Annotated in this window: 116 protein-coding genes and 3 pseudogenes; 68 read left to right on the top strand and 51 right to left on the bottom strand. The window is 72.4% G+C overall.

The genetic code is table 11. The features are described from left to right. Positions 1–81: 81 nt before the first annotated feature. Complete coding sequence (locus tag AWQ70_RS03400; protein WP_067170054.1) at positions 82–753, bottom strand: ATP-binding protein; 672 nt, start codon at positions 751–753, stop codon at positions 82–84. A gap of 421 nt (positions 754–1,174) precedes the next feature. On the opposite strand from AWQ70_RS03400, the pseudogene AWQ70_RS41035 reads away from it, so the two are divergent. Then, a pseudogene (locus tag AWQ70_RS41035) lies at positions 1,175–1,801 on the top strand (alpha/beta fold hydrolase); the annotation flags it as partial. 259 nt (positions 1,802–2,060) lie between these two features. Here the strand turns inward: AWQ70_RS41035 and AWQ70_RS03390 are convergent. From AWQ70_RS03390 to AWQ70_RS03380, 3 genes are all read right to left on the bottom strand, one after another. Next, positions 2,061–3,032, bottom strand: a complete 972-nt coding sequence (locus AWQ70_RS03390; protein ID WP_218004396.1) for an RNA-binding protein — start codon at positions 3,030–3,032, stop codon at positions 2,061–2,063. 474 nt (positions 3,033–3,506) lie between these two features. Continuing rightward, entirely contained in the window at positions 3,507–4,151 is a 645-nt protein-coding gene (locus AWQ70_RS03385; protein WP_067170046.1) for a TetR/AcrR family transcriptional regulator, read from the bottom strand. A gap of 22 nt (positions 4,152–4,173) precedes the next feature. Continuing rightward, complete coding sequence (locus AWQ70_RS03380; RefSeq protein ID WP_067170044.1) at positions 4,174–4,737, bottom strand: NADPH-dependent FMN reductase; 564 nt, start codon at positions 4,735–4,737, stop codon at positions 4,174–4,176. Between the two features lie 79 nt (positions 4,738–4,816). Between AWQ70_RS03380 and AWQ70_RS03375 the strand changes: the two genes are divergently transcribed. Next, on the top strand, positions 4,817–6,001 hold the full coding sequence (locus AWQ70_RS03375) for an MFS transporter (RefSeq protein WP_067170041.1): 1,185 nt from the start codon (positions 4,817–4,819) through the stop codon (positions 5,999–6,001). A 336-nt stretch (positions 6,002–6,337) separates the two neighbouring features. Here the strand turns inward: AWQ70_RS03375 and AWQ70_RS03370 are convergent, their stop codons facing one another. The 3 genes from AWQ70_RS03370 to AWQ70_RS03365 all read right to left on the bottom strand — a co-directional run bounded on the left by AWQ70_RS03370 (position 6,338) and on the right by AWQ70_RS03365 (position 8,005). After that, positions 6,338–6,919, bottom strand: coding sequence for a dihydrofolate reductase family protein (locus tag AWQ70_RS03370; protein ID WP_067170039.1), 582 nt, complete (start codon positions 6,917–6,919; stop codon positions 6,338–6,340). A 160-nt stretch (positions 6,920–7,079) separates the two neighbouring features. Continuing rightward, a complete protein-coding gene (locus AWQ70_RS40390) occupies positions 7,080–7,256 on the bottom strand; it encodes a hypothetical protein (protein WP_218004395.1) in 177 nt (58 codons plus the stop codon). A 59-nt stretch (positions 7,257–7,315) separates the two neighbouring features. Beyond that, entirely contained in the window at positions 7,316–8,005 is a 690-nt protein-coding gene (locus tag AWQ70_RS03365) for a TetR/AcrR family transcriptional regulator (RefSeq protein WP_067170036.1), read from the bottom strand. Between the two features lie 90 nt (positions 8,006–8,095). Here AWQ70_RS03365 and AWQ70_RS03360 point away from each other — a divergent pair, with 90 nt between their 5' ends. The 3 genes from AWQ70_RS03360 to AWQ70_RS03350 are packed head-to-tail and all read left to right on the top strand — an operon-like array spanning position 8,096 to position 11,028. Beyond that, positions 8,096–9,043: a zinc-binding dehydrogenase gene (locus tag AWQ70_RS03360; protein WP_067170034.1), complete on the top strand. Its 948-nt coding sequence runs from the start codon at positions 8,096–8,098 to the stop codon at positions 9,041–9,043. Next, positions 9,040–10,404 (top strand): DHA2 family efflux MFS transporter permease subunit, encoded by a 1,365-nt coding sequence (locus AWQ70_RS03355; protein ID WP_067170031.1) that lies wholly within the window; start codon positions 9,040–9,042, stop codon positions 10,402–10,404. The genes AWQ70_RS03360 and AWQ70_RS03355 overlap by 4 nt, the downstream gene beginning before the upstream one ends. 33 nt (positions 10,405–10,437) lie before the next feature. Beyond that, positions 10,438–11,028, top strand: a complete 591-nt coding sequence (locus AWQ70_RS03350; RefSeq protein ID WP_067170029.1) for an NADPH-dependent FMN reductase — start codon at positions 10,438–10,440, stop codon at positions 11,026–11,028. A 190-nt stretch (positions 11,029–11,218) separates the two neighbouring features. Here the strand turns inward: AWQ70_RS03350 and AWQ70_RS03345 are convergent, their stop codons facing one another. Next, positions 11,219–11,836, bottom strand: a complete 618-nt coding sequence (locus tag AWQ70_RS03345) for a collagen-like protein (RefSeq protein ID WP_067170026.1) — start codon at positions 11,834–11,836, stop codon at positions 11,219–11,221. Positions 11,837–12,248: 412 nt separating this feature from the next. Here AWQ70_RS03345 and AWQ70_RS03340 point away from each other — a divergent pair, with 412 nt between their 5' ends. Then, positions 12,249–13,004, top strand: a complete 756-nt coding sequence (locus AWQ70_RS03340; protein WP_084516478.1) for an HAD family hydrolase — start codon at positions 12,249–12,251, stop codon at positions 13,002–13,004. Between the two features lie 51 nt (positions 13,005–13,055). Here the strand turns inward: AWQ70_RS03340 and map are convergent, their stop codons facing one another. Further along, on the bottom strand, positions 13,056–13,880 hold the full coding sequence (gene map, locus AWQ70_RS03335; RefSeq protein ID WP_067170024.1) for a type I methionyl aminopeptidase: 825 nt from the start codon (positions 13,878–13,880) through the stop codon (positions 13,056–13,058). A gap of 87 nt (positions 13,881–13,967) precedes the next feature. Between map and AWQ70_RS03330 the strand changes: the two genes are divergently transcribed. Both AWQ70_RS03330 and AWQ70_RS03325 read left to right on the top strand, forming a co-directional pair. Next, positions 13,968–14,237, top strand: a complete 270-nt coding sequence (locus tag AWQ70_RS03330) for a helix-turn-helix domain-containing protein (RefSeq protein ID WP_067170021.1) — start codon at positions 13,968–13,970, stop codon at positions 14,235–14,237. A 188-nt stretch (positions 14,238–14,425) separates the two neighbouring features. Further along, positions 14,426–14,827, top strand: a complete 402-nt coding sequence (locus AWQ70_RS03325) for a DUF3224 domain-containing protein (protein WP_169808614.1) — start codon at positions 14,426–14,428, stop codon at positions 14,825–14,827. Between the two features lie 17 nt (positions 14,828–14,844). On the opposite strand, the gene AWQ70_RS03320 is transcribed toward AWQ70_RS03325, so the two are convergent. Both AWQ70_RS03320 and AWQ70_RS03315 read right to left on the bottom strand, forming a co-directional pair. Then, positions 14,845–16,167: a hypothetical protein gene (locus AWQ70_RS03320; protein ID WP_067170018.1), complete on the bottom strand. Its 1,323-nt coding sequence runs from the start codon at positions 16,165–16,167 to the stop codon at positions 14,845–14,847. 73 nt (positions 16,168–16,240) lie between these two features. Continuing rightward, the gene (locus tag AWQ70_RS03315) at positions 16,241–16,999 is read right to left on the bottom strand and encodes a CTP synthase C-terminal region-related (seleno)protein (protein WP_067170015.1); all 759 of its coding nucleotides are present in this window, start codon (positions 16,997–16,999) and stop codon (positions 16,241–16,243) included. A 76-nt stretch (positions 17,000–17,075) separates the two neighbouring features. Here AWQ70_RS03315 and AWQ70_RS03310 point away from each other — a divergent pair, with 76 nt between their 5' ends. Continuing rightward, positions 17,076–18,008 (top strand): LysR family transcriptional regulator, encoded by a 933-nt coding sequence (locus AWQ70_RS03310; protein WP_067170013.1) that lies wholly within the window; start codon positions 17,076–17,078, stop codon positions 18,006–18,008. Positions 18,009–18,027: 19 nt separating this feature from the next. On the opposite strand, the gene AWQ70_RS03305 is transcribed toward AWQ70_RS03310, so the two are convergent. Both AWQ70_RS03305 and AWQ70_RS41900 read right to left on the bottom strand, forming a co-directional pair. Beyond that, positions 18,028–18,645 (bottom strand): response regulator, encoded by a 618-nt coding sequence (locus AWQ70_RS03305; RefSeq protein WP_084516475.1) that lies wholly within the window; start codon positions 18,643–18,645, stop codon positions 18,028–18,030. Then, a complete protein-coding gene (locus AWQ70_RS41900) occupies positions 18,642–19,808 on the bottom strand; it encodes a sensor histidine kinase (protein ID WP_067170006.1) in 1,167 nt (388 codons plus the stop codon). The genes AWQ70_RS03305 and AWQ70_RS41900 overlap by 4 nt, the downstream gene beginning before the upstream one ends. 149 nt (positions 19,809–19,957) lie before the next feature. Between AWQ70_RS41900 and AWQ70_RS03295 the strand changes: the two genes are divergently transcribed. Continuing rightward, positions 19,958–20,530, top strand: coding sequence for a hypothetical protein (locus AWQ70_RS03295; RefSeq protein WP_245646695.1), 573 nt, complete (start codon positions 19,958–19,960; stop codon positions 20,528–20,530). Positions 20,531–20,567: 37 nt separating this feature from the next. Here AWQ70_RS03295 and hypF read toward each other — a convergent pair whose 3' ends face one another. Further along, positions 20,568–22,964 (bottom strand): carbamoyltransferase HypF, encoded by a 2,397-nt coding sequence (gene hypF / locus AWQ70_RS03290; RefSeq protein WP_218004394.1) that lies wholly within the window; start codon positions 22,962–22,964, stop codon positions 20,568–20,570. Positions 22,965–23,134: 170 nt separating this feature from the next. Between hypF and AWQ70_RS03285 the strand changes: the two genes are divergently transcribed. From AWQ70_RS03285 to AWQ70_RS03245, 9 genes are all read left to right on the top strand, one after another. Continuing rightward, a complete protein-coding gene (locus AWQ70_RS03285; RefSeq protein ID WP_084516474.1) occupies positions 23,135–24,061 on the top strand; it encodes an SIS domain-containing protein in 927 nt (308 codons plus the stop codon). Next, positions 24,048–24,728 (top strand): D-sedoheptulose-7-phosphate isomerase, encoded by a 681-nt coding sequence (locus AWQ70_RS03280; protein ID WP_067169999.1) that lies wholly within the window; start codon positions 24,048–24,050, stop codon positions 24,726–24,728. Before AWQ70_RS03285 ends, AWQ70_RS03280 begins: the two co-directional genes overlap by 14 nt. Positions 24,729–24,852: 124 nt before the next feature. Beyond that, positions 24,853–25,245, top strand: coding sequence for a hydrogenase maturation nickel metallochaperone HypA/HybF (locus AWQ70_RS03275; protein ID WP_067169997.1), 393 nt, complete (start codon positions 24,853–24,855; stop codon positions 25,243–25,245). Continuing rightward, on the top strand, positions 25,193–25,471 hold the full coding sequence (locus AWQ70_RS03270; protein WP_067169995.1) for a HypC/HybG/HupF family hydrogenase formation chaperone: 279 nt from the start codon (positions 25,193–25,195) through the stop codon (positions 25,469–25,471). Before AWQ70_RS03275 ends, AWQ70_RS03270 begins: the two co-directional genes overlap by 53 nt. A 6-nt stretch (positions 25,472–25,477) precedes the next feature. Then, positions 25,478–26,605 carry a hydrogenase formation protein HypD gene (gene hypD / locus AWQ70_RS03265; protein WP_067169992.1) on the top strand — a complete coding sequence of 376 codons (1,128 nt, stop codon included), beginning with the start codon at positions 25,478–25,480 and terminating at the stop codon, positions 26,603–26,605. Then, positions 26,602–27,750: a hydrogenase expression/formation protein HypE gene (gene hypE / locus AWQ70_RS03260; protein ID WP_281196827.1), complete on the top strand. Its 1,149-nt coding sequence runs from the start codon at positions 26,602–26,604 to the stop codon at positions 27,748–27,750. The genes hypD and hypE overlap by 4 nt, the downstream gene beginning before the upstream one ends. Positions 27,751–27,934: 184 nt before the next feature. Further along, positions 27,935–29,128: a nucleoside/nucleotide kinase family protein gene (locus tag AWQ70_RS03255; protein WP_067169990.1), complete on the top strand. Its 1,194-nt coding sequence runs from the start codon at positions 27,935–27,937 to the stop codon at positions 29,126–29,128. A 306-nt stretch (positions 29,129–29,434) separates the two neighbouring features. After that, on the top strand, positions 29,435–30,421 hold the full coding sequence (locus AWQ70_RS03250) for an NADPH:quinone reductase (RefSeq protein WP_067169988.1): 987 nt from the start codon (positions 29,435–29,437) through the stop codon (positions 30,419–30,421). A 230-nt stretch (positions 30,422–30,651) separates the two neighbouring features. Further along, positions 30,652–31,494 (top strand): dioxygenase family protein, encoded by an 843-nt coding sequence (locus AWQ70_RS03245; RefSeq protein WP_067169985.1) that lies wholly within the window; start codon positions 30,652–30,654, stop codon positions 31,492–31,494. Between the two features lie 33 nt (positions 31,495–31,527). Here the strand turns inward: AWQ70_RS03245 and AWQ70_RS03240 are convergent, their stop codons facing one another. Together AWQ70_RS03240 and AWQ70_RS03235 are read right to left on the bottom strand one after the other, a co-directional pair. Further along, on the bottom strand, positions 31,528–31,998 hold the full coding sequence (locus AWQ70_RS03240) for a DUF5360 family protein (RefSeq protein ID WP_218004393.1): 471 nt from the start codon (positions 31,996–31,998) through the stop codon (positions 31,528–31,530). Further along, entirely contained in the window at positions 31,995–32,525 is a 531-nt protein-coding gene (locus AWQ70_RS03235; protein WP_067169982.1) for a TetR/AcrR family transcriptional regulator, read from the bottom strand. Before AWQ70_RS03235 ends, AWQ70_RS03240 begins: the two co-directional genes overlap by 4 nt. A 115-nt stretch (positions 32,526–32,640) precedes the next feature. Here AWQ70_RS03235 and AWQ70_RS03230 point away from each other — a divergent pair, with 115 nt between their 5' ends. Both AWQ70_RS03230 and AWQ70_RS03225 read left to right on the top strand, forming a co-directional pair. Beyond that, entirely contained in the window at positions 32,641–33,537 is an 897-nt protein-coding gene (locus AWQ70_RS03230) for an oxidoreductase (RefSeq protein ID WP_067169979.1), read from the top strand. A gap of 111 nt (positions 33,538–33,648) precedes the next feature. Further along, positions 33,649–34,548 carry an aminoglycoside phosphotransferase family protein gene (locus AWQ70_RS03225; RefSeq protein ID WP_067170624.1) on the top strand — a complete coding sequence of 300 codons (900 nt, stop codon included), beginning with the start codon at positions 33,649–33,651 and terminating at the stop codon, positions 34,546–34,548. 42 nt (positions 34,549–34,590) lie between these two features. Here AWQ70_RS03225 and AWQ70_RS03220 read toward each other — a convergent pair whose 3' ends face one another. Together AWQ70_RS03220 and sigJ are read right to left on the bottom strand one after the other, a co-directional pair. Continuing rightward, a complete protein-coding gene (locus AWQ70_RS03220) occupies positions 34,591–35,787 on the bottom strand; it encodes an NAD(P)/FAD-dependent oxidoreductase (protein WP_067169977.1) in 1,197 nt (398 codons plus the stop codon). Between the two features lie 93 nt (positions 35,788–35,880). Continuing rightward, positions 35,881–36,825: an RNA polymerase sigma factor SigJ gene (gene sigJ, locus AWQ70_RS03215; protein WP_067169975.1), complete on the bottom strand. Its 945-nt coding sequence runs from the start codon at positions 36,823–36,825 to the stop codon at positions 35,881–35,883. A gap of 140 nt (positions 36,826–36,965) precedes the next feature. Here sigJ and AWQ70_RS03210 point away from each other — a divergent pair, with 140 nt between their 5' ends. After that, positions 36,966–37,748, top strand: coding sequence for a class I SAM-dependent methyltransferase (locus tag AWQ70_RS03210; RefSeq protein ID WP_067169972.1), 783 nt, complete (start codon positions 36,966–36,968; stop codon positions 37,746–37,748). Positions 37,749–37,900: 152 nt separating this feature from the next. On the opposite strand, the gene AWQ70_RS03205 is transcribed toward AWQ70_RS03210, so the two are convergent. Next, entirely contained in the window at positions 37,901–38,602 is a 702-nt protein-coding gene (locus AWQ70_RS03205; RefSeq protein WP_067169969.1) for a response regulator, read from the bottom strand. Beyond that, positions 38,599–39,798, bottom strand: a complete 1,200-nt coding sequence (locus tag AWQ70_RS03200) for a sensor histidine kinase (RefSeq protein ID WP_067169967.1) — start codon at positions 39,796–39,798, stop codon at positions 38,599–38,601. The genes AWQ70_RS03205 and AWQ70_RS03200 overlap by 4 nt, the downstream gene beginning before the upstream one ends. A gap of 160 nt (positions 39,799–39,958) precedes the next feature. Here AWQ70_RS03200 and AWQ70_RS03195 point away from each other — a divergent pair, with 160 nt between their 5' ends. Further along, positions 39,959–40,654: a hypothetical protein gene (locus AWQ70_RS03195; RefSeq protein ID WP_067169964.1), complete on the top strand. Its 696-nt coding sequence runs from the start codon at positions 39,959–39,961 to the stop codon at positions 40,652–40,654. Between the two features lie 410 nt (positions 40,655–41,064). Continuing rightward, positions 41,065–41,517, top strand: a complete 453-nt coding sequence (locus tag AWQ70_RS03190; protein ID WP_218004392.1) for a ribosomal protein L7/L12 — start codon at positions 41,065–41,067, stop codon at positions 41,515–41,517. Between the two features lie 539 nt (positions 41,518–42,056). Here AWQ70_RS03190 and AWQ70_RS40155 read toward each other — a convergent pair. Beyond that, positions 42,057–42,296 (bottom strand): winged helix-turn-helix transcriptional regulator, encoded by a 240-nt coding sequence (locus AWQ70_RS40155; RefSeq protein ID WP_245646693.1) that lies wholly within the window; start codon positions 42,294–42,296, stop codon positions 42,057–42,059. A 54-nt stretch (positions 42,297–42,350) separates the two neighbouring features. On the opposite strand from AWQ70_RS40155, the gene AWQ70_RS03180 reads away from it, so the two are divergent. Continuing rightward, positions 42,351–42,917, top strand: a complete 567-nt coding sequence (locus tag AWQ70_RS03180) for a Rossmann-fold NAD(P)-binding domain-containing protein (protein WP_245646691.1) — start codon at positions 42,351–42,353, stop codon at positions 42,915–42,917. 392 nt (positions 42,918–43,309) lie between these two features. Here the strand turns inward: AWQ70_RS03180 and AWQ70_RS03175 are convergent, their stop codons facing one another. Further along, positions 43,310–44,014, bottom strand: a complete 705-nt coding sequence (locus tag AWQ70_RS03175) for an NUDIX hydrolase (RefSeq protein WP_084516469.1) — start codon at positions 44,012–44,014, stop codon at positions 43,310–43,312. A gap of 215 nt (positions 44,015–44,229) precedes the next feature. Between AWQ70_RS03175 and uppS the strand changes: the two genes are divergently transcribed. The 6 genes from uppS (at position 44,230) to AWQ70_RS03145 (ending at position 49,653) form a co-directional block, all read left to right on the top strand. Continuing rightward, complete coding sequence (gene uppS / locus AWQ70_RS03170; protein ID WP_174552358.1) at positions 44,230–44,955, top strand: polyprenyl diphosphate synthase; 726 nt, start codon at positions 44,230–44,232, stop codon at positions 44,953–44,955. Continuing rightward, positions 44,952–46,415, top strand: a complete 1,464-nt coding sequence (locus AWQ70_RS03165) for an oxygenase MpaB family protein (RefSeq protein ID WP_084516468.1) — start codon at positions 44,952–44,954, stop codon at positions 46,413–46,415. Before uppS ends, AWQ70_RS03165 begins: the two co-directional genes overlap by 4 nt. A gap of 915 nt (positions 46,416–47,330) precedes the next feature. Beyond that, positions 47,331–47,996, top strand: a complete 666-nt coding sequence (locus AWQ70_RS41015; RefSeq protein ID WP_245646689.1) for a methyltransferase — start codon at positions 47,331–47,333, stop codon at positions 47,994–47,996. Continuing rightward, a complete protein-coding gene (locus AWQ70_RS03155) occupies positions 47,975–48,589 on the top strand; it encodes a helix-turn-helix domain-containing protein (protein WP_373282300.1) in 615 nt (204 codons plus the stop codon). The genes AWQ70_RS41015 and AWQ70_RS03155 overlap by 22 nt, the downstream gene beginning before the upstream one ends. A gap of 184 nt (positions 48,590–48,773) precedes the next feature. Further along, positions 48,774–49,202, top strand: coding sequence for an MFS transporter (locus AWQ70_RS03150; protein ID WP_067169959.1), 429 nt, complete (start codon positions 48,774–48,776; stop codon positions 49,200–49,202). Positions 49,203–49,323: 121 nt separating this feature from the next. After that, positions 49,324–49,653, top strand: a complete 330-nt coding sequence (locus tag AWQ70_RS03145; RefSeq protein ID WP_067169955.1) for a DUF3817 domain-containing protein — start codon at positions 49,324–49,326, stop codon at positions 49,651–49,653. Positions 49,654–49,677: 24 nt separating this feature from the next. On the opposite strand, the gene AWQ70_RS03140 is transcribed toward AWQ70_RS03145, so the two are convergent. Further along, complete coding sequence (locus AWQ70_RS03140; protein WP_067169950.1) at positions 49,678–51,114, bottom strand: MFS transporter; 1,437 nt, start codon at positions 51,112–51,114, stop codon at positions 49,678–49,680. A 225-nt stretch (positions 51,115–51,339) separates the two neighbouring features. Here AWQ70_RS03140 and AWQ70_RS03135 point away from each other — a divergent pair, with 225 nt between their 5' ends. The 5 genes from AWQ70_RS03135 (at position 51,340) to AWQ70_RS03115 (ending at position 56,710) form a co-directional block, all read left to right on the top strand. Beyond that, positions 51,340–52,506 (top strand): tyrosine-type recombinase/integrase, encoded by a 1,167-nt coding sequence (locus tag AWQ70_RS03135; RefSeq protein ID WP_084516511.1) that lies wholly within the window; start codon positions 51,340–51,342, stop codon positions 52,504–52,506. A 125-nt stretch (positions 52,507–52,631) separates the two neighbouring features. Then, on the top strand, positions 52,632–53,042 hold the full coding sequence (locus AWQ70_RS03130) for a VOC family protein (protein ID WP_067169946.1): 411 nt from the start codon (positions 52,632–52,634) through the stop codon (positions 53,040–53,042). A 258-nt stretch (positions 53,043–53,300) separates the two neighbouring features. Continuing rightward, a complete protein-coding gene (locus AWQ70_RS03125; RefSeq protein ID WP_218004414.1) occupies positions 53,301–53,741 on the top strand; it encodes a helix-turn-helix transcriptional regulator in 441 nt (146 codons plus the stop codon). A 95-nt stretch (positions 53,742–53,836) separates the two neighbouring features. Beyond that, a complete protein-coding gene (locus AWQ70_RS03120; RefSeq protein ID WP_067170603.1) occupies positions 53,837–54,247 on the top strand; it encodes a VOC family protein in 411 nt (136 codons plus the stop codon). A 147-nt stretch (positions 54,248–54,394) separates the two neighbouring features. Next, positions 54,395–56,710 (top strand): ATP-binding cassette domain-containing protein, encoded by a 2,316-nt coding sequence (locus tag AWQ70_RS03115; RefSeq protein ID WP_067169942.1) that lies wholly within the window; start codon positions 54,395–54,397, stop codon positions 56,708–56,710. A 190-nt stretch (positions 56,711–56,900) separates the two neighbouring features. On the opposite strand, the gene AWQ70_RS41010 is transcribed toward AWQ70_RS03115, so the two are convergent. After that, positions 56,901–57,962: a MerR family transcriptional regulator gene (locus AWQ70_RS41010; RefSeq protein ID WP_067169940.1), complete on the bottom strand. Its 1,062-nt coding sequence runs from the start codon at positions 57,960–57,962 to the stop codon at positions 56,901–56,903. A gap of 217 nt (positions 57,963–58,179) precedes the next feature. On the opposite strand from AWQ70_RS41010, the gene AWQ70_RS03105 reads away from it, so the two are divergent. Next, entirely contained in the window at positions 58,180–58,875 is a 696-nt protein-coding gene (locus AWQ70_RS03105; protein WP_067169937.1) for an HAD family hydrolase, read from the top strand. Positions 58,876–58,959: 84 nt separating this feature from the next. Here AWQ70_RS03105 and AWQ70_RS41895 read toward each other — a convergent pair whose 3' ends face one another. From AWQ70_RS41895 to AWQ70_RS03090, 3 genes are all read right to left on the bottom strand, one after another. After that, positions 58,960–59,760 (bottom strand): GNAT family N-acetyltransferase, encoded by an 801-nt coding sequence (locus AWQ70_RS41895; RefSeq protein WP_218004391.1) that lies wholly within the window; start codon positions 59,758–59,760, stop codon positions 58,960–58,962. A gap of 56 nt (positions 59,761–59,816) precedes the next feature. Further along, positions 59,817–61,244 carry an adenylosuccinate lyase gene (purB, locus tag AWQ70_RS03095; RefSeq protein WP_067169930.1) on the bottom strand — a complete coding sequence of 476 codons (1,428 nt, stop codon included), beginning with the start codon at positions 61,242–61,244 and terminating at the stop codon, positions 59,817–59,819. Between the two features lie 85 nt (positions 61,245–61,329). Then, positions 61,330–64,581: an efflux RND transporter permease subunit gene (locus AWQ70_RS03090; protein WP_067169926.1), complete on the bottom strand. Its 3,252-nt coding sequence runs from the start codon at positions 64,579–64,581 to the stop codon at positions 61,330–61,332. A gap of 121 nt (positions 64,582–64,702) precedes the next feature. Between AWQ70_RS03090 and AWQ70_RS03085 the strand changes: the two genes are divergently transcribed. Then, the gene (locus tag AWQ70_RS03085) at positions 64,703–65,212 is read left to right on the top strand and encodes a MarR family winged helix-turn-helix transcriptional regulator (RefSeq protein WP_245646687.1); all 510 of its coding nucleotides are present in this window, start codon (positions 64,703–64,705) and stop codon (positions 65,210–65,212) included. A 44-nt stretch (positions 65,213–65,256) separates the two neighbouring features. Here AWQ70_RS03085 and AWQ70_RS42600 read toward each other — a convergent pair. Next, positions 65,257–65,364, bottom strand: a pseudogene (locus AWQ70_RS42600) (putative DNA-mimic protein); the annotation flags it as partial. A gap of 40 nt (positions 65,365–65,404) precedes the next feature. Here AWQ70_RS42600 and AWQ70_RS03080 point away from each other — a divergent pair. After that, positions 65,405–66,178, top strand: coding sequence for an SDR family NAD(P)-dependent oxidoreductase (locus AWQ70_RS03080; RefSeq protein WP_067169923.1), 774 nt, complete (start codon positions 65,405–65,407; stop codon positions 66,176–66,178). On the opposite strand, the gene AWQ70_RS03075 is transcribed toward AWQ70_RS03080, so the two are convergent. The 4 genes from AWQ70_RS03075 to AWQ70_RS03060 form a co-directional block, all read right to left on the bottom strand. Next, on the bottom strand, positions 66,165–67,046 hold the full coding sequence (locus AWQ70_RS03075; protein ID WP_067169919.1) for a pentapeptide repeat-containing protein: 882 nt from the start codon (positions 67,044–67,046) through the stop codon (positions 66,165–66,167). The genes AWQ70_RS03080 and AWQ70_RS03075 overlap by 14 nt on opposite strands. A gap of 221 nt (positions 67,047–67,267) precedes the next feature. Beyond that, positions 67,268–67,849: a TetR/AcrR family transcriptional regulator gene (locus tag AWQ70_RS03070; RefSeq protein WP_067169916.1), complete on the bottom strand. Its 582-nt coding sequence runs from the start codon at positions 67,847–67,849 to the stop codon at positions 67,268–67,270. Between the two features lie 170 nt (positions 67,850–68,019). Next, entirely contained in the window at positions 68,020–68,334 is a 315-nt protein-coding gene (locus AWQ70_RS03065; RefSeq protein ID WP_067169913.1) for a DMT family transporter, read from the bottom strand. Beyond that, the gene (locus AWQ70_RS03060; protein ID WP_067169909.1) at positions 68,331–68,957 is read right to left on the bottom strand and encodes an FMN-dependent NADH-azoreductase; all 627 of its coding nucleotides are present in this window, start codon (positions 68,955–68,957) and stop codon (positions 68,331–68,333) included. The genes AWQ70_RS03065 and AWQ70_RS03060 overlap by 4 nt, the downstream gene beginning before the upstream one ends. Positions 68,958–69,036: 79 nt before the next feature. On the opposite strand from AWQ70_RS03060, the gene AWQ70_RS03055 reads away from it, so the two are divergent. Next, the gene (locus tag AWQ70_RS03055; protein ID WP_067169906.1) at positions 69,037–69,597 is read left to right on the top strand and encodes a TetR/AcrR family transcriptional regulator; all 561 of its coding nucleotides are present in this window, start codon (positions 69,037–69,039) and stop codon (positions 69,595–69,597) included. A 166-nt stretch (positions 69,598–69,763) separates the two neighbouring features. Next, positions 69,764–70,285: an SRPBCC domain-containing protein gene (locus tag AWQ70_RS03050; RefSeq protein ID WP_084516464.1), complete on the top strand. Its 522-nt coding sequence runs from the start codon at positions 69,764–69,766 to the stop codon at positions 70,283–70,285. Positions 70,286–70,317: 32 nt separating this feature from the next. On the opposite strand, the gene AWQ70_RS03045 is transcribed toward AWQ70_RS03050, so the two are convergent. Then, positions 70,318–71,136, bottom strand: a complete 819-nt coding sequence (locus AWQ70_RS03045; RefSeq protein ID WP_067169899.1) for a class I SAM-dependent methyltransferase — start codon at positions 71,134–71,136, stop codon at positions 70,318–70,320. Between the two features lie 73 nt (positions 71,137–71,209). Between AWQ70_RS03045 and AWQ70_RS03040 the strand changes: the two genes are divergently transcribed. Next, entirely contained in the window at positions 71,210–71,800 is a 591-nt protein-coding gene (locus AWQ70_RS03040) for a TetR/AcrR family transcriptional regulator (RefSeq protein ID WP_067169896.1), read from the top strand. A 39-nt stretch (positions 71,801–71,839) separates the two neighbouring features. Here AWQ70_RS03040 and AWQ70_RS03035 read toward each other — a convergent pair. From AWQ70_RS03035 to AWQ70_RS03015, 5 genes and pseudogenes are all read right to left on the bottom strand, one after another. Beyond that, positions 71,840–72,689: pseudogene (locus tag AWQ70_RS03035) on the bottom strand (helix-turn-helix domain-containing protein). A 371-nt stretch (positions 72,690–73,060) separates the two neighbouring features. Continuing rightward, positions 73,061–73,861, bottom strand: a complete 801-nt coding sequence (locus tag AWQ70_RS03030; RefSeq protein WP_067169892.1) for an isocitrate lyase/PEP mutase family protein — start codon at positions 73,859–73,861, stop codon at positions 73,061–73,063. Next, positions 73,858–74,346, bottom strand: coding sequence for a carboxymuconolactone decarboxylase family protein (locus tag AWQ70_RS03025; RefSeq protein WP_067169889.1), 489 nt, complete (start codon positions 74,344–74,346; stop codon positions 73,858–73,860). Before AWQ70_RS03025 ends, AWQ70_RS03030 begins: the two co-directional genes overlap by 4 nt. 155 nt (positions 74,347–74,501) lie before the next feature. Then, complete coding sequence (locus tag AWQ70_RS03020) at positions 74,502–75,260, bottom strand: alpha/beta fold hydrolase (RefSeq protein ID WP_218004390.1); 759 nt, start codon at positions 75,258–75,260, stop codon at positions 74,502–74,504. 125 nt (positions 75,261–75,385) lie between these two features. After that, positions 75,386–76,375 (bottom strand): helix-turn-helix transcriptional regulator, encoded by a 990-nt coding sequence (locus AWQ70_RS03015; protein ID WP_306303391.1) that lies wholly within the window; start codon positions 76,373–76,375, stop codon positions 75,386–75,388. Between the two features lie 81 nt (positions 76,376–76,456). On the opposite strand from AWQ70_RS03015, the gene AWQ70_RS03010 reads away from it, so the two are divergent. Both AWQ70_RS03010 and AWQ70_RS03005 read left to right on the top strand, forming a co-directional pair. Further along, positions 76,457–77,203 carry a DeoR/GlpR family DNA-binding transcription regulator gene (locus AWQ70_RS03010; protein ID WP_306303390.1) on the top strand — a complete coding sequence of 249 codons (747 nt, stop codon included), beginning with the start codon at positions 76,457–76,459 and terminating at the stop codon, positions 77,201–77,203. 55 nt (positions 77,204–77,258) lie between these two features. Beyond that, positions 77,259–78,491: an MFS transporter gene (locus tag AWQ70_RS03005; RefSeq protein ID WP_067169875.1), complete on the top strand. Its 1,233-nt coding sequence runs from the start codon at positions 77,259–77,261 to the stop codon at positions 78,489–78,491. 128 nt (positions 78,492–78,619) lie between these two features. Here AWQ70_RS03005 and AWQ70_RS03000 read toward each other — a convergent pair whose 3' ends face one another. The 7 genes from AWQ70_RS03000 to AWQ70_RS02970 form a co-directional block, all read right to left on the bottom strand. Further along, entirely contained in the window at positions 78,620–79,381 is a 762-nt protein-coding gene (locus AWQ70_RS03000; RefSeq protein WP_067169872.1) for a sulfite exporter TauE/SafE family protein, read from the bottom strand. A gap of 105 nt (positions 79,382–79,486) precedes the next feature. Beyond that, on the bottom strand, positions 79,487–79,999 hold the full coding sequence (locus AWQ70_RS02995) for a hypothetical protein (protein ID WP_157529861.1): 513 nt from the start codon (positions 79,997–79,999) through the stop codon (positions 79,487–79,489). Beyond that, positions 79,987–80,490, bottom strand: coding sequence for a hypothetical protein (locus AWQ70_RS02990; RefSeq protein ID WP_067169865.1), 504 nt, complete (start codon positions 80,488–80,490; stop codon positions 79,987–79,989). Before AWQ70_RS02990 ends, AWQ70_RS02995 begins: the two co-directional genes overlap by 13 nt. Further along, complete coding sequence (locus tag AWQ70_RS02985; protein ID WP_067169861.1) at positions 80,481–80,744, bottom strand: hypothetical protein; 264 nt, start codon at positions 80,742–80,744, stop codon at positions 80,481–80,483. Before AWQ70_RS02985 ends, AWQ70_RS02990 begins: the two co-directional genes overlap by 10 nt. Then, entirely contained in the window at positions 80,741–81,652 is a 912-nt protein-coding gene (locus AWQ70_RS02980) for an ATP-binding cassette domain-containing protein (protein ID WP_067169858.1), read from the bottom strand. The genes AWQ70_RS02985 and AWQ70_RS02980 overlap by 4 nt, the downstream gene beginning before the upstream one ends. Continuing rightward, on the bottom strand, positions 81,649–81,846 hold the full coding sequence (locus AWQ70_RS02975; RefSeq protein WP_067169855.1) for a hypothetical protein: 198 nt from the start codon (positions 81,844–81,846) through the stop codon (positions 81,649–81,651). Before AWQ70_RS02975 ends, AWQ70_RS02980 begins: the two co-directional genes overlap by 4 nt. A 130-nt stretch (positions 81,847–81,976) precedes the next feature. Further along, on the bottom strand, positions 81,977–82,543 hold the full coding sequence (locus AWQ70_RS02970; RefSeq protein ID WP_067169851.1) for an RNA polymerase sigma factor: 567 nt from the start codon (positions 82,541–82,543) through the stop codon (positions 81,977–81,979). A 316-nt stretch (positions 82,544–82,859) separates the two neighbouring features. Here AWQ70_RS02970 and AWQ70_RS02965 point away from each other — a divergent pair, with 316 nt between their 5' ends. The 3 genes from AWQ70_RS02965 (at position 82,860) to AWQ70_RS02955 (ending at position 86,737) form a co-directional block, all read left to right on the top strand. Beyond that, entirely contained in the window at positions 82,860–84,284 is a 1,425-nt protein-coding gene (locus tag AWQ70_RS02965) for an FG-GAP-like repeat-containing protein (RefSeq protein WP_067169847.1), read from the top strand. A gap of 176 nt (positions 84,285–84,460) precedes the next feature. Next, entirely contained in the window at positions 84,461–85,486 is a 1,026-nt protein-coding gene (locus AWQ70_RS02960; protein WP_067169844.1) for a TolB family protein, read from the top strand. 219 nt (positions 85,487–85,705) lie between these two features. Beyond that, a complete protein-coding gene (locus AWQ70_RS02955) occupies positions 85,706–86,737 on the top strand; it encodes a pyridoxal-phosphate dependent enzyme (protein WP_067169840.1) in 1,032 nt (343 codons plus the stop codon). A gap of 95 nt (positions 86,738–86,832) precedes the next feature. Here AWQ70_RS02955 and AWQ70_RS02950 read toward each other — a convergent pair whose 3' ends face one another. Continuing rightward, complete coding sequence (locus AWQ70_RS02950) at positions 86,833–88,791, bottom strand: AfsR/SARP family transcriptional regulator (protein WP_067169837.1); 1,959 nt, start codon at positions 88,789–88,791, stop codon at positions 86,833–86,835. Between the two features lie 112 nt (positions 88,792–88,903). Between AWQ70_RS02950 and AWQ70_RS02945 the strand changes: the two genes are divergently transcribed. The 3 genes from AWQ70_RS02945 to AWQ70_RS02935 all read left to right on the top strand — a co-directional run bounded on the left by AWQ70_RS02945 (position 88,904) and on the right by AWQ70_RS02935 (position 92,667). Next, the gene (locus AWQ70_RS02945; protein WP_067169834.1) at positions 88,904–89,782 is read left to right on the top strand and encodes an alpha/beta fold hydrolase; all 879 of its coding nucleotides are present in this window, start codon (positions 88,904–88,906) and stop codon (positions 89,780–89,782) included. Between the two features lie 291 nt (positions 89,783–90,073). Beyond that, complete coding sequence (locus AWQ70_RS02940) at positions 90,074–91,027, top strand: hypothetical protein (protein ID WP_067169831.1); 954 nt, start codon at positions 90,074–90,076, stop codon at positions 91,025–91,027. Positions 91,028–91,434: 407 nt separating this feature from the next. Beyond that, the gene (locus AWQ70_RS02935; RefSeq protein WP_067169828.1) at positions 91,435–92,667 is read left to right on the top strand and encodes a sensor histidine kinase; all 1,233 of its coding nucleotides are present in this window, start codon (positions 91,435–91,437) and stop codon (positions 92,665–92,667) included. Between the two features lie 72 nt (positions 92,668–92,739). On the opposite strand, the gene AWQ70_RS02930 is transcribed toward AWQ70_RS02935, so the two are convergent. After that, a complete protein-coding gene (locus tag AWQ70_RS02930) occupies positions 92,740–93,345 on the bottom strand; it encodes a TetR/AcrR family transcriptional regulator (protein ID WP_245646685.1) in 606 nt (201 codons plus the stop codon). A gap of 73 nt (positions 93,346–93,418) precedes the next feature. Here AWQ70_RS02930 and AWQ70_RS02925 point away from each other — a divergent pair, with 73 nt between their 5' ends. The 5 genes from AWQ70_RS02925 (at position 93,419) to AWQ70_RS02905 (ending at position 97,579) form a co-directional block, all read left to right on the top strand. Then, positions 93,419–94,915 carry an ABC-F family ATP-binding cassette domain-containing protein gene (locus AWQ70_RS02925; RefSeq protein ID WP_067170596.1) on the top strand — a complete coding sequence of 499 codons (1,497 nt, stop codon included), beginning with the start codon at positions 93,419–93,421 and terminating at the stop codon, positions 94,913–94,915. Continuing rightward, entirely contained in the window at positions 94,909–95,739 is an 831-nt protein-coding gene (locus AWQ70_RS02920; protein WP_067169821.1) for a Vgb family protein, read from the top strand. Before AWQ70_RS02925 ends, AWQ70_RS02920 begins: the two co-directional genes overlap by 7 nt. A gap of 78 nt (positions 95,740–95,817) precedes the next feature. Then, a complete protein-coding gene (locus AWQ70_RS02915; RefSeq protein WP_245646682.1) occupies positions 95,818–96,657 on the top strand; it encodes a (2Fe-2S)-binding protein in 840 nt (279 codons plus the stop codon). Continuing rightward, the gene (locus tag AWQ70_RS02910; RefSeq protein ID WP_067169819.1) at positions 96,657–97,205 is read left to right on the top strand and encodes a DUF7676 family protein; all 549 of its coding nucleotides are present in this window, start codon (positions 96,657–96,659) and stop codon (positions 97,203–97,205) included. The genes AWQ70_RS02915 and AWQ70_RS02910 overlap by 1 nt, the downstream gene beginning before the upstream one ends. Next, entirely contained in the window at positions 97,202–97,579 is a 378-nt protein-coding gene (locus AWQ70_RS02905; RefSeq protein WP_067169817.1) for a hypothetical protein, read from the top strand. The genes AWQ70_RS02910 and AWQ70_RS02905 overlap by 4 nt, the downstream gene beginning before the upstream one ends. Before the next feature lie 34 nt (positions 97,580–97,613). Here the strand turns inward: AWQ70_RS02905 and AWQ70_RS02900 are convergent, their stop codons facing one another. Beyond that, positions 97,614–97,916, bottom strand: a complete 303-nt coding sequence (locus AWQ70_RS02900) for a trypsin-like peptidase domain-containing protein (protein ID WP_157529860.1) — start codon at positions 97,914–97,916, stop codon at positions 97,614–97,616. Between the two features lie 50 nt (positions 97,917–97,966). Here AWQ70_RS02900 and AWQ70_RS02895 point away from each other — a divergent pair, with 50 nt between their 5' ends. Beyond that, positions 97,967–98,608 carry a response regulator transcription factor gene (locus tag AWQ70_RS02895; RefSeq protein WP_067169813.1) on the top strand — a complete coding sequence of 214 codons (642 nt, stop codon included), beginning with the start codon at positions 97,967–97,969 and terminating at the stop codon, positions 98,606–98,608. A 206-nt stretch (positions 98,609–98,814) separates the two neighbouring features. On the opposite strand, the gene AWQ70_RS02890 is transcribed toward AWQ70_RS02895, so the two are convergent. Then, positions 98,815–99,519, bottom strand: coding sequence for a hypothetical protein (locus AWQ70_RS02890; RefSeq protein ID WP_245646679.1), 705 nt, complete (start codon positions 99,517–99,519; stop codon positions 98,815–98,817). A gap of 95 nt (positions 99,520–99,614) precedes the next feature. Between AWQ70_RS02890 and AWQ70_RS02885 the strand changes: the two genes are divergently transcribed. From AWQ70_RS02885 to AWQ70_RS02845, 9 genes are all read left to right on the top strand, one after another. Then, positions 99,615–100,640, top strand: a complete 1,026-nt coding sequence (locus tag AWQ70_RS02885) for an AAA family ATPase (RefSeq protein WP_067169807.1) — start codon at positions 99,615–99,617, stop codon at positions 100,638–100,640. 7 nt (positions 100,641–100,647) lie between these two features. Further along, on the top strand, positions 100,648–101,562 hold the full coding sequence (locus AWQ70_RS02880; protein ID WP_067169803.1) for a DUF58 domain-containing protein: 915 nt from the start codon (positions 100,648–100,650) through the stop codon (positions 101,560–101,562). Next, positions 101,562–102,509: a VWA domain-containing protein gene (locus AWQ70_RS02875; protein WP_067169802.1), complete on the top strand. Its 948-nt coding sequence runs from the start codon at positions 101,562–101,564 to the stop codon at positions 102,507–102,509. The genes AWQ70_RS02880 and AWQ70_RS02875 overlap by 1 nt, the downstream gene beginning before the upstream one ends. A 22-nt stretch (positions 102,510–102,531) precedes the next feature. After that, complete coding sequence (locus AWQ70_RS02870; protein WP_067169800.1) at positions 102,532–103,125, top strand: class I SAM-dependent methyltransferase; 594 nt, start codon at positions 102,532–102,534, stop codon at positions 103,123–103,125. Continuing rightward, entirely contained in the window at positions 103,122–103,679 is a 558-nt protein-coding gene (locus AWQ70_RS02865) for a TrmH family RNA methyltransferase (RefSeq protein ID WP_067169794.1), read from the top strand. Before AWQ70_RS02870 ends, AWQ70_RS02865 begins: the two co-directional genes overlap by 4 nt. Before the next feature lie 98 nt (positions 103,680–103,777). Then, on the top strand, positions 103,778–104,569 hold the full coding sequence (locus tag AWQ70_RS02860; RefSeq protein ID WP_067169792.1) for a glycerophosphodiester phosphodiesterase family protein: 792 nt from the start codon (positions 103,778–103,780) through the stop codon (positions 104,567–104,569). Between the two features lie 55 nt (positions 104,570–104,624). Further along, positions 104,625–106,043 carry an MFS transporter gene (locus AWQ70_RS02855; protein ID WP_067169790.1) on the top strand — a complete coding sequence of 473 codons (1,419 nt, stop codon included), beginning with the start codon at positions 104,625–104,627 and terminating at the stop codon, positions 106,041–106,043. 125 nt (positions 106,044–106,168) lie between these two features. Next, positions 106,169–106,513, top strand: a complete 345-nt coding sequence (locus AWQ70_RS02850) for an RNA polymerase-binding protein RbpA (protein ID WP_061254757.1) — start codon at positions 106,169–106,171, stop codon at positions 106,511–106,513. A 134-nt stretch (positions 106,514–106,647) separates the two neighbouring features. Beyond that, positions 106,648–107,133, top strand: coding sequence for a MarR family winged helix-turn-helix transcriptional regulator (locus tag AWQ70_RS02845; protein ID WP_067169787.1), 486 nt, complete (start codon positions 106,648–106,650; stop codon positions 107,131–107,133). Between the two features lie 21 nt (positions 107,134–107,154). On the opposite strand, the gene AWQ70_RS02840 is transcribed toward AWQ70_RS02845, so the two are convergent. Beyond that, positions 107,155–107,778, bottom strand: a complete 624-nt coding sequence (locus tag AWQ70_RS02840; protein ID WP_067169784.1) for a TetR/AcrR family transcriptional regulator — start codon at positions 107,776–107,778, stop codon at positions 107,155–107,157. Between the two features lie 193 nt (positions 107,779–107,971). Between AWQ70_RS02840 and AWQ70_RS02835 the strand changes: the two genes are divergently transcribed. Next, positions 107,972–108,961, top strand: coding sequence for a zinc-binding dehydrogenase (locus AWQ70_RS02835; RefSeq protein ID WP_067169775.1), 990 nt, complete (start codon positions 107,972–107,974; stop codon positions 108,959–108,961). 27 nt (positions 108,962–108,988) lie between these two features. Here AWQ70_RS02835 and AWQ70_RS02830 read toward each other — a convergent pair whose 3' ends face one another. Beyond that, a complete protein-coding gene (locus tag AWQ70_RS02830; RefSeq protein ID WP_067169773.1) occupies positions 108,989–109,996 on the bottom strand; it encodes a phosphotransferase enzyme family protein in 1,008 nt (335 codons plus the stop codon). A gap of 287 nt (positions 109,997–110,283) precedes the next feature. On the opposite strand from AWQ70_RS02830, the gene AWQ70_RS02825 reads away from it, so the two are divergent. Both AWQ70_RS02825 and AWQ70_RS02820 read left to right on the top strand, forming a co-directional pair. Further along, on the top strand, positions 110,284–110,718 hold the full coding sequence (locus AWQ70_RS02825) for a methyltransferase domain-containing protein (RefSeq protein ID WP_067169771.1): 435 nt from the start codon (positions 110,284–110,286) through the stop codon (positions 110,716–110,718). Positions 110,719–110,943: 225 nt separating this feature from the next. Beyond that, positions 110,944–111,740, top strand: a 797-nt coding sequence (locus tag AWQ70_RS02820) for a phosphatidylglycerol lysyltransferase domain-containing protein (RefSeq protein WP_505794137.1), incomplete at its 3' end; no start/stop codon positions are given.

Raw genomic sequence — 111,740 nt, 5'->3', positions numbered from 1 at the left:
GCGGCTTGAAGGACGGCGGGTCGAAGGACGGCGGGTCGAAGGGCCGCGGGTTGGAGGACGGCGGGTCGAAGGGCCGCGGGATCAGTCGAGCCGGCGCAGGCCGTCGAGGACGCCCCGCAGGGTCCGCGCGTCCGGGCCGTCGACGCGCTCGGCCAGGCCCGCGTGCCTCAGTCGTCGTGGAAGCGTGGCGCCCGGACGCCGTACGGGCGGCGCAGGGGAGTGGCCTCCCCGAGCACCGCCCCCGCCCGACTCGCCCGGCCCGGTCGGTCCGCCCGATCCGGAGGGGACGGCGGGAACGGCCACCTCACACCAGACGATCTTGCCCCGGTCCGGGGCGACGCGCTGCCCCCAAGCCGTGGACAGCGCCCCGACCAGCGTCAGCCCGCGCCCGCCCTCCCTCAGCTCGCCGGGCGGGTCGGCGCGTTCGGCGGCCGGCGTCTGGGCGCAGACGTCCCAGACCTCGATCACCAGGCTCGCGGGGGCCAGCAGCAGCCGCAACGCGACCATGCGCAGGGCGACGGGGAACACCGAGGAGGCCATCGGCGGGCTGGACACCGCCGCCGTGGCCCGCACCGCGTTGGTCACCAGCTCGGACGTGAGCAGCTCGACCGTGTCGACCAGCTCCGGAAGCCCCCACCGGCCGAGCTGGGCGCGGACGAAGGACCGCGCCTGCCCGGGGGCGGTGACGGTCGAACCGAACACTCGGTCGGCCGCCTTCCTGTCACCGCGCGCCGGGAAGGGGGAGGTCAGCATTCGCGGGACGTTCCGCGAACCGCGCGGCAGGTGGGGACGGACGGCACGGGCTCACGGACGGTCCGGGGGAGCAGTCGCGGAAAACGCATGACACCGATCATGTGGCAGCGCCCGCCCGCGCGACACCTTCTTGACGAGATCGGAGGAAATTCCTCACTCCGGGAGAGAGGACGCCCATCCGCCCGCGCCCCGGAGCCTTGTCCGTGCCCGCAGGCTGGGGTGCCGGCACCCCGGTCACTGGCTGGAGGCCGGGCCTCGTCGAACGAGCCCCGGCTTCAGCGACCGCCTCGACGACACTGGTGCCGCCGCTAACCTGGAGAGGAGCCGTGGCACGGTGGTCTCGCTGCACCGCGCACCCCACTGACCAGCAGGCTGGTTCTGGTCACCCAAAATTGCCGGTTGCTCATGACAGTCTGAGCCGATGCCCTCAACGATCTCAGGCTTCGATGAACACACGGTCCGGGTGAACGGTCTTGACCTCCATTTGGCTTCAGGTGGAGAGGGGCCGCCGCTGCTGTTGCTTCACGGCTTCCCACAGACTCATCTGGCCTGGCGGCATGTCGCTCCGGCGCTGGCCGACCGCTTCCGCGTCATTTGCCCCGACCTGCCGGGCTATGGGGCCAGCGCCAAGCCAGAGGGTGGCCACGAGCAATATGCCAAGCGTGTGACGGCGGCGACCATGGTGGCGCTGATGCGACAGCTCGGCCACGAACGTTTCAGCCTGGTCGGCCATGACCGTGGAGCGCTGGTCGCCTTCCGCACCGCATTGGACCACCCCGACGCCGTCGATCACCTCGGCGTGATCGACGTCATTCCTGCCGTTGACATGTGGGAGTCGCTGGCGGGCGTGGGCGGCGTCTTCGGATTCCACCTGTATTTCCTCGCGCAGCTCAACGACCTGCCCGAACGGATGATCGGCGCCGACCCCGACACGTTCTTCGGCTACTTCCTCGACGCCTGGGCCGCACCCGGCACATTCGACACCGAGGTCCGTGAGGCATACCTGGCCGCGACCCGCGATCCGGAAACGATCCACGCCATTTGCCAGGACTACCGGGCCAGCGCCTTCGTCGATGCGGCCCATGACAGCGAGGACCGGCAGGCCGGCCGGCGCGTCAAGGCCTCCACCCTGGCGATCTGGCAGGACCCCGGCGACATGGTGCTGCCGTTCGACCCCTCGGCGCTCTGGCACGGCTGGGCGCCGTATGTCCGCACCCTGATGCTCCCGGGTCCCGGATTCGGGCTCGGGTGGCATGCGCGGGCGTCCGACGTGCCTAAGCCGTCAAGCCCCTCAGCGGGCGGCGGCGTTAGGGCGTCCATCGTGCGCGGAGCACGCCATCGGGATCGGGCATCACCGCGGCCATCAGCGGGTTACGCTCGTCCTCGTAACAGGAAAGGATCATCGCCGCACGGGCTCTGCCCAGCATGGCGGGCAGTGCCGGATAGTGAGTTTCGTCGACTGTCAGGCTGGTGATGCGCCCTTGAGAGTTCTGCCAGACGATCTCACTGAGGCCCTCGTCGGGAAGGTGGGCAAGGGCTGCGTCCACATCTGTTGACAGGTCGGGCCAAACCAGCAGCCTCGCCCGAGGGGTGAGCCGGTCCCGTATCGCCGCAACCTCATCGATGAGGATCCGGTGCCAGCGGGAGGCGTTGAAGAGGTAGCCCTCCTCCAGCACCACCGCTCCTCGTTTGATGATGAGAGCATTCAGTTCGGCCCAGAATGCCGCGTCGGCGGGTCGTCGCCGTGCAGGATCGTCCTCATCGAGTTGCGGGTCGTACGGTGACCGGCTGATCGGCTCGGCGAAGAGCCCTCGCCGGCGGGTGAGCGCCACCGCGTGCGGACACGCCAGCGTGCTGCCGACATAAACGTATTGGTCGTAACCGACGTGAACGAAGAAGCGGTCCTCGACCTCCAACCGACACCAAGCACCGTTGTCGCGCAGCATCGCCCGGACCAGTTCCAGGGCGACGGCCATCGGCACCTGCGCGCCGTCGTGGTAGCCGGTCAGGTCGGGCGGGAACAGCCCGGCCAGGCCGTGACCGTCGATCGGGGGTTCCACACCGAAGTGGACAAAGCCGCTCACCTCAGGTTCGCGGATGGCGAGGTGGGTGATACCGGTTTCTTCGGCGAAAGCGGCGACGGCTGCCAGGTAAGCCGCTTCGACCGGACCATGGTCGCAGTACACGTCCTCGGGACCGTCGTAGTGACCCTGCTCGTTCCGGTGCGCCGGGTCATACTTGGTGACCCGGTAGACGTGAAGCCCCACGTCAGTTGCCACCGCTGGGAGGGGCCTGGGGTGAGGGTGCCGGTGAGCCGGGAAAGGTCATGGGAACCTTCATCGCCCCATCCTGGCGGAAGGTGTGATCTCCGGCGACTGCTCAACGTGCCCCAGATCGTCCCAGAGGGTCGCCAACAGGTCATACCGGTCTCCGAAACCTCCGATCACGGCGGGAAGGCCACGAGGCCGTCGTAGTTCACGCCCTTTCCAGGCAGTGGTACAGGCAGCCGAACATCCGGCTGAAGGTGTGGCGCAGCGCGCTGGAGTGCCGGTCGCCGCCGGATCGGCGGCGCTCGTAGTGAGCTCTGGGACTCGGCGCCGCCGCCCGCCAGGCGACGTCTTCGGCGATGTACCGGACAACGTCGCGGAGTCGCGCACCGTCCCGGCGAGGGGTTGTCCTGGTCGCCGTGCCGCCGTGATCACCACGTACATGAGCAGGCAGGGCGAGTCTCAGGGCGTTCCTGATTTGGTGCGCTATGGGGTGGTGGGGGCGTAGCTGCGGAGGAAGGCCCGCACACCTCTGGTGACGAGCCGAGCGATCTCTTCCTGGGGCAGTGGGACGGCGCCGTAGAACGTCTGCTGGTTGACGTCGGTGATGGTCAGCAGAGTGAGGTGAGCGGCGGCGCTGTCGGCGTCGTCGATCTCCAGCAGGCCGCGATCGGCGATCCGGCGCAGATAGGGCGCCAGGCGCAGGTGCCCGGTCTGCGGCCCGGCCGCGATCCATGCCTTCAGGATCGGTGGTGGGATGTGGGCAGCCTCCGCCTCGATGGCCCGTACCAGGGCGAAGTGGTCGGGAAAGGAGGTCACCGCGGCGACCCGGTCGAGGGAGAAGTCGATCAGGTCCTGCTCCAGATCCACGATCTTGTGCAGGTGCCGATCCATGATCTGCGCGATCGCGGCGGTGACCTCTTCGGCGCCTTCCAGCGCGACGGTCAGGAACAACTGCTCCTTGTCGGTGAAGTGGTTGTAGACCGTCCGCTTGGACACCCCTGCCTCGGCGCTGATCGCGTCCATGCTGGCGCGGGTGTAGCCGTCGCGGCCGAACACGCGGCGGGCGGCCTGGGTGATCGCCCGCCGCTTGTCCGGTCTGCCGTACGGCTCGGGCTGGCGGAGGGTCATCGGCGTCCTTCCGGGCGGGGGTCTACTTTGCTGCAGTGTACGGGTGGATCTTGCGTGCCAGGGCGTCGAGCAGCTCCCGCAGCAGGTCAGCGGTGCAGGGGTCGCTCAGCTTGCGATCGCCGGTGAAGCGGGTGTCACAGTGGAACACCGTCACCTCCGGCTTGACCACGACCTCGGCCCCCACCGCGGCCAGGACCTGGCGGAGGACGAGCTGGGCGCGTACCGAGCCGAACGGTCCCGGGGAGGCGCCGGCGATGGCCACGGGCTTACCCCGCAGCAGCCCTTCGGGAGCCGTACTGGCCCAGTCGATGGCGTTCTTCAGCGCGGCCGGAATGGAGGCGTTGTGCTCCGGCGTGGCGATCAGCAAGGCGTCGGCCGCGGCGATGCGGGCCCGGAACTCGGCGACCACCACGGGTGGCGTGCCGCCGTCGAGGTCCTGGTTGTAGAGCGGCAACCGGCCCAGATCGTCATCGATGTCGATGGCCAGCCCTCCAGGGATCAGCGTGCGCGCCGCATGGAGCAGCGCGGTGTTGTGGGATTGTGCCCGCAGGCTGCCGGACAAGGCCAGGATGTTCAGCTCGTTCATGGCTCCCCTTCGATAGGCGAACAGCTTCAAGGTACACTAATCAGTGTAGTACTTAGACTGTCTGGTTTACTTTGAAGGTGTGATCCACGAAACCGCGCACAAGGGACGGATCTCCGTCCTCCCCCTCGCCCTGCTGGCGACCCCGACCTCACTCAGCGCCAACAGCAGCACCACCGTCATCCCCGACCTCGCCCGCGCACTCGGCGTATCGGTCGCCGACGCCACCTGGGCCGCAACCGCCTTCGGCTGGGGTGGCGTGCTCGGCGCCCCACTCACCGCTGCGCTGCTGCGCACCCGCGGCGTCCGCGCCGCCATGCTCGCCAACGCCACCCTGGTGCTTCTCGGCACGCTCCTGGTGGCACTTGCGCCGGCGCTGCCGATGCTGCTCGCGGGACGCGCCGCCCAAGCCGCCGGCGGGGGTGGCCTGGTGACCATCGCCATCACCCTGGCCGGGACGACCTCCCGGACCGGTGTCATCACCGCCGGGGTCGGCCTGGTCGGCGCTTTCGGTCCGCTGGCCGGCTCGACCCTGTCGGCGATCTCCTGGCGGACGCCGCTGCTGCTATCTCTGCCCGCGCTCCTGGCCGTCCCCGCCATCCTGCGGCACGTCGCCGCACACCACTCCGATGGGGACACCGCCACGTCCACCGACATCGTCGGCATCCTGCTGGTGATGACGCTGATCAGCTCGTTCGTCCTGGTCCCGCGCCTGGGTCTGGCGGCACTCGCCGCGGCTGCCATCGCAGGCCTGCTCCTGACCGTGCATGTCCGCAGGAACATCGCCGGGTTCGTTCCGCGGGCCGTCGTGGGCGCCCAGGCGTTCATGACCGCCTCAGCGGCCGCGTGCGCGTTGTCCACTTCCTACTTCGCCCTGCTCTACACCGTGCCCCGGATGCTGGAACACCACTGGCCAGCCGAACGGATCGGGCTGATGACGCTCATCATGCTGGCCACCGGCTCTATCGCCTCGCTGCTGTTCACCCGTTGGACCCCCCGGTACGGCCCCACCGTCACCCGGACGATCCTCCTGGCCACCGGCGCCGTGGCCGTCGCCCTGCCCCTGATCGCGCCCTGGCCGGTGGCCATCGCGGCGGCCAACGCGTTCGCAGCGTTCGCCGCCACGGCGGCGATGGCCTGGTACGCCGCCCGCGCCGGCAAGGCCGTGCCACCCGGGCACCGGGCTACCGCAGTCGCCCTGTTCACCCTGTGCTACCAGCTCGGCGGCGCCTTCGGCCCGGTGCTGGCCACCCTCCTGATCGCGTGAGCGACACTGGACGGATTGCGGACGCCATCGATCACCGTACGGTGCACATCCGGCTGGGTGGGTCCGTCCCGTGTTCCACGGCTCAGCCGGCGTTCAGCAGGTGACGAGCATGTCGATGAGAACGGCCTTCTCCGCCGGCTCCGCTCGACAGAGCCCAGCCGTCCTGTCGACGACGACGATGTCGACGCCCGCGCGCAGGAGGTTGGTCGCCAAGGTGTGCCGCAGGATGTGGGCGGAAAGGGCGAGGGGGCGGCGTTCGACGGCGCGCAGGTAGCGCTTCTGCTGGCGGGCGTCCAGGGCGCGGGGCGCGAGCTTGGGGGCGCCCGCTCAGATCGGTCAACGGCGCACCCGATAGCGCAGGTGAAGCACCCGGTTGCCCTGAATCACCACGTCAGGATCCTCCAACAGGTGCCGCGCATGGAACGACCCGAAGTAGCGCTTGCCGGACCCGAACACGACGGGTACGACGTCCATGCGCACCTCGTCGACCAGACCCGCGGCAAGCACCTGGCCACCGACGTCGCCGGCGGCGACCTCGATCAAGCGGTCACCCGCAAGCTCCTGCGCCTTGGCCATGGCTGCCTCGACGCCGTCGACGAAGTGAAACGGCGCCTCGGGGTCCCAGCCTTCGGGCTGCGGCCGGTGCGTCACGACGACCACGTGGTCGATCCCGCTCGGAGGCTTTCCGTCCCAGCCGTCCGTCAGGTCGAAGACGTGGCGGCCGACGATCGTGACTCCGATCTGGTCCCAGTACGTCCGGGTGTAGTCGTAGGACGTCTGCGACACCTTCAGCTCGCCGCTCTCGTCCAACGGGACGTCACCGCTGGACAACCAGTCGAACAGCGGTCCGGGCTGGTCATTCTCGTCCGCGACGAAGCCGTCCACCGACACCGAGCTGTACATGACCACCTTGCCCACGGGGCTCTCCTCTGCTTGGGGTGCCCTCAAATTAGCGTGTCGTGAGCTGCCGCTCTTGTAAGAAATCAATCGGCCGGCAGCGGCCAGCCGTCCAGCGCGTGGCCGGGATGTTCGCGCAGGAACCGCGGCGGACTTCGACGTACCGGCCGTCACCGGCCGGTCACACAGCTCGGCCGCGGGCATCGGCCGACCGGGTCCGCAGTGGGTAGCCGAACTCCAACGCGCGGGTGGGCATGGTGACCACGCAGCCGTCGGCGTACTCGGCCGTCTCGATGTCGGTGCCGGCGCGGATGCGGAACGGCGCCCCGAGGTTGACGATGAGCAACGCCGCCGGCATCGGCGGCAGCGTCAGCCGGGCGTACGGCGGCGCACCCTCCAGGTAGTAAAGGTCGTCGATCAGCCTGTCCAGCGGCGGTCGCGGCCGGTTTCGTGTGCCCAGCGTTCGCTGAAGAGCTGGTCAGTGGGCGGGTTGCCGGGTAGCGGACGCGAGTGGCAGGCGCGCAGGCCGTCCACGGCGATGGCGAGAACGCGCTTGTGAGCGTTGGCGGCGGCTTCGATGAGGTCCTCGCGGCCCTGCTTGCGCAGCTGGTCCAGGGCGGGCGATCTGCCGAACTGCTCGATCAGCAGCGAGATGTCGACGGCAGTGACGTCCGGCCTGAGCACGCGGGCCTGGTGGGCGCGCGCGACGAGCGCAGCGAGCAGTTCATCCGAGCGGTCGGACTTGGCCTGCATCTCCTTGGTGACCTCGATGGTGCCGGCGATCGGGGCGAGCGAACCTTGGCCGAACTCGGCGCAGGTGACGATGAAGGAAGCCAGCCCTTCCCATGGATCGTCCTCGGCGAGCCCTCGTTCGGCGGCTTGATTCCAGTTGTCGAGGGACAGTTCGGCCAGCCGCTGGAAGAGCTCCTCCTTCGTGCGGTAGCGGCGGTAGAGGCTGCCTATGCCGACCCCGGCGGCCGCTGCGATGGCTGCGACCGAAGCGTGTCCTCCGTCGGCCGCCAGCACCTGGCGCGCCGCCCGCAGGAGGGCCCGGTCGTTGCGCTCTGCTTCCGCCTGACGGGGACCGCGGCGCTTGGGTTCGGTCATGCCGGCAGGATACCCGAACTTGCGGAGCGAATTACTCCGGTTGTAAGTTCCTCTCAATCGGAGCGATTCGCTCCTATTGAGGAGGCAGTCATGCATGCTGTGGTCATGGACCGCTTCGGCGGGCCGGAGGTGCTGCGCATCCGGGAGGTCGAAGACCCGGTGCCGGGGCCGGGGCAGGTGCTCGTGGCGGTGGACTATGCCGGGATCACGTACGTCGAGACACAGGTGCGGGCCGGTCGCGGTCCCGCGGCCCACCAGCGGCCACCGCTTCCGCGCATCCCCGGCAACGGGGTGGGCGGGCGCGTCTCGGCTGTCGGCCCGGGGGCGGATGCCGCGCTGGTCGGACAGACCGTGGTGACCACGACAGGCGGCACCGGCGGCTATGCGGAGTTGGCCGTGGCCCGGGCGGAGGACCTCGTCCCCGTCCCGGCGGAGGTGACGCTACGGGATGCGGTGGCGCTGCTGGCCGATGGGCGGACAGCGGTGCTCCTGCACCGGCAGGCCGAGGTGCGTCCGGGCGAGTGGGTGCTGGTGGAGGCGGCCGCCGGCGGTGTCGGCAGTCTGCTGGTCCAGCTGGCCGCCGCCTCGGGGGCGAAGGTGGTCGGCGCCGCCCGCGGTCCGGGCAAGGAGGAGTTGGTCACCTCGCTGGGTGCTCTCGCCTACGTGGACTACTCCAAACCGGGGTGGGAACGCGAGGTCACCGAGATGAGCGGAGGCGTCGATCTCGTCTTCGACGGAGTCGGCGGCGTCGTGGGCGCGCAGGGCATGCGCGCCGTGCGGCCCGGCGGCCGGGCCAGTGTGTACGGCATGGCCTCCGGCTCCTGGACCAAGCCGGCCCCTCATGTGACGGTCGTCCCCGACGGCGGCGTGCCCGCCCCTGCGGAGATCCGGGCGCTGGCCGAGGAGGCGCTCGCGCACGCCGCGGCCGGTCGGCTGCGCCCGGTCGTCGGCCAGACCTACCCTCTGTCCGAGGCCGCCGAGGCGCACCGGGCGATCGAAGCCCGCGCCACGATCGGCAAGACCCTGCTCATCCCGTGAGCACGGCGAACGCAAGCCCGGCCTCCTCTGCCACGACCGCCCGCGCACTCCTGCCGCTGACCGCGACGGTCCTGGTGGGCGCGATGGCAGCGCTGCTGGACACCACCATCGTCGCGGTGGCGCTGGACGAGCTGGCCAGGGACCTGGCCGCGCCGGTGACGGTGATCCAGTGGGTCACCACCTCCTACGTGCTGGCGATGACCGCCGTCATTCCGCTGGTGGGCTGGTCGGTCGGCCGCTTCGGCGCCCGCGCCGTGTGGCTGACGGCCCTGGGGCTGTTCCTGCTCGGGTCGCTCCTGTGCGGCACCGCATGGTCGACGGGCTCGCTCATCACCTTCCGGACGCTGCAAGGGCTGGGTGGCGGCATGATCCTGCCTGTGACGCAGCTCGTCCTGGCCCGGGCCGCGGGACCCGAACGCCTGGGCCGGGTGATGGGCAAGGTCGGTTTCGTCGGGCAGATCGCCCCGATCTCCGGGCCAGTGCTGGGCGGCGTGCTGATCGACGGCTGGGGCTGGCGCTGGGTCTTTCTCGTCAACGTGCCGCTCGTCCTGGTCTCGCTGGCCATGACATGGCGGTGGTTCCCCCCGGATGAGGAACGCGACGGACGTCGTCTCGACCTTGTCGGGCTGCTCCTGCTGCCGACCGGAGTGGTCACCCTGCTGCACGCGCTGACCGGGCTGGAGACACAGGACGGGATCGGGGCCGCGACCCTGATGGCGGTGGCGGGGGCCGGCCTCCTGACCGCGTTCATCACACGCTCGCTCCGCCGGACCGAGGCGAGCCTGCTCGACCTGCGGCTCTTCGCCGACCGCGCCTTCCGGTCGGGGACGGTCATGATGTTCGTCCTCGGCGTCACGAGCTGGGGGCCGATGTTCCTGCTGCCGTTGTACTACCAGCGTCTGCATAGCCTGTCCGCGCTCGATGCCGGGCTCGCGCTCGCCCCTCAAACCCTCGGTATCGCACTGGCGTCCCTGCTGGTCGGACGGTACGCCGACCGTCTGCCGCCGCGTCCGCTGGCCCTCGCCGGGATGGCCGCGGCCACGGTGGGCACCCTTCCGTTCGTCCTCGCCACCCCTGGCACCGGCACCCTCCCGCTGAGCGTGGCGTTGCTCCTGCGCGGAGTCGGATTCGGCGTCGCCGGCCTGCCCGTCAGCGTCGCCGTCTACCGCACCCTGCGTCCGGCCGCCATTCCGCACGCCACCAGCGCCAGCACCGTCGTGCAACGGATCGGCGCCGCCACCGGCACCGCGCTGATGGCCGTCATCCTCCAGGCCGGCGGCTTCACCCCAGCCCTCACCTGGATGTTCATCCTCACCGTGGCCGGCCTGGTCATGGCCGCAAGCCTGCCCAGCCGCAAATGATCGGCACTTGTCGAACCCACCAAGGACGTATTCATGATCAAAGTAGGCATCATCATCGGCAGCACCCGCCCGGGACGCAACGGCGAGGCCGTGGCACGCTGGGTTCACGATCTGGCGGCCGGACGGGACGACGCCTCGTTCGAGATCGTCGATCTCAAGGACTTCCACCTGCCGCACCTGGACGAGGCGCTGCCACCGGCGATGGGCCACTACGCCAACGCGCACACCAGGGCCTGGGCCGACAAGATCGCGTCCTTCGACGCGTACGTGTTCGTCACCCCCGAGTACAACCACTCGACGTCAGGCGTACTGAAGAACGCCATCGACTTCCTGTACGCCGAATGGAACAACAAAGCCGCCGCCTTCGTCAGCTATGGCAGTGCGGGAGGCGTCCGAGCTGTGGAGCACCTGCGCCTGATCATGGGTGAACTGCACGTCGCCGACGTACGCACCCAGATCGCGCTGTCCCTGGCCACGGACTTCGAGAACTTCCACGTCCTTACCCCGGCGGCCCACCACGCCGATGCGGTCACTGCCATGCTGGACGAGCTCCTCGCCTGGGGCGGTGCCCTGAAGACACTGCGTGACACGTGGCAGGCGAAAGGCATGTCGGGGACCGCGTAGGAACCGCGCCCACTCCAGGCCTGGTCCGCCAGGTGTGCGAGAGCCGCCTCAGCGGACATGCGCTGACCCGAGCCAGAAGCCCGCATCCGAGGCGACAAGGCTGTGCCCAGGGCGAGTGCGGCATGACGGCATGGATCGGCGTGGCGACGACCGCACCCGCAACGGCGGCCCATGGCTCCGCCGGCCCTCATCAAGAGGCGGTGGCACACAGGACCCCCAGGTCGAGCCAGACCTTGTAGGGGTTCTTGCTGTGGTACCTGATGCCCCACTCATTGGGCAGGGAATCGGGGATTCTACCCCACAGGCCAACGGATACGGAGGTGAGCGGATACCCGGGCATGGGCGACTCGGCCCTCAGGAAGTTGTACGACCCGTTGATGGCCACCTTGCCCTCCGGGCAGAGGATCTGCTGGTAGCTCTCGTCGTTGGCGGGGATGGTGATGCGCTTGTAGATCCACTCCAGCCCGGAGATACCGGCGTCGCCCTTCGGCCCGGCCGGACCGGCCTCCCCCGCCGGCCCCCGGGGGCCCTGCGGGCCTGTCTCGCTCCAGGTCATCCGGATCTCGCTGGAGGCGCATTCCGCCGCCTCTCCCGTGGCCGCCGCCACGCTCGCCGGCGGGCTGCTCGTGGCACCGCCGGGCAGGCGCAGCACTCGGTCGGGTCCCACGCACGCCACGATCTCCGGCGCCGGGGCCGGCGCGGCCACCGCCACCCCGGCCCCGCCCACGACCAACCCCGCCGCCACCCCGGCAGCCAGCCACCCACCCCGGCCGATCCTGTTGCGCGTCCCCACCATGATCCACCTCACACGTCGTGATCTCCCTGGACGGGTAACGCTAGAAAGGCCGCCCCGCACCGCGCGTCCGCCGCGCGGGGGATGGCGATCAGCCGCGCGGATGACAGGCGTGCGGCCGGGTCCGCCGGACACCTCACCGCCCGATGCGGCTCGCCCGTCGGGCGGGGGATCAGCCCCATCTCGGTGGCCGAGGCGAGCTGCTTGGCGAACCCTCGGCGTAGTCGGCCGGCGGCCCTCCGCGGTCCCGGCCGGTGGGAGCCCGGTTGGGGGCGGGTTGGTGCAAAGCCGTCAGGAAGGCGGCCAAGACGTCGGCAGCCTCCGCGCAAGGCCCGTGACGGGCACCTCAGGCAGATGGGGCCGAGGGGGCCAAGGTTGCCGCGCCCCCATCTGGCGTCAGGGACAAGCGCCACGAGATGATCACCCTATGGCGGATGTGATCTTCTTCGATCTGGACGGCACCCTGGTCGATCACCGAAGCGCGGTCCTGGAAACGATCGGCCAGATCGTCCGGGCCACGCCGAACGCGACGGCTTCACCGGAGGAGCTGGTGACGTTGTGGTGGACGCTGGAGGGCCGCCACATGCGGGAATACCTGGCCGGTCAGTGCTCCTTCGCTGAGCACCACCGGCGCAGGCTCCGTTCCTTCCTGCCGATGCTCGGCGAGCCGGTTCCTGAAAGTCCCGGCCTTCTGGACGCCTGGATCGCCGAGCGCTACCTCACCGTGTTCGAGGAGTCCTGGCGGTGCTATCCCGATGTCCAGCCATGCCTGGAGACCCTGAAACGGCTTCCCCGAGGACCGCGTCTGGCCGTTCTCACCAACGGGAACCCCGAGCAGCAGCGCACCAAGCTCGCCCGCTTCGGCCTCCTCGAATACTTCGAAGCCGTCCTGACCCCGACCGAGCTCGGCGCGGCCAAGCCCGCCGCCTACGCCGCCGCCTGCCGGTGGATGGGGACGGACCCCGCGCAGGCGGTCAACGTGGGCGACATGCTGGAAAGCGACGTGAACGCAGCCGCGCTCGCCGGGCTCACCGGCATCTGGCTGGACCGCGGCATCGACTTCGTCACCGGTGGACCGTCGCCGACGGCAGACGAGACGGTGCTCCGCATCGAACGACTCACCGACCTCCCCGACCACCTGTCACGTACGGCAGCTCCCCGGATTCGGCGAGCTCGGCGGTGAACTTCGCCAGGAACTCCTCGAAGTCGGCCGGCATCGGTTGAGCAGGGCGATCTAGGCGTCCTTAGCGGATAGCCGACTGGCGGAATCGGCCCGCGTTGCCGGGTTCTCCGATTCACGCCGGGTGAGCACCAAGGGGGCGTCCTCGGTGATGGCGATCGTGTGCTCGGAGTGGGCCGTGCGTGAGCCGTCGGCCGACCGGATGGTCCAGCCGTCGGCGTCGTACACGATCCGGTCGGTCGTCCGCGCGAACCAGGGTTCGAGCGCGAGGGTCAGCCCCGGCCGGAGCGTCAGACCGCGGCCTGCCCGGCCCTTGTTGGAAACGTGGAGCTCCTCGTGCATGGTGCGGCCGATGCCGTGGCCACCGAACTCGGTGTTGACCGGATAGCCGTAGTCGCGGGCCACCGCCCAGATGGCCGCCGAGATGTCGCCCAGGCGGTTGCCCGGACGTGCCACCTCGATCGCCGCCTCCAACGCTTCCTCGGTGGCGCGGATGATCCGCAGGTCCTCCTCGGCAGCGGTGCCGACGACGACCGTGCGCGCCGAATCGGCCACCCAGCCGTCGACACTGACCGCCAGGTCCGCGCTGAGCACGTCCCCGTCGCGCAGCGTGTAGTTGTGGGGGAGGCCGTGCAGGACGGCGTCGTTGACGGACAGGCAGATGACGTTGCGGAACGGGCCGCGCCCGAAGGACGGCGCGTAGTCCCAGTAGCACGACTCTGCCCCGCGCCGTTCGATCATGCCGCGCACGTGGTGCTCCAGGTCCAACAGGTTGACGCCCACGTCAGCGAGTCGGCCGACCTCGGAGAGCACCTCGGCGACGAAACGCCCGGCCACATGCATGCGTTGGATCTCCGCAGGCGTCTTCAGCTCGATCACGAATACCTCGCGTCTCAGGATGTTGGTATTACTATACCGTCACGCTAACACTTGCCGGTATAGTAATACCAGCCCTATTCTGGGTGCATGGTCCGTCAACCGCTCACACCTGAGCAGATCGAAGCCGGCAGGCGCCTGGGTGCCCTGCTGCGCCAGGCGCGAGCGGGACGCGACCTGGCGGAAGTCGCGCACGCGGCCGGCATCTCGCCGGAAACCCTGCGCAAGATCGAGAGCGGACGACTGCCGTCCCCCGGATTCGGCACGATCGTCTGCCTCGGCGAGGCGCTCAACGTGCCGCTTCAGGAGTTGGCAGCCACCTGGCGCGGCAACGACCTACCGCTGGAAGCCGTCTCGTAGCCGCTGTCGCGCTGCCCGCCCGCGGAGTCCCGGTGGCCGCCGGTGACGCCCGCCCTGCTTCGCGCCGCGGGCCGGGGACAGGAGACCGGGGCCTACCTGACGCCGTCTGACAGGTACACGATGCATGCTCGTGGACGTCGGCGTCCCACCGGATGCCCGGCAGACCTCATCCGGCGACGAAGAGCGAGATGACCACGATGACCAGGCACGCGACCGGCACCTTCGAGATCACCGACTGGACCGAGATGGCCACGGACAAGCGGGAGGGTGCGACGATCACCCGCGTACGCCTCACCAAGGCGTTCAAGGGCGACCTCGAGGGATCCAGCACCACCGAGATCCTCACCGTCGCCACCGACGCCGGCCCCGCCGCGTACACCGGGATCGAACACGTCGAGGGCGCCCTGGGCGGCCGGTCGGGCACCTTCGTCCTGCAGCACAGCGCCGGCAGCGAGAACGGCGAGCAGTGGATGCGCTGGCTGATCGTCCCCACCTCCGGCACCGGCGAGCTCACCGGCCTGCGCGGGGAAGGAAGGATCATCGTCGAGGACGGCCGGCACTCCTTCGTCCTCGACTACGAACTCGGCTGACCCGCCGGGCCCGGAGATCAGCGGCGGGGGAGCAGGCGCCCCCCTTTCACCAGGGCGTAGGACCGGCCCCCCAGAGGAGCGTTCTCGGGCAGGCGGGGTTCGTAGCGCACGTCGTGCCCGTTCCCGACGACGTTCTCGGCCACCCCGCCCCTGAGCCGCACGCCGGTGAGCGCGGTGAGGACGGAATCGTCGGCCACCGTCCACCGGCTGGACCCGTCGAGCGCGAGCGCCGCCCGGGAGATCCGCCCCCTCAGGCTCGAGCCCTGCCGCAGTTCCACCCGCGCCACGCTGGTCTCGTCGGCCACCACGTCGCCGGACAGGGCGCTGCCCTCCACCACCAGGGTCGCCCGCCCCATCGGGCCGGCGCTCAGCAGCCGCCCGTTGTTGCGCACCCGCACCCCCCGCCGCGCCGTGATCAACGCGGTCGTGCCGCTGACCACGAACGTCTCGCCGTCGTCCGCCAGCAGCCGCCCGCCCTCCACGGTCAGCACGCCGGGCCCCTGGCGCCGGCCGCCGAGCCGGTACAGCCGGGCCCCGACCACGCCCCGCACCAGGCAGTCCTTGACCGAGATCCGGCTCGCCCCGTCGACGACCAGCCCCTCGGCCTTCTCCGACTCCATGCGGGCTCCCACGCCCGTCACCGACCCCATGCTGTACGCCCCCGCGGACAGCGGGCCGGAGGTGGACAGCTCACCGCCGACCACCGTCACCACGCCGCCGCCCCGCGCCGCGATCACCGCCGCGGAGTGGGCGCCCGCCGTGGCGACCTTCACCCTGGCCAGCGTCGTCCGCGCGGTGTCGGCCGCCACACCCCCGTGGGAGTAGTCGGCGGACGTCTCGATCGTGCCGCCCGTCATCGTGACCGAGGAGTTCTCCCCGTAGGCGAAAAGGGCGCTCGCGCCCACGCCGTCCGTCGTCACCGAGCCGCCCGAGATCGCCGCGACCCCGCCCGACTGGGCCAGCAGCGCCGCGTTCACCCCGAAGAAGCTGCTCTCGCTGTACGACGCGGAGTCGCCGTTCTTGTCGACCTTCGGATGGACCAGGGTCAGCCTCCCCGGGCCGTCCACGAGGATCGCCGACTCGTTGACGCCCTCGGCACGGAAGTCGCCGCCCGTCCTGCTCACCGCCCCCCGGCTCACGGTGAGCCGGCCCTTGGCCGTGTACTGGCGCGGCGTCACCCGGGGTCGCGGGGTCGTCCCAGGTGATGCACCGGACGGCGCGCCGTGGCGGGAGGGGGAGACGACGGCGACCGGCCTCCCGCCGTCCTCCACCACGACGGCCTGGCAGCCGCCGAGCAGCAGCGCCACCGCCACCGCCCGCCCCGCGATCAGCCTCCCCACGACCCCCTCCCTCCACGTGGTAACTGTCCGTAATCGGAGGGGGTCATGCCCGCGGCGGGCGAGGAGAGCACGATCAGGCGCGTTCCCGTGCCGCGGCGCGCCGGGCCGCGGCCGCCGCGAAGGCCCGGATCACCGGATGCGGCCGGCCCTCGTCCCCGCCCAGCTCCGGCTGGAACAGCGTGCACAGGAAGAACGGATGGCCCGCCAGCTCGGCCACCCGCGCGGCCCCCTCCTCGTCGACACCGGTGAAACGCATGCCGTGCTCGCGCAGAACATCCAGATAATCCGGGTTCAGCCCGTACGAACAGTGGTAGCGCTCCATCGTCCGGTTCGTCCCAAGCACCTCCTCGGCCAGCGACCCGGCCGCCACCCGCACCACCCCCTGATGCCCGACCAGCGAACACGCCAGCGGCGCGATCACCCACTGGCCGCCGCCCGGCCCGTTCTCGCCGTGCGACGCGCCCGCCAGCCCGCACACGTTCCGCGCGTACTCCAGCAGCGCGTGCTGGAAGCCGCCGCACGTGCCGAGGAACGGGATCCCGGCCTCCCGCGCCGCGCGCACCGCCGCGACCGCCCCCTCCTCACTGCGGTAGGGGCTGCCCGGCACCAGCCAGATCCCGTCGAACCCCGCCACGACACCGCCGTCCCCCACCTCATCCGTGGGGATCCAGTACACGTCCAGGTCGAGCAGCTCCCGCTCACGCAACGCGTCCAGCAGGAAGGGGACGCGCACGTGCGCGCGCACATGAGGGGAGCGGTCGCCGACCAGGGCGACCCGGGCCGCGAACGCGGACGACGACAACGACGGGGACGACGAAGGGGAAACAGCCATGCCCCCATCCTCGACCGGCACCCAGGTTCAGCACCAACGATGATCCGCGGTCCCCTCATAAGCGATACTGATGCGAGTGGATCCCCATCTCCTGCGCACCTTCGTGGCTGTCGCCCACTGCGGGTCCTTCTCCGACGCCGCCCGCCAGCTTGGCTACACCCAGTCCGCCGTCTCCCAGCACATCGCCGCGCTCGAGAACGACCTCGGCGCCCCCCTGCTGAACCGCCGCCCCGTCACCCCGACCGAAGCCGGGACACGGCTGCTCGAACACGCCGCCCCGATCCTGCTGCGCCTGGAGGTCGCCCGAGCCGACGTCCTGCGCGCCGCCACCGAGCCGCCCGCACGCCTCGCGCTCGCCGCCACCCCCACCGCGCTGACCGGCCGCACCGCCCGCGCCCTCACCCTGATCCGCCGCGCCACACCCCGCCTCGACGTCACCGTACGCGTCACGGGACGCCGGGAGGCCGTGGCCGCCGTCGCCACCGGCGAATGCTCCCTCGGCCTCCTCGACGGCGTCGCCGCGCCCAGCGACCCGCTGCGCCTCCCGGACCTCGGCTCCCTCACCGCCGTCGCCGTCGCGGAAGACCCCCTCACCGCGCTCCTGCCCGAGGAGCACCCCCTCGCCCGGCGCGCCGGCCTGCGCCTGGACGACCTTCTGGACGCCCGCTGGATCGACGCCCCCGACACCGCCGCCCCCCTGCCCGACCTGCGCGCCGCCGCCGCCTCGGACGCCCCGCGCGCCTCGATCCGCTACGAGGGCACCGACGTCGGCGCCCTCGTAGCGCTCGTCGCCGCCGGACATGGCATCGCGATCCTGCCCGCCGCCGCCGCGGCCGGCCGCCCCGGAGTCCGCGCCGTGCCGGTCACCTCCCCACGCCTGGTCCACCGTACGGAACTCCTGCACGGCCGCGTCGCGGGACCGGCCGCCGCGGCCCTCGTCGCCGCGCTCACCGCCCCGCCCGCACCCGGCCCCGGCGCCGTCCCGGGCCACCCCGAGATCCCGTCCTGACCGGCCCGCGGCCCGCCCGTCACAACCCCGACCAGTAGACCGCGGCCTGCGCCCGGCTGCGCAACCCGAGCTTCGCCAGCACCCGGCTGACATGCGTCTTGGCCGTCGCCTCCGCCATGCCCAGCGACCGGGCGATCTCCGCGTTGGACAGCCCGCGCCCCAGCCCCGCCAGCACCTCCCGCTCACGCGGGGTCAGCGCCGCCAGCGCCGCCGGATCCCCCGCCGGAGCCCCGGAGAACGCCGCGATCAGCTTGCGGGTCACCGCCGGCGAGATCAGCCCCTCACCACGGGCGACCAGCCGCACCGCCGCCACGAGCGACTCGGCGTCCGTGGTCTTCAGCAGGAACCCCGCCGCCCCCGCCCGCAACGCCCCGAACACGTACTCGTCGAGATCGAACGTCGTCAGGATGAGCACGTCCGCCACGCCCTCCAGCTCGCGCGTCGCCGAGATCCCGTCCAGGACCGGCATCCGCACGTCCATCAGCACGACGTCCGGGCGCAGCCGCGCCGCCATCTCCACCGCCGACCGCCCGTCACCCGCCTCGCCGACCACCTCCACGTCCGGCGCCCCCTCGAGGATGAGGACGAGCCCCGCCCGCACCGCCGCATGATCGTCGGCCACCAGCACCCGGATCACGACCGCCCCCCGCCCCGGGCCTCCGGCTCCGCCGGCAGCACCGCACGCACCCGCCAGCCCCGCTCGTCCGCCCCCTCCTCGTACGGCCCCGCCTCGAAACTCCCGCCCAGCAGCGTCACCCGCTCGCGCATCCCCACCAGACCGGCCCCCGCCCCGGGCAGCGCGCTCACCGGCCCGCCCACCTCGTTCAGCACCGACAGCTCGACCAGATCCGGCCGATAGCCGACGAACACCCGGGCGCCCGCGCCGCCCCCGTGCTTGAGCACGTTCGTGAACGACTCCTGCAGGATGCGGTACCCCGCCAGATCCACCGCCGCCGGCAACTCGCGCGGCGTCCCGCCGACCGTCAGCTCCACCGGGAACCCGGCCCGCTCGATCAGCGTCCCGACATCCGACAACCGGTGCCGCCGGGCCTCGGCCTCCTCCCCGTCCTCACGCAGGAAATCGATCATCGTGCGCATCTCGGCCATCCCCTGGACGCTGTTCTCCCTGATCGACTGCAGGATCCGCCGCGTCGTCGCCGCGTCCAGATCGGCCCGCGCCAGCATCGCGCTCGACTGGATCGCGATCGCGCTGAAATGGTTCGCCACCAGATCGTGCAGCTCCCGCGCCATCCGCGCGCGCTCCGCGGTGACCGCGGCCCGCCGGTCCAGCTCCGCCAGCCGGGCCACCTGCTCGGCCCTGGCCCGCTCGGCCGCCGCCTGGTCCCGATGCTGGCGCACGATGATCGCCGTCGTCACCGGCACGACCCCCACCAGCGCCGTCTGCACCGCCATCGCGGCCGGCACCCGCCAGTCCCGCACCACCAACCCCAGCCACGCCCCGGTCGCGACCGCCCCGACCGACGTGACCCACAGCATGATCCGCCCGAGCCGCCGCGGCCCGTACAGCACGCCCGCGTAGATGTTGTCCGTGACCACCAGCACGGTCCCCAGCGACGGCCCGAGCAGCACGTCCCCGGCCAGCGCGACGCCGCCCAGCACCAGCGACACCACCGGCGCGCGCCGCCGCAGCACCACGCCGACGCACGTCACCACCAGCGGGACCAGCAGCAGCGGCGCGGCCGTCGCCCGGGGCATGTAGGCCCCGCCCGCCAGCAGCACCAGCCCCACGGCGAAGGAGGCCGCCGCCAGCGCCGCGTCCTGCCTGGTGGGAGTCGACATCCCCCCATCCCACCACGGTTCGCCGACCGCCCCGTTCCCCCTCCCGTACGGCGGCGCCGTACATCGAAGGATGTACCGACGATCATCATCGGCGACGACACCCGCCCCCTCCCGCACACCCCATGCTGGGAGACGGAGGTGGTGAGCGAGTGCTCGCGGTGATCGTCGCATGTGAAATCGGCTTCTGGGTGTTCCTCGGACTGGGCCTCCTGGCGCGCTACCCGCTGCGCATGCGCCGCACGGGCGCGGCCCTGCTGCTGGCCGTCCCGCTCCTGGACCTCGTCCTCCTCGCCGCCACCGTGATCGACATACGCGGGGGAGCGGTCGCCACCTGGCAGCACGGCCTGGCCGCCGCCTACCTGGGGTTCTCCGTGATGTTCGGCCACCGCACCATGAAGTGGGCCGACGCCCGGTTCGCCCACCGCTTCGCCGGCGGCCCGCCACCGGCCGGCCCCCCGGCGGGAGGCATGGCCCGCGCCCGCTACGAATGGCTCATCTGGCTGCGCATCCTCGCCGCCTACGCCATCACCTGCGCCCTGCTGCTCGCGATGGACAAGCTGATCGGCGACCCGCACCGCACCCGGGCGCTGATCGAGTTCATGACCGCGGCCGCCAAGGTGCCGCTGATCGCCCTGCTGTGGCCCATCAGCTACACCCTCTGGCCCAAGAAGACCGCCCCGAACCCCGAGAGCCACCCCACCCGGGACGCCCCCCGCTCCTGACAGCGTGAGAGCCCGTCGAGCGCCGCCCGGACTACCGTCACCGGCCGGCGGCGGCCGCCGCGTCACGCGCCACCGCCACCGCCGCCTGCCCCAGACTGATCCCGCCGTCGTTCGGCGGCACCCTCCGGTGCGTCAGCACCCGGAAACCGCGCTCCTCCAGCGCCCGCACCAGCCGGCACAGCAGCAGCCCGTTCTGGAACACCCCTCCCGACAACGCCACCGTCCCCACCCCCGCGCCGGCCCCTGCCGCACCGTCCCGGACCAGCGCGCACACCGCCGCCGCGGCGGCGACGAGCCCGTTGTGGAACCGCGCCGAGACCACCCCCGGATCGACACCGGCGAGCACGTCGGCCGCCACCGCACGCACCAGATCGTCACCCCGCACCCGCAGGGGAGCGCCCGCCTCCACCCGCACCGCGTACGCCCCGCCCTCCGCCGGGTCGGCCAGCCGCTCCAGCGCCACCGCCGCCTGCCCCTCGAACGTGACCGCGTCCCGCACCCCGCAGATCGCCGCCACCGCGTCGAACAACCGCCCCACACTCGACGTGAGCGGCGATCCCACCCCCGACCGCGCCACCGCCACCACCCGATCCCACTGGGCGGCGTTCCTGGCCCGCACCGCCAGCCCCTCCGGCGGCGCCCCGCCGAACGCCGCGTCCAGATGGGCCGCCGCCATCCGCCACGGCCGCCGCACCGCCGCCGCGCCCCCCGGCATCGGCACCGCCGCCAGATGCCCCGCCCGGGTGAACCCCACCAGGTCGGCCACCAGCACCTCGCCGCCCCACAGCGTGCCGTCGCCCCCGAACCCGGTCCCGTCGAACGCCACCCCGATGACCGGCCCCTCCTCACCCGCCTCGGCCAGACAGGACGCGATATGCGCGTGATGGTGCTGCACCGCGACCAGATCCACCCCCTCCAGATCCAGCGCGTACTTCGTCGACAGGTACTCCGGATGCGGATCGTGCGCCACCAGCCCAGGCGTCACCCCGAACAACCGCCGGAAATGCGCCACCCCGTCGACGAACGCCCGCAACGCCGCGTAACTCGCCAGATCCCCGATATGCGGCGACAGGAACGCGAGATCCCCCTTCACCAGGCAGAACGTGCTCTTCGCCTCCGCGCCGCACGCCAGCACCCCGCGCCGCGCCGCCCGCGCCAGCCGCAACGGCCCCGGCGCGTACCCCCGCGACCGGCGCACCGGGATCTCCCGCTCACCCCGCTCCCCGGCGAGCACCACCACCGAGTCCTCCGCCCGCGCGTGGATCTCCCGATCGTGCACCAGGAAGGCGTCCGCCAGCCCGCCCAGCCGCTCCACCGCCTCCCCGTCCCGGTGCACGATCGGCTCGTCCGACACGTTCCCGCTGGTCAGCACGTACGGCCGGGCCAGCTCCCCGGCCAGCAGATGATGCACCGGCGTGTACGGCAGCATCACCCCCAGACGGCTCTCACCCGGCGCCACCCCCTCCGCCACCCCCTCCACGCCGCACGACCGGCGGGGGAGGACCACGATCGGCCGCGCCGGCGACGTCAGCAGCCGCTCGGCCGCCGGACCCACCTCGCACAACGCCCGCGCCGCCGCCACATCGGCCACCACCACCGCGAACGGCTTGTCCTCCCGCCGCTTGCGCGACCGCAGCGCCGCCACCGCCGCCCCGTCCGTCGCGTCCACCGCCAGGTGATAGCCGCCCAGCCCCTTCACCGCCACGACACCGCCCGACCGCAGCACCCCGGCCGCGCCCCGCACCGGATCACCCGCGACCTCCCGGCCCCCGCCGTCCAGCAACCGCAGGACCGGACCGCACCGCGGGCAGCACACCGGCTGCGCGTGGAACCGGCGGTCACCCGGATCGCGGTACTCCGCCGCGCACGCCCCGCACATCGGGAACGACGCCATCGTCGTCGCCGCCCGGTCGTAGGGCAGCTCCCGCACGATCGTGAACCGCGGCCCGCAGTTCGTGCAGTTGACGAACGGATGCCGGTACCGCCGGCACGCCGGATCCACCAGCTCCGACAGGCAGTCCGCGCACGTCGCCACATCCGGCGACACCAGCGTCCGGCGGGCCCCGCCCCGGCTCGGCACGATCACGAACCCCCACTCGCGCCGCTCCCCGAGAACCGGGACCGCCGCCGCCGAGATCCGGTGGATCACCGCCAGCGGCGGCGCCTGGCGGGCCAGCTCCCGCTGGAACCGCGCGACATCCTCCGCCGCGCCCTCCGCCTCGATGAACACGCCCTGCCCGTCGTTGCCGACCCGCCCCGACAACGCCAGCCGGCTCGCCAGCGAATGCACGAACGGCCGGAACCCGACCCCCTGCACGATCCCCTCGACCCGGATCCGCACCCGCGCCGCGCCGCCGGCCGCGTCCCGCTCCCGGCGCCGATCCCCGTCCCGATCTCCGTCCCGGGCCCCGCCCCGGGCCTCGCCGCTGCTCACCCCGCCATCCTCACCGGCGGCCAACGGCCCGGCGCCGGCCGCCACGCCCACCCCGGCGCGCCGCCCCACCACCCGTGAGCAGACCTTTACCCCGGCCCCTCACCGCGGTCCTCCGCCTCCGTGACCACGAAACGTAGCCTGACGGCCACGCGGAACAACGGAGCGTACACATGTCTGTCGCAACCACAATGCAGCTCGCCCTCCGGGACGCCTTCCACCGCCGGGACGCACCCGGACACGCGCTCGCACGGGACTCCACCCGGATCGCCGCCGCCTGCCGGGACATGGCCGGCCGCTTCCGCCGCGGCGGAAAGCTCATCGTCTTCGGCAACGGCGGCGCCGGCGCGGACGCCGCCCACATCGCCGTCGAGTTCCTGCACCCCGTCATCGTCGGCAAACGCGCCCTGCCCGCCCTGGCCCTCAGCAACGACGCCGCCACCGTGACCGCGATCGGCGTCCGCGAGGGCCTCGCCGAGACCTTCGCCCACCAGCTCGCGAGCTGGGCCGGCCCGCACGACATCGCCCTCGGCGTCTCCCGCGACGGCCGCTGCCCCAACGTGCTGCGCGCCCTGCGCACCGCCCGCGACCTCGGCCTGCTCACCGTCGCCCTGCTCGGCGGCACGGGACCGGACCCGGCACCGGACGGGGGAGCGCACGCCGACGCAGACCACCTCCTCCTCGCCCGCACCGCCGACCCGGACGTGGTCAAGGAGATCCACGTCACCACCTACCACCTGTTGTGGGAGCTCACGCACCTCTTCCTCGACCACCCGGACGGCCCCGCCGACGACCCGGCGGAAGACTCAGCCGAGAACGCGGCCGAGGACACGACCCGCGACACCCGGGCCCACCCCCGGCCCGCACCGCCACCCGAACCCCCCTGCGGCGACACCTGCGTCACCTGCTCCGACCAGGCCACCCCCGTCACCGTCGTACGCCTCCTGCACGGCGGCCTGGCCCTCGCCGACACCGGAACCGGCACCGAGGAGATCAGCGTCGCCCTCGTCGACGCCACCGTCGGCGACACCGTCCTCGTCCACGCCGGAGAGGCCATCGCCGTCGTCACGAAGGGAGCCCACCACCATGGCCGTCACTGACGAACCGCCCTCGCAGGAGATGCGGGGCCTGTACCCGTTCCTCTACCCCGACCAGGACCACCTGCGGTCCGTCCTCGCCGAGGCCCAGCGCTCCACCGAGGCCAAGGCCGCCGAGATCGTACGGCTGCGCCGCCACATCGCCGACCTCGACGGCGACCGCCTCATCGCCTGCGCCCAGGAGATGGCCACCCGCTTCGCCTCCGGAGGACGGCTGTTCACCTTCGGCAACGGCGGAAGCAGCACCGACGCCCAGGAGGTCGCCACCGCCTTCCTCCACCCCGCCCACCCCGGCCGCCCCCTGCCCGCACTGGCGCTCACCAGCGACGTCGCCGTCGTCACCGCCCTGTCCAACGACGTCGGCTTCGACGTCGTCTTCGCCCGCCAGCTCGCCGCCCTCGCCCGGCCCGGCGACATCGCCCTCGGCCTGTCCACCAGCGGCGGCTCCGCGAACGTCGTCCACGCCTTCCGCGAAGCCGCCCGCCTCGGCATGCTCACCGTCGGCCTGGCCGGCGACCGCGGCGGCAGACTCGCCGAACTCGGCCTCCTCGACCACCTCTTCGTCGTCCCGTCACCGTCCGTCCACCGCATCCAGGAAGCGCAGACCACCCTCTACCACGTGCTGCGGGAACTCACCCAGCACGCCCTCGGCGCCTCCCTGCCCGCCTGACCACCCGCCGATCAAGAGCCCCTGACCGGAAATTTCCCGATCACAGCACGGCCGCCCCCACCCGACCGGGAATGACTACGGAGCGTAACCACCACCCGCCCCTCCCGGACCGAAAGGCACCACCGTGCACGAAATCGGCATCGCCGAAGCGATCCTCGACGCCGTCGAGAAGCGCGCCGCGGGCCGCCCCGTCCAGCGCGCCCGCGTCCGCGCCGGCGCCCTCCTGCGCATCAGCGAACCCGCCGTCAACCAGGCGTTCGCCATGGTCTCCGCCGGATCACCCGCCGAAGGCGCCCACCTCGAACTCGTCATCGTCCCGGCCCGGCACATCTGCCGCACCTGCCGCCACATCACCACCTCCGACGACCCCTTCACCGCCTGCGACGGCTGCGGCGGCATCGACCTCGTCACCGAAGGCGGCGACGAACTCGTCCTCGAATCCATCCAGACCACGGAGGCAGCGCATGTGCCTGGGAATCCCCGGCGAGATAGCGGAGATCCTGCACGACCCGCCTGACCTCGCCATGGTCGACATCAGCGGCGTACGACGGGCCATCAACATCGGCCTCCTCGACCGCGAGGACCTCGCCCCCGGCGACTGGGTCCTCATCCACGTCGGCTTCGCCCTCTCCAAGATCGACGAAGCCGAGGCCGCCGCCGCGCTCGACTTCCTCCACAGCATCGGCGACCCGTACGACGACGAGATCGCCGCCCTCCGCGAATCCACCATCGAACAGGGGTGACACCCGATGCGCTTCGTCGACGAATACCGCGACGCCGGGCAGGCCCGCGCCCTGGCCGCAGCGATGGCCCCGCTCTGCCGCCCCGGCCGCACCTACAAGTTCATGGAGGTCTGCGGCGGCCACACCCACACCATCTACAAACACGGCCTGGAGGACTACCTGCCCGAGGCCGTCACCCTCATCCACGGCCCCGGCTGCCCCGTCTGCGTCATCCCCATGGGACGCCTCGACGACGCCGTCCACATCGCCGAGCAACCCGACGTCATCATGACCTCCTTCGGCGACATGATGCGCGTCCCCGGAGGCCGCGGCTCCTTCCTCGACGCCAAAGCGCGCGGCGCCGACATCCGCATGGTCTACTCACCCCTCGACGCCCTCAAGATCGCCAAACAGAACCCCCGCAAACGCGTCGTCTTCATGGCCATCGGCTTCGAGACCACCGCCCCCTCCACCGCCATGACCGTCCTGCGCGCCGAAGCCGAGGGGATCCGCAACTTCTCCGTCTTCTGCAACCACGTCACGATCATCCCGGCGATCAAAGCCATCCTCGACTCACCCGACCTGCACCTGGACGGCTTCATCGGCCCCGGCCACGTCTCCGCCGTCATCGGCTGCCGCCCGTACGAGTTCATCGCCCACACCTACGGCAAACCCCTCGTCGTCACCGGCTTCGAACCCCTCGACGTGCTGCGCTCGGTCCACCAGATCCTCACCCAGCTCGCCCACGGCCGCAGCCAGGTCGAGAACCAGTACGCCCGCGTCGTCCCCTGGAACGGCAACGCCAAAGCCCTCAACGCCATCAGCCGCGTCATGGAACTGCGCCCCTACTTCGAATGGCGCGGCCTCGGATCCATCTCCCACTCCGCCCTCAAGATGACCGAGAAATACGCCGCCTACGACGCCGAACGCATCTTCCACATCCCCGGCGTACGCGTCGCCGACCCCAAGGCCTGCCAATGCGGCGAGGTACTCAAAGGCGTGCTCAAACCGTGGGAATGCAAGGTCTTCGGCACCGCCTGCACCCCCGAGACCCCCATCGGCACCTGCATGGTCTCCTCCGAGGGCGCCTGCGCCGCCTACTACAACTTCGGCCGCTTCTCCCGCAGCCGCGTCAAGGAGGCGACCGGCCGGTGAGCACCGAACCCACCCCGCACGGGCCGGAGACCACCGCCCCCTGGGCCGAGACGGCCGTACGCGAAGCCGGCCACCTCCACCACCCCACCCGCGAGGACCAGGTCCTCGACCGCATCGAACGCGCCCGCCGCGCCAAGCCCCGCCTCCGCGAGGAACTCATCACCCTCGCCCACGGCGCCGGAGGCAAGGCCACCCACACCCTCATCCAGGCCGTCTTCCTCGAGGCGTTCCGCAACCCCCTTCTGGAACCCCTCGCCGACGGAGCCGTCACCGGCGGCCTCGCCCTCACCACCGACTCCTTCGTCGTCAAACCCCTCTTCTTCCCCGGCGGGGACATCGGCGACCTCGCCGTCAACGGCACCGTCAACGACCTCGCCATGTGCGGCGCCACCCCCCGCCACCTCACCGCCGCCTTCATCCTCGAAGAGGGCCTCCCCGTCGCCGACCTGCGCCGCATCACCGACTCCATGGCCGCCGCCGCCCGCGCCGCCGGCGTCCACATCGTCACCGGCGACACCAAGGTCGTCGAGAACGGCAAGGCCGACGGCTGCTACATCACCACCGCCGGAGTCGGCACCCTCGACCACGGCACCGCCCTCAGCGCCGCCTCCGTCACCCCCGGCGACGCCGTCATCGTCTCCGGCCCCATCGGCGACCACGGCATGACGATCATGCTCGCCCGGGGCGAGCTCGACATCGAGGCCCACCTCACCTCCGACACCGCCCCCCTCCACGACCTCACCGCCCGCCTCCTCGCCACCTGCGGCGACGCCGTACGCTGCCTGCGCGACGCCACCCGCGGGGGAGTGGCCACCGTACTCAACGAGATCGCCGCCGCCTCCCAGGTCTGCGTCGTCCTCGACGAGAACACCGTCCCCGTCCGCCCCGAAGTACGCGGAGCCTGCGAACTCCTCGGCATCGACCCCCTCTACGTCGCCTGCGAAGGCCGCATGATCACCGTCGTCGCCCCCGGCCACGCCGACGCCGCGCTCGACGCCCTGCGCTCCCACCCCCTCGGCGCCGACGCCGCCCTCATCGGCCACGCCGGCGACGACCCGCCCGGCCTGGTCCTCCTCAAAACCTGCTTCGGCGGCACCCGCATCGTCGACCTCCTCGTCGGCGACCCCCTCCCGCGCATCTGCTGACACCGCGGACCCGGCCGCAGGCCTCGGGGTACGTACGGCGTGCGGCGCGACTGCTTCCGGTTCGGCTTCCGGTACGGCGCGGCTGCGGGATCTGCACCGCCCGGCCGAAGGGGACCCGGCAGTTCGCCTGACGGCGGCGAAATACACTCGCTCGCTCCACCGGGAGCCCGTTAATGTCGCGCGGATGAGCAACCCTTCGCTGCCTCTGCTCTGGCTGTCGGGGCCTACGGGCGTCGGAAAGTCCACGGTCGGCTGGGAGGTGTTCGAGCAGCTGAGCCGCAGTGGTATCACGACGGCGTTCGTCGACGCCGACCAGATCAGCCTGTGTCATCCCATGCCGGAGGGCACGACGCATCGCGTCCGCGCGCGGAGTCTGGCGGCGATGTGGCCGCACTTTCAGCACGAAGGGCTGCAGTGCCTGATCCTCGCGGGCTTTGTCGACACTCCCGAGGAGGTTCGTGAGTACACGGCCCTCCTTCCCGACGCCGCGTTCACAATATGCCGACTGCGCGTCGATGACGCTGAGCTCAAGGAACGGTTTCTTGGGCGGGGGTGGCGTCCGGAACTGGTGGAGGACGCGGTCGCCGAGGCGGAGTCCCTGGAGCGGAGCGACTACGCCGACGTGTGCGTGGATACCGGCGGCCTCACGGTTTCCGAGACGGCCCGACTGATCTGTGACCGCGCCGGGGGATGGCCGGGCGCCGGATGGCCGGGTGCCCTTCCCGCTGCCACGCTTCAGCGCGTCGTCAACCGGCGGAACCCCCCGCCGACACCGCGGGAAGAGGCCGCACCGACTTCCGTGCCGGTACCCGTGCTGTGGCTCTGCGGTGCCACGGCGGTCGGGAAGTCGACGGTCGGCTACGAGATCTTCACGCAGGTCTACCGCACCGGCGTGCGAGCCGCCTATGTCGATGTGAAGCAGATCGGTGCACTACGCCCCGTCGCCGACGACGACGTGGACAGTCACGGCCTCAAGGCGCGCAACCTCGCGGCGATCTGGGCCGGATATCGCGCGGCGGGTGCGCAGTGCCTGATCGTCTCCGGGGAAGCCGACTCCGCCGACACCGTCCGCCTCTACGCCGAGTCGCTGCCCGCAGCGGCATTGACCGTGTGCCGTCTGCATGCCGGGCCGGCAACGCTGGCCGAGCGCGTCGCGCAGCGTGGCCGGGGAGGCGGGCCGGCCATACCGGGCGATGAACTGAGAGGGCTGGCCCCGGACGCCCTGCACCGTATCGCCGAACGAGCGGCACGCGAGGCCAACGCGCTCGATCGGGCCGGAGCGGGTCAACTGCGCATCGATACCGACGGCCGGTCGGTGAAAGAGGTGGCCGAGGACGTCCGGGTTCGCAGCGGTGATTGGCCGAATCTCTTCGGCTGAAAGCCTCATCCTGAGCAGCGCCGCTGAGCAGCCCCGCCGCTAAGCAGCGGAGCACGCGCTCGGGCGGCCGCCGCCCGCGCCCGCACCGGGTGGTCGCCGTCGCCCCACCCCCCAGGAGCCTCGACTGGACGACGTATTCAACCTACGAGTTGATCAACTCGTAGGTTGAACGAGTGGCCCGCCGCCACTCGACGCGGAAGGACACGCCATGCTCCTGGACAACAAAGTCGCCGTCGTCTACGGCGCCGCCCCTCACCGCCCACCCCCTCCGCGCCGCGTCACCCCACCCGTGAGAACCTCGAAACCATGGGCACCTCGCACACGCGCGCCGCCTACGTGACCGAGCTCGGCCCCGCCGAACGCATCCGCGTCGGCGACCTCCCCCTCCCCGAGCCGGGCCCCACCGACGTCCTCGTCCACGTCGACGCCGTCGCCGCCAACCACGTCGACACGTTCGTCCGCTCCGGCCTCTACCGCACCCCCACCCCCTTCCCGTTCGTCATCGGACGCGACCTCACCGGCACCGTCGCCGCGACCGGCCCCGGCGCCACCGGCTTCACCACCGGCGACCGCGTCTGGTGCAACAGCCTCGGCCACGGCGGCCGCCAGGGCTCCTTCGCCACCCTCGCCGTCGTCCCCGCCGACCGGCTCTACCCGCTCCCGCCCAGCGTCGACCCCGTCACGGCCGTCGCCGCCCTCCACCCCGCCGCCACCGCGTTCCTCGGCCTCTTCCGCGAAGCGCGCGTCCGCCCCGGCGAGACCGTCGTCATCGGCGGGGGAGCGGGCGCCGTCGGCTCCTGCGCCATCACCATGGCCGCCACCGCCGGAGCCCACGTCATCGCCACCGCCCGGCCCGCCGACGCCCCGCACTGTCACGACCTCGGCGCCGCCGAGGTCCTCGACTACCGCGACCCGCACCTGTTCACCCACCTCGGCAAGGCCACCCCCGACGGCATCGACGTCTACTGGGACACCTCCGGACACCACGACATCCCCGGCGTCACCCCGCTCCTCGCCCGCGGCGGACGCGTCCTGCTCACCGCCGGCATCTCCGCCCGCGCCGAGATCCCCATCGGATCCCTCTACACCCGAGACGCCCGCCTGCTCGGCTTCGCCATCTCCAACGCCGCCACCGCCGACCTCGCCGACGCCGCCGCACTCGTCAACCGCCTGCTGGCCGCCGGCGCCCTGCGCGTACGCGTCGGCGAGATCCTGCCCCTGGACCAGGACGCCGACGCCCACCGCATGCTGGAGGACGGCCAGGCGACCGGCCGCCTCGTCCTCCGCCCCTGACCGCGGCCACACCCTCACTCACCTGCGCAAACGCATCCATATCACCCAGTTATGGAAACTTGTAAGGTGTTCACCTGATCCATTCCGTGTCAGCTTTGGTCCAGTCCAGGCGCCCCGGACCGGACCGTCCCCACCCCGCACACCAGCCGACCGCCACCCACACCCCGCCGGCGTACGAGAGGGACGGAACCCGGGCCGGGCGCCTCACCCCGACATCGAGAAGGCCACTGATGGACACCGAGAACACGCCCGCGGAGCAGGAGAGCAAGGGCATCACCCGCAAAACCCTGCTCAAGGCCGCCCTGGTCGCCCCGCTCCCGCTGCTCGTCGGACAGCTCCCCGCCCTGGCCCGCGACGCGCGGGCCACGGGCGAGCCCCTCGTCCCCACGCCCTACTGCTCCGACGACGACGACCCGACGATCCCGCAGATCGAAGGCCCGTACTTCAAGCCCAACTCGCCGCTGCGCACCACCCTGGCCGGGCCCGGCACCCCCGGCACCCCCCTCACCCTCAGCGGCTACGTCTTCGGCCTCGCCTGCCAGCCGCTCGCCAACGTGCTGCTCGACTTCTGGCAGGCCGACAACAACGGCGGCTACGACAACGTCGGATTCACCTTCCGCGGCCACCAGTACACCAACGCCCAGGGCGCCTTCACCCTCACCACGATCGTCCCCGGCCTCTACCCGGGACGCACCCGCCACATCCACGTCAAGGTCCAGGCGCCCAACCGCCCGATCCTCACCACCCAGCTCTACTTCCCGGGCGAACCCCGCAACAGCACCGACACCATCTACGACCCCCGCCTCCTCATGAACGTCCGCACGGCCAACCCGGGCAAGGAGGCCACGTTCGACTTCGTCCTCAACGTGCCCGGCGGCCCCGGCCAGTCGCCGAGCCCCTCACCCAGCGTCTCCCCGAGCACACCCCCCGGCGGCACCTGGCGCGCCGGCACCACCTACCAGGCCGGAGCCCAGGTCACCTACGGCGGCGCCACCTACCGCTGCCTCCAGACACACACCGCCCAGGTCGGCTGGGAGCCCCCCAACGTTCCCGCACTGTGGCAGCGGGTCTGACGCACCGCCCGCTCCCACCCGCCCAGCCGCCGGTCACGCACACCGGCGGCTGGGCCCTTCCCACCCGGCCCGCCACGCCGTACGCCCCGGCCCCCGCACCAGCGCGACCAGACCGGGCAACGGGAACAGCAGCAGGAACAGGTTCGGCAACCACCAGGCGAGCGTGAAATCCCCGCGCAACGCCCAGAACGCGACCGCCTGCAGACCGGCCGTGCTCGTCAGCGTGAGCGACACGGTCATCAGCGGCCGCCACGCCGCCGTACAGCACAACGTCGCCAGCCCCGTCACACTCGCCGCCACATCCAGCGCGACGAACGACACGTTCCAGTCGGACAAGATCGGATCGTCGTAGTCCTTGTAGGCCAGCTCCGGCGGGATCAGACCCGCGAACACCACCGCCCAATACACGAGCAGGCCCACGTCGGCGACCAGCATGGCGACCTTCGTCGCCGCCAGCACACGACCCACCGGCGCGGCCCCGCCCGCCCGCGTACGAGGACTCACGCACCCTCCCCGGCCATCGCCGCGAGCCGCTCCCGCACCCGGACATGCAGGTCGTCACGGGGCGGAGCGAGATCGAGCAGCCGCGCCATCCACCACCCGTCCACCGCCAGCCGCACGAGCGTGGCCGTCACCGGGTCGAGCCCGTCGTCCGCGATCCTGCGCTGCCACCTCTCATAGCACCCCCGCAACACCCCGAGCACCTCCGGACCGCCGGACAGCCCCGCGAGCAGGGCGACCGACACCTGGTCACCGTGCTCCCGCGCGGGCACATCCGCCCCCGGAATCGCCGCGTCCAGCCACGCCCGGGTGAACGCGCCCGGCTCCGCGCCCGGCGGCGGCAGCTCGGCCTCGAACCGCTCCACCAGCCGTTCGAGCACCCCCTCGACCAGCGCCTGCTTGGACCTGAAGTGATGCAGCAGACCGCCCTTGCTCACCTCGGCCCGGGCCGCCACCGCGTCCAACCGGATCGCGTCCGCCCCTCCCTCGACCAGCATCCGCTCCGCGGCGTCGAGAATCCTGTCCCGCATCCGTCTCCCTCCCGACCGTCCAGACGGTCGGAACCGTAGTCATGCCACCCCCACGACACAACCAGAACCACGACACGAGCCCGGGGGAGAGGCCACAAGGGTGAAGAATCCCACCATGACCTCAAAGACGATCACCGCGTCCGCCGCCGGCACCTGGAAACTCGGCGACCTGACCGTCAACCGGATCGGATTCGGCGCCATGCGCCTGCCCCAGAACGGCGAAGCCTTCGGCACCAACACCCCGAGCGACCGCGACCGCGCCATCGCCGTACTGCGCCGCGCCGTCGAACTCGGCGTCAACCACATCGACACCGCCGCCTTCTACTTCTCCTCCCTACGCTCCGCCAACGAACTGATCAACAGCGCGCTGGCCCCGTACCCGGACGACCTCGTCATCGCCACCAAGGTCTGGCCCGGCCGCGACCCCTCCGGAAACTGGTGGTGGGCCGAGCCCGGCCAACTCCGCGGCCAGGTCGAGGAGAACCTGCGCCAACTCGGCCGCGACCACCTCGACGTGGTCAACCTCCGCGTCCGACCGAGCCGGACCGGCCGCTCCATCGCCGAGCACTTCGCCGCCCTCGCCGACCTGCGCCAAGCCGGCCTCATCCGCCACCTCGGCATCTCCAACGCCACACAGGAACAACTCGCCGAAGCCCGGCGCATCGCCCCCGTCGTCTGCGTCCAGAACCCCTTCGGCATCGGCGCCCGCCCCGAGGACCACGCCCTTCTGCGCGCCTGCGGCGAACAGGGCATCGCGTTCGTCCCCTTCTTCGCCATCGCCGGCAAGGGCCGCGAAGCCGGCGCGAGCGCCACCGACAACGACGACATCCTGTCCATCGCCCACGCCCACGGAGCCACCCCCGCCCAGGTCCGGCTGGCCTGGACCCTCCAGCGCGGACCGCACGTGCTCGCCATCCCCGGCACCGGCAACCCCGACCACCTCGCCGCCAACATCGCCGCCGGAGCACTCCGGCTCACCGACGACGAGATGACCCGCCTCGACACGCTCTGACCGGCCCGGGACGCCGACCCGGCACGGGGGAGTCCGGCAACCCCGGCCCGCCACGATGGGCGGCCGAAAACCGATTGCCGCCACCGGCGGAACCCACCGAGGATGGCCGCGATGGCCAGAACCCGGATGCACGCCGACGAGATCCACACCGACACCGCCCTCGTCCGCCGCCTGATCACCGCCCAGTTCCCCCAATGGGCCCACCTGACGATCGAACCCGTCGTCTCCTACGGCACGGACCACGACATCTACCGCCTCGGCGACCACCTGTCCCTACGGCTGCCACGCATCGCATGGGCCACCGGGCAGGCGGCCAAAGAAGCCCGGTGGCTGCCCGAACTCGCCCCCCACCTGCCGCTCGCGGTACCCGTACCGCTGGCGACGGGGGAGCCCGCCGAGGACTACCCCTTCACCTGGTCGGTACACGAGTGGCTGCCCGGCGACAACGCCAACGGCACGATCCGCGACCCCCTCCAGGCGGCGGCCGACCTCGCCGCCTTCATCACGGCGCTGCGACAGATCGACACCGCCGGAGCGCACCCCCGCCCCCCGCACGCACGCGGGGGACCGCTCGCCGAGCACGACGAGGGCGTACGCCGGTCCATCGCCCGACTCGGCGACCGCATCGACGGCGCCGCCGCCCTGCGATCGTGGCGGGAGTCGCTCGACACCCCGGCATGGGACGGCCCGGAGGTCTGGGTCCACGGCGACCTCCTGCCGGGCAACCTCCTCGTCGTCGACGGCCGCCTCTCGGCGGTCATCGACTTCGGCGGCCTCAACGTCGGCGACCCCGCCTGCGACCTCCAACCCGCGTGGAACGTGTTCACGGGCGACAGCCGCCGACGCTTCCGCGACGAACTCGGAGCCGACGACGCGTCATGGCTGCGCGGCCGCGGCTGGGCACTCCTCCAGGCCGTCATCGCACTCCCGTACTACTGGGACACCAACCCCGGCATGGTCCGCCAGGCCACCCACGCGCTCACCCAGGTCCTCGCCGACGACCCCCACTGACCTACCGCACCCCATGCCGGGCTCGCCCAGCCGATCCATGCCCTACGCCGACGCCTTGACGGCCGCATCCGCCGCGACCCGCTCCCGCACCACACGGCGACGCCGGACCGGCAACCCGAACAACGGGTTCGCGACGCCCCAGGCGGCCCCCTTGCAGACCAACTCCTTGTACACGGCGGCCAGCCGTCCCGTCAGGACCGCCCGCACGGCCCGGTCATCGGCGGTGACGTACTGGATCAACCCCTCCTTGCGGCCCAGCGAGATGCACTGGTTGAAGTACCGGATCGGCACGTTCGGGAGCTTCCCACCGGTCAGACGCGCCGCGATCGCGTCGGCGGCCTGCCACGCGGCCGGAGTCCCCGAGGCACACGACATCCGCAGCGGCTTGCCCCCGGGGCCCATCGCCATCGCCGCGTCGCCGACCGCGTACACATCCGGGTGCGACACCGAGCGCATGGTCCCGTCGACCACGATCTGACCGGCGCCGGTCACCTCCAGGGACGTCGCCTTCGCGATCGGGTGAACCGCGAAGCCCGCGGTCCACACCGTGACCGCGGCCGCGACGGCCCTGCCGTCCGCGATGGCGACACGATCCGCCTCGACCCCGGTCACCGCGGCGTGCTCGTACACGGTGATCCCGAGCCCGCCGACGACCTTCCACAGGTGCTCGCGCCCCTTCGGCGAGAGCCAGTCGCCGAGACCGTCGCGGACGGCGAGCGACACGTCGAGATCCGGCCGGGCCTCGGCGATCTCGGTCGCGGCCTCCAGACCGGTCAGGCCACCGCCCACGACGACCACGGCCTGCCCCGCCTCCAGACCGGCCAGGCGCTCACGCAGCCGCAGCGCCCCGGGGCGGCCGGCGATCTCATAGGCGTGCTCGGCGGTCCCCGGAACGCCCTGAGCGTTCCAACCGCTGCCGAGCGCGTAGACGAGCGTGTCGTAGGCGAGTTCCCCGGCGCCGCTCGCGTCGGCGACGGCGACGGTCTTACGTTCGACGTCGACGCCGGTGACCTTCGCGAGCCTCAGCTCGACACCGGTGCCCGCGAACATCTCACCGAACGGCCGGGGCCTGAGATCCTGGCCGACCGCGACCTGGTGCATGCGGACACGCTCGACGAAGTCGGGCTCGGCGTTGACGAGGGTGATGGCGACGTCCTCGCGGCGCAGTCGCCTGGCGAGGCGGCCGGCGACGATGGCTCCGGTGTAACCGGCTCCGAGGACGATGATGCGGTGCCGCATTTCCTTGCTCCTGTCTCACGCGGTTTCGCCACCTGAACCGGGCGGCCCGCCGCTTCCTGACAGGAACACGATGTGAAGCACCTCACATCGCGATCAGAAGGCGGTGAACAACGGCTTCCCGTGGTCGACGGCCGCCCAGCGCCCGGTCGCGCGTTCGAGCTTGTCCGGGTTGACCTGGCTGCGGAACGCGGCGATGCCCTCGGCGCTGACCTCCAGGCACATGACACCGACGACCCGGCCGTCCACGACGGCCACGACGGCGGGATCGCCGTTGGCGGTCCAGGCGTAGACCTCGGCCACGCCGCCGACCATGGCGCGCTTGGCCTTGCTGGGCTTGAGCAGGCCCCACAGGAACTTCGCGACCGCGACGGCGCCCTCGAACGCCTTGGCACGGGCCGGGACCTTCCCGCCGCCGTCGCCGATCGCGATGGCGTCCTCGGTGAGCAGACGCACGAGCGGCTCCGTCCGGCCACTGCCGGCGGCCGCCAGGAACTCCTCGACGATCCGCCGGGCGGCCACCTCGTCGACCTCGGTCCGGACCTTGCCGTCCACGACGTGCTTCTTCGCGCGGTGGAAGATCTGCTGGCTGGCGGCCTCGGTGATGTCGAGGATCTCGGCGATCTCCCGGTGCGGGTACTCGAACGCCTCCCGCAGCACGTACACCGCCCGCTCGTTGGGGGAGAGGCGCTCCATGAGGGTGAGGACCGCGTACGAGACCGACTCACGCTGCTCGGCGGTGTCGGCCGGACCGAGCATCGGGTCCCCGGCCAGCAGCGGCTCGGGAAGCCAAGCGCCCACATAGGTCTCCCGCCGCGCCCGCGCGGAGGTGAGCTGGTTGAGGCACAGGTTGGTGAGGACCTTCGTCAGCCAGGCCTCGGGGACCTCGATCCGGTCGACGTCGGCCGCCTGCCAGCGCAGGAACGCCTCCTGCACGGCGTCCTCGGCCTCCCCGGCGGAGCCGAGGAGGCGGTAGGCGATGGCCTCCAGGCGCGGCCTGGAGGCCTCGAACCGCTCGACGTCGTTCACGGTCAAGGGCATGGCCCGATCGTAGCCCGCGCACGCGGACCGGCCGCCGCCGCCGCGATGGACCCTACTCCGCCCGCCGCACAACGCGACCTCACGGAGGCGGGAGAGCCTCGTGCCGTGCGCGCGCCTCCGGCGCCTGCCATCATCGCTGGATGCCCACGTTCGAAGAGCTTGTCGCCGAAGGTGAATCCGTCCCTACGGAAGGCTGGGACTTCTCCTGGTTCACCGGTCGTGCGACCGAACAGCGTCCGTCCTGGGGTTACGCGAAGCTCCTGGCGAGAGAGATGGCGAAGGCAGAGGCGGCGCTCGACATCCAGACCGGGGGAGGCGAGGTGCTGGCGTCGGTGCCGACCGCCCCGCCGATCCTGGCGGCGACCGAATCGTGGCGGCCGAACCTGGAGATCGCCCGGCGCAACCTGGCCGCGTTCGACGCCACGGTCGTCGAGGCCGACGACGCCGCCGACCTGCCGTTCCCGTCCGACCACTTCGACCTGGTGGTCAGCCGCCATCCGGTGGTCACCCGCTGGGACGAGGTCCACCGGGTCCTGCGCCCCAACGGCACGTACCTCTCCCAGCAGGTGGGCTCGGGCTCGGTGCGCGAACTGACCGAGTTCATGATGCGGAACCGGCAGGCTTCGGTCCACCCGTCTCTGGGCCCGCTGGCCACCACGGCCGGCGCGAGCCCGGTGGAGGCGACGTTCAGCGCGGAAGCGGCGGGTCTGGAGGTCGTCGACCTGCGCCAGGAAGCACTCCGAATGGAGTTCTACGACATCGCGGCGGTGGTCCACTTCCTCCGCAAGGTGATCTGGATCGTCCCGGACTTCACCGTGGACACGTACCGCGACCGCCTGGCGGAGCTGCACGGTTTCATCGAGCGCCACGGCCCCTTCGTGGCCTACTCGCAGCGCTTCCTCATCAGGGCCCGGAAGAGCTGAGCCCGGAAGAACACCACGCCGCGCGCGCGTCCGGCAGAGCGATGGGAGCGGTCCGGACCTCACACGCTGTCAGGGTCGAGTCTGGAGCGGGGCGCGGTCCGGGCGACGGGGGAGAGGCCCCGCCCACCAGCCGAACGGAGCCCCGTTTCCCCTCAGGGAAAACGGGGCTCGTGCCATTCCTGCCGACTGCCGCGTGCGCGCGCCTCGCCTCGGGGCCGTACCACGCCGGCTTCGTAGGCGAGCACCACCGCCTGCACGCGGTCCCGCACACCGAGCTTGGCGAAGATGCGGTTGACATGCGTCTTCACGGTCGCCTCGCCGAGAAAGAGCTCCCCGGCGATCTCGCGGTTGGACAGCCCCCGAGCCATCAGCCGCAGGACCTCGGTCTCCCGGCCGGTCAGGTCGGCCAGCCCGGGGACGCGGACCGGCGGCGCCGTCGCGGTGTAGTGATCGATCAGACGGCGGGTGATCTCCGGTGAGAGCAGAGCGTCTCCACGAGCGGCAGCATGCAGCGCGCTCACCAGTTCCTTCGGTGGAGTGGTCTTGAGCAGGAACCCGCAGGCGCCGGCACGCAACGACCGGTAGACGTACTCGTCGAGGTCGAATGTGGTCAGCATGACGACTCGGCGGTCGGAGCGGTCCGCCAGGATCTGCTCGGTCGCGGCCACGCCGTCGAGCCGGGGCATGTGGATGTCCATCAACACGACGTCCGGTTGGTGTTCGGCGGTGAGCAGCACCGCCTGCTCGCCGTCCACGGCCTCCGCGACCACATCGATACCGGGCTGGGTGCCGAGGATCATACGCAGGCCGCTGCGTATGAGGGCCTCATCGTCGGCGATGAGGATACGCGTCACGCCGGTGCTCCCGTTTCCGACAGCACGGGTGCCGCGGCCTTCGCGCTCAAGGGCAGCTCGACGCGCACCTCGAACCCGCCGCCGTCCTCCGGACCGGCGGTGGCCGTTCCACCGAAGAGTTCCACGCGCTCGCTGATCCCCGTCAGCCCGTGGCCACCGCTGTCGCTTCGTTGGCCGATGCCTGGTCCGTCGTCGACGACGCGGATCCGCAGGTCGGTGCGTCCGACATCGATCGAAACCGAGACTGTGGCGCCCGGAGCATGTTTGACCACGTTGGTCAGGGCTTCCTGCAGCACCCGGTAGCCGCTGACGTCAATGGCTGCGGGCACCGTGCCGAGATCCCCGTTGACGGTTACGTCGACCCGCCCACAGGCGGCCCGCACTCCGGCGAGCAGCGGGTCGAGGTGCCGCAGCGAGGGCAGCCGCTCCGGGCCGCCCTCTGCGCCTCGGAGGATGACGAGCAACCGGCGCAGCTCAGTGACGACGTCGCGGCCGACACTTTGCACCGCATCCAGCGACTCGTGGGCCTGCCGCGTGTCGGATTCGAGTACGACCTGGGCGGCTCCGGCCTGCAGCACCATCACGGTGACGCCGTGCGAGACGATGTCGTGCAGTTCGCGGGCTATCCGTAGCCGCTCGTCGAGGCGTGCGGTGGCCTCCCGTTCGGCAGCCGATGCGACCAGACGTGCCGCCTGCGCTCGCCGCATGCGGACGGCGTAGGCCGGCCCCATGACCGCAAGCGCGACGAAAACGATGAACGCCCAGTCCGGGTCGCCCGCGATCGTGGTCTCGATGCCGAGCGAAACGAAGTAGGAGACGCCCGCGATCTCCGGTCCGTAGCGGCCGGCCAGAGCGACGCAGCCGAAGCAGACACCGACCAATGCCAGGAGCGGCACGACCGGCCATTCCGGGAGGACCGGCGTGAAACTCTGCGCGATGAAGCAGACGCCGGCCAGGACCACCGCGGCCCTTGGGTACGACCTGCACGCCGCGACCGCGAGGCAGTAGCCGGCGAGCAGCACGGTGAGCACGGCTACCCACCAGCCGGACAGCGCAGTGAGATCGGGACCCTCGCCGTCGACGTACGGGGCGAGCGGCACATAGATCTCGGCCAGTCCGAACCCGAACAGCGCGAGGCCGACTACGACAGCGGCGAGGTCGGCCCGGCGCCGTCCGATGTCCCGGACCCATGACATGGCCGGGAGCCTATCCGAGCCGCATGTGACCCGGCGTCCACCCGCGGGTGGAGCAGGCATCCGACGGTATCCACCCGTCGATCGACATCCAGGTCGACGACCGGACCCGCGTACCGCACCTAGCGTCTGCGTCGTCAACAGCTCACAACAGGAGATTTCGATGAGCGACAAGACCATACGACCGTACGGTCGGCGTTTCGCGGCGGTCGCGATGGCTGCCGGCGGTGTTCTCTACGCCGTGGCGAACGCCTTCTACTGGGTGATGTTTCCGGACGAAGTGTCCGAGACCGCGGCGAATGTCGACGTGGCCGCCGCCGGCCTCGGCGCCTGGCGGGCCGAGACGATCCTCTTCGCCCTGACGCACCTGCTGCTCCTGCCCGCGACGGCGGGTCTGATCGTGGCGGTCGGCCGCCGCAAGCGCCTTGTCGCCACCATCGGCGGAGCTTTCGTCGTTCCCGCGCTCTACTTCTCCGCGATCCATCTCTGGCATTACAACGCCTTTTTCGGGGCCCTCGCCGGAGGGGGCGTGAACGCGGAGGCGGTCCGGCCGATCGTTGACGCGCTCGACAAGGACCCGCTGGTGATCGCATCGTTTGCGATCTGGATCCTGGGTTGGATGATCGGACTCCTTGTGCTGTCCTTCGGTGCGTGGCGAGCCGGCCTCGTGTCCCTGTGGGTGCCACTCGTCCTGACCGGCGGCCAGATGCTCGACTTCGTCTCCAGCGGTGCGGCGCCCAAACTCGGGGTGAGTGCGCTGATGGCGGCCGGCCTGATCGGCTTGGCGCTGGGCATCCGCCCACCGCGGGCGGCGAGTGCGTCAGGCAGCGCCGAGGTGCCGCTGGCGTCGCGTCCCTGAAGGCGTGCGAGGTTGCTCAGTGAAGCCGCGGCCGACCTGGATAGTGAGCGGATCGTCTGAGACGGGGAGGTCTTGGCATCTCAGATGATCCGCTCACTTTGAGGAGTTTCCTCCTCGCATCTCATGTGCTCTGGTCGGTTTCGGTGGTTCTTTCAAGCCATAGACCGAACTTCAGGCCCAAAGAGAGCAGATCTCGCGAGACGCAGCCTGACCGTCGACGGCGAGAGGAGCCCGGGTGAGCGGATCGGGTGAGGCAAAGGACAAAGGATCAGGTCCAGTGAGACAGGACAGGACAGCGGTGGGGGATCGAGATCCTCGGGATCGTCAGATCGCCTACTTGACATAATGTTCATTATCGAGCAATAGGGCGGAGGGTTCCGCAGAGCCCGCGAGAGCCGTACGATCACCGCGTGCCGCTGGGAACCCTTGAGATGGTCATCGTCCTCGTCGTGCTCGTGGTCGTCGTGCTGGCAGTCGTCGTCGCACTCGCGGCGCGCGCCGGAGCCCGGCCCAGCACCCGGCTCGCGTGGCGGACGCCGGGGCTCGTGCCGCCGATCTCACACGATCTCCAAGATCGCGTACGGGAGCTGTGCTCCGAACGCAAGAAGATCCACGCGATCAAGCTGGTCAGGGAGGAGACCGGGCTCGGCCTCAAAGAGGCCAAGGACGTCGTGGACGCCCTGGAGGCCGGCCGCCCCGTCCCGGTGGACGTCCCGGGCGAGCCCTCCGCCCGGCGCCTCGACCTCGCCTCCCGTGTACGTCAACTGAAGGCCGACGGCCGCACCGAGCAGGCGATCTTCCTGGTGCGCGGCGAGACCGGGATGACGCAGGACGAGGCCGAGACCTTCGTCGACGCCCTCTGATGGGCGGCGCCGCACCCAAAAAATCACGATAAAACGATCCCCTGGCGCGAGTGTCGAGCCACGACACGGGCGCCCGGCGCTCCACGCCAAGCCGCGGGCCCGGATCTCTCCCGTTCACGCCTTGCTCACGGCGCCGTCACCCAGAAAGCCGCAACAGACCACAGAACGCCCCAAGAAGGCTATACCGGACAGAAGGTGAATTCTGTTTGGTATAGGAGTGGATGTCCGATCGGCACGTTTCCGCTGTCGGCGTCCTGTCTCAGGGAACTTGGCCCCTGTCTCACACGCCTGGTCCAGAACGCATCTTTGTCGCACTGAATCCGGTCCGGCCAGGCCTCCGCAGTCCTGGCCGTCTCACCGAATCTGGCCCAAGGCGCAGGTTGCCTCATCGAACCTGGCTTCATCTGGCCGCCGCTCCCCCGGAGGCGACATCGGGGTCCCGATGGCCTCCCGCCGGCCGGCGGCACACGGTTCTCTGACCGCGGCCGCCCTGCCCCGCCGCCGACGAACGGGCGGCATGTTCACCACCTCTGCCGGCTCTAGTGAGCCGAGGCGTCGTCGTAGTCGCGCCGGGCCCGGTCGACCTGATCGAGATTGGCGGCGGCCCATTCGGCGAGGTGGGCGAACAGCGAGGCGAGGCTGCGGCCGAGTTCACTGATCTCGTACTCGACTCGGGGCGGGACCTCGGGGTGGTAGGTGCGCACGATCAGGCCGTCGCGTTCGAGTTGTCGCAGACGCTGGGTCAGCACCTTCGGGGTGATCGTGGTGATCCTGCCCACACGCTGAACCTGGGCGACATCCTCGATGCGGCCAAGGCCGGCGGTGTCGAGCGTGTGGTGCTGCTGTCATCGCCGGGAGTGGCGACCCGGCCGGAGTCGGCGTCGCACGGGGTGCTGGGGTTGTCCATCGAGGAGGCCGTGCGAGGGTCGGGCGTGGCCTGGACGATCCTGCGGCCCGGCAACTTCGACTCCAACACCTACGCCTGGGCTCCGTCGGTGCGTGCTGAAAGGACCGTCGCCGCGCCGTTCGCCGACGTCGCCCTGCCGGCCGTCGACCCGGGCGACATCGCCGGGGTCGCCGCCGCAGCGCTACGGGAGGACGGCCACGCCGGGCAGATCTACGAGCTGACCGGTCCCGCTCCGGTAACGCCCCGGGAGCAGGCCGCGGCGATCGGCGCCGCGCTGGGTGAGCCGATCCGGTTCGTGGAGCAGACCCCGGATCAGGCGCGGGCGCAGATGCTGACCTTCATGCCGGCGGACGTGGTGGAGACGACCCTGGCCATCCTGGGCGCGCCCACCCCGGCCGAACGGCGGGTCAGTCCTGATGTCGAGAGGGTACTGGGCCGGGCGCCCCGTAGGTATGCCGACTGGGCCCGTGCCAACATCGCCGCCTTCCGATGACCCGCACTCGACGATTGCTGAGAGCCCTCATCGTCCTCAGTTGATCAATGAAGAGCGCGGAGACGACCTGTCCAGCCCCCTCACGGCAGGTGACACAGGAGGTACCCCTACCGCAAGCTCCACCGCAGGCAGGATGGTTGCGCTTGGACCAGATTGAATGAGACAGGACGCCTGTCTCAGGGAACTTGGCCCCTGTCTCATCAAGGTGGTCCCCACGTGATTTCGTCTCACTGAAGTGGCTCCGCGCGCGGCTGCGCTCCCGGATTTGCGGGCCGCTTATGCCGCTTCCTCAGACGGAGTGTTCACGACAGCGGATGACCTGGCGTAATGGGTGCGCTCGAACATCGCTTCCCGCGGGAAGGTCGATCGTTTCCCAGAGCCGCCGGGTGGACTCATGCCTTCAAGGCGAGCGGCTCGCTGGGCAGGTGCCCATTCCCATTCAGGACATCAGCGAGCAGGCGGGGCAGTCCGGGGGGCCGTAGGGTCTGCGTGGTCTCGGCGGTGGTCAGTTCAGCGAGAGACCACCACCTGTATTCAACGATCGCATTGTGTTCTGCGGGTTCCAGGTTCCTTCGGCTGATGTCTTCGGTGCCGCGGATTCGCGCGAGAAAGTACCTCTCATGCGCGTGGACGGGCTCGCCTGACCAGTGAACGTCCAGATCGCGGATCCACAGGCACGGCCCCCAGTCGACATCGGTCAGGCCGGTCTCTTCGAAGAGTTCCCGGCGAGCGGCTTGGAGGAAGCTCTCACCAGGCTCGACACCGCCACCTGGCAGTACCCAGAACAGCTCAGGGACGGGAAGAACCGGAACGACGATGGCGCCATCGTTTCGGACCTGCATCATGAGAATCCGGTCATCGTGATCCAGCAACACGGTTCGAGCACCTTGTCGAGTCCTCACCCGATCGCTCCTTCTCCTGTTCGGCGCCATGGTGTCGCGGCAGGGCTCAAGATCTTGCCAGCCACCAGGGGCGGTGCGACGTGCCCGAGCGAACCTGTCGTGGTCATCGATGACGACGATCGTCTCCTGCTGTTCTCCAGCCGCAACCAGTCCGATGGAACGCTTCGCTGGCACACCACTGGCGGCGATCTCCAATCCGCGAGAACCATCAGTCCCCCGTGCCCGGCTTCCCGTACGCGTGCGGCCGCCGTCCGATCTCGGCCGACTGCGATGTGTAGTTGACCGACTACAGGGTATTGATTGGCGCGGCAGATCATTGTGGTGGGCGCGGCTGGTTTTCCCGATGCGCACTTTTGAGGATTCGGCGTACGACGGGAGCGTTGATTGTCCTCCTCCTCAGGGCGGCCGGTGTGAGAGACGTGCCTCACCACGTGGCGTGCGTCATGGACGGGAACGGCCGGTGGGCCGCACAGCGGTCGCTCCCCCGCACGGCGGGACATCAGGCGGCCGAGGCCGCCGTCATCGACGTGATAGAGGCGGCGCACACGGCCGGTGTCGGCTGGTTGAGCCTGTACGCCTTCTCCACCGAGAACTGGCGGCGTCCGGCCGCCGAGGTCGACGTGTTGCTGTGGCTGGTGCGGCGTGCCATACGGAAACACGCCCTGACCCTGCACACGCGCGGGATCCGATGCCGCTTCCTGGGTGGCGCCGACCCGCGGATCCCGCCGCCGCTGGCCCGCGACATCGACGACCTGATGACACTGACCCGCGACAACCGGCGGATGACCTTGACGGTGGCGTTCGATCACGGCGGCCGCCGCGACATCGTCGAGGCCGCGCGGTCGCTGATCCGCGACGGCGTGCCGCCCGAGCAGGTCACCGAGGAGAGTTTCGCCCGCCATCTCCCCCACCCCGACATGCCGGAGGTGGACCTGGTCATCCGCACCTCCGGCGAACAGCGGATCTCCAACTTCATGCTCTGGCAGGTGGCCTACGCCGAATGGGTCTTCCCTCCCGTGCTGTGGCCCGACTTCCGCGCCGAGCACTTCTGGGAATGCCTGGACGTCTACCGGCGGCGGGACCGCCGGTTCGGCGGTGTACAGGTGCCGACCGCGACAGGAAAGGGATCTTCATGAGCGACGCCGCACCCACGGGGATCGATGACGGCACCACGCCCGCGGACCCCGCCGACCCGCTCAGTCCCGGATCGATGCTCCACCGGTTGAGTCACCAGGCGCGGTGGGGGCTGGTGGCGACCCGAGCCATCGTCCTGGAGGCCGCGCACCCGCAGATCGGCGCGGCGCTGATCACCAACTCGACGTTCGTCGCGCACCCCTGGCGGCGGCTGCGCAACACCGTGCTCAGCGCGCAGCGCATGGTCGACCCCGACGAGCGGGTGCGACGGCGGGAGGCGGCCCGGCTGAACCGTCTGCACGCGCGTATCACGGGCACCGACGCCGAGGGCCGCCCGTTCAACGCGGCCGATCCCGAGGCGCGCGCGTGGGTGGTGGCGACGCTGTTCGAGTCCACGGTCACGATGTGCCGGCTGAGCGGCGAGTCCCTCGACGGCCCCGCGCTGGACCGGCTGTACGCCGAGTTCCGGGCGTTCCTCGCTCTGATGGATCCCGACGGAGGGAGGCTTCCTCCGACGCTCCGGGAGTTCTGGCGCTATTACGAGCTCATGATCGAGGAGCGGCTGGAGAACACCGAAGCGGTGCGCGTCATCCTCGACCGCCTGTTCGCGCAGGTGCCCGCTCCCCCTCTGCTACGCGACAGTCCGGCCGCGTGGGCGGCCGGCAGGGCGCTGGCCGGCCCCGTGGCCACCGCGATCACCGTGGCGTCGCTGCCCGAGTCGCTTCGCGCACGGCTGGGGCTTCCCGAGCTGCCGGGCACCCGCACGTTGATCCACACCGCCTATCTGTCCACGCGGCTCGCGACGCGGTTGCTGCCCGAGGCGTGGACGCGGCTGGACACGATCATGGGCATGCTCGACCCCACGTACTCTCGCCGGGAGGGCGGTGACGCGCTGGCCGGGCTGCGCCGCGGCGCGGCGAAGGCGGGGGCGCTCCTGCGCCTCCTCACGCCCGCCCCGCAGGCCGGCGCGGCGGACGACTCGACGCTGCGGTCCGCCGCGCGGTTCTTCTCCGAGGTCCTGGACCAGACCGGCGACGGTTATCTGGACTGGCCCGATCTCGCCGCGATGGCCCGGGAGATCGCCACCCGGCTCGATCTGGACGCGCGGGACGAGGACCGCCTCTTCACCGCCTTCGCCGACTGGTGGCGGGAGCTGCGGAAGGAGCTGGACACCGACGGAGACGGACGCGTCACGGGTCAGGAGTACGCCGCGGCGGCCGCTGCCATGACCAGTTCCGCCCTGATCAGGGTCGCCGAGGTCCTGTTCGACGTCACCGACGTGGACGACGACCAGGTCATCGACGCGGGAGAGTACCGGGCGCTCTTCCGCGCGGCGTTCGATCATGACGCGGGCGGCGGTGACGAGCGGCTGACCCGTGCCGAGTTCGTCCGGCGGTTCCTGAACTTCATGGCCGGGCGCCTGCACTCGGACGCCTACGACCGGTTGTTCGCCCAGTCCTGAGCGCATCGGGTGGCGTCCGGCCCGCTCGCCGCCGCAGGGTGTCCGTTTCGGTGAGGTGAGGCCGTTCAGGCATGGGCGGGACGGCCGAGGCCGGTCCGCCCATGCCTGACCACGCCCTGGCGACCGCCGGCCTTCAGCTGGCGTACGCGGCGGCGATCACCTTGTTCACCCCTACGCGCTCCGTCGGGAAGCCGGTGCCTTGGAGGCGTTTGCCCCTGGGGAAAGGGCTGTGGGAGCCTGTTGCGTGATCTCTTCGGAAAGGGCTGGTCGTGACGCTTGGCATGGTTCTCGGCGACGTCCCCTCTCGCGCTTCGACGCGGGAGCGGTAGCCCGGCTGCCGTGACACTCGTGCCCGTGCCGTAGCACGGGCCTTTCTCGCTGCTCCTCGTCGAAGTGCTCTTCGTGTCCCCGCACGTTCGATCACGAGGAGTACGTGGTGTCCACGATCCGCTGGACCGAAGCCCACACCGCCCGATCCGCCCGCTGGCATTCCGAGAACGCGACGCCGCTTCCCAGGCAGGTCGTCGTCGCGGACGACCGCATGAGAGCCGACACCGCCTACCGGCTGGCCTGCGAAGGCACCGCGTTGCTGTGGCGGGGTGACTTCCACAACGCGCGGCAACTGCTGGGAGCGATGCGCCGCCGCGTCGAACGCAAACCTCCCCCGGCGGGTGACAGCCCGGCCGAGTCCTTCCATCTGTACCGCCGGGCCCGCGGCCACCGGGCCCGCATACTGGGGATGCTGCTCGTGTCGCTGGAAGGTGACCACTCCCTGGCGCTGCGCAGGGCTCCGGACGTGCGCCAGGCGTGCACCGAGGCGTACGGTCCGCCGCGTGAGCCGACGGTGGTCTCCCTCCAGGAGCTGCTCGGTGTGATCGGGGCGCATCAGTGGCGTGAGAGGGGCGTGAGAGGGGCGTGGAGGTGCCGGCTCTCGGCGCGCGCGTCCACCCGCACTACGGCGTCTTCTCCCCAGTCAGGGGTGAGTACGTCGACCTGGTCGCGCGGACGCCGCTGCCCGTGCCGGCCGGCCGTGCCGCCGGTCCCCGTATCGCGTTCGACCTCGGGACGGGGACGGGGGTGCTCGCCGCCGTCCTGGCTCGCCGGGGGCTCGGCCGCGTCGTGGCGACCGATGACAGCCCGCGCGCTCTGGCCTGTGCCCGCGACAACCTCCACCGGCTGAACCTCGCCGCGCGCGTCGACGTCGTGGGCCCGGGGTTGTTCCCCGAGGGCCGGGCCGACCTCGTCGTCTGCAATCCGCCCTGGATTCCCGCCCGGCCTTCCTCCGTCCGCGATCGGGGCGTCTACGATCCGGGCGGCGCCATGCTGCGCGGTTTCCTGGGCGGGCTCGCCGCGCACCTTGAGCCAGGGGGTGAAGGCTGGCTCGTTCTGTCCGACCTGGCCGAGCACCTCGGGCTCAGGACGCGCGCCGACTTGCTGGCCGTCATCGAAGCGGCGGGTCTGCGCGTGGCGGGCAGGATCGACACCAGGCCGCGGCACGCGCGTGCGGCCGACACCGGCGATCCCCTCCACGCCGCCCGTGCCGCGGAGATCACGTCGCTGTGGCGCCTGAGAATCGACTGACCCACTGTCCGGCGGGGGCCGGGCCGCGGGCGCTTCCCCCGGGAGTGGACCCGCGCGGACCTTCAGGGATGGGGGCCACCCGGCTCGCCGAGCTGCTGAGCGTCAACTCCGGCACGGCGAGGTATCACCTGCGCCAGCTCGCCGCCGCCGGATTCGTGGAGGAGGACACGGAACGCGGAAACGCGCGGGAGCGCTGGTGGCGCTCGGTCCACCAGTCCACATGGCTCGACGACCCGGAGCTGGCCGAGCGGGAACCCGAGGCCACGATGGCGTACCTGAATTCCGTCGCCGCCACGTACACGCTCCGCGTCCAGCGGACGATCAACGAACTCCCGGCGATGCCGCGCGCGTGGCGGAACTCCTGGGACATGAGCGACTGCACCCTGCGGCTCACTCCCGAGGAGGCCGCTTCCCTGCGGGAGGAGTTGTGGGCGGTGATCACCCGCTACCGGCGGGATACGCCGGAGGCGGCGGGCGCTCCGGAGGGCGCCGAGCGGGTGTCGGTGATCTCCCACATCCTGCCCGAGCTGGACGCGCCCGTCAGGCGGGCGGACGGCCGGTCCGATTCGGCGATCGGGTTCGAGCCGTCGTGACGGAGGGGGGCCGGAGCGCCGGCGGCTTATCCGGCACGCGGAGGCTACGGCCGCTGGGCGGGCTGCTCGCGGCCATGGCGGTGAGGACTCCTCCCCGTCCGGGGAGGAGGCGGGCTACTGGCGGCGTTTCGGCGAGGGGTTCACCTTCCTGCGCGGCGAGCCGCTGCTGCTCACCATCATCGTCATGGTCGGCGTCACCAACCTGCTGGACACGGCGTTCTTCTCCGTGCTCGTCCCCGTGTGGGCCCAGGCGTCCGGAAACGGGCCGACGGCGATCGGCCTGAACAACAGCGTCTTCGGAGCGGTGGCGGTCGCCGGAAGCCTGGTCGCCGCGGCGGCCGGGCACCGTATGCCGCGGCGGGCGGTGTTCTTCACCGGGTACCTGCTCGCCGGGGCGCCGAGGTTCCTGGTCCTCGCCGCCGACGCGCCGATGTGGGCGGTATTGGCGGTGTTCGCCGTGAGCGGTCTGGGGGTGGGCTTCCTCAACCCGATCTTGGGGGCGATCTTGCCGGCCGGGCTGCGCCGGGAGTGGCGTGAGGTGGACCGCCTGCGCGGCGGCGGCCTGCAGGAGCTCGGGCCCCGGCCTGACAACACCGACGCCCCCACCCCCTGACCGGAGGCGGCTCGCTGCCCCCGGCACGCCGGTCGGGTGTGGCCCGGGGGCGGGACCGACCCCCGGTGCCCGTAGGCTCGGGGCACCCCCTCCTGCCGCTCCTGTGAAAGGTGATTCCCTCATGCCCTCCGCGTTCCGCCTGTTCCGTGCCGTCGCGATCGCCGAGGCGTTCTCCTGGGCGGGGCTGCTCGTCGGCATGTTCTTCAAGTACATCGTGGTCGGCAGCGAGATCGGCGTGCGGATCTTCGGGCCGATCCACGGGGCGATGTTCGTGCTCTACGTGCTCGCCGTGCTGGCGGCCGCGCGTTCGGGGCGGTGGAGCCTCGGCACGGTGGTGCTCGGTCTGGTGTGCGCGGTGCCGCCGTTCACGACGGTGTGGTTCGAGCGGCGGATGACCCGGCGTCTGGAGCCCGCCGCGCCGCTGGCCGCCGCGGGCGTGGAGTCCGCCTGACCGTCCCGGGCCTCGCGGCGGCGCTCACTCCGCGGTCAGCGGCTTGGCGATGTGTTCGAGCGACTGCTGCTCGGCCCGTACGCCGAAGGCCAGCTCGGCGACGCCGCCGAGCGCCATGGCGGCGGCCCCGATGAAGAAGCCGACGGCGACGAGGGTCGTGCTCCCGGTGGCGATGAACCCGCCGAACAGCAGCGGCCCCGTTATGCCGCCGATGCCCGTGCCCACGGCGTAGAAGAGGGCGATCGCCAGCGCCCTGGTCTCCATGGGGAAGATCTCGCTGACGGTGAGATAGGCCGAGCTGGCCCCCGCCGACGCCACGAAGAACGTGAGGGCGACCATCGCGACGAACGACACGGCGGTCAGCCCGCCGGTCATCAGGAGCCCGGCGAGCACCGCGGCGAGCACGGCCGAGCCGAGGTAGGTCCCCGAGATCATCGGCACGCGTCCGACCGTGTCGAACAGCCGCCCGAGCAGGAGCGGCCCGAGGAAGTTGCCGAACGCGAAGACCACCATGAAGTACGGCACGGCCCCGGAGGCGACGCCGAAGAACGTGTGCAGCATCGTGCCGAGGTCGAACGTGACGGCGTTGTAGAGGAACGCCTGCCCGATGAACAGGGCGAGCCCCAGGACGGTCCGCCGCGGGTAGCGCCTGATCGCGACCTCGGCGATGTCCCGGAACGGGATCGCGCGGCGCTGCCGCACGGTGATGCTGCCGTGGGGCGGGGCGAGCTCGCGTCCGCTCTCGGCGCGGACCTCGGTCTCGATGGCGCCGACGATGCGTTCGGCCTCCTGCTCGCGGCCGTGGATGAACAACCAGCGGGGGCTCTCGGGGACGTGCCGGCGCACGACCATGATGCCGATGCCGAGGAGGCCGCCGACGCCGAAGGCGAGCCGCCACCCGATGGCGGCGGGTAACAGCGCGGACAGCAGCAGCAGGGCGGCGGCGCTGCCGAGCGCGGACCCGGCCCAGAAGCTGCCGTTGATGGTGAGGTCGACCTGGCCGCGGTTGCGGGCCGGGATGAGCTCGTCGATCGCCGAGTTGATGGCCGCGTACTCTCCCCCGATGCCCATTCCGGTGAGGAACCGGAACAGGAACAGGTACCACGGGGCGAAGGAGAAGGCGGTGGCCACGGTCGCGACGACGTACAGCGCGAGCGTGATCATGAACAGTTTCTTGCGGCCGTAGCGGTCGGTGAGCTGGCCGAAGACCAGGGCTCCCGCGCAGGCTCCGGCCACGTAGACGGCGGCGGCGGTGCCGATGTCGGCGGCGGTGAGGTCGATGCCGCTGCCCGGTTCCGTCATGCGGGGGGCGATGGCGCCGACGATGGTCACTTCGATGCCGTCGAGGATCCACACCGTTCCCAGGCCGACGACGATCCGCCAGTGGAAGCGCGACCAGGGCAGCCGGTCCAGGCGGGCCGGGATGGCGGTGCGAACGACCTTGAGCTGCTCTGCTCCCATCGGCGCCGCTCCCCCGCTCGGCCGGCGCTCGTGGGCGCGGCCGTGTCCGCTTCCGTGACGTTGCGTCCGCGTGTGTCGGTGTCCGCGGCCTTCCCGGCCGTACGGCGACGCGCCGGAAGGCGTGTCATCCAGCCTCTCCGGGCAGGCAGGGCGGGCGCATCCCTCGATCGGGTAGTCCTACGGGCGGCCGCGCGGTTGTCGGTGGCGCGGGATACGGTGTGGATCATGCTTCCGGCTCGGTTGAACCGCATCACGGTGGAAGAGGCCGCGGATCGCTACGTGGAACTGGTCCGCGCCAAGACGCTGACCGGGGCGCTGTCCCCCGCCACCGCCGAGGTGTACGCGCGGGACGTCGCCACGTTCGCGCGGCTGGCGGGCCCCGACCGGGTGCTGGACGATCTGACCGGTGAGGACGTGGACGCCGTGTTGCTGGCGTTCGCGCGTAAACCGGACGAGCGGCGGCGCTCCCGCGCGGCGGACGCGCCGGGTTCCCCGGGCGCCGCGGGTCCGGGTGCGGGTCCGGGTGCGGGGACGCAGAGCGCGGCGTCGCAGGGGCGGTTCCGCCGTTCGGTGTCCGCGCTGTTCAAGCACGCGGCGCTGGCGGGCTGGGTGCAGCTCAACCCGATGGCGGCGACGACGGTGACCGCGCGGGAGCGCGGCGGGCTGCGGCCGGAGCGGCGGGCGCTCACCAAGGAGCAGGCGGAGGGGCTGATCGGGGCGGCGCGTTCCCCCGTGGAGGAGCCGCCCCGCCGCCGGGACCAGCGGACCGACGCCCGTGACGCGTTGATCGTGCTGCTGCTGGCGACGGTCGGGCCCCGGGTGTCGGAGCTGGTACGCGCGAATGTGGAGGATTTCTACACCAACGACGGCGTGCGCTACTGGCGGATCTTCGGCAAGGGCGGCCGGACGCGGGACGTCCCGCTTCCCCGTGACGTGGCTGAGGCGTTCGACGCCTATGTCGAGGCGCGGGCGGCGAGTCGAGAGGAGAAGGCGCTGCTGCTGTCGTGGCGGGGCAGGCGGCTGGCCCGCGGCGACGTGCAGGGGGTGATCGACCGGGTGCGGCGGCGGGTGGAGCCGGGGCGGCGGCGTGAGGTGACGCCCCACGGGCTGCGGCACACGACCGCGACGCACCTGCTCGCCGACGGCACGGACATGGACGCGGTGCGGCGGGTGCTGGGGCACAGCGACCTGTCGACGCTCGGGCGGTATCGCGACGAGCTCCCCGGGGAGCTGGAGGTGGCGATGCGGGCGCATCCCCTGCTGCGCGGCCGCCGTCCCGGTGGAGACGGCCCCGCGGCAGGCCCGTCCGGCGGCCCTGCGGACGGCGGGAGCGGCTCAATGGACGGCCCAGTGGACGCGGGCGGCATGGCGGGAGGCCAGACCTCGGCTTGACCCCCTGCCGCGCGCCGGAAGGCTCCCCCGCAGGGTCCGATGCCGTCGTGCGTGGTGAGGCAGGTGAGCGGACCGGTCAGGAATCGAGAAGCGCGGGTCACGGAGCGGCACCTAGCGTTGCCGCCATGGATCTCACCATTCACTGGACCTTCCTTCCGCATGACGACCCGGACGCCTCCCTGGCCTTCTATCGCGACATCCTCGGCTTCGAGGTCCGAAGCGACGTCGGGAACGGCAAGATGCGCTGGCTGACGATCGGCCCGGCCGGGCGACCCGGCACGTCCATCGTCCTGCACCCGCCGGCGGCCGATCCCGGCATCACCGAGGAGGAGCGCCGCATGATCGCCGAGATGATGGCCAAGGGCACCTACGCCCGCGTCGTCCTGGCCACCTCCGATCTGGACGGCGTCTTCACCCGGGTGCAGGCCGGCGGGGCCGAGGTCGTGCAGGAGCCGATCACGCAGCCGTACGGAATCCGCGACTGCGCCTTCCGCGATCCCGCGGGCAACCAGGTCCGCATCCAGCAGTTGCCCTGAGCCGTCCGGCGATGCTGCCGTGACCTGGCGCCGGCGGGTGTTTCCACGCGCGGCGCGTGAACGCGACGACGGCCACGCGACGAAGGAGAAATGATCATTAGCTTCATCGTCAACGCCGTCCTCCTCTCGGGCGGCGGCGTCGACAGGGCGGAGAAGTTCCGCGAGCTCCGCGACAAGGGGCGCGGCGGCCCGCCCCAGGTGGAGCGAAGCGGCACGTACGATTCGCAGGTGACCAGCAGCAGACCCGCCGCGCCGCACCTGCGCGACCTCGCGCGGCTGCGCCGTGTCCGCGACCGGATCGACCGGGAGTACGCGCAGCCGCTGGACGTCGAGGCGCTCGCCCGGGGCGTGCACATGTCGGCCGGGCACCTCAGCCGCCAGTTCCGGCTCGCGTACGGGGAATCGCCGTACGGCTACCTGATGACGCGGCGGATCGAGCGCGCGATGGCGCTGCTGCGCCGTGGCGACCTGAGCGTCACCGAGATCTGCTTCGCGGTCGGCTGCTCGTCGCTGGGCACCTTCAGCACCCGCTTCACCGAGCTGGTCGGCGTGCCGCCCAGCGTCTATCGGCGCGAGGCGGCGCGCGCGACGGCCGGGATGCCGTCGTGCGTGGCCACGCAGGTGACCCGGCCGGTCAGGACCACACCGCTCAGGAACCGGGAGGCGCCGGTCGCCGAGCCGGGCGCGGAGAGCGTCTGACACCTGCCGCCCCCAGCGCGCGGCAGTCAGGAACGGCAGGTCGGGCACGGTCGGGCACGGTCGGGCACGGTCGGGCACGACCTAGCATGACGGCCATGGAAATCACCATCCACTCGGCCTTCCTCCCGCATGACGACGCGGACGCGGCCCTCGCCTTCTATCGCGACACCCTCGGCTTCGAGGTCCGGGGCGACGTCGGATACAACGGGATGCGCTGGATCACCGTCGGCCCCGTCAACCAGCCCGGCACGTCCATCGTCCTGCACCCGCCGGCCGCCGGCCCCGGCATCACCGAGGACGAGCGCCGCACCGTCACCGAGATGATGGCCAAGGGCACCTACGGCATCATCACGCTGGCCGCCACCGACCTCGACGCCACCTTCGAGCGGCTGCGGGCCGGCGACGCCGAAGTCGTGCAGGAGCCGACCGAGCAGCCGTACGGCGTTCGCGACTGCGCCGTCCGCGATCCCGCCGGCAACCTGATCCGCATCAACGAGATCCGCTGAGGCGTCCTCACCAGGTCGGCAGGAGGCCGTCGCCGCGCCCGCGCCGACGAAGGGGAACCGGAAGTGTCGGCCGAAGCTGGTTAGATCGAGGCCGGCGACGCCGAGGGAGACCGTGCAGGCGGTCCCGACCCAACAGATGGAGACACGATGAGCATGGCCACGAGGACGGGCGAGACGCAGTCGCCCGCGCCGCACGTTGCCGACAGCCACGATCTGATCCGCGTGCAGGGCGCGCGCGAGAACAACCTCAAGGACGTCAGCGTCGAGATCCCGAAACGCCGGCTGACGGTGTTCACCGGCGTGTCCGGCTCGGGCAAGAGCTCGCTGGTGTTCGGCACGATCGCCGCGGAGTCGCAACGGCTGATCAACGAGACCTACAGCGCGTTCGTGCAGGGCTTCATGCCGACGCTGGCGCGGCCGGAGGTCGACCTGCTGGAAGGGCTGACGACGGCCATCATCGTCGATCAGGAGCGGATGGGCGCCAACTCCCGTTCCACCGTCGGCACCGCCACCGACGCCAACGCGATGTTGCGGATCGTCTTCAGCCGGCTCGGCGAGCCGAGCGCCGGGCCGTCGTTCCACTACAGCTTCAACGTGCCCGCCGGCGCGTGCCCGCGCTGCGAGGGCATGGGCAGCGTGACCGACATCGACCTGGCCCACATCTACGACGCGAGCAAGTCGCTCTCCGAGGGTGCGATCACCGTCCCCGGCTACAGCGTGGACGGCTGGTACGGCCGGATCTTCACCGGCTGCGGCTTCTTCGACCCGGACAAGCCGATCAGCACGTTCACCAAGAAGGAGCTGGAGGACCTCCTCTACAAGGAACCGACCAAGATCAAGGTCGACGGCATCAACCTGACGTACGAGGGCCTGATCCCGAAGGTCCAGAAGTCGTTCCTCTCCAAGGACCGGGAGGCGCTGCAGCCGCACATCCGGGCGTTCGTGGACCGGGCGGTCACCTTCACCGCCTGCCCGGAGTGCGGCGGCGCGCGGCTCAACGAGGCGGCCCGGTCGTCGCGGATCGGCGGGATCAACATCGCCGACGCCTGCGCGATGCAGATCAGCGACCTGGCCGAGTGGGTGCGCGGCCTGGACGAGCCGTCGGTGGCGCCGCTGCTCGGCACCCTGCAGCGCACGCTCGACTCGTTCGTGGAGATCGGACTGGGCTACCTCTCGCTCGACCGGCCCTCGGGCACGCTGTCGGGCGGCGAGGCGCAGCGCACCAAGATGATCCGCCACCTCGGCTCCTCGCTCACCGACGTCACCTACGTCTTCGACGAGCCCACCACGGGCCTGCACCCCCATGACATCCAGCGGATGAACGACCTGCTGCTGCGGCTGCGGGACAAGGGCAACACGGTGCTCGTCGTGGAGCACAAGCCGGAGATGATCACGATCGCCGACCATGTCGTCGACCTCGGCCCCGGCGCCGGTTCGGCGGGCGGCGCCGTGTGCTTCGAGGGCACCGTCGAGGGGCTGCGGGCCGCCGGCACCCTCACCGGCCGCCATCTCGACGACCGGGCCGCCCTCAAGGAGAGCGTGCGCACGCCCACCGGCACGCTGGAGATCCGCGGCGCGACGTCGCACAACCTGCGCGACGTCGACGTCGACATCCCGCTCGGGGTGCTCGTCGTCGTCACCGGCGTCGCCGGCTCCGGCAAGAGCTCACTCGTACACGGGTCGATCCCCGCCGGCGCGGGCGTGGTGTCGATCGACCAGGGCGCGATCCGCGGCTCGCGACGGAGCAACCCGGCGACGTACACCGGGCTGCTCGACCCGATCCGCAAGGCGTTCGCGAAGGCCAACGGCGTGAAGCCCGCGCTGTTCAGCGCCAACTCCGAGGGCGCCTGCCCCAACTGCAACGGCGCCGGCGTCATCTACACGGACCTGGCGATGATGGCCGGTGTCGCCACCACCTGCGAAGAGTGCGAGGGGAAGCGGTTCCAGGCGTCGGTGCTGGAGTACCACCTGGGCGGCCGCGACATCAGCGAGGTGCTCGCGATGTCGGTGACCGAGGCCGAGGCGTTCTTCGGCGCGGGCGAGGCGCGCACCCCGGCCGCGCACGCCATCCTCGCCCGGCTCGCCGACGTGGGGCTCGGCTACCTCAGCCTCGGACAGCCGCTCACCACGCTGTCCGGCGGCGAGCGGCAGCGCCTCAAGCTGGCCACCCACATGGCCGAGAAGGGCGGCGTCTACGTCCTGGACGAGCCGACGACCGGCCTGCACCTCGCCGACGTCGAGCAGTTGCTCGGCCTGCTCGACCGGCTCGTCGACTCCGGCAAGTCGGTCATCGTGATCGAGCACCACCAGGCGGTCATGGCGCACGCCGACTGGATCATCGACCTCGGTCCCGGCGCGGGCCACGACGGCGGCCGGATCGTCTTCGAGGGCACGCCCGCCGACCTCGTCGCCGCCCGCTCCACCCTCACCGGTGAGCACCTCGCGGCCTACGTCGGCGCCTGACCGAGGCCCTCGCGGACACCGTGGGACGAGTCCTGTCACCTGTCCGGACTCGTCCCACCCCGGGAGGATCGAGCGCCCGCGCCGATCGCCTCGGGCCTCCTGCGGCCGACCGGTCGAGCACGACCGCCCCGCGAGACAACGTCGTCGGCCGCGACCGGCCTCGTCACGGCGACTCCGCCGGCCTCGGGTGTCAGAGGCGATCCCGCAACGGGATCATCAGATGGGTGACCAGCCGCTCCGGTGGCGTGACCGAGGGATCGTCGACGTAGACCTCGCGCAGCGGCCCGGCGGGCAGGTGGCCGCGTTCGGCGCACCAGGCCAGCAGGGAATGCGCGGTGAGCCCGATCTGGTCGTACGGCCCCACGTGGGTGGCGCGGGCGAACACGCCGCCGGGCAGGATGTCCGGCCACGTCCCCGGGGGCAGGTCGTCCCACGCCCCGGCCGTGTCCGGGCCCTCCCACGCCGCACGTCCGGCGCCCGCCGTCGTCTCCTCCGGCTCGTGCGCCGGTCCGCCGGGAGCCACGCCACGCCGCTGCACGTCGGCCCGCCCGGGACGCTCCGGAAGCACGACCGCGATTGTGATCGGGATGGTGTCCTCGAAGTCCACTGGAAACAGGCCGACGAGCCGCACCGGCCCGACCTCCCCCGCCGACGGCGCTCCTGTCCTGGAAGCCCCGGGCGCGGGGGGCTGAGACGCGGCGGACCGGGACGCCCACAGCGCCGACACCAGCCGGGCGACGCAGGCCGAGGTGACCTTGCCGATGTCCTCCGGCGAGGCGGCGACATCACGCAGCATCGCCACCCGGCGCGGCGGCTCGGACACCACACCCACCTCGGGGGTGGGCAGGCCGTCCTCGAGGATGCGTTCCAGGGTCCGCAGCGTCCGGCGGCGGCGCGCCAGCTCGGCCTCCAGATCGTCGCGTACGCGGGCGAGCGCGGCGGCGGCCCTCCGGTCCCCCGCCCCCATCCCGACCACCGGCTCGGCCGGATCCGGTTCGTCCGGCGCGTACGCCATGGACTCGATCACCGTCGCCACCACGGCCAGCGGCACGTCGAGCGAGCGCAGCAGCCCGATGGACAGAGCCGCCCGCGCCTGCCCCGCCCGGTAGTAGCGGTAGCCGCTGTCCGGATCGATCCACGCGGGCGGCAGCAGCCCGAGATCGGCGTAGTTGCGCAGTTGCTTGACGCTGAGCCGGGCCAGCCGCGCGAACTGCCCGATGGACAGCAGGTCGTCGTTCACACGCCCCAGCATGGCCTCTCCCCCGGGGGAAGAGTCCACCGCACCCCCGCCGCCCCCGATCACCCCCGCCACCGCCCCGCGGTGCAGTACCTTCGGCTCCGAGATCACATGCCAGGAAAGATCGGGTCGCGGCGGTTCGCCGGACTCCGGACCCCGCCGGGCGCCGCCACGGGCGACCCGCCGCCGGTCCGGGCCCGATCCGCCGAAACCCGGACGCGAGGATGAACTCATGATCAGAGCGGTGCTCTTCGACCTCGACGAGACCCTTTTCGACCACCGCGCCGCGGTCGCCCACGCCGCCACCGCCTGGACCCGTACGCTCGTGCCCGGCCACGAGCCGCCCGCCGGCGTCCTCGCCCTGTGGCTGGACCTCGAGCGGCGGCACCTGCCCGCCTGGCACGCCAGCGAATGCTCCTTCGCCGAACAGCGCCGCAGACGGCTCCGCGACTTCTGCGGCCGCCTCCGCCTGCCCCTCCCCGCCGATCTCGACGCGGCCTACGCGGAGTTCCTCGTGCACTACGAGACGGCCTGGGCGGCGTTCCCCGACGCCGCCGACACGGTGGACGCCCTGTCCGGGCGCGGCCTCACCCTCGGCGTCCTCACCAACGGCGAGCCCGTGCAGCAGGAGGCCAAGCTCCGCCGCATCGGCCTGATGGACCGCCTCGACCCCGTCCTCACCCCGGACGCGCTTGGCGGCGCCTTCAAACCCGCCCCCGAGTGCTACCTGGCCGCCGCCGCCAAGCTCGGACTGCGCCCGACCGAGATCCTCCTCGTCGGAGACGACCGCGAACGCGACGCGATCGGGCCGGCCCGGGTCGGCATGCGCGGCGTCTGGCTCGACCGGCACGGCACCGGCCACACCGGCGGGCCGCCCACGCCGCCGCGCATCACCTCGCTGCGCGAGCTCCCCGCCCTGCTCACCTGACGCTGCTCACCTGACGCTGCTCACCTGACGCTGCTCACCTGACGCTGCTCGCCGGGCCCTGCTCGCCTGACCCCGGGCCCGGCGTCACAGCCCGCCGACCCGGTTCGCCGCCACCCGCCGCCGCGCGTACCCCATACGCTCGTACAGCCGCAGCGCCGATTCGTTCCAGTCGTCCACCATCAGCGCGGCCCGGCCGTGCCCGGCGAGCAGGGCCGCCGTCACGAACCGGCACACCCGCTCGGCCAGGCCCCGCCCCCGGGCGGACGCGGCCGTCGCCACCCCCGCCATGAGCCCCACCGTCGGCGCGGACCAGGCGTCGGCCGCGACCGCCACCAGCTCCCCCGACCCGTCCCGCACCCCGGCCCACCGCGACACCCGGGCGATGCCCGGAACGGCGTACGACGAGGGGTGGGCCAGGGCCAGCAGCCCGGCGACCTCCGGCTCGGCCCGCGGCGCCAGCCACCCGGCCTCCCCCTCCTCGCACGCCTCGTCGGAGGGCGCCGCGGCGGAGGGCGCGAGCGCCCGGGTGACCATCCACGAGAAACCGACCGCCTCGGTCAGCCCCTCGACCTCCGCCGACACCGCCGCCACCAGCTCGGCGTCCCCGAACGGCCGGTACGTCGGCCCCGCCTCCGCCAGCGCGTGCCGCAGGAGGGGGAGGGCGCAGGCCAGGCTCCCGCGGATCGCCAGCCGGTCGCGCCGCGACGCCCCCGGGCTCGCCACCGCGACCGCGTCACCCAGCGCCCAGGCCCGCACCCCGGGCCGCATCCCCTGCGCGGCCCACACGACCAGGTCGTCGTCCTCGCACGCCTCGACCACTTCGGCGACCGTGACCAGCTCGCGCGGCGTCCCGGCCCGTCCCCGCGACGCCACAGGGGACGCCACAGGGGACGCCACAGGGGACGACGCCGGAGCCGCCGGGACGGGGTCCCCGTCCGCCGTCACAGGATCGCGCCCGGCACGTACGCGGCCGCCTCCGGGTAACGCGCCGCGACCTCGCCCACCCGCTCGACCACCGCCGCCACCTGCCCCGACGCGGCGCCGGTGAACGAGATCCGGTCGGCCAGCAGCGCGTCCAGCCGCTCCCGATCCAGCGGGAACCGCTCGTCGGCCGCCAGCCGGTCCAGCAGCGCGTTCGCCGACCCCTGCGACCGCATCGCCAGCGCCGACGCCACCGCGTGCTCCTTGATCAGCTCGTGCCCGGTCTCCCGGCCGACCCCCGCGCGCACCGCCGCCATCAGCATCTTCGTCGTGCCCAGGAACGGCAGGTACCGGTCCAGCTCCGCCTCGACCACCGCCGGGAACGCGCCGAACTCGTCCAGCACCGTCAGCATCGTCTCCACCAGCCCGTCGAACGCGAAGAACGCGTCCGGCAGCGCCACCCGGCGCACGACCGAGCAGGACACGTCCCCCTCGTTCCACTGGTCCCCGGCCAGCTCACCCGCCATCGACGCGTACCCGCGCAGGATCACCGTCAGCCCGTTCACCCGCTCGCACGACCGCGTGTTCATCTTGTGCGGCATCGCGGAGGACCCGACCTGGCCCTCCTTGAACCCCTCCGTCACCAGCTCGTGCCCGGCCATCAGCCGGATCGTCTTGGCCAGCGACGACGGCGCCGCCGCGAGCTGCACCAGCGCCGACAACACGTCGTAGTCCAGCGACCGCGGATACACCTGGCCCACGCTGGTGAACCGGTGCGCGAACCCCAGATGCGCGGCGACCCGGTCCTCCAGCTCCGCGAGCCTCTCCTGCGACCCCAGCAGGTCCAGCATGTCCTGCGCGGTCCCGACCGGCCCCTTGATCCCGCGCAGCGGATACCGCCCGATCAGGTCCTCCAGCCGCCCGAACGCCACCAGCAGCTCGTCGGCGGCCGTCGCGAACCGCTTGCCCAGCGTCGTCGCCTGCGCGGCCACGTTGTGCGACCGCCCCGCCATCACCAGCTCCGAGTGCCGCGCCGCGAGCCGGGCCAGCCGCGACAGCAGCGCCACCGTCCGCGCCCGCACCAGCAGCAGGCTCTCGCGCACCTGCAACTGCTCGACGTTCTCGGTCAGGTCACGCGAGGTCATCCCCTTGTGCACCTGCTCATGCCCGGCCAGCGCGTTGAACTCCTCGATGCGCGCCTTCACGTCGTGCCGGGTGACCCGCTCACGCGCGGCGATCGAGCCGAGATCGACCTGCTCGACCACCTTCTCGTAGTCGGTCACCGCCCCGGCCGGCACCTCCACCCCGAGGTCGGCCTGCGCCTTCAGCACGGCCAGCCACAACCGGCGCTCAAGCACCACCTTGTGTTCGGGAGACCACAGACGGGCCAGCTCCGCGGAGGCGTAGCGGGAGGCCAGGACATTCGGGATACGCGGCTTGTCACTCACGTTGCCCCAGTTTATTGATGCCCCCCGCGTACGGCTCGCGCCGGTCCCCCCTCCCGGGAGAACCGGCGCGAAACACGTGACCGGACTACGCCGACGGCGCCAGCGCGTCCTTGTCGTACACCTTCACATCCGCCTCCGGCCGCTCCTTCGGCGTGCGGCGCATCCGCTCCTTCGTCCGCTCCACCATCGTGTACAGCGTCGGCACCAGCACCAGCGTCAGCAGCGTCGAGGAGATCAACCCGCCGATCACCACGATCGCCAGCGGCTGCGAGATGAACCCACCCGACCCGGTGACCCCCAACGCCATCGGCGTCAGCGCGCAGATCGTCGCGATCGCGGTCATCAGGATCGGCCGCAGACGCCGCCGGCCGCCCTCCAGGACCGCCTCCACGATCCCCAGCCCCTGCTCCCGGTACTGGTTGATCAGGTCGATCAGCACGATCGCGTTCGTCACGACGATGCCGATCAGCATCAGCATGCCGATCAGCGCCGGAACGCCCAGCGCCGTGTCCGTCACCAGCAGCAGCCCGATCGCGCCCGTCGCCGCGAACGGGATCGACACCAGCAGGATCAGCGGCTGCACGAAACTCCGGAACGTCGCCACCATGATCATGAACACGATGGCCACCGCCAGCATCATCGCCAGCCCCAGGTCCGCGAACGCCTTCTCCTGGTCCGCGCTCGCGCCGCCGATCTCGTACGACACGCCCGCCGGCAGCTTCACCCCGTCCAGGGTCTCCTTCACCTTCGCCGTGATCGCGCCCAGGTCGGCCGCCTCCGCCTTGCCCGCCACCGTCGCCGTGCGGTCGCCGTTCTGGCGGGTGATCTGCGTCGGCCCGTCCGCCCGGACCACGTCCGCCACCGAGCTCAGCTTCACCAGCCCCGACGCCGTCGGCAGCGTGATCTTCTCGATCGCCGCGAGACTCGCCGGAGCGTCACCCGTCCGCAGCACGATGTCGCTGGAGCGCCCGTCCAGGCTGATCGCCCCCAGCGGCGCGCCGCGGAACGCCTGCGCGACGAACTGGCCGACCGCCGCCTCACTCAGCCCCTTCGCGGCGGCCTTCTCCCGGTCCACGTGAACCTCGATCCGGGGCGCGCTGTCCTCCAGGTTCGAGGTGACGTCCCGCAACCCGTCGATCCCGGACATCGCCTCCCGCACGGCGGTCGCCGCCGTACGCAGCTCACCCGTGTCCACGCCCTGCAGGATCACCTGCACCTGGTCGGCGGCGAACCCGCCGTCCGAGCCGCCCACCGTGATCTCCCCGGCGCCGGACAGGCTCGTCAGCCGGTCACGCAGCGACTCCTGGAACGCTGAGGCGTCCACGCCGTCGGCCATCGTCACCGAGTACGACGCCCGGTCGGCGCTGCCGCCGAGCCCGCCCATGAACTGGCTGCCGCCGCCCACCGTCACCTGGTACGACTCGATCTGCGAGAACTCCCCGAACACCGCCTCGACCTTCTTGGCCGCCGCGTCCGTGGTCGCCAGCGCCGTCCCCACGGGCATCCGCTGCGTGACCTGGATCGAGTCGTTGCCCGAGGCGTCCAGGAAGTTCGTCTTCAGGTTCGGCACCAGCGCCATCGTCCCGGCGAACACCACCAGCCCGATCACCAGCGTCACCAGCCGCCGCCGCGTCGCGAACCGCAGAACAGGCAGGTACATCCGCTGCAGCGGGCTGCGCAGCTCGCGCAGCTCCGCCTCCTCCCGCACGGCCTCCGCCTCCGCGGGCGACAGCGCCGGAGCCTTCAGGAACCAGAACGCCAGCACCGGGATCACCGTCAGCGACACCACCAGCGACGCCAGCAGCGCCACCGTCACGGTCACCGCGAACGGGCTGAAGAGCTGCCCCACCATGCCGCCCACGAACGCGATCGGCAGGAACACCGCGACCGTCGTCAGCGTGGACGCCGTCACCGCTCCCGCCACCTCACGCACCGCGGTCAGGATCGCCCGCCGCTTGCTCTCGCCGTAGCCGAGGTGCCGCTTGATGTTCTCCAGCACCACGATCGAGTCGTCGACCACCCGGCCGACGGCGATCGTCAACGCGCCCAGCGTCAGCATGTTCAGCGAGTAGTCGCCCACCCACAACGCGATCAGCGCCATCACGACCGACAGCGGGATCGACACCGCCGTCACGATCGTGGACCGCACCGACAGCAGGAACACCAGGATCACCAGCACCGCGAACGCCAGGCCGAGCAGACCCTCGGTCGTCAGGTCCTCGATCGACCGCTCCACGTACGGCGCCTGGTCGAACACCACCGTCAGCTCCGAGGCGTCCCCGACCGCGCGGGTCAGCTCCGGCAGCACGGCCCGCACGTCGTGCGAGATCCGCACCGCGTTGCCGTCCGGCTTCATCGTGATCGACACGCCCAGGCTCGGCTTCCCGTTCGTACGGGTCAGCGTGGTCGCGTCCGCGTCCTTCACCGCGATGTCGGCGACGTCGCCCAGCCTGACCGGCTTCGGCGCCGCCGGCCTGACCGCGACCTGGGCGCGGCCGGGCACCTGCCCGCCGGCGGCCCCCGCCGCCGAACCCGTACGGCCACCGGCTCCGGTGGCGCCCGCCGAACCCGCGGCGCCGCCGGCCGCCTGCGGGGCGGCCGGGGCCAGGTACAGGTTCTTCAGGTCCTCGACCGTCTCGATGCGGTCCCCGACCTGCACCGTCAGCGTCCGGTCCTTCTCCGTGACCGCGCCCGCGGGGATCGCCACCCCGTTCGTGCGCAGCAACTCGGGGATCGACGCCGCCGAAAGGCCGCGCATCGCGAGCTTCACCTGGTCCGGCGTGATCACGACCTGCTTCTCGCGCGCCCCGGAGACCGACGCGTCGCGGACACCGTCGATGCCGCGCAGCCGGGGCACCATGACCCGCTCGAGCCGGTCGAACATCGTGTGCTGGTCGCCCGCGTCACCCACCGCGATCACCATCACCGGGATGTCGTCGGTGCTCCCCGCGATCACCTGGGGATCGACGCCGGAGGGCAGCCGGGAGCCGATCCGCCCCACGGCCTGCTGCATCTTGGCCACGGCCGCGTCGATGTCGGTGCCATACTCGAACGCGACCTGAACCTGCGCCAGGCCCTCCTTGGACGTCGAGGTGATGTCGGTGGCGCCCGCGATGCCCTGGAAGCTGTTCTCGATCGGCTTGGTGACCTGTTCCTCGACGATCTCCGGTGACGCGCCGGGATAGGCCGCCACCACGAACGCCCCGGGGAAGCTCAGGGACGGGAACAGTTGCTGCTTGAGAGAGGGGATCGCGAAGGCGCCGAGCGCGCTGAGCACGACCGCGACCATCATCACGAGTGTGCGGTTGCCCAGGCTCAGGCGAGCCAGGAAGGTCATCTGGCGAAGCTCCTTCACGGATGATCAGGGGAAACTATTCGCCCCACCCTAACACTTCGCCTAACGCGAACAATTCGCCTTAGCATTAATGACTGGTAACCTGACTCGCCGGGAGCGAGAGGTGAACGTGAGCGACAACGAGGCGACAGGCCAGGCCGGCGACGAGCGCGACGAGCGCCACGACCTGATCGACCGGCTCACCCAACTGCAACGGACCCTCGGCCGCGTCCTCGCCCACGACCGCTCCACCCCGCTGCTCGCCTCCAGCCTCACCATGCAGCAGCTCAAGGTCGTCATGATGATCTTCTTCCGCGACGCCTCCTCCGGCCAGCACCTCGCCAGAGCGCTCGGCACCGGACTCGGCACCGTCACCGGCATCGTCGACCGCCTCGTCGCCCAGGGCCTCGTCACCCGCCGCGAGGACCCCGCCGACCGCCGCGTCCGCCTCGTCGAACTGACCACCCGCGGCCGCCTTCTCGCCGAAGAGCTCATCGACGCCGGCACGTCCAGCTACATGTGCCTGCTCAGCCGGCTCGACACCGAGACCCTGCACGCCCTCGAACACGTGATGACCAAACTCCACGCCGCCGCCGACGAGATGCTGGCCGAAAGCCGCCGATCCGCGCACTGAACCGGCACCCGGGCACGCTCCTCAACTGACGGAAGATGACCGCGCGACCCCACCATGCCGCCCCCGGCGATGCCCGCGTCACCGTCCAGGAAGAGCGGGTCGCGGAAGTCGACCGGCACGTAGTAGCCGTCGCGGTCGAAGTGGCAGAGCAGATGCGGTCCCCGCCCGACAGCAAAGATAGGATGATCCGCTATGTCGTCCTACGTCGGGGAACTCTTCTCCCTCCACGGCCGCACCGCCCTCGTCACCGGCGGCAGCTCCGGCATCGGACAGGCCATCGCCACGGCCCTCGGCCGCGCCGGCGCCGCCGTCGTCATCGTCGCCCGCCGCCCCGCCGAACTCGCCGCAGCCGTACGAACCCTCCAGGAACAGGGCGTTCGCGCCGCGGCCGTCAGCGCCGACCTCGGCGACCGGGCCGACGTCGCCCGCGTCTGCGCCGAGGCCCCACGGCACTTCGGCGACATCGACATCCTCGTCAACGACGCCGCCAACAACATCCGCCGCCCGATGGGCGACCTCACCACCGACGACTACGACCGCACCATCGCCGTCAACCTCACCGCGCCGTACCTCCTCGGCCAGCACTTCGGCCCCCGCATGGCGGCCCGAGGCCACGGCCGCATCATCAACATCGGATCCCAGCAGTCCATCAGCGCCTTCGGCGACAGCGGAGCCTACGGCGTCTCCAAAGCCGCCGTCTGCGGCCTCACCCGCTCACAGGCCGAGGCCTGGTCCGCGCACGGCGTCACCAGCAACACGATCATCCCCGGCTTCGTGCTCACCCCGCTCACCGCCCCCGCCCAGGCCGTCCCCGGCCGCGTCGAAGCGCTCGCCGCCCGATCGATGACCGGCCGCAACGGCGTGCCGGACGACTTCGCCGGCATCGCCGTCTTCCTCGCCGGCGACGCCTCCGCCTACGTCACCGGCCAGGCCATCTGCGTCGACGGCGGGTTCAGCGTCCACTGACCCGGCCGCGCCGGCCACCACCCCGCCGCGGAGCCGCGCCCTCGCGCCAGTGCGCCGGGCGCGTCAGCTCCCCCGGCAGCCTGGTCGCGCCGTCCCCCCTCGCCGCGTTCACCTGCGCCTGCGTGAGGAAGACGCTCCCGGTCAGATCGGCGCCGCTCAGGTCCGCGTCCCGCAGGTCCGCCCCGATCAGATCGGCCACCCGCAGATCGGCCCCCGCGAGGTCGGCCGCGATCAGATACGCCCCCCGCAGGTTGGCGCCGCGCAGATCCGCGCCCCTGAGCCTGGCCCCGATCAGATCGGCGCCCCTGTGGTTCTTCCTGGGACCGGGAGCCGCCGCCCGCACCAGCTCGCTCGCCCGCATCAGCAGCTCGTTCACGTCCCGGCGCACCGCCGCCACGTCCACCTCCGCCACCGCCTCGGCGCTGCCGAGCGTGAGCCGCTCGATGTCGTCCAGCGCCGTACGGAGGTCCCCGTGGACGGGGCGGGCCGGCGGCAGCGACAACGCCTCGTTCACGTACCAGAGCAGCTCGTGGAGCTGCCGCATCACGGCGAACACGTCGAACATCAGCCGCGCCGTGCCCGGGGCCCGCCGCCAGTCCCGCCCCTCGAAGGTGACCTGGGAGACCTTCTGCCCCGCGCCGAGGCAGTCGAAGACCGTGCATCCGGCGAAGCCCCGCTCCCGCAGATGCGCGTGGATCCCGCAGCGGAAGTCCTCCCGCAGGTTCGCGCACGGCCGGCCCGCGTCCTTGTCGACGGCGAAGTCGGCCGACTTGGCGAAGGGCAGCGCCACGCAGCACAGCCCGAAACAGGCGGCGCAGTCGGCGCGCAGGCCGAGCCGGCCGGCCTCTGAGGAAGCGTCGTGGTTCATCTGGGACAACGTGCGGGATCTCCTGCCGAGAAAGACGGGTAAGACATTCGCGGGTCCGCCCCCGCGGGCGCCATTCCCCATTCTCCCCGACCCGCCTGACCACCTGCCGCGTCGCGCCCGGACACCTACGGCCGGCGCGAGATCATCTGACCGCACGCGGAGCCAGAACGCTCGTTCCAGAACTCGGGCGGGAGAAGGAGCCCTTCGTCACGGCCCCCTACTCAGGACAGGGCCGCCAGCGCCTGCTCGGCGGCGTCGCGCAACCTGCCCGGCTCGGGATGCGCGCGGCCGAGGACGCGCATGCCCTGCATGACGACGAGAAGGAACCGGGCCAGGGCGCGAGGGTCCCTGTCACCCGGGATCTCGCCCTGCGCCCGCGCCCGGGTGAGCGCCGAGGCCAGCGCCGTCTCCAGGGTGTCCCAGCTCGCCTCGACCCCGCGGGCCGCCTGCGGATCGCGCGACATCACCTCCACCGCGGCGTTGACCACCATGCAGCCCCGCCTGCGCTCGTCGCGAAGGGACTCCTCGGCGTACGCCTCGACCAGGGCCCTCACGGCCGGGAGCGCCGGGCCGGGTTGCGACAGCGCCTCGACGAGCACGGGATCCCGGGTCTGCCGGTACCTCTCGAGCGCCTTCAGGTAGAGGTCGTGCTTGCCGCCGAAGGTCGCATAGATGCTCGCCCGCGCGATGCCCAGATGCTCCACCAGGTCGGCCATGGACGTCGCCTCGTAGCCCCGCTCCCAGAACAGCTCGAGCGCCTTCTGCAGGGCCGCGTCCGGATCGAACTCCTTGGTCCTCGCCACACCGCAGACCCTAGGCATTTCGAGATCGACCGGTCAAATTAGACCCGGCCGGTCTGCGCACAAGGCGCAGATCCGGAGCGAACCCAGGGAACTCCGTCCGCGGGGGATCGGGGGCGACATGACCCTACGGCGCAGAGGTCACGCCCCCCACGTGCCGCCCCCATTCCGGCTCAGGCGGTGACCCGGGCCATCACTATCCCGCCGACGATCAGGGCGAGCGCCACCATCCTGCCCACCGACACGGGATCGTCGTGGACGACGATGCCCAAGGTGATCGCCCCGACGGCGCCGATGCCGGTGAACACGGCGTACGCGGTGCCCACCGGCAGCCCGTTCATCGCACGCGACAGCAGCCACACGGCGGCGGCCATCAGCACCAGGCAGATCAGCGTGGGTAGCGGCCGGGTGAAGTTGTGCGTCGGCTTGATGCTCTGCGACCACGCCACCTCGACGAGCCCGGCGAGCATCAGGACCACCCAGTTCACCGGGCCGCCTCCTTGAGGGCCGCGGCCAGTGACTCCTCGTGCCGGTCACGCAGGTGCGCCAGCGCCGGATCGAGCCGGGCGTTGACCAGCTCCGCATGGATGAACGTCACGTCCTCGACCCTGAAGTGCCCCCGGAAGAAGTCCCGCAGGTAGCGCTCCTGGTGGTCGTACGGCTCGCGCGGCGTGCCCGGGCCGTACGCGCCGCCGCGGGCGCTCGCCACCACGAACGAGCGCCCCGCGAGCGACATCTTGGGGAAGGTGATCTGGTCGAGCCAGGCTTTCAGCGCCGAGGGGATCGAGTAGTTGTACATCGGCGTGCCGATCAGGATCACCTCCGCCGCGACCACCTCGTCGAGCAGCGGCTCCACGACGGCCCACGCCTGGCGCTGGTCGGGGGTGCGGACCGCCTCCCGGTAGCGCGAGATGTCGGTGATCTCGTGCTCCAGGATGTGGTCGCACAGCTCGGTCCACGCCTCGCCGATGTGCGGCACGGGTCGCGCGGCCAGGTCGCGATAGACGTAGCCGGCCTTCGGGTGGGCCGCCCGCCACGTCTCGGCGTACACGCCGGACAGCCTCCGCGAGAACGACGCCCGGCGGGCGCTGGCGTCCAGGTGCAGCAGCATGATCTCTCCTCGTCACAGCTATGTGGACACGGTGTCCAGATGAATATAACCGGACGGCGTGTCCAGATACAATCGGCGCATGGAGAGAGCCGACGCCGCCCGCAACCGCGCACGGATCCTCGAGGCGGCCGCGCTGCTGTTCGCGGAGCGACCCCCGCAGGACGTGACGATGGACGACATCGCCAGGAAGGCGGGAGTGGGCCGCGGCACGCTCTACCGCCGCTACCCCGACCGGGCCTCGATCGCCGTCGCACTGCTCGACGAACACGAGCGTGACCTGCAAGAACGCCTGCTGCGCGGCGAGCCGCCACTGGGCCCGGGAGCACCGCCCGCCGCGCGACTGGCCGCCTTCTACGCCGCCATGGTGCGCCTGCTGGAGGACCACTCCCACCTGGTGCTCGGCTCGGAGGTGGGCCGCTCCCGCTTCGAGACCGGCGCGTACGGCTTCTGGCGCGCCCACGTGCGCGCACTCCTGGTCGCCGCCGGCACCCCCGGCCCGGACGCCTTGGTCGACGTCCTGCTCGCCCCCCTCGCCCCCGAGGTGTACGGCTACCAGCGCACGGCGCTCGGCCTCACCCCGGACCAGATCACGGAGGCCCTGTCCAGGCTCACCAGGACCCTGGACCCGGCATCCCCGTGAGCCCGGTCCCGATGCCCCTCACCCTGCGGCGCGAAGACGGCTCGGCACGCCCGTGTTCTCCAGGTGAGGGGGGTTCAGGCATGGATAGTTGATCTTGTAACGACCGGACGCCTTTACGTTGTAGATTTCATGAGGCCGCCGATCAGGGCAGGCGGGAGTTAGCCTGATGAGGAGCACGGGAGGGACCACCATGACCGACTACGGCAGCGTGTCCACGACCGACGACACCTGCACCCTGCAATTCGAACGCCGCCTCCCCCACCCTGTCGAGCGCGTCTGGCGCGCCATCAGCGAACCCAAGCACCTGATCGAATGGCTCGCCGAAGCCGAGATCGAGCCCCGCCCCGGGGGCCGCGTCATCCTGCGCTGGCTCGGCACGGACGAGCACGGCAGGCAGACCGGCCACCCCCTCGCCCACGGGGTGATCAGCGACTACAAACCGCCGCACGTCCTCCAGTTCGACACCGACGTCCACGGCGTCCTCCGCTGGGAACTCGAAGGCGACGGCAGCGGCTGCCTCCTCCTCTTCAGCGCCACCGGCGACTACGGCGACCAGCTCACCAGAGTCCTCGCGGGCTGGCACGCCCACCTCGACTTCCTGGCCGACTCCCTCGAAGGACGCGTCGTCGACTGGCCCCACTGGCCCCGTACGCGCTGGGAGGCCCTCCACGGCTACTACTCGCGCTGACTCCCCCGGGCCGGCCAGGGGGTTCGGGCGGTTCAGACGCGTACGGCGGTCGCGGCCAGGGTGGTGTATTCCATCGTGAAGCGTCCACCGAGGGAGTCGATGGCGCTCCCGACCGCGTCCAGTATCTCGGCCAGTTGATCGGGACGGAGCCGGGTGAGACCGCCGGTGGTGGGGAGCAGGTCCAGCCATTGGTCGCGCGTGTAGGACCGCTCCCAGTCGAATCGCCACTGTTCGGGATCGTCGAACTGTCCGGTCTCGCGGATCTTGTCGGCGAACTTCGCGTATCCCGCCTGGTAGAGGTCGAGCGGACGCCGGACCGGTTGGCCGTTGAGCGGGGAGTCGGGCGCCACCCGACGGTAGGCGGCGGCGAACGGTTCGGCCACCTCGGCCGGCGGCTCGTACACGTGCCCGAAGATCGCCAGCCGTCCCCCTCGACGCAGCACGCGTGCCACCTTGGCGGCGCCGGTGACCGGGTCCACCCAGTGCCACGACTGGGCGGCGACGACCGCGTCGAACATCCGGCCGGCCGGATGCCAGGCTTCGAAGGCCGCCACCTCGACCCGCAGGCCACGGGCCCGCGCGAAGTCGGCCATCCGCTCGTCGGGCTCGACGCCGAGCACCGCGCAGCCGGCCGCCTGGAACTGCCGGGCGGCGATGCCGGTACCACAGCCGACGTCGAGCACGTCAGGCCCGGGGCTCCCGGCGACGATCCGCGCCACCAACGCGTCGGGGTAGCCGGGCCGGGCCCGGTCGTAGCGTCGCGCGTCCACGCCGAACGACTCGGCCATCCGCCGGGCCTGATGCGGCTCCGCCGGGGACGGCTCCGGTTGCTCTCGCGATATAATGGGCATGCGCCCACCTTAGTGGGCACATGCCCATTAGGCAACGGATGTCAGCGGGTTGACGCACGAGAGGATCTTGTGAATGCCGACCGGGGTGCATCTTCGCGACGCGCGGCAGCAGCTGTTCGAGGCCGCCGAACGCGTGCTTCTGCGTGACGGGCCGAACGGGCTGACCAGCCGGGCCGTCACCGACGAGGCGGGCTGCGCCAAGGGTGTCCTGCACCGGCACTTCCCCGACTTCGACGCCTTCCTCACCGACCTCGTGCTCGACCGGGCCGCGCAACTCGAGACGCAGGCGGGTGCGCTGCGCGCCTCCGCCGGCACCGGGACGGTGGCCGGCAACCTCACCAGTGCGCTGACCACCCTGTTCGGACCGATTCCGGTGGCGATCATCCCGCTCGTCACCTTCCGGGATGAGCTGCGCGCACGGCTGCGGCAGGCCAGGCCCGGAGGCGGCATCGCGATCCTCGCCCAGGTCACGACCGCGATCTCCGCCTATCTGGCCGACGAGCGTGAACTGGGCCGCATCGCTGCCGACGCCGACATCGACTCACTCACCCTGTCTCTGGTCGGCGGCGGGCATCTCCTGTTCGCGGACCGCGACCCCGGCCCGCCGGCCACGGCGGTCGTCGACAAGTTCGTGACAGCGGTCATCGCCGACGCCGTGCGATGACGACCGGCGCAGGGAACGCCGGGGGCGGGGCGCCCCGGCTCAAACGGTGTTCGTCGGCGGTCGGACGTCGGCGCCCGGCGCGCCGGGCGCCGAGGCGGGGCGAGGCCGGGAGCGGAAGGTACGGCGGTAGGTGTCCGGAGGCACGCCGACCGTGCGGTTGAAGTGCCGGCGCAGCGTCGTGGCGGTGCCAGCCCATGCCGGCGGCCGCCGCGATGGTGTCGATGCCGTCGTCGGTGGTCTCCAGCAACTCCTGGGCGTGGCGGATCCGCTGGGTCAGCAGCCATTGCAGCGGGGTGGTGCCGGTCACCGGCCTGAAGTGGCGGCTCAGATTGCGCGAGCTCATCCGCGCCCGGCGGGCCAGGTCCTCCACGGTCAGCGGCCGGTCCAGCCGTTCGATCACCCAGGGGAACAGCTCGGCGAGCGGGTGGTTGTCCGGGGCGGGCACCGGTGTGACGACGAACTGGGCCTGGCCGCCGTCCCGGTGCGGCGGCACGACCAGGCGGCGGGCGACCGCGTTGGCGATCGAGGAGCCGTGGTCGAGGCGCACGAGGTGCAGGCACAGGTCCATCGCCGCGGCTTTTCCTGCGGAGGCGAGCACGCCGCCGTTTTCCACGTACAGGACGTCCGGGTCCACTTCCACCCGCGGATAGCGGGCTGCAAGGGCTCGGGTGTGCGCCCAGTGCGTGGTCGCGCGCTTACCGTCCAGCAGGCCGGCGGCGGCCGGCACGAACGCGCCCGTGCAGAGGGAGGCCACACGTGCACCTGCCTCGTGGGCCGCGCGCACCGCGTCGACCAGGTCGGCGGGTGGATCGACGTCGACGTCGACCCACCCCGGAACGATCACCGTGTCGGCGCTCGGGAGCCGGTCGAGGCCGTGGTCGGGATCCAGCCGGAACCGGCCGCCGCGCCCGCGCCGCCGGTTCGGTGATCGTTCCCGCGATGGCCTTCTACGGCGGCCTCGGCGACCTGCTGACCACCGCGGCGATGGGCGACTGGACGGCGGCCGACGAGGCGCACATCGCGTACGGGTTGAGCGGTTGGCACCCCACCGCCGGGACGCGTATCGCGGGCGCGGTCTCCCGGCAGCGGCGGGACGGGCGACGCGTCCGTTACTCCGACGGCCGGCTGGAATACCGCCATGATGACCCGCCGACCCTGGCATGGCCCTTCGTCGGACCGCCCGCGTCCTCGTCACCCGAACCAGGCACGGCGCCCACCGGGGACACCGCCGGGTCAGCGCGTCGCGGCCCCCGGCGGGCCTCAGGGGGCGGCGACGCCGTACGGGCTGAGGCCGGCTCCGATCGCCGCGACCATGCGCTCGGCGTACCGGTGCGCGGCCAGGTGCAGGTTGTGCCCGAAGCTGATCCGGGCGACGCCCAGCGCCACGAGCGCGGCGGGCGGCGGCGAGTCCGGGGCGCACAGCGCGTTGACCGGCCCACCCATCCCCTCGACCAGCGCCGGGAGATCCGCGGCGCGGGCCCGGATCGGATAGACGCAGTCGGCGCCCGCCTCCAGGTAGCGGCGGCCGCGCCGGAGCGACTCGGCGAGCGGGTCGGGGTGGCCGCGCAGCAGGTACGCGTCCGTCCTCGCGTTGATCACCAGATGCGGCGCGGCCTCCCGGACGGCGGCGAGGAAGCCGGCCTGCTCCTCCACCTCCACCAGCGCGCCGGTACGCGAGGCGAGGTCCTCCAGGTTGCAGCCCACCGCGCCCGCCTCGGCCAGCCGCTCCGCCAGCTCGGCCGGCCGCAGGCCGTACCCGCGCTCGACGTCGGCGGTCACCGGGACGGCGACCGCCCTGCGGATGCGGGCGATCGCGGCGAACATCTCCTCCGCAGGGGTCTCGCCGTCCTTGTAGCCGAGGACCGCGGCGACGGCCGCGCTGCCGGTGGCGACGGCGGGGAAGCCCGCCTCCGCCACGAGCCTGGCGCTCGCCGCGTCCCACACGTTCGGCAGGACGAGGGGCCTGCCCGGCACGTGGAGCGCCCGGAGAACCTCCGCCTGCGATCCGGCCGGCGCCGTACGGACGCCCGAGGTGACCTCGGGTCCCGGCTGCCCGCTCATCGGGAGGGGCGGTGGCTGCCGGGGACCATCCGGGCGGAGATCGTGACCCGGTTCCAGGAGTTGATCTCGCTGATCGCCCAGATCAGCTTGGCGAGCTCCTGCTCGTCGAACTCCTTCGCCGCCTTCTCGTACACGTCGTCGGGCACACGGGTGTCGGCGACCAGGGTGACGGCCTCGGTGAGGGCCAGGGCGGCGCGCTCGCGGGCGGTGAAGAACGGCGTCTCCCGCCAGGCGGACAGGCCGTAGATCCGCTGCTCGGTCTCCCCCGCCTCCCGGGCGTCCGCGGTGTGCATGTCGATGCAGAAGGCGCAACCGTTGATCTGGGACGCCCGGATCCGGACCAGCTCCAGCAGCGGGCGCTCCAGGCCGGACTCGGCGACGGTCCGGCTCAGAGCCGCCATCGCGCGGTACAGCTCGGGGACCGCCCGGATGATGTCCATGCGGGCGGGTTCGGAAACGGTGGGTGACGTGCTCTCTTTCGCCATGCGAGCCACTCTAGATCAGCGGTCGCGGGCGGGTGAGAGCCAATTCCGGCCGAGATGAACAGGCCATTTCGGGCGTCATCCGCTGCCGGCCGCATCCGGACGGGCGCCGCCGGGGAAGCGGTCGATGTGGCGGACGGCACGGCCGCCGGGCGTGGTCAGCCGGTCAGGAAGTCCACGATGATCCGGGTGGTCTCCTCGGGACGCTCCAGATTCGGCAGGTGCCCGGCCCACTCCAGCTCGACCAGGCGCGCGTTCGGCATGGTCGCGGCGATGTGACGGGCCGTCCGCCGGAAGTAGGGCAGGTCGTGGCCTCCGCCCACCACGAGGGCGGGGGCGGCGACGGCGGCCAGGTCGATCGCGCCACGGAGCCGCTCGGGCTCCGGGTCGGCCTTGAGCTGCACCTCGAACGCGTCCCGCTGCATCTCGGCCAGCCGGGCGCGGGTGGCGTCGCCGGCCTCGGGGCCCAGCCAGGTCCGCGCGTTGAGCTCGGCCGCTCCGCCGACGTCGCCCGCCTCGATCAGCCGCATCTCCTCCGCGCCGAACTCCTCCACGTCGGGCGTCTCGGGCAGGCCGCATCCCGCGTTGAGCAGCACCAGCCGGGAGACCAGTCCGGGGTGCGCGGTGGCCAGCTCCAGCGCGACCTGCCCGCCGTGCGAGGAGCCGACCACGGCGACCCGCTCCAGACCGAGGCCGCCGAGCACCCGGGCGACGTCCTCGTGGTCGGAGTAGGGGCCGTCGGCGGCCCACGGGCTGCGGCCGTACCCGCGGAACTCCGGCCGGACCACACGGAACGACGCGGTCAGCGCCTCCCACTGCGGGTCCCACATGCGCGTGTCGGCCACGCCGGAGTGCAGCAGCACCACCGGGTCGCCCTCTCCCCCGACCTCGTACCAGACACCGGTCAAAACCGTCACGACTCCTCAGTCACACGTGTGCCGCGGCCGGCTGCGTGCCGGCGAACGCGAGCGAAGACAACCGGGCAATGGTCGTCACCCCTCCCGCCGGCGGGCAACCGGTTTTCCCGCCGCCCCGGCCCGTCTCAGTCTCCGGCCGGGCGGACGCCGTACATCGCCGCGAGATCGGCGGCGGCCTCGGCCATCGAGGCGCGCAGCTCGGCCGGCTCCAGCACCTCGACCATGGCGCCGAGCCGCAGGAGCTGCCAGCGCGCGTGGCGCGGTGACTCGATCGGCAGCGTCACCCGCGTCCAGCCGTCGTCGCAGGTGATGCCCTCGCGCAGCACCTGGTCGGCCACGTCGCCGAAGGTGTAGCGGAAGAGCCCGTCGGCCTCGGGCGCGACCCGCACGACGGCCTCGGCGGTGTACATGCGCGCGGCGAAACCGGCGGAGAACTCCCGCCAGAACGCGACCAGGTCGAAGTCCGCCGGCCGGTCGAACCACTCGTCCAGGACGTCGACCCCGATGATGCGGCTGACGCGGTAGGTGCGGACGCTCCCCCTGCAGGCGGCGGCCAGATACCAGGAGCCGCCCTTGAGCACCAGACCGTACGGGTGGACCAGCCGCTCCACGTCCTGCGGGCCCCAGCGCCGGTAGCGCAGCCGCAGCACACGCTGGTCCCACACCCCGCGGGACACCTCCGACAGGAAGGGGACGTCGTCGCCGGCCCGGTACCAGCCGGGCACGTCCAGGTGGAACCGCTCGCGCATCCGGGCGGCCTGCGACCGGGGGCCCGGCGGCAGCGCCGCGAGCAGCTTCAGCTCGGCCGTCGCGGCCAGTTCCGCCAGGCCCAGCTCCGCGGCCGGCCCCGGCAGCGCCGCGAGGAACAGCGACGACGCCTCCTCGCTGCTCAGCCCGTTCAGCTTGGTGCGGTATCCGTCCAGGAGCCGGTACCCGCCCGCCGGGCCTCGGTCGGCGTACACGGGGACACCGGCCGCGGAGAGCGCCTCGACGTCGCGGTAGACCGTACGCACCGAGACCTCCAGCTCGGCGGACAGCTCGGGGGCGGTCATCCGGCCGCGGGTCTGCAGAAGGAGGAGGAGGGACAGCAACCGGCTGGCGCGCATGCGTCCCATCCTGCCACCTTTACAACGTAGATTTATTTGCTGTGCGCACACAGGCGATGTTCAAATGAACGCATGGAGAGTGCGGACAGAGTGAGAGCGATCATGAACGCGCTGCGCGTCGCCGACAGCGTCTCGGTCGCGGAGCTCGCGGCCGAGCACGGCGTCTCCGAGATGACGATCCGCAGGGACCTGGACGAGCTGGCCCAGCAGGGCGTCGTCCGCCGGGTGCGCGGCGGCGCGCTCAGCCTGCTGCTGCGCGGCGAGGAGCCGCCGTTCGAGGTCCGCGAGCGCGAGGCGACCGCGGCCAAGCGGCGCATCGCGGACGAGGTCGCCGCGCTCCTCGCCGACGGGGAGGCGGTGCTGCTCGACGGCGGCACGACCGCGCTCGAGGTCGCCAGGGCGGTGCGCGACCGCCGCCTCACCGTGCTCCCGCTCGCCCTCCAGCCGGCGCGGGAGCTCGCCGCCGCGCCGCGGATCCGCCTTGTCCTCCCGGGCGGCGAGGTACGGAAGGGCGAGCTGAACTTCGTCGGGCCGCTCACCGAGACGTCGATCAGGGCGCTGCGGTTCGACACCGCCGTGATCGGGTGCTGCGGCCTGTCCGCCGAGCACGGGCTGACCGCGCACGACCTGCCCGAGGTGGCGATCAAGCAGGCGGCCATCGCCTCCGCGCGCCGGATCGTCGTCGCGTGCGACTCCGGCAAGTTCGGCCGTACCGCGTTCGGCGCCGTCTGCGGGCTGGACCGGCTCGACGTCGTCGTCACCGACGAGGGCATCCCGCGAGACCAGCACGACGCCCTCACCGCCGCGGGCGTGACCGTCCGCGTCGCCGGTTCCTGAATCCCCGTCCCGGCTCCCCCGCCTCTCCGCGTCCCCCTTCCTTCAGGAGCGCTCCATGGCCCTTCCCGCCCCCGACCGGCCGGCGTCGCCGCGCGCGCTGCTCGCCGTGTACGGGCTGTTCCTGCTCTCCGGCCTCACCATCGGCACCTGGACGGCCCGCATCCCCGCCATCAAGGAACGCCTCGCCCTCGGCGACGGCGAGCTGAGCCTCGGCCTCCTCGGCATCGCCGCCGGCGCCATCGCCGGCATGCAGATCGTCGGCCGGCTCATCGACCGGTTCGGCAGCCGCCGCGTCGTGATCCCGGCGGCGCTGACCCAGGGGTTCGTCCTCGTACTGCCCGCCTACGTCCCGAACCTGCCCGCGCTCGCCCTGGCGCTGTTCGTGATGGGCCTCTCCAACGGCAGCCTCGACGTCGCCATGAACGCCAACGCCGTCGTCGTCGAGCGCGCGTACGGCAGGACGCTCATGGGGTCCTTCCACGCGGTGTTCAGCATCGGCGGGTTCCTCGGCGCCGCGATCGGCGGGCTGTTCGCGCACGCCGCCGTCGACGCGGGCCGTACGTTCCTCTCCTGCGGGCTGCTGATCATGGCGCTGGCCGTCGTCTCGACCAGGTGGGCCATGCGCGACGACCCCGCCGACGCGGGCCCCGCCGCCGCCGGGACGGGCGAGGGGACGGCCGGGCCCGCACCGGCCGCCCGGTTGCCGCGCGGCGTGCTGTTCCTGGGCGTGCTCGCGTTCTGCTGCCTCGTGGGCGAGGGGACGGCGACCGACTGGAGCTCCGTCTATCTGGTCGAGTCGCTGGGCTCGACCCCGGGGGCCGGGGCCGCCGCCTACGCCGCGTTCGCGGTCATGATGACCGCCGGGCGGTTCGCCGGCGACCGGCTGGCCGGTCTTCTCGGTCCGGCGCGGCTGGTGCGCTGCTGCGGGCTGGTCGCCTCCGGAGGCCTCGCGCTCGCGGTGCTGGGCGGCGGCCAGGTCACCGGGATCGTGGGGTTCGCCCTGTTCGGGACGGGGCTGTCGTGCACCATCCCGCAGGTCTTCTCCGCGGCGGGGCACCGCGACCCGGCCCAGGCCGGTCGCGCCCTGGCCCGCGTGGCGAGCCTCGGTTACGCCGGGTTCCTCGCCGGGCCGGTCCTGATCGGCGGCGCCTCCGAGCTGTCCACCCTGCGCCACGCGCTCCTGATCCCCGTGGTCCTGTCGCTGTTCGTGGCGTTCGCCGCGTCCGCGCTGCGGGCCCCTCGCCGGGCCGGCCGAGACGCGGGAGAGCCGGCCATGAGCCGATCGTGACGCCCGTCCCGGCCGGCCGGCGTACGACGGAAGCCGGTCCCCCCGTACGAGGTGGCGGCGCGAAACCCTCAACCGGGGCGAGGCCCTCGGCGGCGCCGTGCCCGCGCGGGGGCGCCGGGCGGGGGCCGTCAGAGGAACTGGTCGTAGCCGAGCTTCAGGACCAGTCCGGTGACCACGCACAGCAGGACGATCCGGACGAAACCCGAGCCCCGCTTCAGCGCCATGCGCGCCCCGAGCTGCGCTCCGGCGATGTTGCAGACGGCCATGCCGAGGCCGATCCCCCACAGCACGTGCCCCTGGGCCGAGAAGACCAGCAGGGCGCCCAGGTTCGTGCCGGTGTTGAGGATCTTCGCGGTGGCCGAGGCGTTCACGAAGTCCATCCCGAGCACGGACGTGAACGCGATGAGCAGGAACGTCCCCGTCCCCGGGCCGAGGATCCCGTCGTAGAACGCGATCACGACGCCCGCGAGGGCGACGGCGGCCGCCAGCCGGGCCCGGGTGCGCAGGTGGGGGTGCGGGACGACGCCGAACGCGGGGCGCACCGTCACGAACACCGCCACGCCGAGCAGCACCACGAGGACCAGCGGCTTGAGCACGCCCGCCTCCAGCATGGCCGCCGACGCCGCTCCGAGCCCGGCGAACGCGACCGCCAGCACACCGGACGGCACGGCCACCGCCCGGTCGAGCTTGGTGTTCCTCGCGTACGTCACGGCGGCGGACGCGGTGCCGAAGATGGCCGCGGACTTGTTCGTCGCCACCGCCTGCACCGGGGACACCCCCGCCAGCAGGAGCGCCGGGAGCTGGAGCAGCCCTCCCCCGCCGACGACCGCGTCGACCCAGCCCGCGGCCAGGGCCGCCACGAGCAGGACCGCGACCTCCCCCGCCCCCATGCGGCGCCCCTTCCCTTGGCGATCTCTTGACGATCCGAGGGTAACCAGTGCCACGGCGTACGGCACCGGCGGCACGGCCTGGGGCACGCCGCCGGTGCCGCCCCGTCAGGGGAGGTCCCGGCCCGCCCAGTGCAGCGCGGCGAGCGCGGGCGGCAGCACGGCCAGCCATCCGTAGTGGACGGCCTCCCAGTTCCCCTCCTGGGGGTACAGCCATGGCCAGTACGGCCCGCGCGTGACCAGGCTCACCGAGACGATCGCGAGCAGGGCGCCGGTCGCGGCGAGGGCGGCCGCCCTCCCCTGGTGGACGCGCCCGGCCACCGACGCCGCGAGCAGGCCGAGCGCGACGCACACCGCGGCCTCCACGGCCATGCCCGGCACCCGCAGTTCCGCGCCCTCCGGCAGCCTGGCCGAGGCGACGGCGGAGGCGAGCGCCCACGAAAACCCGGCGGCCAGGCCGCCGAACCCGCAGCGCAGCCACTGGCGGAGCCGGCGCGACACGGGGGTCGCGGCCGTGCTCGCGCTCATCTCGTCGATCACGGCGAACCCGGCGGCGGCGCCCAGCAGCACACCCATCATCCTGAGCAGGGTGAGCGCGGTCCCGGCGCTCAGAGCAGCCACAGCGCGACGACGGCCCTGCCCTGGCCGCGCGCGTCGCAGCCTGCGGACGGCGGCCGCAGCCCGGTCACCGAACGGACGACGTCGGAGGCGAGCACACCCCGGCTGTCGCCTTCGGCTCCCGCCCGTCCCCACACCGGGAACGTCTCGACGTCCCGCCCCTCGACCCGGTCGGCGAGCCACCAGCTGTCGGTGAGCTGCCGGACCTCCCGGGGCCGGTCGCGCTCGGCCGGCGGCAGCGCCCGCACCACGGGGTCCACCGCGGACACCCATGCCGGGATCCAGGCGACGTAGTCGCGGTAGGCGCAGTAGGCGACCGGCCCGTGCCGCTCGCACACCCAGGCGTCCGGCCCGAAGTAGCGCTCCCTCACCCGGGCGTCGATGGCGCCGGACGACGCGGCGAGATCGCCCGGAGTGATCGAGAACCGCCGGGTCATCTCCTCGCCCGGGGCGGCGACGACCGCCGCGGCGGCCACGGCCGCGCTCAGGCGCACCGGCCGGGCAGCGCGCCGAGCGTCTCGGGCATGCCGCCCCTGCCGTCCCGGGACGTCGCGAGGTGGGCGGCGAGCATCATCGCCGCCGCCAGGAGCAGCATGGCGCCCGAGGTGCCGACCGGCTCGACGCTCATGTCCGGCGCCAGCTCCCAGGTGGCGGCCAGCCGCAGTCCCAGGCAGAGCGCGGCGGCGCCCGAGGGGAGCGGGCTGCGCGCCATCCGCCGGATCTCGAACCACACCAGCGGCCGGTTCACGCGTCCGCTCCGTCCCCCGGCCGTGCGCCGGGGTGCCCGGCGAGGAGCAGCAGATAGCCGTCCTCGACGCCGGGATCGGCCGGAACGGCCTCGCCGGGGCGGTCGCCGAGCGTGCGGTACCGCCCGTCGGCCGTCCGCCAGAACAGGCTCTCCCCCGCGGGCGGCCGGTCCGACAACCACACCCGCCCGGCGGCGGTGGCGGCCAGGTCGCCCGGCGTCCCCCGGAACACCGCCGCGCCGTCCCGCATGACGACCACCCGCTCGCACAGGGCGGCCACGTCCTCGGTCTGGTGGGTGGACAGCAGCACGGTGCGGCTCTCGCCGAGCAGCGAGACGAGGGCGCGGAACCGCATCCGCTGCTCGGGGTCCAGCCCCACGGTGGGCTCGTCGAGGATGAGCAGGTCGGGGTCGCCGAGCAGCGCCTGGGCGAGCGCGAGCCGTTGCCGCATGCCGCCGGACAGCCTGCGGGCCTTCGTCCAAGCCAGATCCGCCAGGCCGGTCTCGCGCAGGACCCGGCGCACCTCGCGGTGGCGTTCCGCCCGGTCGGTCAGCTCCTTGAGGATCGCGACGTACTCGACCAGCTCGAAGACGGTGAAATGCGGATAGAAGCCGGGATTCTGCGGGAGGTAGCCGAGCCTGCGGCGCAGCTCGGTGCGCCGGGCGGGGTGGGAGGGGTCCAGCCCGAGGGCCCGCACCTCGCCCCCGTCCGGGGCGAGCGTGGTGGCCAGACAGCGCAGCAGGGTGGTCTTCCCCGCGCCGTTGGGGCCGAGGAGTCCGGTCACGCCCCGGCCGAACTCCAGGGTGAGGCCGTCCAGCACCGCCGTGCGGCCGTATCGCTTGGTCAGGTCGCGCACGGTCACCGTCGCGGTGGCGGGCCCGCTCGTGGGGGCGGTCGTGGGGCTGGTCATCGGGGTTCTCCGGGGTCGAGGCGGGCGCGCCGCAGGTAGACGAGGGGGACGAGGCCCAGCGCCGCCGCGCCGTACAGCGCCTGCGCTCCGGGTGAGAAGGCCAGCAGCCTGTCTCCGGCGAGCAGCGGGCCGGCCGCCACCGCCGCGAGCCAGGCGACGGTGAGCGCGGCTCTTCCCAGCTCGCCGCGAGCCACCCCTCGTCGTACGGCACCGCCGCCCGGCAGCGCGGGCAGCGGGCGAGGTGGCTCTCCGCGGACATGACCTGGACGGGGTCGAGCAGGCCGTGAGCGTAACGCTCGACGAGGTCGGGGGGCAGGTGCCAGGTCATGCCAGATACTCCCTGAGCCGGGCCTTGGCCCGCATGACGCGGGTCTTGACGGTGCCCTCGGGTATCCCGAGGAGGCGGGCGGCCTCCTTGACGGTGAGGCCGTCGAGCACGGTCGCCTGGACGGCGGCGCGCAGTTCGGGCGAGAGGCGGGCGACGGCGTCGCCCAGGTCGCCGTGTTCGACGCCGACCAGGACCGCGTCCTCGGCCGACTCGGCGACCAGGTGCGCGTCGTCGAGCGGGGTGACCGGCGGCGTCGTCCGGGTCCCGCGCATGATCGATATCAGGCGGCGGATCGCGATCGTCCAGATCCAGGCCGCCGCCTCGCCCTCGCCCGCGCGGTAGCGGTGCGCGTCCCGCCAGACGGCGACGAACGTGTCCTGGATCGCGTCGTCCACCAGGTCGGGGTCGGCGCACCGCCGCGCCAGCCGTACGCGGAGCCAGGGAGCGTGCCGCCGGTGGAGCACGCGCAGCGCCTCGGTCCTGCGGGCGGCCACGGCGGCCAGCAGTTCCGCGTCGCCGCTGTCGGGGCCGACCGGAGGGGTTCGCGACGCCGGGCGAGGAATCCGTACACGACCGGTCTATCGCGACATCGGCCGTGAACGGTTCCCTCCTGCCGGAAAACGGCCCGGTACGACGGTGAGCGCGGCCACCGAGACCGCCGGGGTTCCGCGCTGAATCCCCTCGGCCTTCTCCCGCCACCCCGGCGTACGGCCGACCGGCGCCGAGGAGGACGTCCGGCAGGCCACGACCTGACACGTACAGCGGGAACGTGCGAGGAAACGTACCGGTGGGGTGAAGGCGATGTTCCGGTACGGCGGTGTGGAACCGTACCGACCCCTACCTGATCGGATACATGTGATCATTGCCTGCAAATCTGCGGTGAACCTTCTCCTGGGGCTACTTGTCGCGGCTGCGACGGCGGGGTGCGCCACGGCGAACACCGGCGCGGGGACCGCTCCCCCTCCCGCGACCGCCGATTCCGCCACCACAGGTTCGGCGACCGGCGGTCCCGCGGCGAGGCCGTCGCCGAGCGCCCGCACGGCCGGAGGAGCGCACGACTTCAACGGCGACGGGTACGCCGACCTGGCCGTCGGCGCTCCGGAGGGGACGGTGAACGGCATGAAGGGGGCCGGCCGCGCGGAGGTGGTGTACGGCTCGGCGGCCGGGGTCGCCGCCGCGAACCGGCAGTTCCTCGACAGGGGTGGCGCGGCCGTGAAGGGGGAGAGGTTCGGCGCGACCCTCGCCTCCGGCGACCTCGACGGCGACGGCTACGCGGACCTCGTGATCGGCGCGCCGGGGAAGGGCGGGCGCGCGGGTTCCGTGGAGATCGCCTTCGGGTCCGAGCAGGGGCTGTCCGGGCGGCTCGTCTCTTTGGGAAGGCCCGAGCGCGCGACCGGGTTCGGCGCCGCGCTGGCCGTCGGCGACTTCGACCGGGACGGCCGCGCCGACCTGGCGGCGGCCACCTTCACCTCCGTATGGGTGGCCCGCGGAGGAGCAGGCATGCGAACTGGGAAGACGAACTGGCGCAGTGTCATCAGGGACATCGCGGATGTCGGCGCGCTCGCGGCCGGTGACGTCACCGGGGAGGGCTACGCCGACCTCGCCGTCGCCTACTCGGAGGACGACCCGGCCGACGAGGGCGTCGGTGTGGTGTACCGGGGGTCGCGGGCCGGCCTGGCGGGGCGGGCGCGCGGGACCTTCCCCGGCTGGGGTGTGCGTGCCGTGGCGGTCGGCGATCTCGACGGTGACGGCTACGGTGACGTGGTCACGAGCAGTTCCGACGACGCCGTCGACGATGCCGGTGGCCGAATCTCCGTCACCCGGGGATCCGCCGGAGGTCTGGACGGCACGCCGAGGTTCTGGACGTCGGCCTCTCCCGGCATGCCCGGGATGTCGGAGGCCGCCCGGAGCTTCGGATCGTCCGTCGCCGTCGGTGACGTCGACGGCGACGGGTACGCGGACGTCGCGGTCGGCGCGAGCGAGGGGTACGTCCAGCTCGGTGAGGGCGCGAGCGAGGGCGCGGTCGCCGTACTGTACGGCGGGCGGGGCGGCCTGTCGACGAAGGGGGCCCAGGTCTTCGACCCGTCGTCCGCCGGTGTACCGGGCGAGTTCGTGCGTGGATTCGGGGAGAGAGTGGCCTTGCTCGACCTGGACGGAGACGGCGGGGACGAACTCGTCGTGTCCACCCTCGCCGATGAGCAGGTGACCGTGCTGTCGCCCGCCCGGAAAGCCGCCGGGAAGGCCGGTGCCGTTCACCTGCGCCCGGAACGGCAGGGCGAGCAGTTCGGCCGCTCCCTTAACTGACCACCGCCGACCGCCTGAGGCGGGCGGCGTGACGTGAGCGACCGGTCGCCCTGCGGCGCGGCCGGCATGCGGTGATCAAGTGGTCTGCAAGCGGGTGGCCGTTCACTGCGTGCACAAGCCCGGATGGCACAGCCGAAGGCCAGACCGGAATATGCCCGTTATTTCAGGAGATCTCGATGGAGCGCACCGCACTCCCTCCGGCCGCCGACGCGATCGCCGGCCGCGCCGCCTCGATCCTCACCGCCCCCGCGTCGAAGCTGCGCGCCCTTTCCGGACTCGCCCTCGTCCCTATGTTGCTGACCCCCGCGCCGCTCACACCCGATGCCGCCCTCGCCCGCACCACCGCTGCCGGCGGAGCCGGCGCGGCCACCGGGACCACGAGGGCGGCGCCGAAGCCGATCGAGGGCGTCGCCGTCTACTTCAAGGAGGGCAAGGGAAACCCGATCAGCAGGTACGAGCCCGGCAAGGGGTTCACCAAGATCGGTAACGCGCCGGAGTCGTACCAGTTCGCCGCCTCGCCCGACGGCACCAGGCTCGCCTGGATCACGCTGGACGGCAAACTGCACGTCGGAGACGGGAGCACGGCGAAGACCGTGGCCGGGGGCGCCGCCGCCGGGGCCCCCTGCCTCACGCCGGTCTGGTCCCCCGACTCCAGCCGGGTCGCCTACTTCCCCATGGATAATTCCGACAAGTCACCGCTGATGGTGATAAACGCGGATGGCACGGGCGCGCGCAGGGTCGGTAAGACGTTCGGTGTCTGCCACCTCGCCTGGTCCGCCGACGGGCGCCACCTCGCCGGGTATGCCGGCACGACCGCGGGCGTCCATGTCTTCGACCTGAAGACCGGGACCTCGGTCCGGGCCAAGGGAATCAAGCTGGCGAACCACGTGCAGAGCCTGTCGCCGGACGGCGGGAAGGTCGTGGTGCACACGCTGTCGCCGGAGGATCCGGGGGGAGACGGGGGGTGGCCGGTGGGGTTCACGCCGACGATCGTCGACACCGTCACCGGCAAGCGGGTGCCCATCCCGGTCAAGGGGACCAAGATGGGCGCGTTCTACCTCGCCGACGGCCGCCTGGTGGTCCGCGTACTCGGTCGCAAGCACAACACCCTGGTCGTACTCGACTCCGCCGGCAGGGAACTGCAGCGGCTCGCCGAGTCGGCGCAGACCCGGAACCAGGCCCTGCTCCAGATCGTGAGATGACCCGCGCCGCCGAACGGCCTCGCGCCACCGTGCCGGGCGCGGGAGCAAGCCGGGGAGCGACCGGCTGACCTGCCGGAGCGTGTCTTCGACGCGCCGGCGCCGAAGCGGCGGGGGCAGCCGCCGGGCCTCGCTTTCACGGATCCCGGCCCAGGGGCTCCAGGTGGCAGGAGGCCGCCGCCCGGTCGTCGTCCGCCGGGGCGGGCGGCTAGATTGCCGCGCATGATCAGCGAATGGGCCAGACAGGCGATCGACATCCTCGACGGGGAACGCCGGCAGATCGGCGTCACGCCGCTCCGCGAGTTCCCCCTTCCGGCCGGATGGGGCGTACGGCTGCTCATGAAGGACGAGTCGGCGCGGCCGGGCGGCCTCAAGCACCGGCTGGCGTGCGCGCTCTTCCACGACGCGATCGTCGCGGGCCGGATCGCGGAGGGCACCACGGTGGTCGAGGCCGCCGGCGGCGCGATGGCGACCGCCCAGGCGCACGTCGCCCGGCTGCTCGGCCTGCCGTACGTCGCCGTGATGCCGCGGAAGTCCTCGGGCGCGGACGTGGAGCGGCTGGGCGGGACGTGCCGGTACGTCGATCCACCGCTCGCGATCTACGACGAGGCCCGGGACCTGGCGGAGCGGATCGGGGGCCACTACGTGGACCACTACACGGCGGCCGCGACCGTGGAGTGGCGCGGCGCGAGCCTGGCCGACGAGCTGTTCGGGCAGGTCGGCGCGTGCCCGCGCTGGGTCGTGGTCGGCGCGGGGACGGGCGCCACGTCCGCCGCCGTCGGCCGGCACCTGCGCGGGAACGGCCTTCCCGGGCGCCTGGCCGTCGCCGACTCGGAGAACTCCGCCTACTTCCCGGGATGGGCCTACGGCGCGGCCGACTACGCCACCGGGATGCCGTCCCGCATCGAGGGCATCGGACGGCCCCGGATGGAGCCCGCGTTCTCCGCCGACGTGGTCGACCTCGTCGTCCCCGTGCCCGACGCCGCGAGCGTCGCCGCCGCGCGGCGCGTACGCGAGGCGACCGGGCTGGCGGTGGGCCCCGCGACCGGCGCGAACCTGTGGGCGGCACTCGAGATCGTCACCCGCGTACGCGCCGAGGGCGTGGGCGGGGACGTGGTGACCGTCATCGGCGACGCGGGCCCGCGCCACCTGCGCACCTGCCACGACGACGTCTGGGCGCGGGACCGGGGGCTGGACTGGTCTCCGCACGCGGCCCGGCTCGCCCGCGTGCTGGACGGCGACGCCTCCTGGTGACCCGCCCGACCCTGATGGACGAGAACGTCACAACCCGGCGGACGGTGGGGTGGCCTCCTGGCGACCGGCCCGCCCGATCCTGATGGGCGAGAACCTCACAACCCGGCCAGGTACGCCGAGACCGGCCCAAGGGTGAGGAGGCCGCTGCCCGCGCCGGCCAGCTCCCCCGCCGCGGGCGTGAGCGCGACGCGGGCCCGCTCCATCGTGTCCCGGTCGCCGACGGCGACGGCGGCGCGCGCCGTGAGGCACCACAGGGCCTCGGACAGCAGGTCTCGGGGCGGGTCCGGCACCTCGCGCAGCGCCGCCGCCGCGTCGTCGCGACGGCCCTCGTCCAGCAGCGCCAGCGGCCGGACCCACGGCTCGTACGGCCCCCAGTCGACGCGGTCCCCGGCCCGCAGGGGCAGCTCGCGCGTCACGCGTACGCACAGCAGCGCGAGCGGCAGCAGGCCGCGCTCCAGTCCCGGCATGCCCGCGCCCTCCAGCCCGGCTGCGGCCTCCCGGTAGGCCGCCTCCACCTCGGCGGCCGGGGCCGAGCCGGTCGCGGCGAGCCGCATGGCGGCGTACCACCGGGTGAACACGCCCACCAGCGGCCGCTCGTGGCGCTCGGCCAGGCGGTCGGCGGCGGCGGCGTGGCGGTCGGCTCCGGCGAAGTCCCCCAGGGCGGCGCGGGCCTGGAGCCGGATGAGGTGGCCGAGGATCTCGAAGGTGGCGAGGCCATGCCGTGCGGAGAGGGTGACCAGCTCGGCGCCGATCTCGTCCCGGCGCGGCGCCAGACCGGTGCGGTGGAACGTCTGCATGAACACGGCGTTGAGAGCGAACGCCAGCAGCGCGGGGTCCCCCAGACGGCGGGCGATCTCCTCCGCCTGCCCGGCCGCCTCGAGCCCGCGCGCCGACCGGGTGCCGCGCGACTCCAGGGCGATCGTGGCCAGCAGCCGCGCCCGGATCGTCTCGTGGCCGCCGGGCGGCAGGGCGGTCAGGGCACGCTCGGCGGCCGCGACCACCCGCGCCGACCGCTCCGGGTCGTCCACGCGGGTCCAGATCGCGGGCACGTCGTACGCGCCGATCACGCGGGCGGTCAGTTCCGCGTCGCCCAGCTCCTCGGCCGCCGCGATGGCCGCCACGCGGTGCTCACCGGCCGCCTCCAGACCGCCGCCGCCGCTCACCGCGAGTCCCCGCAGCAGGCCCACCGTCGACTCCAGCCGGGTCCGTGCGCCGGACGACACGGTGCGGTCGTACGCGGCGGTGGCCCGGGCCCACACCCGACCCGCCGCGTCATCGGGCCGGGAGCCGGGGACGAGGTCGAGGTGTTCGGCCTGCCGGAGGATGTCCGTCTCCAGGCCGCGCAGTGCCGGGCCGGGGTCCACGCCGAGCCGCCCGACCAGGAGCGTCCGCGCGCGGCGCAGCACCGCGAGCGCCTCCCCCTGGCGGCCGGTGCGGTACAGCGCCAGCGCCAGCAGACGCCACGCGTCCTCCCGCCACGGGTGCTCGGCCACGTGCGCGTCCAGATCCGGAACCGCCTCGGCGGCCAGCCCCAGCGCGAGCCGGGCCTCGGCCCGGCGCTCGACGGCGTGCAGCCGCAACTCCGCCAGCCGCGCGCGCTCGGCGTCGGCCCAGGGTTCGTCGGCGAACTCGGCGTACGCGGGTCCGCGCCACCACGCCAGCGCCTCCTCAAGCCGGGCGAGGGCGTCCGCGGGCGGCAGCGTCGCGGCCCCGGTCACCACCCGCCCGAAGCGCCAGGCGTCCACCGCGTCCGGCTCCGCCCGCAGCGCGTACCCGGGTCCGTCGGTGACCAGCAGCCGGGCCGGGGTACGGGGCGGGCGCCCGGGTTCCAGGGCCCGGCGCAGCGCGGCCACGAAGGTGCGGACCGCGCCCACCGCTCCCGGGGGCGGGTCCTCCCACAGGTCCTCCGTCAGGCGGGTGACCGGAACGACGCGGCCGCGGGCGACGATCAGCCGGGCCAGCACCGCACGGTGCCGCGGCCCCTTCAACGCGATCGTGTTCCCGTCCGCGTCCCAGGCCGCCACCGGCCCCAGCACCCCGAACGCGACCCGCACCTCTGCTCCTCCCCCCGGCCGTCGGACCGGTCACGCCCGTGTGCTGATCCGATGCTCATCCGCGCCCGGCAGGCTTGCCGCACCTGGCCATCCACGGAAAGAGACGGAAATCATGGCGTCGACCATCACCGGCTTCGGCCTTCAGCGCGTCCCGGTCGCCGAGGGCGTGTCCCTGAACGCGGCGGTCGCGGGCTCTGGCCCCGCGATCGTGCTGCTGCACGGCTTCCCCCAGACCCACCTGATGTGGCGGCACGTCGCCGCCGACCTGGCCACCGACCACACCGTGATCTGCCCCGACCTGCGCGGGTACGGCGCGAGCGACAAACCCGCCGAAACCGACGGCACAGCTTATGCCAAGCGCACCATGGCCGCCGACGTCGTCGCCCTGGCCCGTGCGCTGGGGCACGAGCGCTTCGCGCTGGCGGGGCACGACCGCGGCGCGCTGGTCGCCTTCCGCGCCGGCCTCGACCACCCCGAGGCGATCACGCACCTCGCCTGCCTCGACGTGCTGCCGACCCTGGACATGTGGGAGGCGCTGCACGGCGTCACCGCCGCCGTCGGCTTCCACCTCTACCTGATGGCCCAGCCTCCCGGCCTGCCCGAGCAGATGATCAACGCCGCCCCGGACGCCTTCTTCGGTCACTTCCTCGACATCTGGACCCGTGCCCCGGAGGCGCTGCCCGCCGACGTACGCGCCGCGTACCTGGACGCCTGCCGTGCGGCCGTGCCCTCGATCGTGGCCGACTACCGCGCCTCCGCCGGCGTCGACGTCGAGCACGACCGGGCAGACCGCGCCGCCGGCAACCGGCTGCGGATGCCGGTCACCGTGCTTCAGCAGGACTGGGGAGCCGCCCTCGGCTACGACGCCGACGCGTTGTGGCGGGCATGGGCGCCCGACCTGCGCCACGTCACCGTCCGCTGCGGCCATTTCATGGCCGAGGAGGCCCCCGCCGACGTCGTCGCGGCCCTTCGGGAGCTACTCGCCCGCTGAACGGCGCGGCCGGCCATCGACGGCACAGGAGATGCCGGAACCCGCACGGGGCCGGATCTCCCGGCAATCGACCGCGCAGGAAAGGGGGAACCGGGGGCCGGATCTCGTATGCCGGCAAGCGACGACACCGGAGGCGGTGGGGAACCCGCATTGGGATGATCTCCCCTGGCCGGCAAGCGCCCCTGCCGGAGACACGGGGAACCCGCACGGGGCCGGATCTCCCCCTCGCGGGGGAGGCCGGTCCCTCCCGCACGGGAGGAGCGCAGACCGCGCTGTCGGGAGCGTGGAGTCATGAACCCGCACCCGACGAACACCGACCCGACGGACCCGCACCCCACGGCCCCACACCCCGCAGCCCCGGGTGTCACAGCCCGGCACCCGCACCGGCCCTGGGTCGTCGCGGGCGGATGGGCCGCCGCCGCGCTGCTCATCGGCTACGCCGCGACCGGGGTCGCGTTCGACATCCTCTTACTGATCATGAAGGGGATCTCCCTTCTCACCGGCGACCAGGCCGACCTGGGCCTGAACCTGGAGCTGGACTGGCTTGCCAGCGGCAGCCGCATCGCGTCCCTGGTGGCGGGCACGGCCGTCGCGTTCGCCACTGTGCGCCATCGGCGGCGGTCGCTGGGCGCCTGCGCCCGATGCGGTCGCCCGGGTACCGGGAACGCCCAGGGCGGCCAGGGCGGCCAGGGCGGCGAGACCGGCGAGCTCGGACAGAGCCCGAGCACGAAGGGCTGGAGCGGCTGGGACGCCCTGGGCGGGTACACCCGCCACGCCGGATACGCCTGCGCCCTGCTCGCCGGCGCGTACGGCGTGCTGAAGGCGCAGTGGGGGCTGGGCGGCACGTTCGGCCTGGACGATCCCCACACCTTCGGCGACGACGTCCACCTGTGGACGCCCGGTCTCGGCGACACCGCCGTACTCGGCCTCATCGGCGTGGCGCTCGGGATCGGCTTCGCCCGCACCTGGACTCCCCGGTTCATCCCGCGCTGGATGCCGCTGACCGCCGCGTTCGTCGGCTCGGTGATGTCGATCTCCACCGGGCTCATCGGCACCGGCATGGCGGTCGCCTCCGGGCTCGGCCTCCTCGCCCCGCCGAACCGCGGTGACCTGGGAGGAATCTCCGCGTGGGTGTTCCAGGCCATCTATCCCGTGTTCCTCCTGTGGGGGCTGACCATGGCGGTGGCCGCGATCGGCTACCACTACCGCACCAGGGGCCGGTGCGCCACCTGCGGCCTCGCCTGACCGGCCACGCCCCCACCCCACGCCCCCACCCCGTGCCCTCGCCCCACGCCACGCCCTCGCCCTCGCCGTCACCCCACGCCCCCAGCCCACGCCCCCAGCCCACGCCCACCCGACGCCCAGGCCCGCGTTCGACTCCGGGTGCCGCCACCGGCATCGCGTCCGTCCCGCATCGCCGCACCGGTCCCGAGCGCCTCGCACCGGCGTCCCCCACCGCTGGCCAGGGGCGGTCGCGCGAGCAGGTGCCGTACGGGGAGAATCGGACGGCCCCGGCGTCCGTCTCCACGGATGCGCCCGGGGCGACCACCGCCGGACGCGCCGGGAGTGGCCATGAAAACGCTCCGCGGCCCGCGGAGCACCCCGGCGCCCCGGGAACGACGACCACGATCGGGAAACGAAGGGAGCACGCGGTGAACGCCGTCGCCGCCGCGTTGCGCAGCGCGGTCACCTACCGCCGGTGGGCCTGCCTGGTCCTCGGCGGCGCGCTGCTGATGCCGTACATGATGGCCGGCGAGGTGGTGACCGCGCTTTGGCGGAGCTCCCCGGGTGTCGGCGACCCGCTGCTCTCGGTCCAGCCGCTGATCTTCCTGGCCGTCCTGCCCCTCGTCGCCGCGTCCGGCCTGTTCCTGCCGGTACGCGTGTTCGAGATCGTGGCGGCGCGGGCGCTGCTGGGCGTCTCCGTCGAGGCGCCACCTCCCCGCGCCCGGCGCACCTGGGCGGAACGCCTGCGCACCGCCGCCTGGTTCACCGCCCATCTCGCGGTCGGCGGCGTGTCCAGCGGCCTCGCCCTGGCGCTCGTGCCCTTCGCGATCTGGGCGGCGGCGCTGCCGGTGGTGGACGGCCCCGTGCGGGTCGGCGATCTCACGATGGAGACGGGCTGGGCGGCGGCATGGGGGCCGCCGCTCGCCGTGCTGACCCTCGTGGCACTGTTCGGCGCGCTGACGGGGGCGGGGGCGCTCCTGGCCGAGCTGGCCCCCGCCCTGCTCGGCCCCTCCCCCGACGACCGGCTCGCGGCGGCCGAGGCGAACGCTCGGCGGCTGGCCGCCCGCAACCGCCTGGCCAGGGAGCTGCACGACTCGGTCGGTCACGCCCTCAGCGTCGTCACCGTCCAGGCCGCCGCCGCGGGCCGCGTCCTGGACCGGGACCCGGAGACGGCGCGGGCGGCGCTGAGGGCGATCGAGGAGTCGGCCAGGTCCGCGCTCGGCGAGTTGGACCACGTCATCGGTGTGCTGCGCGAAGGCGCGAGCCGCCGGGAGCCGGAGCCGACCCTGCGCGACCTGGATCGGCTCCTGGATTCCTCCGGCGCTCGGATCATCCGTAAAATAGGGGATCTATCCGGTGTGCCTCCGGTGGTGTCCCGTGAGGCGTACCGGATGGTTCAAGAGGCGCTCACCAACGCCCTGCGGTACGGCGCCGCCCCGATCGAGGTGTCGCTGGCCGTACGCGACGAGACCTTGGAACTGGACCTGAGGAACGCGACACGGCCCGGGCGGGCGGGACGTCCGGGGGCCGGCCGCGGTCTGGCGGGGATGCGTGAGCGGGCGGACCTGCTCGGCGGCGAGTTCGAAGCCGGACCGGCGGACGGCGGCTGGCGGGTCCGCGCCTCCCTGCCGCTGCCTTCGGCGGGAGGGTGGCGGTCATGAGCGTACGCGGCGTCATCGCCGACGAGGCCCTCGCGACTCGGCGCCGTCCGCCGACCACGCCGATCCCCCGGTTCACCGCGGATCAGAGGTAGGCGCGGACAGGACGCCCGCGCGCGCGGCGGCGACAGCGGCGTCGGCCGCGCGCTCCGCGTCGCGTTCGGTGACCGGCTCGTGCGTGATGAACAGCCGGTAGTAGATCGGAGCGACGGCCATCCTGATCACCTCGGCGCCGTCCGTGTCCGCCGCGAGCTCGCCCCGCTCCACAGCCCGCCGCACCACTTCGGCCGCCTGCTCGTGGCGGGCCACGAAGAAGTCGTGCAGGGATCGCGCGGCGTCGCCGTTCTGTACGGCCGCCGTCACGAACGCGGCGGAGATCGGCCCGGCGACGGGATCGGCGAACCCGCTCTGCACCAGCCGGACGATCTCCCTCAGATCATCCCGGAAGGAGCCGGTGTCGGGTATCGGCCACGGCTCCTCCCGCGCGAGCTCCAGCGCGTCCGCGATGAGCCCCTCCACGCTTCCCCAGCGGCGGTACACGGTCGTCTTGTGGACGCCTGAGCGGATCGCCACGTTCTCCACCGTCAGTCCGCTGTAGCCGTGTTCGGCCAGCTCGGCGATCGTCGCCTGCCGAACGGCGTCGCGTACGCGAGCGCTGCGGCCACCGGGACGTCTGTCCAAAGTCAACTCCAGTTGCGTTAGGCCCTGAAATCAGACTAGCTTAAAGCTACACAAGTTGCGATTGGAGTTCCCTCTGACCACACAGCTCTCCCTCAAGGGAGTCTCGAAGTCGTACGGCGAGCGCCGAGTCCTCAACCAGATTACCTTCAGCGTCAGCCCCGGCGAGCGCGCGGGGATCGTGGGCGAGAACGGTTCCGGCAAGTCCACGCTGCTCCGAGTGATCGCCGGGCTGGAGATGCCGGACGACGGCGAGGTGACGGTGTCGGCGGCCGGCGGCGTCGGCTACCTGGGCCAGACCCACGACCTGCCCGGCGACCACACCGTCCAACAGGCGATCGACGCCGCCCTGGCCGAGCTGCGTGCGCTCGAGCGCGGCATTCAGGAAGCCGCCGAGGCGCAGGACATGGACAGGTACGGCGAGCTGCTCACCGCCTTCGAGGCCAGGGGCGGATACGAGGCCGACGCCCGCGTGGACAAGGCGATGCACGGGCTGGGCCTGGCTCGGATCGAGCGCTCCCGCGTGCTGTCGAGCCTGTCCGGCGGCGAGCTGGCACGGCTGGGGCTGGCCTGCGTGCTGGCGGCCTCGCCGGAGATCCTGCTGCTCGACGAGCCGACCAACCACCTCGACGAGGCGGCCACGACCTGGCTGGAGGATCGGCTGCGCGAGCACAAGGGCACGGTGGTGACGGTCTCGCACGACCGGATCTTCCTGGACCGGGTGGCGACGGCGATCCTCGAGGTCGAAGGCGGCACGATGACCCGGTTCGGCGGCGGCTACACCGGATTCCTCGGCGAGAAGGCGGCGGCCCGGCTGCGCTGGGAGCAGGCCTACGCCGACTGGCAGGAGGAGGTCCGGCAGGTCAAGGAGTTCGCCGCGACCACCGCGCACCGCGTCGCCGTCGGCCGGGCCATGAAGGACAACAACAAGATGGCCTACGACCGCAACGCCGGGCGCGTGCAGAGCTCGGTGGCCTCGCGGGTACGGCAGGCCCAGGAGCGCCTGCGCCGCCTGGAGGAGAACCCGGTCCCGTGCCCGCCCAGGCCGCTGCGCTTCCGGGGCACGTTCGCTCCCGGTACGCGCACGGGCACGCTCGTCCAGCTCGGTCAGGTGCGCGTCGCGGCGGGCGACCGGCTACTGATCCACGGGCCCAACGGCGCGGGCAAGTCGACGCTGCTCGCCGCGATCGCGGCCGAGACGGGCGCGCGGGCCGGATACCTCCCGCAGGAGGTGACGTTCGATCCGGACCGGACGGTCATCGAGACCTACGGCGGGGAGGCGGCGGCGCTGACGGCGACCGGCCTGTTCCCTCCGGACGCGCTCGAGCTCAAGGTCGGCGCACTGTCGGTGGGCCAGCGGCGGCGGCTGGCGTTGGCCATGCTGCTGGCGGGCGAGCATGACCTGCTGCTGCTCGACGAGCCCACCAACCACCTCTCGCCCACCCTGGTCGAGGAGCTCGAAGAGGCGCTCGACGGCTACGGCGGCGCGCTCGTGGTGGTCACGCACGACCGGGCGCTGCGGCGCCGTTTCACCGGCATGGAAATCTCACTTTCGGGGGGCTGCGTATGTTGATCAATGGTTCTCCTTACGGCGTCGTCACCGGTCCCGACGGCGCGCTGTGGTTCACGCTCGTCCATCAGGGACAGATCGGGCGGGTCGTCCCGGGCGAGGACCCCACGATCTTCCAGCTCGACCCTGCCGACGGGCAGCCCACGGTGATCACCGTGGGGCATGACGGATCGTTGTGGTACACCGAGTTCGTGGGCGGCCGGATCGGGCGGATCACCCTGGACGGCACGATCACCGCCTTCGAGGTGGCCTCGCCGTACGGCATCGCCGCCGGCCCGGACGAAGCCATGTGGTTCACGCGGCTCCAGGGTGACCAGATCGGACGCGTCACCGCGGCGGGCGAGGTCACCCTCCACCCGCTGCCCACCGAAGGCGCGATGCCGTCGATGATCGCGGCGGGGCCTGACGGCGCGCTCTGGTTCACCCTCAACCAGGGCAACGCGATCGGCCGCATCACCGTCGACGGCGAGGTGACGCAGTACGCGCTGCCCACGCCGGGCGCCGCTCCGGTGGGCATCTGCGCCGGCCCGGACGAGGCGCTGTGGTTCGTGGAGATCGGCGCGGGACAGGTGGGCCGGATCGACACGTCCGGCGCCGTCACCGAGTTCCCGCTGCCCGATCGGTCCGCCAGGCCGCACGCCATCGTGACCGGCGGGGACGGCGCCCTCTGGTTCACCGAGTGGGGCAGCGGCAACCTCGGCCGCATCACGACGGGGGGCGAGATCGAGGAGTATCCGCTTGAGGGCGCCGAACCCCACGGGCTCACGGTCGGGCCCGACGGCGCGATCTGGGTCGCGATGGAGTCCGGCGCTCTGGTGAGAGGTTGACCGGCCGGACCGGCCGCCGATGGGCGGCCCGCCTCGGGCGTGTTCGTGCTCCATATGGGCATTGAAGGAAGGGTGCGCGTGACCGCCGACGATGTCCACCGCTGTGTCCACCGCCCGCTGCCGGAACACGCGCCGGCCTCTCCGGTGCTGCTGCCCGCCGCTCCCCTGGCCGTGTCCGGCGCGGTCGCCGACGTCTCCACGGTCGGCGACTACTTCGTGCTCGACATCGGCCGGGTCGAGGCCGGGTGGCGGCCGTTCGCCGACCTGCTCACCGATCCCGGCCTCCTGGAGGGACGGATCGCCGACGTCGCCGAGCGGCTGAACACCGCCGAGACCCGGGTGGCCGCCTCCATCCTCTTCCAGGGGCTCGCCGCCCGGCTCTGGTCACCCCCGCTCGGCGCGGCGGTCGCCCATGATCTGCTGATCGACCTCGACCCCGATCGGGTCCACTGGCGGGCCGTGACCGGTGGACCGCTTCCGCTGCGCGCCGCCCGCTTGGACGGGTGGCGGATCCGCGACCCGGCACGCGGCGCCGAGCACCTGTGCCGCACCGTGGTGACCGGGCTGCTGGAGCCGCTGGCCGCGGCGTTCCGGAGGGTCGTGAAGATCGCACCGGGCCTGCTGTGGGGCAACGCGGCCTCCGCGCTGGCGGGGACCGTCCACGCCCTCGCCCGCGTACGCCCCGGACTCGGCGGCGCGGCCGTCGCTCTGGGCCGCGAGCTGCTGGAGATGGGCCCGCTGCGAGGCACCGGGGAGCTGGCCGAGCCGGCGCCCGGCCATCCCTTCTTCGTCCGGCGCGGCTGCTGCCTGTACTACCGCCTGCCCGGCGGCGGCAAGTGCGGCGACTGCGCCCTGATCACCGCCGAGGCCCGCCGCGAGCAGTGGACCCGTGCCGTACGAGAATCCCGAGGACCCTGATGAGCCACATCGTCGTCGAGGAAGAGGGCACCGGCACCCTGCACGTGTGGGCGCTGCCCACCGACGAGCAGACCCTGCTGTCCCTGGTGAAGGACATCTTCGAGAAGTACTGGGAGCACATCTGGTTCGGTGTGATCATCCAGGGCGCCGCCTGGGAGGTCGCCGCGCCCAACGCGCCCGAGCGGATCAGCCTGTACGACGGCTATGTCACCGTCGACTTCGGCCGCTGGCACTTCCATCTGTGCATCGGCGAGCACACCGCGAGCGGCCCCGAACTCGGCCGGATCCGCCGCTGCGCCCGCGCCGAACTGTACCGCCGTGTCGGCGCCGACGGCAGCCCCACCTCCTGGGGGGTGCGTTTGTTCAACGGCAGGGACGAGCAGATGATGACCGTGATGCTGCCCAACCCGTTCCTCACCGACCGCCAGCAGGTCCTCGACCCGCCGGACTTCACCCGGCTGGCCGCCTGGGACGAGATCCGCGCCACCTACCTCGGTCTGGAGCCCGATCCGCTGGACCGCACCGGCAAGGGCTTCACGCACGGATGAGCGGGATCGTCGTCTGCCGCGGCTGCTGCTGCGGCAACAGCGGGAAGGTGGCGCGGCTCGACCACGACGCGCAGGTACGCGTGCTCGCCGAGGTCGCCGACGTCCGCGTCACCGACTGCCTGAACGTGTGCGAGCAGGCCAACGTCGTCGTCCGGCCCTCACCCGCCGGGCGGGCGGCGGGCGGCCGTCCGGTCTGGCTCGGCCTGGTCAACCAGATGGAGGCGGCCGACGACATCGCGGCGTGGATCCGCGCGGGCGGCCCCGGACTGGCCGAGCCCTCCGCGATTCTCGGCCTTCACATCTTCGAAGGACCCCGGTCGTCCGGCCGCCAGGGTCGGATCCCGAACGGGAAGGGCATCGGCGGACCATCGTGACCGCCTTTACGATGTAGATCGCGGGGGGTAATCGTCAGGTGCACCGTTCGGTGGAGACCGGGACGGTCGCCCGCCTTCGCTGCGACGGTGGGCCCTTGACCGACAACACCGCGATATCCGTCAGCGGATCGAAGACCACCACCTCGGCGTCGAAGCCTCGCCCGCCGGCGAGCGAAACCTTCACGGGAAGATCCGCTCCGGCCACGGTGTGCGCGGTCAGCATCACCTGCTCCCGGGCGAAGACGAACCCGGCTCCCGCGACATCCCGGCCGCAGGCGCGCGCGGTTCCGGTGACACGCACGAAGCTGTCGCCGGTCAGGCCTGGTCGCTGACACATCGGCCCGGACGCGTTCGGGCCGACCGCCGGAGGCCCTCTAAGGTTGAGCCGTGGCGCTGCGTGTGGTGATCGTCGACGACGAGGTCCTCATCCGTACGGGCCTGCGCGTGATCATCGAGGCCGAGCCGGACCTGGCGGTCGTCGGCGAGGCGTCGGATGGGGCCGAGGCGGTGTCCGCGGTGCGCGCGACGCGGCCCGACGTGGTGCTCATGGACGTCCGCATGCCCGCGCTGGACGGGATCCAGGCGACCCGCAGGATCCTGGCCGGTCAGGCGCCGCCCAAGGTTCTGGTGGTCACGACCTTCGAGAACGACGACTACGTCTACGAGGCGCTGCGGGCCGGGGCGAGCGGCTTCCTGCTCAAGCGCGCCCGGCCGGAGGAACTGGTGCACGCCATCCGGCTGGTGGCGTCGGGCGACTCGCTGCTCTTCCCCGCCGCGATCAGGTCGCTGGCGGCCGCGCGCGGCGCGGACCGCGCCGTGCCGGGGATCGGCCGGCTCACGGCGCGCGAGGCGGACGTGCTGCGGCTGATGGCGCGCGGCCTGTCCAACGGCGAGATCGCGGCCGAGCTGGTGGTGGGCCCGGAGACGGTCAAGACGCACGTGGGGAACGTGCTGGCCAAGCTCGACGCCCGGGACCGCACCCAGGCGGTGATCGCGGCCTACGAGTCGGGGTTCGTCTCCCCCCGCTGACGCCCCACACCGGCCGTCTCTCCCACCGACGACCACCGACGACCGCCGCCGACCACCGACGACCGCCGCCGACCACCGACGACCGCCGCCGACCTCCGACGACGCCCCCACCGGCCGTCGGCCCCGCCGAGATCGGCCCTGCCGAGATCCGCGCTGCTGAGATCCGCCGTGGCGGGTCCATGGGCCGAACTCCCGGAAGGGCCGGGTCAGATCTCCCCGCCGAGGTCGTCATCTCCGCCGGGGACGGCGGTGCGCCGCTCCGTACCGCCCTCGGACGGCGTGGGCGACTGGTCCCCCGGCCGGGGCGAGGCCGGCGTCGGCGGCGGCGTGGGGACGACGACCGGCGGCGGCAGCGGGCGGGACGGTTGCTGGTCGCCCTCCGGCCGGAACAGCAGCAACAGCATCATGACGACCATCAGCGTGACGAGCGTGGCCAGCAGCGCGGCGGCCAGGCCGACCGAACGCCTGGTCGCGACCGGCGGAGGCCCGGGCGGCGCGGGCGCCGGCAGCGCCGGGTCCCGGTCGCCCAGCCAGAACGGCACGAAGTCGGGCCCGTTCCTGTCGCCGAGCAGCATCCCCGACACCATGACCGGTTCGAGGAACCGCTCCGCCCCCACCCCGCCCGGCGCGTACGGCACGGCCACCCAGGGAGCCGGACCCCCGTCCATGGCGAGCACCGCCGGGGCGCCGCGCCGACCGGCGTGCCGTTCCGCGTCCGTGATGGCGGTGACGAACCGGTCCCTGGCGGCCGCGTCGAGGGCGGCCCCCCGGGTGAGCACGGCCACGGAGACGACCCGGCCGTCGGGGCCCTGCCCCAGGTAGACGAGACCGGCCGGGGCGGTCAGGAGACGGGCCTGCAGCACGAAGGGCCCCAGGCGGGGCGGGTCGCCGTACTGCAAAGGAGTGGCCATCCAGCTCATGAAAACACACCGGACGGTTCCGTCCGGCGACGCCGGGCACTGTCAGGGCATGGATTCTCCCACGAAGTCACGATTGAATAACGCGCATGACCGTCGCGGATGAGCGAAGTGAGCCGGATCGGGATCGGGCGGGGGGCGGCGACGTCGGGGCGCTGCGGGAGACCCTCGCCGAAGTGCGGCGCGTGATCGTCGGGCAGGACCACATGGTCGAGCGGCTGCTGGTGGCCCTGCTCGCGCGGGGCCACTGCCTGCTGGAGGGCGTCCCGGGGGTGGCCAAGACGCTGGCCGCCTCGACGCTGGCCACGGTGGTCGGCGGCACGTTCGCCCGGATCCAGTTCACCCCCGACCTCGTGCCGAGCGACATCGTGGGCACCCGCGTCTACCATCCGGGCAGCGAGCGGTTCGACGTGGAGCTCGGACCGGTCTTCGTGAACTTCCTGCTCGCCGACGAGATCAACCGCGCCCCGGCGAAGGTGCAGTCGGCGCTGCTGGAGGTGATGGCCGAGCGGCAGGTCACACTGGCGGGCCGGACGCATCCGCTGCCCCGGCCGTTCGTGGTGCTGGCGACGCAGAACCCGATCGAGTCCGAGGGGGTCTACCCGCTGCCCGAGGTGCAGCGGGACCGGTTCCTGTTCAAGGTGCGGGTGTCGCATCCGAGCGCGCACGAGGAACTGGAGATCCTCCAGCGGATGAGCGTGCGCCCGCCGACGCCCCGGCCGGTGCTCGACCCCGGACGGCTGATGCTGCTGCAGGACATGGCGGAGGAGGTGTCCGTCCACCACCTGGTCGCCGACTACGTGGTGCGGCTGGTCATGGCCACCCGCTCCCCCTCCGAGTACGGCCTGCGCGAGCTGGAGGAGACGATCGAGATCGGGGTGAGCCCGCGCGCCACGCTGGGGCTGATGGCGGCGGGCCGGGCGCTCGCCCTGCTGCGCGGGCGCGACTACCTGCTGCCCGACGACGTGCGGGACGTGGCGGTGGACGTGATGGCGCACCGGCTGATGCTCACCTTCGACGCCCTCGCCGACGACGTGGACGCGGAGGACGTGGTGCGCCGCATCCTGGCGACCGTCCCCCCGCCGGTCGTGGTGTGGAACCAGGGCACCAGGTGAGCGGGGCATGAGCGCCGCGTCCGCGGACCTCGCCCTGCGGCGGCTGGAGCTGACCGTGGTCAGGCGGCTCGACGGCCTGCTGCACGGCAACCACCAGGGCCTGATCCCCGGCCCGGGCAGCGAGCTGGGCGACACCCGCGTCTATGTCCCGGGCGAGGACGACGTACGCCGCATGGACTGGGCGGTCACCGCGCGCACGACCACCCCGCACGTCCGGGACCTGATCGCCGACCGCGAGCTGGAGACGTGGGCGGTCGTGGACCTGTCGGCGAGCATGGACTTCGGCACCGCCGACATGGAGAAGCGCGAGCTGGTGGTCGCGGCCGTGGGCGCGATCGGGTTCCTGGCCGGCCGGGTCGGCGACCGGTTCGGCGCGTACGTGCTGAACGGCGAGGAGGTCTGCCGCCACCCGGCGCGCGGGGGGCGGCCCGCCCTGTACGCGTTGCTGCACCGGCTGGCGGGCCTGCCGCGGGGCGCGGGGCCGGTGGACCTGGGCGCGGCGGTGGAGGCGCTCGCCGGGGCCCACCACAAGCGGGGCCTGCGGGTGGTCGTCTCGGACTTCCTGGACGGCCCCGAGACCTGGGAGCGGCCGCTGCGCCGCCTCGCCGCGCGCCACCAGGTGCTGGCCGTGGAGGTGATCGACCCGCGCGAGCTGGAGCTGCCCGACGTGGGGCTGGTGGCGTTCCGCGACCCGGAGACTGGCCGGACCCGGGAGGTGCACCTGTCACGCGAGGTCCGCGAGCGGTACGCCGCCGCGGCGGCGGCGCAGCGGGAGGCGACCCGGGCCGCGCTGCGCCGGAGCGGGGCGGCGCACCTGGTGCTGCGCACCGACCGGGACTGGGTGGCGGACATCGTCCAGTTCGTCCTCCGGCAGCGCCGGACCGCGCACCTGGCCCGGCGGCACCCGGCGGGAGGGCGCTGATGCTCTTCCTCTCCCCGGGCTGGCTGTGGCTGTTCGCGGCGGTCGCGCTCCTGGCCGGCGGGTACGTCGCGCTGCAGTTCGCCCGCCGCAGGTACGCGGTGCGGTTCACGAACCTGCGGCTGCTGTCGGTGGTCGTCCCGGAGCGGCCCGCCTGGCGGCGGCACGTGCCCGCGGTGGTCTTCCTGGTGATGATGAGCGTCCTGGTCCTGGCCGCCGCCCGCCCCGCCGGGAGCGTACGCGTGCCGAGGGACCGGGCCACGATCATGATCGCGGTGGACATCTCGCTGTCGATGGAGGCGCGGGACGTCCCGCCGACGCGGCTGGTCGCGGCCAAGCAGGCGGCCCAGCAGTTCGTCTCCGACCTTCCCGAGCGGTTCAACGTCGGCGTGGTGGCGTTCGCGAGGTCGGCGTCCGTGGTCATCTCCCCCACGGCCGACCACGCCGCGGTGATCACCGCGATCTCGAACCTGTCCACCCGGCCGGGCACCGCGATAGGCGAGGCCGTGTTCAACTCGCTCGACTCGATCAGGTCGTTCGACCAGCGGGCGGTGACCGATCCGCCGCCGTCGGCGATCGTGCTGCTGTCCGACGGCGACAACACCTCGGGCCGGTCGGTCAACGAGGCGATCCAGGCGAGCCTGTCCGCCAAGATCCCCGTGTCGACCATCGCGTACGGCACGCCGGAGGGCACGGTCACGATCGACAACCGGCCGGTTCAGGTCCCGGTGAACAAGGCGACGCTGCAGTCGCTCGCGGACGGCACCGGCGGCCGGGCGTACGAGGCCCAGTCGGGCAGCGAGCTGCGGGACGTCTACGCGCAGATCGGCACCTCGCTCGGTTACAAGATCGTGAACCAGGAGATCACGCAGCGGTTCATCCTCGCCGCGCTGCTGCTGGGCGCGGTGGCGGCCGGGGCGGGCATGCTGCTGGGGGCACGGCTCCCCTGACCCGTTGGTAACGTCTGTCCATGTGGCACATTACTTCGAGGAGCGTCCGCGGACGGCCAGCCGGCCGGGCACGGTCACGCTGCTCCTCCCCGACCTGCACCTGAGGCTGGAGACCGACCGCGGGGTGTTCTCCCCCGACCGGATCGACGCGGGGACCCGCGTGCTGCTGGAGAGCGTGCCACCGCCGCCCGCCGAGGGCGACCTGCTCGACCTGGGCTGCGGGTACGGCCCGATCGCGTTGACGATGGCCTCGCGGGCGCCCGGCGCGACCGTGTGGGCCGTGGACGTCAACCGCCGTTCCGTGGAGCTGTGCGCGCGCAACGCCGGGGCCGCCGGCCTTGACAAAGTAAGGTCGGTTCACGTCGACGAGGTGCCGGGCGACGTGCGTTTCCGGGCGATCTGGTCCAACCCCGCCATCCGCATCGGCAAGCAGGCCCTGCACGAGATGCTCACCCGCTGGCTGGACCGGCTCACCCCTGACGGGGTCGCCTACCTGGTCGTCCAGAAGCACCTCGGCTCCGACTCCCTGCAGACCTGGCTGAACGGGCAGGGCTGGCCCACGACCCGGGCCGCCAGCCGGTCCGCCTACCGAATCCTCAAGGTGGAAGCGCGATGAGCACCCCGAACCCGCGCAGGCAGCTCCGGCCGACCGACGTCAAGCGGCTCAACCGCACCTGGCGCCGCGCCACCGGGTCCCGCCTGGCGCTCATCCTCGAATCGGTCACCGGCCCCTTCAACGTCGGGTCCGTGTTCCGCACGGCCGCCGCGTTCGGGGTGGACACGATCTGGCTGGCCGGGAACGCCACCCCGCCGACGAACCCGAAGGCGCAGAAGACCGCGCTGGGCACCGACCGGCTGGTCGAGTGGCACCCGCCGGTGCCCGCCGCCGAGGCCGTACGCGCGGCGAAGGAGGAGGGGTACCGCGTCGTCGCGGTGGAGCTGACCGGCGACGCCGCGCCGCTGCACGAGGCGGCGCTCGGCGGCGACGTGTGCCTGGTCGTCGGCAGCGAGGACCACGGCTGCTCCCCCGCGCTGCTGGAGGCGGCCGACGGCGTCGTCTACATCCCGCAGGTGGGCCGGGTCGGGTCGCTCAACGTGTCCGTCGCCGCCGCCATCGCCCTCGCGGAGGCGCGGCGGCGGGAGTGGTCGGCGGCGGCCGTTCATCCCTGATCGGCGGATGTTCACGGAGTGCTCACTGACGATCTGGGCCTCCAACCGGCATACTCCTGGTCGTACGGGAGCTGAGTCCAAGGAGCGGTGACCAACGAATGACCCGGCGTCGCTTCGCCTTCCTCGACCACCCGGGGCCGCTCGCCTTCGCCCACCGGGGCGGGGCGGCCGAGGGGCGCGAGAACACGATGTCCGCCTTCGCGCGGGCGGTCGATCTCGGGTACACGTACCTGGAGACCGACGCGCACGCGACGGCCGACGGCGTGCTGCTCGCCTTCCACGACCACACCCTGGACCGGGTGACCGACCGCAAGGGGCGCATCTCCCAGCTCCCCTACCGGGAGGTGCGCGAGGCCCGCATCGGCGGCAGGGAGGAGATCCCCCTCCTCGAGGACCTTCTCGGCACCTGGCCGGACGTGCGGTTCAACATCGACGTGAAGGAGAGCGCCTCCATCCTGCCGCTGACCCGCGCGATCCGCCGGACCAACGCCTACGACCGGATCTGCCTGACCTCGTTCTCCGACCTGCGCCTGGCGCGGGCCCGCCGGGCGATCGGCGTCCCGGTGTGCTCCTCGCTCGGGCCGCGCGGGGTGGCCGCGCTGCGCGCCGCCGCCATGGGGTCGGAGTACGGCCGGCTGCTCGCCTCCCTGGCCCGCGCCGGGGTGCCCTGCGCGCAGGTGCCGGTCGGCGTGGGCGGGCTGCGCGTCACCACCCGGTCCCTCGTCCGCACGGCCCACGCGCTCGGCATGCAGGTGCACGTGTGGACGGTGGACGACCCGGCGACGATGCGGCGGCTGCTCGACCTCGGCGTGGATGGGATCATGACCGACAACATCACCGGCCTGCGCGACGTCCTCGACTCACGCGGCCAGTGGCACCCCCGCACCTGACATCCCGCGTCCGACACCCCCGATCCCGCGGCGCGCGCCCGGCGAGGAGGACCCCATGACCACCCCCCAGGTCATCGACGAGACCCCGAAGGCCCGCCGCCGGGAACAACGCGGCTGGTACTTCTACGACTGGGCGAACTCCGCCTTCTACACCACGATCATCTCGGTCTTCCTCGGGCCGTACCTGATCCCGGTCGCCAAGGCGGCGGCGTGCGGCAGGGACTTCCCGGGGATGCCGGTGGACGCCTGCGTGGCCGACTTCGACCGGCTGGCGACCGACCGGCTGGGCTTCGTCGACGTGCTGGGCGCCGACATCCGGCCCGCCGCGTACTTCGGGCTGACCCTCACGGTGGCGGTGCTGCTGCAGATCGTCGCGCTGCCCGTGGTGGGCGCGCTCGCCGACCACACCGGCCGCAAGAAGGAGCTGCTCGGCGGCTTCGCGTACGTCGGGGCCCTGGCCACCATGGGCCTGTACTTCGTGGAGGGCGACCGCTACCTGCTCGGCGGCGTGCTGTTCGTCGTGGCGAACCTGTCATACGGCGCGTCGGTCGTGGTCTACGACTCGTTCCTGCCGCAGATCTCCACCCCGGACGAGCGGGACCGCGTCTCCTCGCGCGGATGGGCGATCGGCTACCTGGGCGGCGGCCTGCTCCTCGCGCTCAACCTCGTCCTCTATCTCGGCCGGGACGGCCTGGGCGTGAGCGAGGGCATGGCGGTGCGGATCAGCATGATGTCGGCCGGGCTGTGGTGGGCGGTCTTCACGGTCGTGCCGCTGCTCGCCCTGCGCAACCGGCCCGTCCCCGCGCACGAGACCACCGCGCTGCGGTCGGTCGGCGGCAGCTTCCGCCAGCTCGGCCGCACGATCGGGGAGCTGCGCCGCTACCCGCGCACGCTGCTGTTCCTGGTCGCCTACCTCGTCTACAACGACGGCGTCCAGACGGTGATCGGCAACTCGGCGGCGTACGCGTCGGAGGCGCTGCGGCTGAGCAAGGACGTGCAGATCACCACGATCCTGATGGTGCAGTTCGTCGCGTTCGGCGGCGCACTCCTGCTCGGCGCGCTCGCCAGGAGGTACGGCACCAAGCGCACCATCCTCGCGAGCCTCGTCGTCTGGACGTTGATCGTGGTCGTGGCGGTGTTCCTGGAGGAGGGCGCGGCGACGCAGTTCTACGCCATGGGCTTCGCCATCGCCATCGTGCTCGGCGGCACGCAGGCCCTGTCCCGCTCGCTGTTCTCGCAGGTGATCCCGCCCGGCAGGGAGGCGGAGTACTTCAGCCTGCTGCAGATCAGCGACAGGGGGTCGGCGTTCATCGGGTCGCTGACGATCACGCTGGCGCTGCAGTTCTCCAACAGCTACCGGATCGCCATCGTCTCGCTGGTCGTCTTCTTCGTGATCGGCTTCGGGCTGCTGGTCGCCGTGAACATCCCGCGCGCCATCCGGGAGGCGGGGAACGAGGTGCCGGAGCGCATCTGAGGAACCACGCCCCGCAAAACAGGCGGTTGGATCGCGCTTCGTGTGGGAATCCCCACACGGTATCAAGCGTTGAACGCGGTGGAGACCGACCCCTCTCAGGCGGGGACCTCAGGAGGCATTAAGACATGGGCGAGCGTGCACTTCGCGGTACCCGGCTCGGCGCGACCAGCTACGAGAACGACCGCAACACCGATCTGGCTCCGCGCCAGGAGGTGTCCTACACCTGCCCCAAGGGCCATCGCACCACCGTGCCGCTTGCCGCCGAGGCCGAGATTCCGGCGAGCTGGGAGTGCCGCAGCTGCGGAGCCACCGCTCTCCGGATGGACGCCGAGCAGCCCCAGCAGAAGAAGGCGAAGCCGCCCAGGACCCACTGGGACATGCTGCTGGAGCGGCGCACCATCGAGGACCTCGAAGAGGTGCTCAACGAGCGTCTGGCGATCCTTCGGGCACAGCGGCGCAAGAGCGCGTGACGGCATAGCACGGGCAAGACGACGGACAGACATCGACCAGGGGCGACGCCCCCGGAGGGATTCCTCCGGGGGCGTCGCCGCGTTCCGGCCCCGGCGGCGAAGTTGAAAGATCAAATATTCGCTAGGCTGGGGCCATGTCCGGGACACGATGGCTGAGCGACGAGGAGCAGCGGACCTGGCGGGCCTACCTGGCGAGCACCCGGCTGCTCCAGGAGGCCCTGGAGCGCCAGCTCCAGCGCGACTCGGGCATGCCCCACGCGTACTACATGATCCTCGCCATGCTGTCCGAGGCCCCGGACCGGACGCTGACGATGACCCGGCTCGCCCGGGTCACCGGGTTCTCCGCGAGCCGGCTCTCCCACGCCATGGCCCGGCTGGAGGAGAAGGGCTGGGTCCGCCGGGTCAAGCACGGGCGGGACCGGCGCACCACCATGGCCGAGCTGACCGGCGAGGGGTTCGCGGTCCTGGAGGCGGCCGCCCCGGGCCACGTCGAGGAGGTGCGGCGCCGCCTGTTCGACCCGCTCACCCCCGAGCAGGCCCGGCGGTTCCGCGACGTCCTGGCCGCCCTCATGGACGCGTACGCGCGCGACGGGGACGAGAGCGACCTGACCGAGCCCTGAAGGGCCTCCCGGGGCCGGACGTCAGCCTGTGGGTGCCTGGATGCCCTCCAGGACCATGCTGAGGTAGCGCCTGGCGATCTCGTCGGCGGGCAGCCGGCCGCCGGGGCGGTACCAGCTCGCCGCCACCCACACGGTGTCGCGCAGGAAGCGGTGCCCCAGCGGCACGTCCAGGTCCGAGCGGAACGCGTTCTCCTTGATCCCGCGGTCGAGCAGGTCGCCCCACATGCGCTCGAACCGCTCCCAGGACTCGCGCAGGTAGGCGAAGCGCTCCCCCTCCGACAGGTGCCGCGACTCGTTCTGGTAGATCACGACGGCGGCGCGGTGCCGGTCGATGGCGCGGAAGGACTCGACGACGAGGCGCTCCATCGTCTCGCGCGCCCCCAGCCCCGCGGCGAGCACCTCGTCGTACCGGGTCCACAGGTCGTCGAGGAACGTGGTGAGGATCTCGTCGACGATCGACTCCTTGGAGTCGAAGTGGTAGTAGAGGCTGCCTCCGAGGATGCCCGCCGCGTCCGCGATCTCCCTGACGGTGGTGGCGGCGTACCCTCGCGAGGCGAACACCTCGGCCGCGGTGGCGAGCAGCTCCGTCCGCCTGCCCGCCCGCGCGTTCGCGGTGCCCTCGTCGTCACGCCGTCGTGGACTCATGTGTGCCGGCTCCCTGGATGCTCGGAGACGGGGCCGGTCCGCCCCGTCACTTCTACCACCACCAGTCTCCCGTCTTCCGCGGGTCCCTCGGCCTAGGACCTGCGTCCGATGGCGGCGCGGGCGGGTGAGGATCTACAACGGATGGCACGGGCCCGCGGGCCCTGGAGATCGTCGAACGAGCCGGGAGGCCACCATGTACGCCATCCGTTTGCACGCCTTCGGACCGGCGGAGAACCTCCGCTACGAGGAGGTCGAGGACCCCGTCCCGGCCGCCGGTCAGGTGCGGATCGCCGTACGGGCGGCCGGGGTGCACCTGGTCGACACCGTGCTGCGGGCCGGGGACTACGGCGGGGGCCCCATCCCCGTGCCGGAGCTCCCGACCGTGCCGGGCCGCGAGGTGGCCGGGGTGGTGGACGCCGTCGGCGAGGGCGCCGACCCCGGCTGGCTGGGGAAGCGGGTCGTCACCCATCTCGGCATGGCGCCCGGCGGCTACGCCGAGCTGGCCGTACGGGACGCCGCCGCGATCCACGAGTTGCCGGACGGGCTGGGGTTCGAGGCGGCGGTCGCCATGATCGGCACCGGCCGCACCACCATGGGCATCCTCGACGTGGCCGCCCTCACCGCGGACGACGTCGCGCTGGTCACCGCGGCGGCGGGCGGCATCGGCAACCTGCTCGTACAGGCCGCGCTCGCCGCCGGAGCGACCGTCGTGGGACTGGCGGGCGGCCCGGCGAAGGTCGAGCGGGTCCGCGCGCTCGGCGCCACGCACGCCGTTGACTACACCGGGCCGGGCTGGCCGCGCGCGGTGCGGGAGGCGCTCGGCGACCGCCCGGTGACGGTGGCGCTGGACGGCGTCGGCGGCGCGCCGGGACGGGACGTGCTGGAGCTGTTGGGCATCGGCGGCAGGGTGATCCTGTTCGGCTGGGCGGACGCCGCGGGCGGGCCGACCGAGATCACCACCCGGGACCTGTACGAGCGGGGCCTGACGGCGTCGGTCGCGGTCGGCCCGCGGGTGCTGAACCGGCCCGGCGGCCTGCGCGGTCTGGAGGAGCGGGCGCTGGCCGCGGCGGCGACCGGCGCGCTGGTCCCCCTGACGCAGACGTTCGCGCTCAAGGACGCCGCCGCCGCGCACGCGGCCCTGGAGAGCCGGGCCACGACGGGCAAGGTCGTCCTGACGCCCTGAATGGGCCGTGAGCGGGCCCCGAGCGGCTCAGAGGCGGCCGGCGAGGTAGCGCTCGGCCAGCTCGCAGCTCCCGTCGGTGTATCCGGCGCCGAGCTCGCGGGCCACGTCCACGGCGGAGTGGGTGCCGATCCAGGCCACCAGCAGCAGCCGCCGGAACAGGATGAAGGTCCAGATCTCGCGCTCCTCCTCCTCGGCGAGGGGGAGGACGCCGCGGTACCCCCGGAGCCAGGAGTCGATCATCTCGGGCACCCGGGGATGGTGCTCGATGAAGCTGAGCGCCGCGCCGAGGTCGTAGAGGTACCAGCCGAACCCGCAGTCGTCGAAGTCGATGACATGGGGTGTCGCGGCGCCCTCGACGAGGAGGTTGGCGAGCCGCAGGTCGGCGTGGATCAGGCCGTAGCGGTCGCTCCCCCGGCCGAACGCGGCGAGCCGCCGCCGCAGCTCCGCGTCCAGCCGGGCCAGTACGGCTCGCGCCTCACCGTGGACGCCCGCGCCGTCCTGCCAGCGCCCCCAGCGCGCCTCCCCGCCGAGGGCGGCGTCGTAGTCCCAGTGGAACCGGTGGAAGCCGGGGGGCCGCCGCCAGCCGCGGGCGTGCCGGTGCATGCGCGCGGTGAGCGCGCCGAGCCGTCCGAAGTCCTCCACCAGGCGGTCTTCGGGCGGCTCGGTGCCGGGCAGGTGCTCGAACATCACGCAGTGGCGCCGCTCTCCGCCGGGGGCGTCGAGCGTGAGGACGCGGGCGCCTCCGGCGGAGGGGATCACGCGCGGGGTGCGCACGCCCGCCTCCTCGCGCAGCGCCTCCAGCCAGTCCAGTTCGGAGGCGATCGCCCGTTCGGTGTGGTAGCCGAGGCGGTGCACGCGCAGGATGGACCGGTGGCCGGTGGCCGGGTCGTCCACCCGGTACGTCGCGTTCTCCGACACGTTGATCAGCGTGGCGGTCGCCTCCGGCGACAGGGCGTGGTGGCGCAGCGCCAGGCGGGCCACCAGGTCGGTCCGCGCCAGCACCTCCGCGCCGCCGGACAGGTCGTGTTCCCGCATGCGCCGTCCTTCTAGGGGGGCAAGGTCATCGACATTGTGGACCACGCCCCGGCTCGGGAACCGGGCGGGGAGGCGGGCCCTGGCCGGTCGACTCGGCCCGGATCGGCCCGGATCGGGCCGGGTCGGTTGGGAAACCACCCGTCGCCCGCGACGCCTACGGCTTCCGCGAGCCCGGAAACCAGCGGTCACGCACCCGCTGCGCCACCACCCGACGAAACCGCGGACGCCTCGACCCTGCTTGAGTTCGATGAGCCCGCCCAGGCCGACCGTCACTTAGTCTTCCGCTCATGCCGACACGTCTGTCACCCCGCCTCGCCGCGGTCGTGAACGCGCTTCCCCTTCAGCCGCACTCGCGTGTCCTCGAAATCGGGTGCGGGCCCGGGGCGGCCGCACGAGCGGTCGCAGCCCGGCTCACCACCGGCCACATCCTGGCCATCGACAGATCCGCCACGGCCATCGCCCAGGCCGAAGCCGCCGCGACAGACGAAATCACGTCCGGCCGCATGAGCGTCCGCCAGGTCGCGGGCGAAGACTTCGTCCTGCAGGCTGACGAAGAGCCATACGACATCGTGTTCGCCGTTCGCGTTGGAGCCCTCGACGGCCGACATCCCGAGGTCGGCCGGCGGGTGCTCCAGCGCATCGCCCTGACGACCACGGCGGAGGCCCGGCTCTTCATCGACGGTGGCGATCCGCTTCGTGAACTCCTCATCCCGCGCGCCTGAGCCGACCGGCTCGCTGCGTTGGAGCTTCAACCCATCGAGGTCAGAAGACCGGGGCGGCGGGGTCGCCGCCAACGACTCGACCGATCACCCGATCCGTCCGGCGACCACAACTCGGCCCCGGGCCGATCCGCGTAGGGGATGAAAGACCCCAGATCGGACAGATAATACTTTCCTGGTAAATTAGATGCTAAGCTGTTATATATGCGGAAGGGGAAAGATCTTGACATGTCCGGGCGGTCGCGATCCGGCGGCCGCGTCCGGCCGCTTCCGCTGAAGGGCGTCCTGCGCCTGCGGCCGTACGGGGACATCTGGCACAAGCCGGCGCTCAGCGTCGTGATCGCGACGGCCGTCCCCAGCCTGGTGCTGCTCCTCCTCGGCCGCCTCGACCTCGCGATCTACACCTCCGCCGGCTCCCTGTGCGCGCTCTACTGCCACGGCCTGCCGTACGCCGCGCGGGCCAGGACGCTGCCCTGGGTCGTGGCCGGGATGCTGGGGGGCGCCGGCCTGGCGCTGGTCACCGCGTCGCTCACCGACTCGACGCTCATCCGGGTGGCCGTCGCCGCGCTGATCGCCGCCGTCCACCGGATCCTCTGCGACGCGGCCCGTATCGGCCCGCCCGGCAACGTCGTCCTCACATTCGTCGCCGCGACCTGCGCGTTCGTCCCGCAGCGCCTCGGCGACATCCCCGGGCACCTGGCCGTCGGGCTCGGCGCGGGCGTGGTGGCGCTGCTGGTCTGCCTGGCCCCCGCGCTCGTGCGGCCGCACGGTCCGGAGCGCGTCGCCGTCGCCCGCGCGCTGGAGGCCGCGGCCCTGCTGCGCTCGGGCGTACGGGAGGAGGGGCACGCGCGGGCGGCCGCCCGGCACGACACGGCCGCCGCGGTCAACGCCGCCTGGCACACCCTCCTGCTGCTGCGGCCCAGGTCGGCCGCCGGTCTGCGGTCGCGGGCCGCGCTCGAACGGCTGGTGGAGCACGCCGAGGCCGCGCTCGCGGGCAACCGTCCCGACCCGGCCGAGGCCGGGCG

Origin of the sequence: Microtetraspora niveoalba, from assembly GCF_001570405.1 — a bacterium.
Classification (GTDB): Bacteria; Actinomycetota; Actinomycetes; order Streptosporangiales; family Streptosporangiaceae; genus Microtetraspora; species Microtetraspora niveoalba.
This window is presented reverse-complemented; position numbering and strand designations above follow the sequence as displayed.

Bases quoted from the DNA above. Each gene is read 5' to 3' on its own strand.
- AWQ70_RS03400 (WP_067170054.1), bottom strand. From the start codon at position 753: ATGCTGACCTCCCCCTTCCCGGCGCGCGGTGACAGGAAGGCGGCCGAC.
- AWQ70_RS03385 (WP_067170046.1), bottom strand. From the start codon at position 4,151: ATGACCCTCCGCCAGCCCGAGCCGTACGGCAGACCGGACAAGCGGCGG.
- AWQ70_RS03380 (WP_067170044.1), bottom strand. From the start codon at position 4,737: ATGAACGAGCTGAACATCCTGGCCTTGTCCGGCAGCCTGCGGGCACAA.
- AWQ70_RS40390 (WP_218004395.1), bottom strand. From the start codon at position 7,256: ATGCCGGCGGCGTTGCTCATCGTCAACCTCGGGGCGCCGTTCCGCATC.
- AWQ70_RS03365 (WP_067170036.1), bottom strand. From the start codon at position 8,005: ATGACCGAACCCAAGCGCCGCGGTCCCCGTCAGGCGGAAGCAGAGCGC.
- AWQ70_RS03360 (WP_067170034.1), top strand. From the start codon at position 8,096: ATGCATGCTGTGGTCATGGACCGCTTCGGCGGGCCGGAGGTGCTGCGC.
- AWQ70_RS03350 (WP_067170029.1), top strand. From the start codon at position 10,438: ATGATCAAAGTAGGCATCATCATCGGCAGCACCCGCCCGGGACGCAAC.
- AWQ70_RS03340 (WP_084516478.1), top strand. From the start codon at position 12,249: ATGGCGGATGTGATCTTCTTCGATCTGGACGGCACCCTGGTCGATCAC.
- AWQ70_RS03330 (WP_067170021.1), top strand. From the start codon at position 13,968: ATGGTCCGTCAACCGCTCACACCTGAGCAGATCGAAGCCGGCAGGCGC.
- AWQ70_RS03325 (WP_169808614.1), top strand. From the start codon at position 14,426: ATGACCACGATGACCAGGCACGCGACCGGCACCTTCGAGATCACCGAC.
- AWQ70_RS03315 (WP_067170015.1), bottom strand. From the start codon at position 16,999: ATGGCTGTTTCCCCTTCGTCGTCCCCGTCGTTGTCGTCGTCCGCGTTC.
- AWQ70_RS41900 (WP_067170006.1), bottom strand. From the start codon at position 19,808: ATGTCGACTCCCACCAGGCAGGACGCGGCGCTGGCGGCGGCCTCCTTC.
- AWQ70_RS03285 (WP_084516474.1), top strand. From the start codon at position 23,135: ATGTCTGTCGCAACCACAATGCAGCTCGCCCTCCGGGACGCCTTCCAC.
- AWQ70_RS03280 (WP_067169999.1), top strand. From the start codon at position 24,048: ATGGCCGTCACTGACGAACCGCCCTCGCAGGAGATGCGGGGCCTGTAC.
- AWQ70_RS03270 (WP_067169995.1), top strand. From the start codon at position 25,193: ATGTGCCTGGGAATCCCCGGCGAGATAGCGGAGATCCTGCACGACCCG.
- hypD (WP_067169992.1), top strand. From the start codon at position 25,478: ATGCGCTTCGTCGACGAATACCGCGACGCCGGGCAGGCCCGCGCCCTG.
- AWQ70_RS03255 (WP_067169990.1), top strand. From the start codon at position 27,935: ATGAGCAACCCTTCGCTGCCTCTGCTCTGGCTGTCGGGGCCTACGGGC.
- AWQ70_RS03250 (WP_067169988.1), top strand. From the start codon at position 29,435: ATGGGCACCTCGCACACGCGCGCCGCCTACGTGACCGAGCTCGGCCCC.
- AWQ70_RS03245 (WP_067169985.1), top strand. From the start codon at position 30,652: ATGGACACCGAGAACACGCCCGCGGAGCAGGAGAGCAAGGGCATCACC.
- AWQ70_RS03235 (WP_067169982.1), bottom strand. From the start codon at position 32,525: ATGCGGGACAGGATTCTCGACGCCGCGGAGCGGATGCTGGTCGAGGGA.
- AWQ70_RS03230 (WP_067169979.1), top strand. From the start codon at position 32,641: ATGACCTCAAAGACGATCACCGCGTCCGCCGCCGGCACCTGGAAACTC.
- AWQ70_RS03225 (WP_067170624.1), top strand. From the start codon at position 33,649: ATGGCCAGAACCCGGATGCACGCCGACGAGATCCACACCGACACCGCC.
- AWQ70_RS03220 (WP_067169977.1), bottom strand. From the start codon at position 35,787: ATGCGGCACCGCATCATCGTCCTCGGAGCCGGTTACACCGGAGCCATC.
- sigJ (WP_067169975.1), bottom strand. From the start codon at position 36,825: ATGCCCTTGACCGTGAACGACGTCGAGCGGTTCGAGGCCTCCAGGCCG.
- AWQ70_RS03210 (WP_067169972.1), top strand. From the start codon at position 36,966: ATGCCCACGTTCGAAGAGCTTGTCGCCGAAGGTGAATCCGTCCCTACG.
- AWQ70_RS03200 (WP_067169967.1), bottom strand. From the start codon at position 39,798: ATGTCATGGGTCCGGGACATCGGACGGCGCCGGGCCGACCTCGCCGCT.
- AWQ70_RS03195 (WP_067169964.1), top strand. From the start codon at position 39,959: ATGAGCGACAAGACCATACGACCGTACGGTCGGCGTTTCGCGGCGGTC.
- AWQ70_RS03165 (WP_084516468.1), top strand. From the start codon at position 44,952: ATGAGCGACGCCGCACCCACGGGGATCGATGACGGCACCACGCCCGCG.
- AWQ70_RS03150 (WP_067169959.1), top strand. From the start codon at position 48,774: ATGGTCGGCGTCACCAACCTGCTGGACACGGCGTTCTTCTCCGTGCTC.
- AWQ70_RS03145 (WP_067169955.1), top strand. From the start codon at position 49,324: ATGCCCTCCGCGTTCCGCCTGTTCCGTGCCGTCGCGATCGCCGAGGCG.
- AWQ70_RS03140 (WP_067169950.1), bottom strand. From the start codon at position 51,114: ATGGGAGCAGAGCAGCTCAAGGTCGTTCGCACCGCCATCCCGGCCCGC.
- AWQ70_RS03135 (WP_084516511.1), top strand. From the start codon at position 51,340: ATGCTTCCGGCTCGGTTGAACCGCATCACGGTGGAAGAGGCCGCGGAT.
- AWQ70_RS03130 (WP_067169946.1), top strand. From the start codon at position 52,632: ATGGATCTCACCATTCACTGGACCTTCCTTCCGCATGACGACCCGGAC.
- AWQ70_RS03120 (WP_067170603.1), top strand. From the start codon at position 53,837: ATGGAAATCACCATCCACTCGGCCTTCCTCCCGCATGACGACGCGGAC.
- AWQ70_RS03115 (WP_067169942.1), top strand. From the start codon at position 54,395: ATGAGCATGGCCACGAGGACGGGCGAGACGCAGTCGCCCGCGCCGCAC.
- AWQ70_RS41010 (WP_067169940.1), bottom strand. From the start codon at position 57,962: ATGCTGGGGCGTGTGAACGACGACCTGCTGTCCATCGGGCAGTTCGCG.
- AWQ70_RS03105 (WP_067169937.1), top strand. From the start codon at position 58,180: ATGATCAGAGCGGTGCTCTTCGACCTCGACGAGACCCTTTTCGACCAC.
- AWQ70_RS03090 (WP_067169926.1), bottom strand. From the start codon at position 64,581: ATGACCTTCCTGGCTCGCCTGAGCCTGGGCAACCGCACACTCGTGATG.
- AWQ70_RS03080 (WP_067169923.1), top strand. From the start codon at position 65,405: ATGTCGTCCTACGTCGGGGAACTCTTCTCCCTCCACGGCCGCACCGCC.
- AWQ70_RS03075 (WP_067169919.1), bottom strand. From the start codon at position 67,046: ATGAACCACGACGCTTCCTCAGAGGCCGGCCGGCTCGGCCTGCGCGCC.
- AWQ70_RS03060 (WP_067169909.1), bottom strand. From the start codon at position 68,957: ATGCTGCTGCACCTGGACGCCAGCGCCCGCCGGGCGTCGTTCTCGCGG.
- AWQ70_RS03055 (WP_067169906.1), top strand. From the start codon at position 69,037: ATGGAGAGAGCCGACGCCGCCCGCAACCGCGCACGGATCCTCGAGGCG.
- AWQ70_RS03050 (WP_084516464.1), top strand. From the start codon at position 69,764: ATGAGGAGCACGGGAGGGACCACCATGACCGACTACGGCAGCGTGTCC.
- AWQ70_RS03045 (WP_067169899.1), bottom strand. From the start codon at position 71,136: ATGCCCATTATATCGCGAGAGCAACCGGAGCCGTCCCCGGCGGAGCCG.
- AWQ70_RS03040 (WP_067169896.1), top strand. From the start codon at position 71,210: ATGCCGACCGGGGTGCATCTTCGCGACGCGCGGCAGCAGCTGTTCGAG.
- AWQ70_RS03030 (WP_067169892.1), bottom strand. From the start codon at position 73,861: ATGAGCGGGCAGCCGGGACCCGAGGTCACCTCGGGCGTCCGTACGGCG.
- AWQ70_RS03025 (WP_067169889.1), bottom strand. From the start codon at position 74,346: ATGGCGAAAGAGAGCACGTCACCCACCGTTTCCGAACCCGCCCGCATG.
- AWQ70_RS03015 (WP_306303391.1), bottom strand. From the start codon at position 76,375: ATGGGACGCATGCGCGCCAGCCGGTTGCTGTCCCTCCTCCTCCTTCTG.
- AWQ70_RS03005 (WP_067169875.1), top strand. From the start codon at position 77,259: ATGGCCCTTCCCGCCCCCGACCGGCCGGCGTCGCCGCGCGCGCTGCTC.
- AWQ70_RS03000 (WP_067169872.1), bottom strand. From the start codon at position 79,381: ATGGGGGCGGGGGAGGTCGCGGTCCTGCTCGTGGCGGCCCTGGCCGCG.
- AWQ70_RS02980 (WP_067169858.1), bottom strand. From the start codon at position 81,652: ATGACCAGCCCCACGACCGCCCCCACGAGCGGGCCCGCCACCGCGACG.
- AWQ70_RS02960 (WP_067169844.1), top strand. From the start codon at position 84,461: ATGGAGCGCACCGCACTCCCTCCGGCCGCCGACGCGATCGCCGGCCGC.
- AWQ70_RS02955 (WP_067169840.1), top strand. From the start codon at position 85,706: ATGATCAGCGAATGGGCCAGACAGGCGATCGACATCCTCGACGGGGAA.
- AWQ70_RS02945 (WP_067169834.1), top strand. From the start codon at position 88,904: ATGGCGTCGACCATCACCGGCTTCGGCCTTCAGCGCGTCCCGGTCGCC.
- AWQ70_RS02940 (WP_067169831.1), top strand. From the start codon at position 90,074: ATGAACCCGCACCCGACGAACACCGACCCGACGGACCCGCACCCCACG.
- AWQ70_RS02920 (WP_067169821.1), top strand. From the start codon at position 94,909: ATGTTGATCAATGGTTCTCCTTACGGCGTCGTCACCGGTCCCGACGGC.
- AWQ70_RS02910 (WP_067169819.1), top strand. From the start codon at position 96,657: ATGAGCCACATCGTCGTCGAGGAAGAGGGCACCGGCACCCTGCACGTG.
- AWQ70_RS02905 (WP_067169817.1), top strand. From the start codon at position 97,202: ATGAGCGGGATCGTCGTCTGCCGCGGCTGCTGCTGCGGCAACAGCGGG.
- AWQ70_RS02900 (WP_157529860.1), bottom strand. From the start codon at position 97,916: ATGTGTCAGCGACCAGGCCTGACCGGCGACAGCTTCGTGCGTGTCACC.
- AWQ70_RS02890 (WP_245646679.1), bottom strand. From the start codon at position 99,519: ATGGCCACTCCTTTGCAGTACGGCGACCCGCCCCGCCTGGGGCCCTTC.
- AWQ70_RS02885 (WP_067169807.1), top strand. From the start codon at position 99,615: ATGACCGTCGCGGATGAGCGAAGTGAGCCGGATCGGGATCGGGCGGGG.
- AWQ70_RS02880 (WP_067169803.1), top strand. From the start codon at position 100,648: ATGAGCGCCGCGTCCGCGGACCTCGCCCTGCGGCGGCTGGAGCTGACC.
- AWQ70_RS02875 (WP_067169802.1), top strand. From the start codon at position 101,562: ATGCTCTTCCTCTCCCCGGGCTGGCTGTGGCTGTTCGCGGCGGTCGCG.
- AWQ70_RS02865 (WP_067169794.1), top strand. From the start codon at position 103,122: ATGAGCACCCCGAACCCGCGCAGGCAGCTCCGGCCGACCGACGTCAAG.
- AWQ70_RS02860 (WP_067169792.1), top strand. From the start codon at position 103,778: ATGACCCGGCGTCGCTTCGCCTTCCTCGACCACCCGGGGCCGCTCGCC.
- AWQ70_RS02855 (WP_067169790.1), top strand. From the start codon at position 104,625: ATGACCACCCCCCAGGTCATCGACGAGACCCCGAAGGCCCGCCGCCGG.
- AWQ70_RS02850 (WP_061254757.1), top strand. From the start codon at position 106,169: ATGGGCGAGCGTGCACTTCGCGGTACCCGGCTCGGCGCGACCAGCTAC.
- AWQ70_RS02845 (WP_067169787.1), top strand. From the start codon at position 106,648: ATGTCCGGGACACGATGGCTGAGCGACGAGGAGCAGCGGACCTGGCGG.
- AWQ70_RS02840 (WP_067169784.1), bottom strand. From the start codon at position 107,778: ATGAGTCCACGACGGCGTGACGACGAGGGCACCGCGAACGCGCGGGCG.
- AWQ70_RS02835 (WP_067169775.1), top strand. From the start codon at position 107,972: ATGTACGCCATCCGTTTGCACGCCTTCGGACCGGCGGAGAACCTCCGC.
- AWQ70_RS02830 (WP_067169773.1), bottom strand. From the start codon at position 109,996: ATGCGGGAACACGACCTGTCCGGCGGCGCGGAGGTGCTGGCGCGGACC.
- AWQ70_RS02825 (WP_067169771.1), top strand. From the start codon at position 110,284: ATGCCGACACGTCTGTCACCCCGCCTCGCCGCGGTCGTGAACGCGCTT.